The 115343-nt window shown below is 57.0% G+C and carries 99 protein-coding genes (2 of these 99 only partly in view); 29 read left to right on the forward strand and 70 right to left on the reverse strand.

Features of this window, described 5'->3' with window-relative positions; translation table 11 throughout:
- Both C5687_RS02430 and C5687_RS02435 read left to right on the forward strand, forming a co-directional pair.
- On the forward strand, window positions 1-49 hold the end of the coding sequence (locus C5687_RS02430) for a glycosylasparaginase (RefSeq protein WP_104556342.1). It extends 908 nt beyond the left edge of the window; the window shows 49 of its 957 coding nt (coding positions 909-957); its start codon lies off the left edge, out of view; the stop codon is at window positions 47-49.
- Window positions 49-1473 carry a leucyl aminopeptidase family protein gene (locus tag C5687_RS02435; RefSeq protein WP_104556343.1) on the forward strand — a complete coding sequence of 475 codons (1425 nt, stop codon included), beginning with the start codon at window positions 49-51 and terminating at the stop codon, window positions 1471-1473. The genes C5687_RS02430 and C5687_RS02435 overlap by 1 nt, the downstream gene beginning before the upstream one ends.
- Before the next feature lie 95 nt (window positions 1474-1568).
- On the opposite strand, the gene C5687_RS02440 is transcribed toward C5687_RS02435, so the two are convergent.
- From C5687_RS02440 to bglK, 5 genes are all read right to left on the reverse strand, one after another.
- Window positions 1569-2270 (reverse strand): DnaA inactivator Hda, encoded by a 702-nt coding sequence (locus C5687_RS02440; protein WP_216821201.1) that lies wholly within the window; start codon window positions 2268-2270, stop codon window positions 1569-1571.
- 219 nt (window positions 2271-2489) lie between these two features.
- Window positions 2490-3779, reverse strand: coding sequence for a uracil permease (gene uraA, locus C5687_RS02450; protein WP_013098238.1), 1290 nt, complete (start codon window positions 3777-3779; stop codon window positions 2490-2492).
- An 86-nt stretch (window positions 3780-3865) separates the two neighbouring features.
- Window positions 3866-4492: a uracil phosphoribosyltransferase gene (gene upp, locus C5687_RS02455; protein WP_104556344.1), complete on the reverse strand. Its 627-nt coding sequence runs from the start codon at window positions 4490-4492 to the stop codon at window positions 3866-3868.
- Window positions 4493-4691: 199 nt separating this feature from the next.
- The gene (locus C5687_RS02460; protein ID WP_104556345.1) at window positions 4692-6122 is read right to left on the reverse strand and encodes a 6-phospho-beta-glucosidase; all 1431 of its coding nucleotides are present in this window, start codon (window positions 6120-6122) and stop codon (window positions 4692-4694) included.
- 10 nt (window positions 6123-6132) lie between these two features.
- A complete protein-coding gene (gene bglK / locus C5687_RS02465; protein ID WP_104556346.1) occupies window positions 6133-7026 on the reverse strand; it encodes a beta-glucoside kinase BglK in 894 nt (297 codons plus the stop codon).
- 246 nt (window positions 7027-7272) lie between these two features.
- On the opposite strand from bglK, the gene purM reads away from it, so the two are divergent.
- The 4 genes from purM to ppx all read left to right on the forward strand — a co-directional run bounded on the left by purM (window position 7273) and on the right by ppx (window position 12734).
- Window positions 7273-8310, forward strand: coding sequence for a phosphoribosylformylglycinamidine cyclo-ligase (gene purM / locus C5687_RS02470; protein WP_025758936.1), 1038 nt, complete (start codon window positions 7273-7275; stop codon window positions 8308-8310).
- Complete coding sequence (gene purN, locus C5687_RS02475; RefSeq protein WP_032675307.1) at window positions 8307-8948, forward strand: phosphoribosylglycinamide formyltransferase; 642 nt, start codon at window positions 8307-8309, stop codon at window positions 8946-8948. The genes purM and purN overlap by 4 nt, the downstream gene beginning before the upstream one ends.
- Window positions 8949-9131: 183 nt before the next feature.
- Window positions 9132-11192 (forward strand): polyphosphate kinase 1, encoded by a 2061-nt coding sequence (ppk1, locus tag C5687_RS02480; RefSeq protein ID WP_025758934.1) that lies wholly within the window; start codon window positions 9132-9134, stop codon window positions 11190-11192.
- A 3-nt stretch (window positions 11193-11195) separates the two neighbouring features.
- Window positions 11196-12734 (forward strand): exopolyphosphatase, encoded by a 1539-nt coding sequence (gene ppx, locus C5687_RS02485; protein ID WP_025758933.1) that lies wholly within the window; start codon window positions 11196-11198, stop codon window positions 12732-12734.
- 4 nt (window positions 12735-12738) lie between these two features.
- On the opposite strand, the gene C5687_RS02490 is transcribed toward ppx, so the two are convergent.
- Window positions 12739-14979: an EAL domain-containing protein gene (locus tag C5687_RS02490; protein WP_104556347.1), complete on the reverse strand. Its 2241-nt coding sequence runs from the start codon at window positions 14977-14979 to the stop codon at window positions 12739-12741.
- A gap of 352 nt (window positions 14980-15331) precedes the next feature.
- On the opposite strand from C5687_RS02490, the gene C5687_RS02495 reads away from it, so the two are divergent.
- Window positions 15332-15520: a YfgG family protein gene (locus C5687_RS02495; protein WP_053060162.1), complete on the forward strand. Its 189-nt coding sequence runs from the start codon at window positions 15332-15334 to the stop codon at window positions 15518-15520.
- On the opposite strand, the gene C5687_RS02500 is transcribed toward C5687_RS02495, so the two are convergent.
- Window positions 15517-16407, reverse strand: a complete 891-nt coding sequence (locus C5687_RS02500) for a LysR family transcriptional regulator (RefSeq protein WP_059385987.1) — start codon at window positions 16405-16407, stop codon at window positions 15517-15519. The two genes, C5687_RS02495 and C5687_RS02500, sit on opposite strands and share 4 nt — an antisense overlap.
- Window positions 16408-16503: 96 nt before the next feature.
- Here C5687_RS02500 and C5687_RS02505 point away from each other — a divergent pair, with 96 nt between their 5' ends.
- The 3 genes from C5687_RS02505 to C5687_RS02515 are packed head-to-tail and all read left to right on the forward strand — an operon-like array spanning window position 16504 to window position 19002.
- Window positions 16504-17733 carry an MFS transporter gene (locus C5687_RS02505; RefSeq protein ID WP_104556348.1) on the forward strand — a complete coding sequence of 410 codons (1230 nt, stop codon included), beginning with the start codon at window positions 16504-16506 and terminating at the stop codon, window positions 17731-17733.
- A gap of 49 nt (window positions 17734-17782) precedes the next feature.
- Window positions 17783-18247, forward strand: a complete 465-nt coding sequence (locus C5687_RS02510; RefSeq protein ID WP_104556349.1) for a DUF6130 family protein — start codon at window positions 17783-17785, stop codon at window positions 18245-18247.
- Window positions 18248-18258: 11 nt separating this feature from the next.
- Entirely contained in the window at window positions 18259-19002 is a 744-nt protein-coding gene (locus C5687_RS02515) for an alpha/beta fold hydrolase (RefSeq protein WP_104556350.1), read from the forward strand.
- A 54-nt stretch (window positions 19003-19056) separates the two neighbouring features.
- Here C5687_RS02515 and iolB read toward each other — a convergent pair whose 3' ends face one another.
- The 10 genes from iolB to C5687_RS02565 form a co-directional block, all read right to left on the reverse strand.
- Complete coding sequence (gene iolB / locus C5687_RS02520) at window positions 19057-19881, reverse strand: 5-deoxy-glucuronate isomerase (RefSeq protein WP_094918400.1); 825 nt, start codon at window positions 19879-19881, stop codon at window positions 19057-19059.
- A gap of 9 nt (window positions 19882-19890) precedes the next feature.
- A complete protein-coding gene (gene iolE / locus C5687_RS02525) occupies window positions 19891-20781 on the reverse strand; it encodes a myo-inosose-2 dehydratase (protein ID WP_059385991.1) in 891 nt (296 codons plus the stop codon).
- Window positions 20782-20792: 11 nt separating this feature from the next.
- The gene (locus C5687_RS02530; protein ID WP_104556351.1) at window positions 20793-22697 is read right to left on the reverse strand and encodes a bifunctional 5-dehydro-2-deoxygluconokinase/5-dehydro-2-deoxyphosphogluconate aldolase; all 1905 of its coding nucleotides are present in this window, start codon (window positions 22695-22697) and stop codon (window positions 20793-20795) included.
- 12 nt (window positions 22698-22709) lie between these two features.
- Window positions 22710-23843, reverse strand: coding sequence for a Gfo/Idh/MocA family protein (locus C5687_RS02535; RefSeq protein ID WP_104556352.1), 1134 nt, complete (start codon window positions 23841-23843; stop codon window positions 22710-22712).
- An 8-nt stretch (window positions 23844-23851) separates the two neighbouring features.
- A complete protein-coding gene (locus C5687_RS02540; RefSeq protein WP_025758920.1) occupies window positions 23852-24880 on the reverse strand; it encodes an ABC transporter permease in 1029 nt (342 codons plus the stop codon).
- 11 nt (window positions 24881-24891) lie between these two features.
- On the reverse strand, window positions 24892-26439 hold the full coding sequence (locus C5687_RS02545) for a sugar ABC transporter ATP-binding protein (protein WP_047959216.1): 1548 nt from the start codon (window positions 26437-26439) through the stop codon (window positions 24892-24894).
- 48 nt (window positions 26440-26487) lie between these two features.
- Window positions 26488-27417 (reverse strand): substrate-binding domain-containing protein, encoded by a 930-nt coding sequence (locus C5687_RS02550; RefSeq protein WP_104556353.1) that lies wholly within the window; start codon window positions 27415-27417, stop codon window positions 26488-26490.
- 31 nt (window positions 27418-27448) lie between these two features.
- On the reverse strand, window positions 27449-28435 hold the full coding sequence (gene iolG / locus C5687_RS02555; RefSeq protein ID WP_104556354.1) for an inositol 2-dehydrogenase: 987 nt from the start codon (window positions 28433-28435) through the stop codon (window positions 27449-27451).
- 300 nt (window positions 28436-28735) lie between these two features.
- Window positions 28736-30661 carry a 3D-(3,5/4)-trihydroxycyclohexane-1,2-dione acylhydrolase (decyclizing) gene (iolD, locus tag C5687_RS02560; protein ID WP_104556355.1) on the reverse strand — a complete coding sequence of 642 codons (1926 nt, stop codon included), beginning with the start codon at window positions 30659-30661 and terminating at the stop codon, window positions 28736-28738.
- Between the two features lie 11 nt (window positions 30662-30672).
- Window positions 30673-32178 (reverse strand): CoA-acylating methylmalonate-semialdehyde dehydrogenase, encoded by a 1506-nt coding sequence (locus tag C5687_RS02565; protein ID WP_104556356.1) that lies wholly within the window; start codon window positions 32176-32178, stop codon window positions 30673-30675.
- A 291-nt stretch (window positions 32179-32469) separates the two neighbouring features.
- Between C5687_RS02565 and C5687_RS02570 the strand changes: the two genes are divergently transcribed.
- The 3 genes from C5687_RS02570 (at window position 32470) to C5687_RS02580 (ending at window position 34939) form a co-directional block, all read left to right on the forward strand.
- Window positions 32470-33303, forward strand: coding sequence for a MurR/RpiR family transcriptional regulator (locus C5687_RS02570; protein WP_088244332.1), 834 nt, complete (start codon window positions 32470-32472; stop codon window positions 33301-33303).
- Window positions 33304-33689: 386 nt separating this feature from the next.
- Window positions 33690-34205: a DUF2778 domain-containing protein gene (locus C5687_RS02575; protein ID WP_088244333.1), complete on the forward strand. Its 516-nt coding sequence runs from the start codon at window positions 33690-33692 to the stop codon at window positions 34203-34205.
- Window positions 34206-34447: 242 nt separating this feature from the next.
- Window positions 34448-34939 carry an Hcp family type VI secretion system effector gene (locus tag C5687_RS02580; RefSeq protein ID WP_104556357.1) on the forward strand — a complete coding sequence of 164 codons (492 nt, stop codon included), beginning with the start codon at window positions 34448-34450 and terminating at the stop codon, window positions 34937-34939.
- A gap of 209 nt (window positions 34940-35148) precedes the next feature.
- On the opposite strand, the gene C5687_RS02585 is transcribed toward C5687_RS02580, so the two are convergent.
- The 3 genes from C5687_RS02585 to guaB all read right to left on the reverse strand — a co-directional run bounded on the left by C5687_RS02585 (window position 35149) and on the right by guaB (window position 42606).
- On the reverse strand, window positions 35149-39246 hold the full coding sequence (locus C5687_RS02585; RefSeq protein WP_104556358.1) for a HigA family addiction module antitoxin: 4098 nt from the start codon (window positions 39244-39246) through the stop codon (window positions 35149-35151).
- Window positions 39247-39494: 248 nt separating this feature from the next.
- Complete coding sequence (gene guaA, locus C5687_RS02590; protein WP_104556359.1) at window positions 39495-41072, reverse strand: glutamine-hydrolyzing GMP synthase; 1578 nt, start codon at window positions 41070-41072, stop codon at window positions 39495-39497.
- Between the two features lie 67 nt (window positions 41073-41139).
- Window positions 41140-42606 carry an IMP dehydrogenase gene (guaB, locus tag C5687_RS02595; RefSeq protein WP_059386002.1) on the reverse strand — a complete coding sequence of 489 codons (1467 nt, stop codon included), beginning with the start codon at window positions 42604-42606 and terminating at the stop codon, window positions 41140-41142.
- A gap of 159 nt (window positions 42607-42765) precedes the next feature.
- On the opposite strand from guaB, the gene xseA reads away from it, so the two are divergent.
- The 3 genes from xseA (at window position 42766) to C5687_RS02610 (ending at window position 45582) form a co-directional block, all read left to right on the forward strand.
- Complete coding sequence (gene xseA / locus C5687_RS02600; protein ID WP_104556360.1) at window positions 42766-44139, forward strand: exodeoxyribonuclease VII large subunit; 1374 nt, start codon at window positions 42766-42768, stop codon at window positions 44137-44139.
- A 72-nt stretch (window positions 44140-44211) separates the two neighbouring features.
- A complete protein-coding gene (locus tag C5687_RS02605; RefSeq protein WP_025757699.1) occupies window positions 44212-45231 on the forward strand; it encodes a M4 family metallopeptidase in 1020 nt (339 codons plus the stop codon).
- Window positions 45232-45582, forward strand: coding sequence for a protealysin inhibitor emfourin (locus C5687_RS02610; RefSeq protein ID WP_025757698.1), 351 nt, complete (start codon window positions 45232-45234; stop codon window positions 45580-45582).
- Here C5687_RS02610 and C5687_RS02615 read toward each other — a convergent pair.
- The 13 genes from C5687_RS02615 to C5687_RS02675 all read right to left on the reverse strand — a co-directional run bounded on the left by C5687_RS02615 (window position 45579) and on the right by C5687_RS02675 (window position 65224).
- Entirely contained in the window at window positions 45579-45800 is a 222-nt protein-coding gene (locus C5687_RS02615) for a zinc ribbon domain-containing protein (RefSeq protein WP_104556361.1), read from the reverse strand. The genes C5687_RS02610 and C5687_RS02615 overlap by 4 nt on opposite strands.
- Before the next feature lie 50 nt (window positions 45801-45850).
- Window positions 45851-46885 carry a Gfo/Idh/MocA family oxidoreductase gene (locus C5687_RS02620; RefSeq protein WP_104556362.1) on the reverse strand — a complete coding sequence of 345 codons (1035 nt, stop codon included), beginning with the start codon at window positions 46883-46885 and terminating at the stop codon, window positions 45851-45853.
- A gap of 59 nt (window positions 46886-46944) precedes the next feature.
- Window positions 46945-48489, reverse strand: coding sequence for a peptide MFS transporter (locus tag C5687_RS02625; protein ID WP_047959226.1), 1545 nt, complete (start codon window positions 48487-48489; stop codon window positions 46945-46947).
- 300 nt (window positions 48490-48789) lie between these two features.
- Window positions 48790-50262, reverse strand: coding sequence for a ribosome biogenesis GTPase Der (gene der, locus C5687_RS02630; protein WP_104556363.1), 1473 nt, complete (start codon window positions 50260-50262; stop codon window positions 48790-48792).
- Between the two features lie 112 nt (window positions 50263-50374).
- Window positions 50375-51553: an outer membrane protein assembly factor BamB gene (gene bamB / locus C5687_RS02635; RefSeq protein WP_025757693.1), complete on the reverse strand. Its 1179-nt coding sequence runs from the start codon at window positions 51551-51553 to the stop codon at window positions 50375-50377.
- A 10-nt stretch (window positions 51554-51563) separates the two neighbouring features.
- Window positions 51564-52184, reverse strand: a complete 621-nt coding sequence (locus C5687_RS02640; RefSeq protein ID WP_059386004.1) for a YfgM family protein — start codon at window positions 52182-52184, stop codon at window positions 51564-51566.
- 13 nt (window positions 52185-52197) lie between these two features.
- Window positions 52198-53472, reverse strand: a complete 1275-nt coding sequence (gene hisS / locus C5687_RS02645) for a histidine--tRNA ligase (protein WP_025757689.1) — start codon at window positions 53470-53472, stop codon at window positions 52198-52200.
- Window positions 53473-53552: 80 nt separating this feature from the next.
- Complete coding sequence (gene ispG, locus C5687_RS02650) at window positions 53553-54671, reverse strand: flavodoxin-dependent (E)-4-hydroxy-3-methylbut-2-enyl-diphosphate synthase (protein WP_025757688.1); 1119 nt, start codon at window positions 54669-54671, stop codon at window positions 53553-53555.
- A 26-nt stretch (window positions 54672-54697) separates the two neighbouring features.
- Entirely contained in the window at window positions 54698-55729 is a 1032-nt protein-coding gene (rodZ, locus tag C5687_RS02655; protein ID WP_094918386.1) for a cytoskeleton protein RodZ, read from the reverse strand.
- A 292-nt stretch (window positions 55730-56021) separates the two neighbouring features.
- Window positions 56022-57188, reverse strand: a complete 1167-nt coding sequence (rlmN, locus tag C5687_RS02660) for a dual-specificity RNA methyltransferase RlmN (RefSeq protein ID WP_025757686.1) — start codon at window positions 57186-57188, stop codon at window positions 56022-56024.
- 169 nt (window positions 57189-57357) lie between these two features.
- The gene (gene ndk / locus C5687_RS02665; RefSeq protein WP_003860625.1) at window positions 57358-57789 is read right to left on the reverse strand and encodes a nucleoside-diphosphate kinase; all 432 of its coding nucleotides are present in this window, start codon (window positions 57787-57789) and stop codon (window positions 57358-57360) included.
- Between the two features lie 156 nt (window positions 57790-57945).
- On the reverse strand, window positions 57946-60270 hold the full coding sequence (gene pbpC / locus C5687_RS02670; RefSeq protein ID WP_104556364.1) for a peptidoglycan glycosyltransferase PbpC: 2325 nt from the start codon (window positions 60268-60270) through the stop codon (window positions 57946-57948).
- A gap of 1 nt (window position 60271) precedes the next feature.
- Window positions 60272-65224 (reverse strand): alpha-2-macroglobulin family protein, encoded by a 4953-nt coding sequence (locus tag C5687_RS02675; RefSeq protein WP_104556365.1) that lies wholly within the window; start codon window positions 65222-65224, stop codon window positions 60272-60274.
- A gap of 286 nt (window positions 65225-65510) precedes the next feature.
- Here C5687_RS02675 and C5687_RS02680 point away from each other — a divergent pair, with 286 nt between their 5' ends.
- The 4 genes from C5687_RS02680 to C5687_RS02695 all read left to right on the forward strand — a co-directional run bounded on the left by C5687_RS02680 (window position 65511) and on the right by C5687_RS02695 (window position 70141).
- Window positions 65511-67055, forward strand: a complete 1545-nt coding sequence (locus C5687_RS02680) for a PTS transporter subunit EIIC (RefSeq protein WP_104556366.1) — start codon at window positions 65511-65513, stop codon at window positions 67053-67055.
- Between the two features lie 12 nt (window positions 67056-67067).
- Window positions 67068-68435, forward strand: a complete 1368-nt coding sequence (locus C5687_RS02685; RefSeq protein WP_104556367.1) for a 6-phospho-alpha-glucosidase — start codon at window positions 67068-67070, stop codon at window positions 68433-68435.
- 90 nt (window positions 68436-68525) lie between these two features.
- On the forward strand, window positions 68526-69371 hold the full coding sequence (gene sseA / locus C5687_RS02690; protein WP_104556368.1) for a 3-mercaptopyruvate sulfurtransferase: 846 nt from the start codon (window positions 68526-68528) through the stop codon (window positions 69369-69371).
- Window positions 69371-70141 carry a MurR/RpiR family transcriptional regulator gene (locus C5687_RS02695; protein WP_025757680.1) on the forward strand — a complete coding sequence of 257 codons (771 nt, stop codon included), beginning with the start codon at window positions 69371-69373 and terminating at the stop codon, window positions 70139-70141. The genes sseA and C5687_RS02695 overlap by 1 nt, the downstream gene beginning before the upstream one ends.
- Window positions 70142-70159: 18 nt before the next feature.
- Here C5687_RS02695 and sseB read toward each other — a convergent pair whose 3' ends face one another.
- From sseB to trmJ, 11 genes are all read right to left on the reverse strand, one after another.
- Window positions 70160-70936, reverse strand: a complete 777-nt coding sequence (gene sseB, locus C5687_RS02700; protein WP_025757678.1) for an enhanced serine sensitivity protein SseB — start codon at window positions 70934-70936, stop codon at window positions 70160-70162.
- A 111-nt stretch (window positions 70937-71047) separates the two neighbouring features.
- Window positions 71048-72334, reverse strand: a complete 1287-nt coding sequence (pepB, locus tag C5687_RS02705) for an aminopeptidase PepB (RefSeq protein WP_047959238.1) — start codon at window positions 72332-72334, stop codon at window positions 71048-71050.
- A gap of 60 nt (window positions 72335-72394) precedes the next feature.
- Window positions 72395-72595, reverse strand: coding sequence for a Fe-S cluster assembly protein IscX (iscX, locus tag C5687_RS02710; protein ID WP_003860650.1), 201 nt, complete (start codon window positions 72593-72595; stop codon window positions 72395-72397).
- A 1-nt stretch (window position 72596) separates the two neighbouring features.
- Entirely contained in the window at window positions 72597-72932 is a 336-nt protein-coding gene (gene fdx / locus C5687_RS02715) for an ISC system 2Fe-2S type ferredoxin (protein WP_003860652.1), read from the reverse strand.
- Window position 72933: 1 nt separating this feature from the next.
- On the reverse strand, window positions 72934-74784 hold the full coding sequence (gene hscA, locus C5687_RS02720) for a Fe-S protein assembly chaperone HscA (protein ID WP_104556369.1): 1851 nt from the start codon (window positions 74782-74784) through the stop codon (window positions 72934-72936).
- A 14-nt stretch (window positions 74785-74798) separates the two neighbouring features.
- Window positions 74799-75314 carry a co-chaperone HscB gene (gene hscB / locus C5687_RS02725; RefSeq protein ID WP_047959240.1) on the reverse strand — a complete coding sequence of 172 codons (516 nt, stop codon included), beginning with the start codon at window positions 75312-75314 and terminating at the stop codon, window positions 74799-74801.
- An 80-nt stretch (window positions 75315-75394) separates the two neighbouring features.
- Window positions 75395-75718 carry an iron-sulfur cluster assembly protein IscA gene (gene iscA, locus C5687_RS02730; RefSeq protein WP_003860659.1) on the reverse strand — a complete coding sequence of 108 codons (324 nt, stop codon included), beginning with the start codon at window positions 75716-75718 and terminating at the stop codon, window positions 75395-75397.
- Between the two features lie 13 nt (window positions 75719-75731).
- Window positions 75732-76118 (reverse strand): Fe-S cluster assembly scaffold IscU, encoded by a 387-nt coding sequence (gene iscU / locus C5687_RS02735; RefSeq protein ID WP_003860661.1) that lies wholly within the window; start codon window positions 76116-76118, stop codon window positions 75732-75734.
- 24 nt (window positions 76119-76142) lie between these two features.
- Window positions 76143-77357: a cysteine desulfurase gene (gene iscS / locus C5687_RS02740; protein ID WP_003860663.1), complete on the reverse strand. Its 1215-nt coding sequence runs from the start codon at window positions 77355-77357 to the stop codon at window positions 76143-76145.
- A gap of 119 nt (window positions 77358-77476) precedes the next feature.
- Window positions 77477-77968: a Fe-S cluster assembly transcriptional regulator IscR gene (gene iscR, locus C5687_RS02745; protein WP_008502158.1), complete on the reverse strand. Its 492-nt coding sequence runs from the start codon at window positions 77966-77968 to the stop codon at window positions 77477-77479.
- A 219-nt stretch (window positions 77969-78187) separates the two neighbouring features.
- Window positions 78188-78913: a tRNA (cytosine(32)/uridine(32)-2'-O)-methyltransferase TrmJ gene (gene trmJ / locus C5687_RS02750; RefSeq protein WP_104556370.1), complete on the reverse strand. Its 726-nt coding sequence runs from the start codon at window positions 78911-78913 to the stop codon at window positions 78188-78190.
- Between the two features lie 131 nt (window positions 78914-79044).
- Here trmJ and suhB point away from each other — a divergent pair, with 131 nt between their 5' ends.
- A complete protein-coding gene (suhB, locus tag C5687_RS02755) occupies window positions 79045-79848 on the forward strand; it encodes an inositol-1-monophosphatase (RefSeq protein WP_003860668.1) in 804 nt (267 codons plus the stop codon).
- 49 nt (window positions 79849-79897) lie between these two features.
- Here the strand turns inward: suhB and C5687_RS02760 are convergent, their stop codons facing one another.
- Both C5687_RS02760 and C5687_RS02765 read right to left on the reverse strand, forming a co-directional pair.
- Complete coding sequence (locus C5687_RS02760; RefSeq protein WP_104556371.1) at window positions 79898-80878, reverse strand: nickel/cobalt transporter; 981 nt, start codon at window positions 80876-80878, stop codon at window positions 79898-79900.
- Window positions 80869-81507 carry a DUF1007 family protein gene (locus tag C5687_RS02765; protein WP_094918376.1) on the reverse strand — a complete coding sequence of 213 codons (639 nt, stop codon included), beginning with the start codon at window positions 81505-81507 and terminating at the stop codon, window positions 80869-80871. Before C5687_RS02765 ends, C5687_RS02760 begins: the two co-directional genes overlap by 10 nt.
- 125 nt (window positions 81508-81632) lie before the next feature.
- On the opposite strand from C5687_RS02765, the gene csiE reads away from it, so the two are divergent.
- On the forward strand, window positions 81633-82910 hold the full coding sequence (csiE, locus tag C5687_RS02770) for a stationary phase inducible protein CsiE (protein ID WP_045284598.1): 1278 nt from the start codon (window positions 81633-81635) through the stop codon (window positions 82908-82910).
- Here csiE and C5687_RS02775 read toward each other — a convergent pair.
- Window positions 82905-84050, reverse strand: coding sequence for a 3-phenylpropionate MFS transporter (locus C5687_RS02775; RefSeq protein ID WP_104556372.1), 1146 nt, complete (start codon window positions 84048-84050; stop codon window positions 82905-82907). The two genes, csiE and C5687_RS02775, sit on opposite strands and share 6 nt — an antisense overlap.
- A 173-nt stretch (window positions 84051-84223) precedes the next feature.
- On the opposite strand from C5687_RS02775, the gene C5687_RS02780 reads away from it, so the two are divergent.
- Complete coding sequence (locus tag C5687_RS02780) at window positions 84224-84646, forward strand: DoxX family protein (protein ID WP_023615984.1); 423 nt, start codon at window positions 84224-84226, stop codon at window positions 84644-84646.
- 54 nt (window positions 84647-84700) lie between these two features.
- On the opposite strand, the gene glyA is transcribed toward C5687_RS02780, so the two are convergent.
- Entirely contained in the window at window positions 84701-85954 is a 1254-nt protein-coding gene (gene glyA, locus C5687_RS02785; RefSeq protein WP_025757663.1) for a serine hydroxymethyltransferase, read from the reverse strand.
- Between the two features lie 304 nt (window positions 85955-86258).
- Between glyA and hmpA the strand changes: the two genes are divergently transcribed.
- Window positions 86259-87449 carry an NO-inducible flavohemoprotein gene (gene hmpA / locus C5687_RS02790; protein ID WP_104556373.1) on the forward strand — a complete coding sequence of 397 codons (1191 nt, stop codon included), beginning with the start codon at window positions 86259-86261 and terminating at the stop codon, window positions 87447-87449.
- A gap of 64 nt (window positions 87450-87513) precedes the next feature.
- Here the strand turns inward: hmpA and glnB are convergent, their stop codons facing one another.
- The 5 genes from glnB to purL all read right to left on the reverse strand — a co-directional run bounded on the left by glnB (window position 87514) and on the right by purL (window position 95828).
- Window positions 87514-87852, reverse strand: a complete 339-nt coding sequence (gene glnB / locus C5687_RS02795) for a nitrogen regulatory protein P-II (RefSeq protein WP_003860685.1) — start codon at window positions 87850-87852, stop codon at window positions 87514-87516.
- A 65-nt stretch (window positions 87853-87917) separates the two neighbouring features.
- Entirely contained in the window at window positions 87918-89255 is a 1338-nt protein-coding gene (gene glrR / locus C5687_RS02800; RefSeq protein WP_008502167.1) for a two-component system response regulator GlrR, read from the reverse strand.
- Complete coding sequence (gene qseG, locus C5687_RS02805) at window positions 89242-89979, reverse strand: two-component system QseEF-associated lipoprotein QseG (RefSeq protein ID WP_025757659.1); 738 nt, start codon at window positions 89977-89979, stop codon at window positions 89242-89244. The genes glrR and qseG overlap by 14 nt, the downstream gene beginning before the upstream one ends.
- A gap of 1 nt (window position 89980) precedes the next feature.
- Window positions 89981-91408: a two component system sensor histidine kinase QseE/GlrK gene (gene qseE / locus C5687_RS02810; protein ID WP_025757658.1), complete on the reverse strand. Its 1428-nt coding sequence runs from the start codon at window positions 91406-91408 to the stop codon at window positions 89981-89983.
- Window positions 91409-91940: 532 nt separating this feature from the next.
- A complete protein-coding gene (purL, locus tag C5687_RS02815) occupies window positions 91941-95828 on the reverse strand; it encodes a phosphoribosylformylglycinamidine synthase (RefSeq protein WP_047959251.1) in 3888 nt (1295 codons plus the stop codon).
- A gap of 267 nt (window positions 95829-96095) precedes the next feature.
- Between purL and mltF the strand changes: the two genes are divergently transcribed.
- The gene (gene mltF, locus C5687_RS02825; RefSeq protein ID WP_104556374.1) at window positions 96096-97646 is read left to right on the forward strand and encodes a membrane-bound lytic murein transglycosylase MltF; all 1551 of its coding nucleotides are present in this window, start codon (window positions 96096-96098) and stop codon (window positions 97644-97646) included.
- Here the strand turns inward: mltF and tadA are convergent.
- From tadA to murQ, 4 genes are read right to left on the reverse strand one after another with little or no spacing between them, the layout of a single operon-like run.
- Entirely contained in the window at window positions 97534-98073 is a 540-nt protein-coding gene (tadA, locus tag C5687_RS02830; protein WP_032672482.1) for a tRNA adenosine(34) deaminase TadA, read from the reverse strand. The two genes, mltF and tadA, sit on opposite strands and share 113 nt — an antisense overlap.
- A gap of 24 nt (window positions 98074-98097) precedes the next feature.
- Window positions 98098-98733: a phosphatidylglycerophosphatase C gene (gene yfhb, locus C5687_RS02835; RefSeq protein WP_025757653.1), complete on the reverse strand. Its 636-nt coding sequence runs from the start codon at window positions 98731-98733 to the stop codon at window positions 98098-98100.
- Window positions 98734-98736: 3 nt separating this feature from the next.
- On the reverse strand, window positions 98737-100098 hold the full coding sequence (locus tag C5687_RS02840) for a PTS transporter subunit EIIC (protein WP_104556375.1): 1362 nt from the start codon (window positions 100096-100098) through the stop codon (window positions 98737-98739).
- A gap of 11 nt (window positions 100099-100109) precedes the next feature.
- Window positions 100110-101003: an N-acetylmuramic acid 6-phosphate etherase gene (gene murQ / locus C5687_RS02845; RefSeq protein WP_094918369.1), complete on the reverse strand. Its 894-nt coding sequence runs from the start codon at window positions 101001-101003 to the stop codon at window positions 100110-100112.
- A 118-nt stretch (window positions 101004-101121) separates the two neighbouring features.
- Between murQ and C5687_RS02850 the strand changes: the two genes are divergently transcribed.
- The gene (locus tag C5687_RS02850; RefSeq protein ID WP_104556376.1) at window positions 101122-101970 is read left to right on the forward strand and encodes a MurR/RpiR family transcriptional regulator; all 849 of its coding nucleotides are present in this window, start codon (window positions 101122-101124) and stop codon (window positions 101968-101970) included.
- 46 nt (window positions 101971-102016) lie between these two features.
- Complete coding sequence (locus C5687_RS02855) at window positions 102017-102277, forward strand: YfhL family 4Fe-4S dicluster ferredoxin (RefSeq protein WP_025757648.1); 261 nt, start codon at window positions 102017-102019, stop codon at window positions 102275-102277.
- Here C5687_RS02855 and acpS read toward each other — a convergent pair.
- The 12 genes from acpS to rseD all read right to left on the reverse strand — a co-directional run bounded on the left by acpS (window position 102274) and on the right by rseD (window position 111687).
- On the reverse strand, window positions 102274-102654 hold the full coding sequence (gene acpS / locus C5687_RS02860) for a holo-ACP synthase (RefSeq protein ID WP_025757647.1): 381 nt from the start codon (window positions 102652-102654) through the stop codon (window positions 102274-102276). The two genes, C5687_RS02855 and acpS, sit on opposite strands and share 4 nt — an antisense overlap.
- Complete coding sequence (pdxJ, locus tag C5687_RS02865; protein WP_104556377.1) at window positions 102654-103385, reverse strand: pyridoxine 5'-phosphate synthase; 732 nt, start codon at window positions 103383-103385, stop codon at window positions 102654-102656. Before pdxJ ends, acpS begins: the two co-directional genes overlap by 1 nt.
- 33 nt (window positions 103386-103418) lie before the next feature.
- Window positions 103419-104126: a DNA repair protein RecO gene (gene recO, locus C5687_RS02870; RefSeq protein ID WP_045284606.1), complete on the reverse strand. Its 708-nt coding sequence runs from the start codon at window positions 104124-104126 to the stop codon at window positions 103419-103421.
- Between the two features lie 17 nt (window positions 104127-104143).
- A complete protein-coding gene (era, locus tag C5687_RS02875; RefSeq protein ID WP_025757643.1) occupies window positions 104144-105049 on the reverse strand; it encodes a GTPase Era in 906 nt (301 codons plus the stop codon).
- On the reverse strand, window positions 105046-105726 hold the full coding sequence (gene rnc / locus C5687_RS02880; protein ID WP_003860711.1) for a ribonuclease III: 681 nt from the start codon (window positions 105724-105726) through the stop codon (window positions 105046-105048). Before rnc ends, era begins: the two co-directional genes overlap by 4 nt.
- Before the next feature lie 222 nt (window positions 105727-105948).
- Window positions 105949-106923, reverse strand: a complete 975-nt coding sequence (gene lepB, locus C5687_RS02890) for a signal peptidase I (protein WP_045284607.1) — start codon at window positions 106921-106923, stop codon at window positions 105949-105951.
- Window positions 106924-106938: 15 nt separating this feature from the next.
- On the reverse strand, window positions 106939-108738 hold the full coding sequence (lepA, locus tag C5687_RS02895; protein WP_025757641.1) for a translation elongation factor 4: 1800 nt from the start codon (window positions 108736-108738) through the stop codon (window positions 106939-106941).
- Between the two features lie 185 nt (window positions 108739-108923).
- Window positions 108924-109400: a SoxR-reducing system protein RseC gene (rseC, locus tag C5687_RS02900; protein ID WP_045284608.1), complete on the reverse strand. Its 477-nt coding sequence runs from the start codon at window positions 109398-109400 to the stop codon at window positions 108924-108926.
- The gene (rseB, locus tag C5687_RS02905; protein WP_104556378.1) at window positions 109397-110350 is read right to left on the reverse strand and encodes a sigma-E factor regulatory protein RseB; all 954 of its coding nucleotides are present in this window, start codon (window positions 110348-110350) and stop codon (window positions 109397-109399) included. Before rseB ends, rseC begins: the two co-directional genes overlap by 4 nt.
- Window positions 110350-111000 carry an anti-sigma-E factor RseA gene (gene rseA, locus C5687_RS02910; protein ID WP_025757638.1) on the reverse strand — a complete coding sequence of 217 codons (651 nt, stop codon included), beginning with the start codon at window positions 110998-111000 and terminating at the stop codon, window positions 110350-110352. Before rseA ends, rseB begins: the two co-directional genes overlap by 1 nt.
- Before the next feature lie 31 nt (window positions 111001-111031).
- Complete coding sequence (gene rpoE / locus C5687_RS02915; RefSeq protein WP_006176728.1) at window positions 111032-111607, reverse strand: RNA polymerase sigma factor RpoE; 576 nt, start codon at window positions 111605-111607, stop codon at window positions 111032-111034.
- A complete protein-coding gene (gene rseD / locus C5687_RS25315; RefSeq protein ID WP_141237592.1) occupies window positions 111604-111687 on the reverse strand; it encodes a rpoE leader peptide RseD in 84 nt (27 codons plus the stop codon). Before rseD ends, rpoE begins: the two co-directional genes overlap by 4 nt.
- Window positions 111688-112030: 343 nt before the next feature.
- Between rseD and nadB the strand changes: the two genes are divergently transcribed.
- Window positions 112031-113650, forward strand: coding sequence for an L-aspartate oxidase (nadB, locus tag C5687_RS02920; RefSeq protein ID WP_104556379.1), 1620 nt, complete (start codon window positions 112031-112033; stop codon window positions 113648-113650).
- Here nadB and trmN read toward each other — a convergent pair.
- Window positions 113635-114372: a tRNA(1)(Val) (adenine(37)-N(6))-methyltransferase TrmN gene (gene trmN, locus C5687_RS02925; RefSeq protein WP_104556380.1), complete on the reverse strand. Its 738-nt coding sequence runs from the start codon at window positions 114370-114372 to the stop codon at window positions 113635-113637. The genes nadB and trmN overlap by 16 nt on opposite strands.
- A 132-nt stretch (window positions 114373-114504) precedes the next feature.
- Here trmN and srmB point away from each other — a divergent pair, with 132 nt between their 5' ends.
- Window positions 114505-115343: the 5' portion of an ATP-dependent RNA helicase SrmB gene (srmB, locus tag C5687_RS02930; RefSeq protein WP_047959258.1), read on the forward strand. The gene runs 490 nt beyond the window's last position; 839 of the gene's 1329 nt are visible here — the first part of the coding sequence; its start codon is at window positions 114505-114507; its stop codon lies off the right edge, out of view.

Below are 115343 nucleotides of genomic sequence, written 5' to 3' on the forward strand. Positions count from 1 at the left end.
GATGCAGGCCTACGCGGCGCGGATCCGCGCGCCGATTGAGGAGGAATAATGATTACCTGGCAACTGACAACCACCCTTTCCAACACCAGACTACACGGTCACCTCATCGCCCGGACCGCCTGTCCATTACTGCCGGACACCCCGCTTATCGCGGAAATGCGCGGGCAGGACGGGGTTGCCGATACCCGTTTTGGCTGCGCCCCTTTTGCACGGATCACGCTGGTACCGGATGCGCTCTGGCAGGACAGCCTCACTGAAGGATTACTGACGGCACTGCGCCCCCTGCTGGCCTCCCCTGTCAGCCCTGATGTGATCATCGACGTCACCCATATCGACGACGTTGTGCTGGTGCAGGTGCTGCGCTTTCTCTTCAACCAGGCGCACCGTCTTAGCGACCTGCAGTTGAAGCGCCCCGACGTTACGCCAGCGCGTATGCACCACGTTACCGCTCTTTGCCTGCCGGAACAGCAGGACAAGCTGGAAGCTATCTTCCGTCAGCAACAGGCCATCAGCCGGGGTATGGTCTTTGCGCGTCGTCTGGCGGATATCCCTTCCGATCGCTGTACGCCACAGTTTGTGGTCGAAGAGGCGAAAAAATTGGCCGCCGACGTCCCTGCCCTGCGGTGTGAGGTGCTGGATGAAAAGCAGATCGTTGCGCAGGGTCTGGGGCTACTTCATGCCGTCGGTAAAGGCGCTTCCTGTCCGCCGCGGCTGCTGGCCATTCACTATGAGGGTGTTTCTGACGGTCCGGTGCGTTGCTACGTAGGTAAAGGCATTACCTTCGACACCGGTGGTCTGTGGCTGAAGGAAGGCGCCGGCATGTACACCATGAAGTACGACATGTGCGGGGCGGCCAACGTACTGGGCCTGATGCTTGCCGTCGCAGAACTTGGTCTTCCCGTTCGCATCATGGGCGTGCTGGCGCTGGCGGAAAACGCGATAGGTCCGGACGCCATGCAGCCCGGCACGGTCGCGCGGGCCTGCAACGGCACAACGGTTGAAATCAACAACACCGATGCCGAAGGTCGACTGGTGCTGGCAGACGCGATTGCCTGGGCCAGCCTGCGCCATCCCCGGGCGCGCTATATTATTGATATGGCGACGCTAACGGGTGCGGTGGTCAAAGCGCTGGGGTATGAGCTGAGCGGGTTAATGACGCAGGATGAACCGCTGCGCAAGGCGCTGACGCAGGCGGGGAAACAGAGCGGCGACGAAGTGTGGTCCCTGCCGCTGGACGCGCGGCTGAAAAAGCAGACCGACAGCGCCATCGCCGATCTGTGCAACACCCCGAGCAACAATGCGGCAATCAGCGCCTCGGCGGCATGGCTGCTGCATCACTTCTGCCCGCCGACGATCCCGTGGGCGCATCTGGATATTAGCGGTACGGCGCTGTGGCGTGAAAACGGACGGAGCGTGGCGTCAGGGAGGCCGATCCCGCTGCTGGTGGAGCATTTATTGCGGGATAGTGCCTGAATGTTTTGCCGGGCGGCGGCTGCGCCTTACCCGGCCTACATATCGTGGCGGATTTTCGTAGGCCCGGTAAGCGCAGCGCCACCGGGCAACAAAACTCAAAGCTTCAGAATATCTTTCACAAACGGAATGGTCAGCTTGCGCTGGGCGGTGATGGACGCGCGATCGAGCTGATCGAGTGTATCAAACAGCGTGCGCATCTCCCGATCCAGACGCTTAAGCAGGAAACGACCCACGTCCTCCGGCAGCTCAAAGCCACGCTGCTTTGCGCGCAGCTGTAACGCCTGCAGTTTGTCTTCATCGGACAGTGGCTGGAGCTTATAGATTTGCCCCCAGTCCAGACGCGATGCCAAATCCGGCAGCCCCAGATTAAGCTGGCGCGGCGGACGATCGCCGGTGATCAAGAGCCGGGTTTTGCCCGATTCCAGAATGCGGTTATAGAGGTTAAAGATCGCCATTTCCCACGGCTCATCCCCCGCCACGCATTCGATATTATCAATGCAGACCAGGGAGAGGTGTTCCATTCCCTCCAGCACGTCAGGCACAAACCAGGTACGCTTATCCAGCGGCACATAGCCTACCGCATCACCCCGCGCGGAAAGCTCCGCACAGGCGGCATGCAACAGGTGGCTGCGCCCCGCGCCTTCGCGTGACCAGATATAGATGTATCCGCTGTGATCCTGGCGCAGCACGTTTTGCAGTGCAGCCAGTAAAGAGGGGTTATCACCCGGCCAGAAACTCGCGAAAGTTTCGTCGTCAGGGAGATAGAGTGGCAGAGAGAGCTGTGCCGGTCCGTTCAGAAGTACCTCAACCAGATCTTACATAAAATCGGCATGGAGTTTAACACGGAACCTGCCAGGAGAGAACCGGGCGATCCTTCGCCCGATTATACACGTCATCCTTCAAGCTGCCTCTGCGTTGGCTGCATCTGCTCACCCCAGTCACTTACTTGAGTAAGCTCCTGGGGATTCTCAGATTTGCCGCCTTGATGCAGCTTGAATGATTTTGTGTATATAAGATCAATGTGACGCTTTTTCGCTTTCGTCGGCGTCCAGCACCACCTCTTCCGGGCGGATCACGGAGATCAGCTTGAAAATCAGGCTCAGGCCCACGCCAACGATGGTCGCCAGCGCCATCCCCTTCAGCTCGGCCGCGCCGATGTGTACCTTCGCACCGCTCACGCCGATGATCAGGATAACGGAGGTCAGGATCAGGTTCTGCGCTTTGCTGTAATCCACTTTAGACTCAATCAGCACGCGAATACCGGATGCGCCGATCACGCCGTACAGCAGCAGAGAGACACCGCCCATCACCGGCACCGGGATGATCTGGATCGCCGCCGCCAGTTTACCGACGCAGGAAAGCAGAATGGCAATGATCGCCGCGCCGCCGATAACCCAGGTACTGTAAACGCGGGTGATCGCCATGACGCCAATATTCTCACCGTAGGTGGTGTTTGGTGTGGAGCCAAAGAACCCGGAGATAATGGTCGAGAAGCCGTTGGCAAACATAGAACGGTGCAGACCCGGGTCGCGGATCAAATCGCGCTTGACGATGTTCGCCGTCACCACCAGGTGACCAACGTGTTCAGCGATGACCACCAGCGCGGCAGGCAGAATGGTGAAGATAGCAAACCATTCGAAGCGTGGCGTGTAGAAGGTTGGCAGGGCGAACCAGTGCGCCTGAGCGATTGGCGTGGTATCAACAACGCCCATCACGAAGGAGAGTGCATAGCCCGCCAGAACGCCGATCAGGATCGGGATAATCGCCATAAAACCGCGGAACAGCACGGAGCCAAACACCGTTACGCCCAGGGTCACCAGCGAGATGATGATGGTTTTGGAATCCGGTGACTGGCCGTCAGCAGGCAGCAGACCGGCCATATTGGCCGCCACGCCCGCAAGCTCGAGACCGATAACGGCAACGATGGCACCCATTGCCGCAGGCGGGAACATCACGTCCAGCCAGCCGGTACCGGCTTTCTTCACAATGAAAGAGACCAGGCAGAACAGCACGCCACACATGATAAACCCGCCCAGCGCCACTTCATAACCCAGCGGCAGCAGCAGCAACACCGGCGAGATAAAGGCAAAGCTCGAACCCAGATACGCCGGGATTTTGCCTTTACAGATAAAGAGGTACAGCAGCGTACCAATACCGTTGAATAGCAGCACGGTAGCCGGGTTAATGTGAAACAGGATTGGCACCAGCACGGTTGCGCCAAACATGGCGAACAGGTGCTGCAAACTAAGCGGGATTGTCTGTAAAAGCGGCGGTCTTTCACTCACCCCGATAGCACGGCGCGTCATAGTGTTTTCCTCTGAGATGGTTAGTTATGTGTGTTTTATTCAAAAAAAAGCCGACTATCAAAGTCGGCTTCGTTATCGTTATTCGATTATTTCGTACCAAAGATCTTATCGCCGGCATCGCCCAGCCCCGGGATGATGTACCCGTGCTCGTTCAGCCCCTGATCGACAGACGCGGTATACAGCTCCACATCCGGGTGCGCCTTTTCCAGCGCCGAGATCCCTTCCGGTGCAGCAACCAGCACCAGCACTTTAATGCTGCTGCAGCCTGCTTTTTTCAGCAGGTCGATAGTGGCGATCATTGAACCGCCGGTCGCCAGCATTGGGTCAACCACCAGCGCCATACGCTCGTCGATGTTAGACACCAGCTTCTGGAAGTAAGGTACCGGCTCCAGCGTCTCTTCATTACGGTAGATACCCACCACGCTGATACGCGCGCTCGGTACGTGCTCCAGCACGCCCTCCATCATGCCGAGACCGGCACGCAGGATTGGCACTACGGTAATTTTCTTACCTTTGATCTGCTCAACCTGCACCGGGCCGTTCCAGCCTTCGATGGTCACTTTTTCGGTTTCCAGGTCAGAGGTCGCTTCGTAGGTCAGCAGGCTACCCACTTCAGATGCCAGTTCGCGAAAACGCTTCGTGCTGATGTCATGCTCACGCATCAGGCCCAACTTGTGTTTAACGAGTGGGTGTTTCACTTCCACAATCTTCATTCTCTTTCTCCTCTGAGGTGGCATCCGCAAAAAAATCGCGGGATTATACCGCTTTTTTCAGATTAGGCCATACCCATCTTGCTTGACAGGGATCAAGCGAAGACAAAAAAACCGGAGAGGTGTCTCCGGCTTATGTGCGAGGTTCTGCGGTGGCGCTACGTGTAGTGTAGGTCGGGTAAGCGTTAGCGCCACCCGACAATTACAGGTTATCGCCGTTACTGGCAATCACCTGCTTATACCAGTCGAACGACTTCTTCTTACTGCGGTTCAACGTGCCGTTACCTTCATTGTCTTTATCGACAAAGATAAAACCGTAGCGTTTTTTCATTTCGCCCGTACCGGCAGAAACGAGGTCGATACAGCCCCACGGGGTATAGCCCATCAGGTCTACGCCATCTTCCACCACCGCTTTTTTCATCTCACGGATGTGGGCGGCGAGATAGTCAATGCGGTACTGATCATTCACCGTGCCGTCGCGCTCCTGCACGTCGATGGCGCCAAAGCCATTTTCAACGATGAACAGCGGCAGCTGGTAGTGATCCCAGAACCAGTTCAGGGAGTAGCGCAGACCCACCGGGTCAATCTGCCAGCCCCAGTCCGATTTCTGCACGTACGGGTTGGAGACCAGGCTCTTGCTCTCGTCGTAATCCAGTTCCGGGTTGTCCGCCGTCGCTTTGGTGGCGAAAGACATGTAATAGCTGAAGCCGATGTAATCCACGCAGCCCTGGGTCAGCGCCGCTTTATCTTCCTCGGTAATATCCAGCGCGAAACCGCGACGCTCGAAGTAGTTAAGTAGATGCTGCGGATACTTACCGCGCACATGGACGTCGGTGAACCAGTAACGACGGTGCATGGCGTTCATCGCCATCATCATATCGTCGGGCGAGCAGGTCAGCGGATAGATAGGACACATGGCAATCATGCAGCCGATCTGCAGCGACGGGTTAATCTCGCGTCCCGCCTTCACCGCCAGGGCGCTGGCCACTAGCTCATAGTGGGCCGCCTGGAACATCACCGGCTCCCGGTCCTCCCCCGGCGCATACTTCAGCCCGGAGTTGGTGAACGGCGCAAAATCTTCGTGGAAGTTAGCCTGGTTGTTTATCTCGTTGAAGGTCATCCAGTACTTCACTTTATGCTGATAGCGCTGGAATACGACGGTTGCGAAGCGAACGAAGAAGTCTATCAGCTTACGGTTGCGCCATCCGCCGTATTCCGTGACCAGATGGAAAGGCATCTCAAAGTGAGACAGCGTGATAACCGGTTCAATGCCGTATTTCAGACACTCATCGAACAGATCGTCATAGAACTTCAGGCCCGCCTCGTTAGGCTCCCGCTCGTCCCCTTTCGGGAAGATACGCGTCCAGGCGATAGAGGTACGGAAGCATTTGAACCCCATCTCGGCAAAGAGTTTGATGTCTTCCTTATAACGATGGTAAAAATCGATGGCTTCGTGGTTCGGGTAGTTTTTCCCTGGCAGCACGCCGTTGGTGATTTCACGCGGTACGCCGTGGGCGCCGGCGGTCATGACGTCGGCGACGCTCACCCCTTTACCGCCCTCTTTCCAGCCGCCTTCCAGCTGGTGCGCGGCCACCGCGCCGCCCCACAGAAAACCTGCTTTAAATCCTGACATACTCTTTCCCTCATTCGATGTTGCGGATTGCTGACGGATACTGCTGTCTGAAATGGTAAACCGCGCCAATTAACCCGGCGCGGTTGCCGTGGCTGACAACATCGGCGATATCCGCGATGCCAAACCATGTGAGATGGGTGCGAAGCAGACCCATAAAACCGGGTCGCTCCGCGATACCGCCGCCAATGAAAATGGTCTGCGGATCGAACACATTCGCCAGGTTGTAGAGCCCTGTCGCAATGCCGTTAAGAAAATCATCCACCAGGCGGCGGCATACTACGTCGCCTGCGTCATAACCATCAAAGATGGCTTCGCCGGTCACCTCATCAAGCGCCAGCCCGTGAAAGTCGGCGTAGCGCTTGCGCAGAGTGCGTAACGTGCAGTTTTCATTCATGGAGTGGCGGGCAATGCGCCTTGAGTCCGCCCTTTCCGTAAGCATGTAGCCGAACTCCCCGGCGCGAAAACGCGCCCCGTGAACCAGCCTGCCGTTGCAGAAAATGGCCCCGCCAATCCCGGTACCGATGGTCAGCACCAGGAAATTGTCGATCCCCGTCGCCTTCCCCTGCCAGCGTTCCGCCAGCAGCACGCAGTTGGCGTCATTTTCTACGGTCACCGGTAAACCCGTCTGCGCCTCAAGCCAGGCCTGCAACGCGAACTGGTCAAAGCGGCGGATTGCCCCTCCCATCTCGATAAACCCGGTATGCGGGTTAACATACCCCGGCGCGCTGATGGCGATCCCGTCAAGTGCGCGATGCGCCGTCACCCAGCTCAGCATGTGCGAAAGGATGGCCTCGCCGTCGCTGTTCTTAATGGCGGCCTTATCCGTTTGCAGAAGCTCTCCCTGCGCTGTCGCGATGCCCATTTTTAATGCGGTGCCACCAATATCGAATGCGGCGATGCTCATGACTTCATCCCTCCTGAATGAAACTGAAACCGGTTTCAGTTCATGATGTTCAATCCGCAAACCGCTGGCAAGCAGATCGCCGAAACCGGTTTCATTTTCGTGAACGGAGTCAAGTTTGCGCGCCGCCAGAGGGGGAATAGAAAAAAAAATCCTCTCGCCGAGAATAGGCTCGCAAACGTTTGCCTGGACTGTTAGAATTGCGCCGATTTTTCTTACTAGCTATGCAATCGCGTGGGGACTTGAGCCGTGACCAACAAAACTTCTCTCAGCTACAAAGATGCCGGTGTTGATATTGACGCAGGTAATGCGCTGGTTGACCGAATCAAAGGTGTGGTGAAAAAAACCCGCCGCCCGGAAGTGATGGGGGGTCTGGGTGGATTCGGCGCACTGTGCGCGCTGCCGCAAAAATATCGTGAACCTGTTCTGGTCTCGGGTACTGACGGTGTAGGCACAAAACTGCGCCTGGCGATGGATTTAAAACGTCACGACACAATCGGTATCGATCTGGTCGCGATGTGTGTAAACGACCTGGTGGTTCAGGGTGCTGAGCCGCTGTTCTTCCTCGATTATTACGCGACCGGCAAACTGGACGTGGATACCGCAGCCAGCGTCATTAACGGTATCGCCGAAGGGTGTCTGCAGTCTGGGTGTGCGCTGGTCGGCGGTGAGACCGCTGAAATGCCGGGCATGTATCACGGCGAAGATTATGACGTCGCAGGCTTCTGCGTCGGCGTGGTAGAAAAATCAGAAATTATCGACGGCAGCAAAGTAGCCGATGGCGATGTGCTGATCGCGCTGGCCTCCAGCGGCCCGCACTCTAACGGCTACTCCCTGGTGCGCAAAATTCTTGAGGTGAGCGGTTGCGACCCACAGACCACCGAGCTTGAAGGTAAACCACTGGCCGATCATCTGCTGGCCCCGACCCGCATCTACGTGAAAAACGTGCTGGAGCTTATCGAGAACGTTGACGTGCACGCCATTGCCCACCTGACGGGCGGCGGCTTCTGGGAAAACATTCCTCGCGTACTGCCGGACAACACGCAGGCGGTGATCGACGAATCCTCATGGCAGTGGCCGGCCGTCTTTAACTGGCTGCAGACCGCAGGTAACGTGAGCTCTCACGAAATGTATCGCACCTTTAACTGCGGCGTCGGTATGGTGATCGCCCTGCCAGCCAGTGAAGCGGATAAAGCGGTTAAGCTGCTGACAGAGAAAGGTGAAAACGCGTGGAAAATCGGTACGATTAAAGCTTCCGATTCCGAACAGCGTGTGGTCATTGAATGAAAAACATCGTGGTGCTCATTTCCGGCAACGGAAGCAATTTGCAGGCGATAATTGACGCCTGCAAACAGAAGAAAATCAACGGCACCATTCGGGCAGTCTTCAGCAACAAGGCCGATGCATTCGGCCTTGAGCGCGCCCGGGAAGCAAACATTCCCGCGCACGCGCTGGAAGCCAGCCAGTTTGCCGGTCGTGAAGCGTTTGACCGCGAACTGGTGCAGGAGATTGATGCCTACGCCCCTGACGTCGTGGTGCTGGCAGGATACATGCGTATTCTGAGCCCGGCCTTTGTCGCGCACTACGCCGGACGTTTGCTGAATATTCACCCTTCGCTTCTGCCGAAATATCCCGGCCTGCACACCCATCGCCAGGTTCTGGAAAACGGCGATGAAGAGCACGGTACCTCGGTGCATTTCGTGACCGACGAACTGGACGGCGGCCCGGTGATCCTGCAGGCCAAAGTCCCGGTCTTTGACGGCGACAGTGAAGAAGACGTGACCGAACGGGTACAGACCCAGGAGCATGCCATTTACCCGCTGGTGGTGAGCTGGTTTGTCGACGGGCGTCTCGAAATGCGCGACGGCGCGGCATGGCTGGATGGCGTGAAGTTACCTCCGCAGGGCTATGCGGCCGAAGAGTAATTTGTTATGTCGGGTGGCGCTGCGCTTACCCGATATCCCCCTCTCCAACCTTCTAAAATCCTCAACAAAAAAAATAACTGTCATACTTTTCTGGCACTGTTGGACATATCGTGGAAATGCTCGCCATAATAAGGACGAGACGGATTTACCACGTCCTGTGATTGAACTGGAGTGTGAGCTGTAATGGGTCAGGAAAAGTTATATATCGAGAAAGAGCTAAGCTGGTTAGCATTTAACGAACGTGTCCTCCAGGAAGCGGCTGACAAAAGTAACCCGCTGATCGAGCGCATGCGTTTTTTGGGCATTTATTCCAACAACCTGGATGAGTTCTACAAGGTTCGCTTTGCCGAGCTGAAAAGACGCATCATCATCAGCGAAGAACAGGGCTTAAACTCTCACTCGCGTCATCTGTTGGGCAAAATCCAGTCCCGCGTGTTGAAAGCCGATCAGGAATTTGACGGCCTGTATAACGAACTGCTGCTGGAGATGGCACGCAATCAAATCTTCCTGATTAACGAACGTCAGCTTTCCGTTAACCAACAAAACTGGCTGCGCCACTACTTCAAGCAATATCTGCGCCAGCACATTACCCCGATTCTGATCAACCGCGAAACCGATCTGGTGCAGTTCCTGAAAGATGACTACACCTACCTGGCGGTGGAAATTATTCGCGGTGAATCCATCCGATACGCGCTGCTGGAGATCCCGTCCGATAAGGTGCCGCGCTTTGTGAACCTGCCGCCGGAAACCCCGCGCAGACGCAAGCCGATGATCCTGCTGGATAACATCCTGCGCTACTGTCTGGATGACATCTTTAAAGGCTTCTTTGATTACGACGCGTTAAACGCCTACTCGATGAAGATGACCCGTGACGCCGAATATGACCTGGTGCACGAGATGGAAGCCAGCCTGATGGAGCTGATGTCCTCCAGCCTCAAGCAGCGCCTGACGGCGGAGCCGGTGCGCTTTGTTTATCAGCGCGATATGCCGGACGCGATGGTGGAAATGCTGCGCGAGAAACTGACCATTTCGCGCTATGACTCCATCGTGCCGGGTGGCCGTTACCACAACTTTAAAGACTTTATTGGCTTCCCGAACGTCGGCAAGGCCAATCTGGTAAACAAACCGCTGCCGCGCCTGCGCCATCTGTGGTTTGATAAATTCCGCAACGGTTTCGACGCCATCCGCGAACGCGACGTCCTGCTCTACTATCCGTATCACACGTTTGAACACGTGCTGGAGCTGCTGCGTCAGGCCTCCTTCGACCCGAGCGTGCTGGCGATCAAAATCAACATCTACCGCGTGGCCAAAGATTCCCGCATTATCGATGCGATGATCCACGCCGCGCACAACGGTAAAAAAGTTACCGTGGTGGTGGAGCTGCAGGCGCGCTTCGATGAAGAGGCGAACATTCACTGGGCGCGCCGGTTGACGGAAGCGGGCGTACACGTCATCTTCTCCGCGCCGGGGCTGAAAATTCACGCCAAGCTGTTCCTCATCTCCCGCAAAGAGGGTGACGACGTGGTGCGCTATGCCCACATCGGTACCGGGAACTTTAACGAGAAAACCGCGCGAATTTATACCGACTACTCGCTGCTGACCGCCGATGCGCGCATCACCAACGAGGTGCGTCGGGTGTTCAACTTTATTGAGAACCCGTACCGCCCGGTGAGCTTCGACTATCTGCTGGTATCCCCACAGAACTCGCGCCGTCTGCTGTACGATATGATCGATAAAGAGATCGCCAATGCTCAGAAAGGGCTGTCGTCCGGCATCACCCTGAAGCTCAACAACCTGGTCGACAAAGGTCTGGTAGACCGCCTGTATGCGGCGTCCAGCTCCGGCGTGCCGGTTAATCTGCTGATCCGCGGCATGTGCTCGCTGATCCCGGAACTGGAAGGTATCAGCGACAATATTCGGGTGATCAGTATTGTTGACCGCTACCTGGAACACGATCGGGTCTATATTTTTGATAATGCGGGTGATAAGCAGGTCTATCTCTCTTCTGCAGACTGGATGACGCGCAATATTGACTACCGAATTGAAGTCGCGGCACCGCTGCTGGATCCGCGTCTGAAGCAGCAGATCCTCGACATTATCGAGATTCTGTTCAGCGATACCGTGAAAGCACGCTATATCGACAAAGAACTGAGTAACCGCTACGTGCCGCGCGGCAACCGCCGTAAAGTGCGGTCGCAACTGGCGATTTACGACTATATCAAATCACTCGAGCAACCCGATTAACCTATGCCGATAAATGATAAGACCCCACGCCCGCAGGAATTCGCCGCGGTCGATCTAGGCTCTAACAGTTTCCACATGGTCATCGCCCGTGAGGTGGATGGCGCGCTGCAGATCATCGGTCGTCTGAAGCAGCGCGTACACCTGGCGGATGGCCTTGATGAACGCAGCATGCTTAGCGAAGAGGCGATGGAGCGCGGCTTAAACTGCCTGTCGCTGTTCGCTGAACGTCTGCAGGGCTTTTCGCCCTCCAGCGTGTGCATCGTGGGCACCCATACCCTGCGTCAGGCCCTGAACGCGCCAGAGTTCCTCAAACGGGCGGAGAAAGTGATCCCCTATCCGATTGAGATCATCTCCGGTAACGAAGAGGCGCGCCTGATTTTTATGGGCGTTGAGCACACCCAGCCGGAAAAAGGGCGCAAGCTGGTTATCGATATCGGCGGCGGCTCTACAGAGCTTGTGATCGGCGAAGACTTTGAGCCGCGTCTGGTGGAAAGCCGCCGGATGGGCTGCGTCAGCTTCGCGCAGATGTACTTCCCGGGCGGCACCATCACCCGTGAGAACTTCCAGCGGGCGCGGATGGCGGCCGTCCAGAAACTGGAAAACCTGGCCTGGCAGTACCGGATCCAGGGCTGGAACGTGGCGCTGGGCGCATCAGGCACCATCAAAGCGGCGCATGAAGTGCTGCTGGCGATGGGTGAAAAAGACGGGTTTATCACCCCCGAGCGCCTGACGCTGCTGACCGAAGAAGTGCTGAAACATAAAAGTTTTGACGCCTTAAGCCTGCCGGGGCTTTCCGACGAGCGTAAAGCGGTGTTCGTACCGGGTCTGGCTATTCTCTGCGGCGTGTTCGATGCGCTGGCCATCAAGGAGCTGCGTCTCTCCGACGGCGCGCTGCGTGAAGGCGTGCTCTACGAGATGGAAGGCCGCTTCCGCCACCAGGATATTCGCAGCCGCACCGCGCAAAGCCTGGCAAACCAGTACAACATCGACCGCGACCAGGCGAAGCGCGTGCTGGAAACCACCGTACAGATGTACGAACAATGGCAGGAGCAGAATCCTAAACTTGCGCATCCGCAGCTCGCCGCCCTGCTGAAATGGGCCGCGATGCTGCACGAAGTGGGACTGAACATCAACCACAGCGGCATGCACCGCCATTCGGCCTACATTTTGCAAAACAGCGATCTGCCGGGCTTCAACCAGGAGCAGCAGACCATGATGGCGACCCTGGTGCGCTATCACCGTAAAGCCATCAAGCTCGACGATCTACCGCGCTTCACGCTGTTCAAGAAGAAGCAGTTCCTGCCGCTGATTCAGCTGCTGCGCCTGGGCGTGCTGCTTAATAACCAGCGTCAGGCCACCACCACCCCGCCCACGCTGAAGCTGAAAACCGACGACCATCACTGGACGCTATGCTTCCCGCACGACTGGTTTAGCCAGAACGCGCTGGTCCTGCTGGACCTGGAAAAAGAGCAGCAGTACTGGGAAGCGGTCACCGGCTGGCTGCTCAAGATCGAAGAAGAGAGCGCCGACGTCGCGGCATAACGGCTCAGGCGTCCGCTACGGACGCCTCTGCCTCCAGCAGCGAGGCAAGCGCCACCGGCCTGCCAATCAGATACCCCTGCACATAATCGATACCCAGCGCGTGAACCGCGCTGCGTATCTCTTCGGTCTCGACGTACTCAGCCACCACCAGCATTTTCTTCATGCGCGCCAGATGGCAGATTGAGGCCACTATCTGGTAATCCAGGCTGTTATTGACGATGTTGCGAATAAAGCTGCCGTCAATCTTGAGAATATCGGCATCCACGCTTTTCAGCCGCGCGTAGCTGGCATAGCCGGTGCCAAAATCATCAATCGCAATGCGTACCCCCATTTTCTGCAGCTGCTGGAGGATGTGTTGTGCCTGCTCCCCGTTGCCGAAGGTACTGCACTCCGTCACCTCAAAAATCAGCTGCCACGGCTCAATGGCGTATTTCGCCAGCAGGCGGCTCACCTCAAGCGGGAACTGCACCCGACAAACGGTTGAAGGGGCCAGATTAATGGCAAAACGATGACCGGGCAGTTGTTCGCGGTGTTCTGCCAGAAAGCGCAGGGTGTGGTCCAGCACCCACAAATCCACCCGCGAGGAGAGACCAAACTCCTGCGCGACGGGCAGGAATTGATCGGGGGAGAGCAATAGCCCGTCTACGTCCGGCATCCGCAGCAGGATTTCGTGATAGCGATCGCCCCGCAGACCGCGAACGGGCTGCGCCAGCAGGGTAAAAGCGTTGTGATCGAGCGCCTTTTGCAGGCGACTCATCATCGCGACTTTATCCTTCAGGCTGCGCTGAAGATGGACAGCGCCGCGCTGCTGAAGATTTTCCGGATGGTTGGAGGAGAGCGACAGATCGGCAACCACCCCCAGCTCGCCCAGTACCAGATAAAGATGAGTAACCGGGGAGCGGACATAGCAGTAGCTCACGCCAACCTGCGGCTGCAGCGGCATGCCATCCCAGACAAAGCGGAACTGTTTGATATGCTCGTCGAGGGTATCAATGCGCTGCTGGTGTGATTCTGCGTTAAGCCGTACAGCCAGGTCGCAGCCAGTCAGGTGATATACCTGCTCATTCGGCTGAAGCGTGCCGTTAATCCACTGCGCCAGCTGCTGTTTGTACAAAATACGCAGCAGCACACCGTAATTTCGGCCCAGAATTTCCAGCTCCGGAATGCGCAGCAGGCAGAGCGCCGACCACGGGTTCTTCGCCAGATCGCGCGACAGCGCCCGCAGGTTAGGCATATGTACGACCGGGTCGAGCAGCGCCAGCCTGCGGGTGCGTTTATTCACCGCACGCTGACGAGTCGCCAGCATCGACATATAAATCACCACAAACGAGAAGACCAGGTAACTGGAAGAGGTGATCGCAAGCTGGATGTCATACCCCGCGTTCACCGGGATATAGTGGTAAAAATAGTGAATAGACACCAGCAGCACCGGTGTCCAGATTAGCGATATCAGCTTATAGCCAAAACGCATCGCCCCCCAGAGCATCACCGGCATCAGCAACGACAGGGTGTAGTTGGTGGTGAAAATGGAGCTGTTTTCATTCATCGGGAGCAACAGCAGCGAAAGCAACCCGCCAAGCGTAATCGCCCACAGCAAAAACTCAACGAGCGTCACCTTTTTGTCTATCTGAAGACGGATCTGCGAGTTAAAACGGGTGAGATAGCGCGGATGACGAATCAGGCGGATCAACAGATAGCTCAACGGCACGCCTGTCAGCCCGCTGACCAGCAGCGCCTGATAGTTAATGAGCGTGCGAATATTGAGAGGGTTGAGCCCCGCCAGGCTCTGACGACTCTCATACACGCCCAGATAGACCGCAAACTGAAACAACACCAGAAACAGCGTTGCAGGACAGAAGACCTGCCAGAACAGGCGCTGCGGTATCAGCCGGATATCGCCGTACCCCGTCATATTGCGTCTGGGGGCAAAAACGCGATAACCGCCCCAGCTCAGCACGAGAGGGACAATAAAATGCAGCACACCGGCGACGGTTTCAAACAGCCCGACCGCGTCGTAATAGCGGATAAACAGCGATAACACAATTCCAGGCACGGCGGCAAAGCCAAAGAAGAGCATTAATGCGAGCAGAAAAGAGAGCGGCAAATAATAGAGCGCCACAATACCGTCGCCCAGCTGCGTCAGGGTATTGGCTGCACTCAGCACGGGCAGCAAAACCACTGGCAAAATAAGCGGCAGCGCCCACCTGCGGTCTTTATTGCGTTTCAGGAAAGCGAGAATGTTCATAGATGCCCGGTTTAACCCCTTTCAGTCCCTGGGGAACATAAAGACAGGCATCCGACCTGACGTACGCGCCGCCCGGCAACGTGCAGGGCGAACAGTGTGGAGGAAGGATTTTAAATACCAGGCTTGAGAATCCGTTGACCTAAATCAAACTAATTTACGCAAATAACGTTTTGCGGCGCTTTCTTGAAATAATTTTCCTCGCGTTATCAAGATGGTAAATGCATTAATAAATTTCAATAACATCAGATAATGTAAACGTTGACGGTTATTTACACATTGCAGAATTGACCCCATCTTCCCGCTGTGCCTTAATATCCTTATCGCCCAAAAGGGCTTACCCAGGAAAAACAGAGTGAGTCAGGTCACGCGTATGCGCAAACGACATCGATTTAACACCCGGATGACCCGCATCATACTGTTAATCAGCTTCCTCTTTTTCTTTGGCCGCTTCGTTTACTCTTCGATTGGCGCCTGGTATCACCATCAGGACAAACTCCAGTCTCAGCAAACCAGCCTGACCGCCGACACGGCTGACCGCTAGCTCGCCGGAGAGTTTTGCACTAACCGAATAATGCCTGCTATCCCTTTGCTGAGGATTTTATCCTGTCGCATCACCACGGCCAGCTGCCGATGCAGCACCGGCGTCAGCGACCTCACGCATAGCCCGTCACGATCGGCTTCCTGTTCCACCGCCATGCGCGGCACAATGCTGTAGCCCAGCCCTGCGCGCACCATGCGCTTGATCGCCTCGATACTGCCAAGCTGCATCACCGGCGCGACCCCTGAGCCACTGGCAGCAAACCAGCCCTCAATCAGCGCCCGGGTACCGCTGCCGGATTCAAAGGCAATCAGCGGGTGAGCATATAACGCCTCCGGGGTAAACGCCCTGAAAGCCTCCTGCTGCTCCCGCGAGGCGATAAAAACAAACTCTTCCTCCATCACCGGCAGGACGTCCAGCGCTCTGCTACTCACCGGCAGCGTCACCAGCCCCATATCGAGACGGTTCTCCTCGATGGCCCTGACGATATCCAGGGTGTTGCCCGTGGTTACCCCCACGTTCAGAAGCGGATAGTCGCGGCGTAGCTGTTCCAGCAGCGGCGGCAGCAGATGAATGCAGGCGGTTGCGCCCGTGCCGAGCGTAATGGTGCCGCTCACATCATGGCTGAAGGCGCTCACGGCACGAATGGCTTCATCCACCGCCTGCTGAATGCGCTCCCCATGCGCCAGCAGAGCCTCTCCGGCTGCCGTCACCCTGATGCCCCGCCCGGTACGCTCCACCAGTCGCGTTTGCAGAAATTGCTCCAGCTGGCGAATTTGCAGGCTGACGGCGGGCTGGGAAATGCCCAGCAGATCCGCCGCGGCGGAAAAGCTGCCGCGCTGGTGAACCAGACGGAAGGTCGCGAGATAGCCCAGATTAAGCGTCGTCATTCAAAGTTTCTCTTATACCGCGCATAAGGTTGCTGCCCTGCCAGCACAATACCGCGGCCGTTATGCTCAGGACAACTGCATAACGGAGTGAAAACAATGGAAACACCGGCCCTGCCTCGCCGCCTCGCCCTCGCGGCGGGCTGTAATCAGCTCATCAACTGGGGGATCTCGTTTTATATGCCCGGCACCTTCGCGCTGGCCATTTCAGCCGACCGGGGATGGTCATCCCCGCAGATTTACCTCGGCCTGACGCTGGCGATGCTGGTGATGGCGGCGGTCTCGCCGTTTGTCGCCCGTCTGCTGGCGCGCTTTGGCGGCCAGACGGTGGTGATGAGCGGCACATTGCTGATCGCCATCAGTTGCGCAGGGATGTCGTCTGCCCAGACGCTGTCTGGCTGGTACTGCGCCTGGCTGGTCACCGGCGTCGGGATGCGCCTGTCGCTGTACGATGCGCTGTTCGCCGCGCTGGTCAACCTCTACGGGCAGCAGGCGCGAAGAACGATCTCACGCGTCACGCTGGCGGGCGGGCTGGCCTCCGCCGTCTTCTGGCCGCTGGGCGATGGCCTGCTCCACATCATGAGCTGGCAGGAGGCGTTACGCGTCTATGCCCTCACAGGCCTGCTGAGCTCAGCGCTGATACGCACCCTTCCCCGGCAGCGCCTGGCGGTGACGACAAATTACAGCGCGCCGCCGTTGAAAAACGAACGGCGTAACGGCTGGCTTTATGCCGCCTTCATTGCCCTCATCACCTTTGTCTCTAACGGTACGTCCACCCATCTGCCGGAATTTATTGCAAGCTGCGGCCTGCCGGTCGCCATCGGCATGCTGTGGGGATTCGGCCAGACGGGCGCCCGCGCGCTGGAGGTCGTGGCTGGTGCCCGCTTAACGCCCTTCTCCTTAACGCTTTTTACCGCTCTCGCCATGCCGCTCTGTTTTCTGGTGGGGATAAGCAGCGCCCTGTTTGTCTGGTGCGCCGCCGGGTTTGTGCTGGGCTATGGGGCCATCAACGGGCTGGTGACTATCGTTAAAGCCACCCTGCCGCTGGCGCTGTTTAGCGCGGAAAACTATGCCCGCCGCACAGGTCTGCTGCTGATCCCCGCGCAGCTGATGGCGGCAGCGGCGCCGTTTGCTTACGCATGGCTCAACAAAACGCTGGGTATCGCAGGGGCAATGTGGGTTTCCACCGGGTTAACACTGGTGATTACCGGTCTGGCGATAGCGATTGTACGCCGTTCGCGCAGGCAGAATGTATCGCACTGTATCCAGCACGACACGCTGACAAACGGGTACAAAAAGCCCCCTCCGGCAAATATCGCCGATACATAAAAATGGTCTCCTGTCTCCGTTATCACTTGCAACGGATAAGGAGATAAAGATGAATCGTCGATTTTTACTGCTGCCGATACTTGCCCTGGCGTCAGCCAGCGCCTGGGCCGCGCCCCTGGACAACCTCAACGCCGCAGACGTCAACGGCCCTGCTGCCGTTGCCCCGCTGGAACACCCGCAGCCCCCCGCCAGGCTGATTGTCGATCCACCGCTCGCCGGTCCGCTGAGCAAAGGGGCGGTCTTTATTCAGTATCGTGTCGAAAATCTGCGTATCGAGCCGGTGTTCGGCCCTGATGCGCTCCGGGTGACCCCGCGCATCGGACACATTCACGTGGTGGTGGATGACGCGCCGTGGCACTGGGCAGATACCAGCGGAGAGCCGGTGATTCTGGTGGGACTCCCCGCCGGTAAACACAAGGTCACGATTATTCTGGCCGATCCGACCCATAAGCCTGTCGACCACAAAACCCTTGAATTCACCGTGCCGCCCCATGCGGCGATCCACCATTTTTAAGGAATCTGAAGATGAAAGCACTGTCTGTACTGACGGCAGGCCTGCTGGCCCTTTCCGCCAGCGCCTTCGCGGAGAGTAAAACCAGCGTCGTACTGGTTCATGGCGCGTTTGCCGACGGCAGCAGCTGGAATAAGGTGATTACCCTGTTGCAGAAACAGCACGCAGAGGTGATTGCCGTCCAGCTGCCGCTCACCTCGCTAAAAGATGACGTGGCCGCCACGCAGAGAGCCATCGCCCGGGCGCACGGCGACGTGGTGCTGGTGGGCCACTCGTGGGGCGGCACCGTGATTAGTGAAGCGGGCAACGATGCGCGGGTGAAATCGCTGGTGTATGTGGCGGCGTTCGCGCCGGACTCCGGCCAGTCGACGGCGGATCTCGCGGGAAGCGTCCCTGCGCCGCCGGGGAGCGCGGGCATCGCCAAAACGGCGGACGGCTATTTATATCTGCCAACGGAGGCCGTCAGGAAGGACTTCGCGCCGGATGTAAAGCCGGCTGAACAACAGACCATTGCGGCCACGCAGGGGCCAATTAAGGGCGACGCTTTCGCAGAAAAAGTGACTCACGCCGCGTGGCACAACAAACCGAGCTGGTATGTGGTGAGTCAGAATGACCGGATGATTAACCCGGCGCTTGAGCGTGCGATGGCGAAGACGATCCATGCGAAAACCACGGAGGTGGCGGCGAGCCACGTGTCGATGGTAAGCCAGCCGCAGATCGTTGCCCGGACGATTGAGCAGGCGATTGAAGCAAAGTAATTTTTTGCGAATTGTAGGCCGGGTAAGCGCAGCGCCACCCGGCAAAAAACAGCCTCAGCGCCCGCCATCCGCGGGATAATCGCGATTAATCCACGCGTGGTCCTCTTCCCAGGTGAACATCCATTTGCGCACCGGCCCGGCCATCACGTTGAGGTAATAGCTGTCATACCCGGCCATCGTCGCCACCGGATGGTAGCCCTTCGGCACCATGACCACATCACGGTTGTAGACCGCCATGCACTCATCCAGCGTTCTGTCGTCGGTGTAAACCCGCTGCATGCAGAACCCCTGCCCGGGGTTGAGGCGATGGTAGTAGGTCTCCTCCAGATACGTCTCCTGCGGCGGGTTATCCGTGTCGTGCTTGTGGCTCGGGTACGAGCTGGTGCAGCCCTCATTGGTCCACACCTCCACCACCAGCAGACTGTCGGCGGGCTTATCTTCCGGCAGAATATTGTGCACATAGCGCTGGTTATGGCCTTTGCCCCGCGCTTCAGCGTCGATATCCTGCGGCGCAATCAACCGTGTCGGGTATGTGCCTTTGCCGGGAGCGGCGCAGACTGCCAGCTCCAGCCTCGTCAGCGCCTTCACCTGCACCGTCTCCTGCGGGGTAACGTAAACCGCCCACGGCCTGATGCGCTCGAACGGGCTCATCCGCTCGCCAATGTCGTTAAACTGCGCGGAAGGCGTGCTTATGGAGGCACGCCCGGCGACCAGCACCAGACAGCGCTCTTCGCTGACGGCGGGCAGCGTCAGCGTCTGCCCCTCCTGCAGCTCATACGCCTCAAAGCCGACATATCCCCAGCCGGCGCGTTCCGGCGTAACGCACTGGGTGCGCCCCACCGCGTCCGGCTGTTGCCAGCGTGATAGCAAACGTGACATGTCACCTCCTCAGATAAGCCCGGCGTCGCGCGCCAGGCGGCTCAGGTTGTTATACCCCAGACGGGCGTAGGTCAGCGGGTGGGCAATTGCCGGATCCTGCTCGGCCTCCACCACCAGCCAGCCGTGATAATCCTGCGCCTTCAGCAGTTGCATAATCGGCGGATAATCCACGCAGCCGTCGCCCGGCACGGTAAATACGCCACTCAGCACCGCGTCGAGGAAACTGGTTTTACGGTTTTTCACGTCCGCCAGCACGTCGGCGCGCACGTCTTTGCAGTGGACGTGGTTGATGCGCGACGCCCAGCGCTGCGCCACTGCCAGCGGATCGGCCCCGGCAAAGGTCAGATGACCGGTATCCAGCAGCAATCCGACCTCCGCCCCGGTGTGGGTCATCAGATTGTCCACGTCGTCGGCGGACTCAATCACCGTGCCCATATGGTGATGGTAGGCAATCTGCACGCCCTGCTGCTGCGTATAGCGGGCAAACTCTGTGAGCTTCTCGCCGTACTCTTTCCAGCGCGCCTGCGGGAAGCGCGGGCGCAGGTGCACCGGGGTCTGCTGCTCGCCGTGAATACAGCCGCTGACTTCGGCAAAGACCAGCACCTTCGCCCCCAGCTCGCGCAGCAGCGTCAGGTGAGACTGCACGGCGGCGATCTCCTCCTCCACACTGCGCTCCAGCAGGCGGCCGGAGTACCAGCCGGAAACCAGCTGCAGGTCATGGTGCTGCAGGATGGGGCCGAGCAGGCGCGCTTCGCGCGGGAATTTATTGCCCAGCTCGAACCCGGCAAAACCGGCCTCTTTTCCCTCGCTCAGACAGGTTTCCAGCGGCGTCTCCGCGCCGAGGGAAGGCAGATCGTCATTCGTCCACGTCAGCGGGTTAATGCCCAGTTGTACACTCATTGTCGTCTCCATTATGCGTGTCCGCGCTCGCGCCACCAGGCGATAAGCTGCAGGTAGTTGTCCCGGATGCGCGCCACCAGCTGCGCATCGTCAATATCGTGTTTCAGCCACGCGCGGGAGGCATCGCCAAACAGCGTGCGTCCCACGGCAAACCCTTTCACCAGCGCCTGTCCCGCTGCGGCTTTGAAGTCAGCGCGCAGCTGTTCTGCCGGGGCATCCAGCCCGAGGATCACCACCCCGCGGCAGTGCGGGTCCCGGCGCGCGATAATCTCGCTCAGCGCCGTCCAGCCGTCGGCGGAGAGCGGCGGCAGCTTCCACCAGTCCGGGTAAATGCCGAGGTTATAGAAGCGGGAGATGGCGCGCAGGTAGAGTTCATCGCTACGCGGCATGCTGGCCGGAAGAATCACCTCCAGCAGCAGCTCATGCCCGGACTGGCAGCAGGCGTGGTACACCTCGGCGATTTTCTGCTCCTGCTCCAGGCGCAGGCCGTGAGCGTCTTCCGGATGGAAGAAGACCAGGCACTTCACCACGTGCTCCTGGGGCCAGCTGATAAGCTGGGTGCCGATGTTGCCGTGTTCCATCTCCAGCGGACGCGAGCCGGGCAGCTCAATGGGGCGGCCAATCCACCACCCTTCACCGGTAATGGCGTTCAGCGCGTCCTGACCAAAGGTGCCGTCGCACAGCAGACCGGCTTTGCCCTCCAGCCCGGCACGACTTGCCGCCTCGCGGCTGGCCTGCAGGATCAACTGCTTCAGCGCCGGAATGCGCCCGATCGACGCGCCGCACTGCAGCGCCATGTCCTCCAGCTGGCTGCGGTGGTCGAAGGCCATTACACACAGCTCCGGCCATTCCCGGCGGCGGGTGGTGACCCGGTGGAGATGGTTAAGACGCGGGTCAAGATCCGGGCGCGGCACCCTTGCGGCGCGCGAGAGATAATCATCCAGCTCGATTTTGCTCGGCATCGCCGGGGCACAGCCGTGGCGCGACACCACCAGCGCGCCGCAGGCGTTGGCGTAACGGCACGCCTGCTCCCAGCCCTCGTCGTTGAGGTAGCCGCGCAGCAGACCAGACATAAACGCGTCTCCCGCGCCGAGGACGTTCAGCACCTCCACGCGCACGCCGGTCACCGTCAGGCCGTCGTCCAGACGGGGCGGAATGGCGCCGGTATAGACCGAACACCCCAGCGCGCCGCGCTTGCAGACCAGCGTTGCCTGACTCACGGCACGCACCTGCCCCAGCGCCTGCAGGGTATCCGTACTGCCGCCGGCAATGTGAAACTCCTCTTCGGTGCCAACAATAACGTCGAAGAGGTGCAGTACCTCCTGCAGCTCACGGGTGACCTTATCGGCGGCGATAAAGCGCGTTTCGCCGTCGCCTAAGGAGGTCAGCCCCCACAGCACCGGACGGTAGTCGATGTCCAGCACCGTGCGTACGCCGTGACGGCGGGCATAGCCCAGCGCCGTCAGCACCGCCTCGCGGGTCTGCGGGTGAGAAAGATGAGTCCCGGTGATGGCAAGACACCGTGCGGAGGCAATGTAGCTTTCGTCCACATCGCTGGCCGTAATGGCCATATCCGCGCAGTTATCGCGATAAAAAATCAGAGGAAAGGTGTCCCGGTCTTTAATGCCGAGTAGCACCAGCGCCGTAAGGCGTTCTTTGTCGGTAATCAGATGGCTGGTATCGCAGCCCACCTGGTTTAACTCTTCCCGCAGGAAGCGGCCCATATGCTCATCGCCGACGCGCGCCAGCATCGACGAGCGCAGGCCCTGACGTGCGGTGCCGTACGCCACGTTGCCGGACGAGCCGCCGAGGTATTTGGCGAAGCTCGAGACATCCTCCAGACGGGCACCAATCTGCTGGCTGTAGAGGTCTACCGCCACGCGGCCCATGCATATCACATCAAACTGCTTTTCCACGTTGATACCTCATCAGACAATGTCGTTCACGTTCAGCCAGCGGCCCTGCAGGTGTGAGAGCGCAATCGCGTCCAGCACGCGCGACACCTTCCAGCCCTCTTCGAAGTCCGGCCACATCGGCGCGTCGGCGGCTATCCCGTCCACCAGGTCGCGCACCTCCACCGTTTTTTGATCGTTAAAGCCAATCCCGTGGCCCGCCCCCATGCAGAACGCGCCATAGTCCGGGTGTGCGGGGCCGACGAGCAGGGTGCGGAACCCCTGACGGTTCACCGGATCGTCATGCAGATAGAGCTTCAGCTCCGCCATGCGCTCCTGGGTGAAACTGATGGCACCTTTCGTCCCGGTGATCACATATGAGAGCCCCATCTTGCGCCCGCAGGCGACGCGGGAGGTCTCAATAACGCCCTGTGCCCCGCCCGCGAAGCGCACCATCGCGTGGGCCTGATCCTCATTTTCCACGGCGATCATCTCCGACGAACCGGCTTTCGCCGGGCGTTCCGGAACCACGATTTTTAAATCACCGCAAACCTGCTCAATCTCCCCCACCAGGTACTGGGCCATGTTGACGATATGCGCCGCGAGGTCGCCCAGCGCCCCCAGCCCGGCGGTCTCTTTGAAGCAGTGCCAGTGGATCGGCGAAAGCGGGTCGGCCATATAGTCTTCGTTGTGGGTACCGTAGAAGTGGATCACTTCGCCAATCTCGCCGCGGGCGATAATCTCTTTCGCCAGCTGCGCCGTCGGGTTTTTCATGTAGTTGAACCCCACCAGCGTTTTCACCCCTGCCCGCTTCGCGGCGTCGACCATCTCGCGCGCGTCGTGGGCGTTGAGCGCCAGCGGCTTTTCCGAGTAGACGTGCTTGCCGTGGCGGATCGCCTCCAGCGCCATCTCTTTATGCAGGTGGTTGGGGGAACAAATATCCACCACGTCAATGGCCGGGTCGGCCACCAGCGCCCGCCAGTCTCCGGTTGAGCGGTTGAAACCAAACGCCTGGGCGCGCGCTGCCGCCAGCTCCGGCGTGACTTCCGCCACCATCTCGCGCACCAGCCTGCCGCGCAGGTTGAACACCGTCGGGGCCTGGGCATAGGCGATGGCGTGCGCCTTGCCGATATACCCGGTGCCAATCAATCCAATACGAACCTCTTTCATCGTGATCCTCACAGTGCGCCGCGACGGCTCTTGGCGTAGGTGTCAAACGCCACCGCCAGAACGATAATTAATCCGGTGATAATCTGCTGGTAGTAGGCCGAGACGTTCATCAGCACCAGGCCGTTAATCAGAATGCCCATAATGATGGAGCCGATAATGGTGCCGCCGATGCGCCCGTAGCCGCCCATCAGCGAGGTGCCGCCAATCACCACCGAGGCGATGACGCGCAGCTCGAAGGAGATCCCGGCCACCGCCTCGGCGCTCCCCAGACGCGCGCTGAGGATGAAGCCCGCCAGCCCCGCCAGACAGCCAATCAGCACGTAGACGCTGACCAGCACGCGCCTGACGTTCACCCCCGCCAGGCGCGCTGCCTCCGGGTTGCCGCCAATGGCGTAGACGAAGCGACCCCAGCGGGTTTTATGCAGCGCCAGATAGCCGCCGACGGCGACGATGGCAAAAATCCAGATTGGAATAGAGATGCCGAGCAGCTCCCCGCGTCCCCACCAGCGGTAGCCCTGATCGAAACCAGCGATCGGCGCGCCGTCGTTAATCACCAGCGTCAGGCCGCGCCAGATGGTCATCCCGCCGAGGGTGACGATGAACGGCGGCAGGCGCAGGCGGGTGACGCCCAGACCGTGCAGGAAGCCAATCGCCGTGCCCATGGCCAGGCAGATCCCAAGGCCAATCAGCCAGCTCATGCCGCCCCAGGCATTCGGATCAACGGTGGTGAAGTTGTCGCCCTTAATCACGTAGGCCGCGGTCATGGCGCACACCGCCAGAATGGAGCCGACGGAGAGGTCGATCCCGGCGGTGAGGATGACGAAGGTCATCCCCACTGCCATGATCCCGTAGATGGAGACTTCGGTCAGAATGTTGAAAATATTGCGTTCAGAGAAAAAATTGCTGTTCTGCGACTGGAAGAAGATCAGCAGCAGGATCATGAAAATCAGCACCCCAAAGCGCTCGAAGAAGGCGATGGGATCGATGCGTCCGGCACGTTTAACCGGGACCTGCGTTTTAGAAATCATCTGCGTCATGAGTTACTCCGTTATGCCGCGTTCAGGGCGTTGTGGTTGATGGCCATCATCGTCATCAGCCGCTCTTCGTTGGCCTCATCGCCGTGGATCTCGCCGGTGACCCGGCCTTCACTCAGGGTGATGATCCGGTCGGAAACCGCCATCACTTCAGGCAGATCGGAGGAGATCACGATCACCGCCACGCCCTTTTTCGCCATGTCAAACAGCACCTGGTGCACTTCTGATTTGGTTCCCACGTCAATGCCGCGCGTCGGCTCATCAACGATCAGCACCCGCGGGTTGAGCGCCATGCAGCGCGCGAGGATCACTTTTTGCTGGTTACCGCCGGAGAGCTTGCGCACCTCCTGCGCGCTGTTGACCATTTTGATCTGCAGCGCCTGGCGGTAGGACTCAATCAGATCGTCCTCTTTGCGCGTGTTCACGAACCAGCGCCAGTGCAGCAGCGAGGAGAGGCAGGAGAGCGACAGGTTGTCGCGAATCGACAGCCCCAGCACCGCCCCCTCTTTTTTACGGTCTTCCGGTACCAGCGCCACGCCCTGCTCGAGGGCATACAGCGGGTCGCGCGGCTGGTACGGCACGCCGTCCAGCTCAAAGCTGCCTGAGGTAAAGGCATCTGCACCAAACAGGCAGCGCGCCACTTCAGTGCGCCCGGCGCCCACCAGCCCGGCAATGCCTAACACCTCCCCGGCGTGGACGTGGAAGCTGATGTCGTGCAGGGCGATGCCGTGCGGATCCAGCGGCGGCTTTTCACGGCTCAGCCCCTTCACCGCCAGGCGAACGGGTTTGTCCTCATGGTGGGTTTCGCTGGCGGGACGACGGTTAAAGGCCACATCGCGCCCGACCATCAGGCGGATCAGCTGTTCGACGTTGGTCTCGGCCACCGCGCCGGTGCCGGTGAAGCGGCCGTCCTGGAAAACGGTGAAGCGATCGCAAAGCTGGAACACTTCGTGCAGACGGTGGGTGACATAGATAATGCTCACGCCACGGGTTTTAAGCTCCCGCACCACGCGGTGCAGGCTTTCCACCTCGCTGTCGCTCAGCGCGGCGGACGGTTCGTCCATAATAATTAAGCGGGCGTTGAGGGTCAGCGCCCGGGCGATCTCCACCATTTGCTGCTGCGCCACGCTCAGACGGGCGACGGGCGTGGTCGGGGCGACGTTCAGCTGCAGGTAATCGAGAATGACCTGCGCCTCCTGGTTCACCGCCTTTTCGTCAACGATCAGGTTACGCTTGCGCGGCTCGCGCCCGAGAAACATGTTTTCCGCGACGGTCATATTGGGCAGCAGGTTGAATTCCTGATAGATAGTGATAATGCCCTTGTTCTGGCGCTCCACCGGGGAGTCATCCACCGGCAACGTTTCGCCGTTAAACCAGATTTCCCCGCGGGTTTGCGGCTGCGCGCCCGCAAGCGCTTTCAGCAGCGTCGATTTTCCCGCCCCGTTTTCCCCCAGCAGGGCGTGAATTTCTCCGCTGCCGACGGTCAGCTGGGCGCTGCTCAGCGCCCAGACGCCGGAAAAGCTTTTTGCCAGGTCGGTCACTTTCAGTAAGGGTTGCGACATCGGTCTGCTCCTCCTCATGATGAGCCGCCAGAGGCGGCTCGGGACATATTAGTTACCGGCCTCACCGATCCGCTCAGCCTGCTGCAGGTTCTCTTTGGTGATCAGCGTCGGTGGGTAGTCAGCCCCGGTGATGGCTTTCTTCTCACGCACGTTGGCCACCAGCTGGCTCATCGCCGTCTGCACCGCAAAACCCGGACGCTGATCCGCCGTTACCGCCAGCCAGCCGTCGCGCACGCGGGCCAGCGCTTCCGGCACCGCGTCAAAGCCGGTGACCAGAATTTCGCCCGGCTTCACACCCTGGCTCTGCAGGGCTTCGATCGCCCCCAGCGCCATATCGTCATTGGCGGAGAGGATCACCTGCGGGCGTTTCGGCAGCGAAGGCAGGACGCTTTCAACGATGCGCATCCCTTCTGAACGCATCCAGTTGCCGGTCTGATCGGCGACGATCTTGTACTTATCCCCGCCCGCCTTCAGGCTGTCGCGGATCCCTTTGGTGCGTTCAATGTTGGAGGAGGAGCCCGGCTGACCGGTCAGCAGAATGATCTCCGCGCCGTCGGGGAATTTGGTTTTCACAAAATCGCCAATCGCCTGGCCACCCTTGTAGTTGTTGGCGCCGAAGTGCGGCACTTTTTTCTGGCTGTCGACGGAGCGGTCAAGGGTGACGACCGGCAGCTTCGCATCCTGAATTTCATCCACCGCGCTTGAGACCGCGTTGACGTCATTCGGGGAGACGATAAAGCCCTGCGCCCCGCGGGTGATGGCGTTTTCCAGGTTAGCTACCTGTTTTGGCGAGCTGCCCTGGCCGTCCAGCACCTGAAGCTTCACCCCCATCTCTTTTGCGGCTTTCACCGCCGTGCGCTGCATGTGAACTTCAAACGGCATGGCCAGGTTTGGGGTACTGAAAACAATTTGCTCGTTTTCGGCGAAGGCGGCCCCGGATGTCATGGCGATGAGGGCGGCTACGATCAGTTTTTTCATTATTATGTCTCTCTGTGTAGGGTGGTTGTGTTTAGAGGACGATCTCGCGCTGGCTTCGCAGCGATTCCAGCGCTTTATCCGCGAGGTACAGCGCACGTTCACCATCATTGCCGCTGCAGTCAGGTACCGCTTCGCCGCGCAGGACCGCGACAAAGTGTTCCCATTCCGCGGCGTAAGCGGATTTGTAGCGCTGCAGGAAGAAGTGTTCCGGCAGCGCGCTGGTGCAGCCCTGTTTGCCGTAGTGCTGCACCTGGTTTTCCAGAATGTTGCCCGCGCACAGCAGCCCTTCGGAGCCGTGCAGCTCCAGGCGCTGGTCATAGCCATACGAGGAGCGGCGGCTGTTGACGATGGTCGCCATCGCGCCGGAGGCATATTTCAGAACGATAAACGCGGTATCGATATCTCCCGCCTCGCCAATCGCCGGATCCACCAGGTTGCTGCCCTGGGCATACACCGACACCGGCTCTTCCCCCATAATGAAGCGCGCCATGTCAAAGTCGTGGATGGTCATATCGCGGAACATGCCGCCGGAGACGCGCACGTACTCCGCAGGCGGCGGAGACGGATCGCGGGAGATAATGAGCAGTGATTCCGGCTTGCCGATGCGCCCGGCCTGAGCCTCGGTTTTCACGCGGCGGAACTGCGGGTCAAAGCGGCGGTTAAAGCCAATGAACAGCGGCACGTCGTACTCTTTGACCACCTTCAGGCAGTCGCGCACGCGGGCAAGGTCGAGGTGTACCGGCTTTTCACAGAAGATGGCCTTGCCGTGGCGGGCGGCCATTTCAATCAGGTCCGCGTGGGTGTCGGTGGCAGAGGCAATCAGCACGGCATGAACGTTAGGGTCGGTCATCGCCTCAGTCAGGCTCTGCTGGCGGGCCTGATACTGCGTGGCGAGACGGGTGGCAAATTCCTGATTCGGGTCAACCACGGACCAGAGCGTGGTCGCGCTGTGGCTGGCGATGTTAGCTGCATGTACCTGGCCAATTCGGCCAGCGCCCAGTAAAGCAATGTTAAACATAACGGCTCCCGGTGTTGGTGAATGCTGTGAACTAACGACCCTATAAATAAAACATTTATTTCATTTTTATAAATAGTGAAAATTATGTTTTTGAGCGTGAGTTAACACTTTTGAGATGAATGAGATAAATTCTGTTATCAATCTCACAACATGGAAGACGGAGCTGCTCACCCCTCACCCCGGCCTTCTCCCCAAAGGGACGAGGGAGAAAAGACTGCACCAAACCCTAACCCTCTCCCCTTTGGGGAGAGGGTTAGGGTGAGGGGAAAATGAAATGAAAATTTCGTTACGAGGGAAAACTTAATACTGACGGGCTTTTTTCACCTGCGCCTGCGTTTGCTCCGCGGCTTCGCGCACCGCTGGTGACGCCGCCACCTGCGCATCACCGGTACGCCACCACGAGGCATAATCGTGGGTCATGGTCTTCGGCAGCACCTTGATGTCGAGCAGCGTGGGGCCAGAATGCGCGCGGGACGCCTCCAGCGCTGCCACCAGGCTTTGCTCATCGTGCACCCGCAACGCGCGGCAGCCGTAGCTTTCCGCGTTTTGCGCAAAATCGACCTTCACCAGCGGCCCGTCAAGCTGCCCGGTTTCCGGATTGCGATGGCGGTTTTCCGTGCCAAAGCTGCCCATGCCGTGCCCCATCTGCAGGTTGTTGATGCAGCCGAAGCTAGCGTTATCAAACAGCAGAACGGTGATCTTAATGCCCTCCTGCACCGCGGTTTGCAGCTCGGAGTGCAGCATCATGTAGGAGCCATCCCCAACCATGGCGTACACCGGCTGCCCGGGTCGGGCGAGCTTCGCGCCAATGGCTGCGGCAATCTCGTAGCCCATGCAGGAGTAGCCGTACTCCAGATGGTAGGTGTCAGGCGTTTTGACCTGCCAGAGGCGCTGTAAATCTCCCGGCAGCGATCCAGCCGCCCCCACCACGATGGCGTTATCTTCCACATGCTGGTTGATGAGCCCCAGCACCCGCGTCTGGGTCAGGCGGGTGTTGAGCGTCTCGCCGTATTCCGCCAGTTGCGCATCGAGATGCCCTGCCACTTCAGGCGCGTCGTCAGGACGCCACTGGCGATCCCACAGGCGGCGGCACTCGTCGCGCCAGGTGGATTTCGCCTGAACGATCGCCTCTCCCCAGCCGCTGCGGTACTCCCTGAGCGCGTGGGTTAAGGCCTGCAGCCCGGTTTGGGCATCGGCAATCAGCGCGGTGGCGTCCAGCTTCAGGGCGTCAAATTCGGCCACGTTCAGCAGCAGAAATTCCACGTCCGGATGGCAAAATAGCGTCTTGGAACCGGTGGTAAAGTCCGTCAGGCGCGTGCCGATGCCGATCACCAGGTCGGCCTGCGGGGCGAGCTGGTTGGCGGCCATTCCGCCCGTCACGCCTACCCCGCCCAGATTAAGTGGGTGGTCACTTACCAGCGCCCCCTTTCCGGCCTGGGTTTCAGCAAACGGCAGCTGCAGCGTCTCGACAAATTCGCGAAACGCCTCATGCGCGCCGGAATAGCGCACGCCGCCGCCGCACACCACCAGCGGCCGACGTTTACGGGCGATCAGCGCCCGCGCCTGCGCCAGACGCTGCGGGTCAGGCGGACGACGCTCGATGTGATGCACGCGACGCGCAAAGAAGCTTAGCGGGTAATCCCATGCTTCCCCCTGCACGTCCTGTGGCAGGCAAATCGTCACTGCACCGGTATCTGCCGGGTCAGTAAGCGTTCGCATCGCGTTTAGCATCGCGCTCATGAGTTGCTCCGGGCGGTTGATACGGTCCCAGTAGCGGGAGACCGGACGGAAGCAGTCGTTGGTGCTGATGCTGAGATCGTGATACTGCTCAATCTGCTGCAGCACCGGGTCAGGCTGGCGGCTGGCGTAGATGTCTCCTGGCAGCAGCAACAGCGGAATGCGGTTTGCCGTAGCGGTCGCCGCGGCGGTGATCATATTGGCGGCCCCCGGCCCGACGGAGGAGGTGACGGCGAAAATGCGCTGACGACGGTGCTGTCTGGCGAATCCCGTCGCCATGTGGGCGATGCCCTGCTCGTTGCAGCCCTGCATCACCTGCAGATGGCCGGGATCCTGCTCCAGCGCCTGGCCGATACCGAGCACGTTGCCGTGTCCAAAGATAGTGGCGACGCCCTCCACGAAGGGCGTTTCGTTGCCGTCAACGCTGACATATTGTTGGTTAAGGAATCTGACCAGCGCCTGGGCCATGGTCATTCGTTCGGTTTGCATAACACCTCCTGTCAGCCCAGCGTCGGCATGGAGAACGCCGCGCCGGTCTCCTGCTGCATTTCCGGCCAGCGCGCGGTGATGGTTTTCATTCGGGTGTAGAAACGCACGCCGTCGTTGCCGTGAACGTTGAGCGCGCCAAAAATCGAGCGCTTCCAGCCGCCGAAGCTGTGGAATGCCATCGGCACCGGGATCGGCACGTTGACGCCCACCATACCCGCCTGCACCTCTTCGCAGAAGCGGCGTGCGCAGCCGCCGTCACGGGTGAAAATGGCCGAGCCATTACCATATTCATGGCGGTTAATCAGGTCCACCGCGCTGGCGTAATCTGCTACGCGCACCACAGAAAGCACCGGACCAAAAATCTCTTCTTTATAGATGGTCATCTCCGGGGTGACGTTATCGAACAGCGTCGGCCCGACAAAATAGCCCTGCTCGTGGCCCTTCACGCTGAAGCCGCGACCGTCCACGCGAAGCGTCGCCCCCTGCGCTTCCCCGCTGTCGATATAGCCCAGCACCTTGCTGCGGTGCGCGGAGGAGATGAGCGGCCCCATTTCGTTCTCCGGCGTCTGGTCCAGTCCTGGCCCAACGCGCAGCGCGGCAATCTGTTTTTCCAGCCGGGCGCAGAGCTCATCGGCGGCTTTATCCCCCACCGCCAGCACCACCGAGAGCGCCATGCAGCGCTCGCCCGCCGCACCGTAGGCCGCGCCCATAATGGCGTTGGTCGCCATCTCCATGTCGGCATCCGGCATTAAAATGCAGTGGTTTTTCGCCCCGCCCAGCGCCTGACAGCGCTTCCCGTGGGCAGACGCGGTCTGGTAAATGTATTCGGCAATCGGCGTGGAGCCGACAAAGCTCACCGCCTGCACGCGCGGGTCGGTCAGGAGCACGTCGACGGACTCCTTGTCACCCTGCACCACGTTGAACACGCCGTCCGGCAGGCCGGCCTCTTTCAGCAGCTGCGCCAGCGCCAGCGCCAGCGAAGGGTCTTTTTCCGACGGCTTCAGCACGAAGGTGTTGCCGGTCGCCAGGGCGATCGGGAACATCCACATCGGCACCATCGCCGGGAAGTTAAACGGCGTGATCCCGACGCAGACGCCGAGCGGCTGCATCAGCGAGTGGCTGTCAACGCCGGTACCGACGTTCGCCGAGTGTTCACCCTTTTGCAGATGCGGAATGCCGCAGGCAAATTCCACCACTTCCAGGCCGCGGGTCAGTTCGCCCACCGCATCGGAGAAGACCTTGCCATGCTCTTCGCTGATGAGGCGGGCCAGGCGCTCCATATTCTCTTCCAGCAGCGCCTTGAAGCGGAACATCACGCGCGCGCGCTTAAGCGGAGCATGGCGCGCCCACGAAGGAAACGCCTGCTGCGCGGCGGCAATCGCCTGCTCCGTTTCCTGTGCCGTACTCATCACCACCTGGCGGATCTGCTCGCCGGTGGCCGGGTTGAAGATCGCCTGAACGCGCTGGCCTGAACCGGTGACACATTCGCCGTGAATAAAATTCGCTACCGTCTCCATCCTTAACCTCTCGCTGTTGATACGTGACTTGACCTGAACACTGTGTACTGAACACTATATATGAAACAAATATTCCATTTTAAGTTGAAATAAAATAAATGATGATTATTGTGATCAAGGATGGATTTTTATGTTAACAGCCAGCATCACTGACGCTGCGTGCGCTATTAAGGGATTTCGGGCGAGGAAATGACTGAAGCTTCTGTTTCATTTTTACTGCCAGATGGATGGCCGACATTTAAAAGACGCGGTTTTGCGTTTAGAATCATAAGACTGTATTTGGGGGATAACATGACGACAGCAACCAGCCTGAACGAACTGCAGCAGCAAATCCGCGATCGCTACGATAGCCTGAGCAAGAGGCTGCAGCAGGTCTCCCGCTATGTGCTGGATAACACCAACAGCGTGGCGTTTGACACGGTTGCGGTCATTGCTGAGCGCGCCGATGTGCCGCCGTCGACGCTGATCCGCTTTGCCAACGCCTTTGACTTCACCGGCTTCAACGAAATGAAACAGCTGTTTCGCATGAACCTGGTGGAGGAGACCGCCAGCTACAGTGACCGCGCCCGGCTGTTCCGCGAGATGGAGAGCGAGGCCGTGCCGGAAACGCCGCTCGATATCCTGCAGGAGTTCGCCCGTTCAAACGCGCAGGCGCTGCAGCAGCTGGCCGCCCGCGCCGAGCCGGAGATGCTGGAGCGCGCGGTACAGCTGCTGGCCGAGGCCGACACCATCTACATCGCCGGTCTGCGCCGCTCCTTTAGCGTCGCCGCGTATCTGACCTACGCCCTGAGTCACCTCGAATGCCGCCCGATTCTGCTCGACGGCATGGGCGGGATGCTGCGCGAGCAGATCAGCCGCATTAAGGCGCGCGACATTGTGGTGTCGATCAGCTTCTCGCCGTACGCGGAAGAGACGGTGATGGTCAGCGAAACCGCCGCCAGCGTCGGCGCGCGGCAGATTGTGATCACGGACAGCCAGATAAGCCCCCTGGCGACATTCAGCGATCTCTGCTTTGTGGTGAAAGAGGCGCAGGTGGACGCGTTTCGATCTCAGTCGGCGACGCTGTGTCTGGTGCAGTCGCTGGTGGTGGCGCTGGCGTATCGGTTGGGGGAAGGAGAAAAATAAGAATTCAGTAGCCATAAAGTCTGCACCGATTCTTACATGTGAAGGTTTAATGCCATATTAGCGACACTCGTTCATATGGCTTACCCATGACATATAGACATTTAATAACTCCCCGGAATGTTGTCTTTAACGAGCGCTTCATTTTTCGGCGACTGTGGATGTCTTTCACATTTTAATCTGGGCCATTCGCACATTCCGAATAGTATATCCCGAAAGGATCTGCTCTTTGGTGTAACCATTTATTTGATATAGATCTACTTTCTAAAACATCACAACCACTTTCGGATCCAATAGATTTAAATAAGCATCTTTTGTATAGTTTACTTTTGATACCTGCACTATTTGCAGATAACATTAATAATTATCCATACAAGAAAGGATGACTCATGACTTTACATGGAAAGTTTACAATAAATGATGCAGACTACTCGCCACTTGCATTTGATGGTATTGGTGTATTTATGGCATTTTCTGGTAACGGTGCATACAGGAACAAAGGAGCTTGTGGAATTATTCCAAACGTTGGACCGTTACCAAAAGGTAAATATTATATAGTAGACAGACCTAAAGGGAGTATGGCTAACAGGTTTAGAGCCTGGGGAGTCGATACATATAAAAGCACTTTTAGTTATCATGTTGACCATTCTGAATGGTTTGCTTTGTTTCGCGATGATGGAAATGTAGATGATTCGACTTTTTACGAAAGCGTAGCCAGAGGCGGATTCAGGCTACATCCCGGTCAGGTTTCAGAAGGGTGTATAACTTTACCAAGCCAATCAGATTACAATAGATTAAGAGATGCACTATTAAGAACAAAAAAAGAAAAGATCAAAGGCATTGATTTAGAATCCTATGGAACAATTGAGGTCATTATTGGTGGTTATCAGAAAACTTGCCCTTAGAACGACTCTATTCATCGGGATATTCGCTATTGTGTCATGGTTAGATGTTAGTTACTTAACTGAACATCCATTAATAAGTAACGAAACAGCCATTAGAATTTCCTGTTTGTTAAGCAACAACCCAGCACCCGAAGATATTTACTACAGTTATGATTATGCATTAATTTTATTTAACGTACTTATCTCTCTCTTCTTATACATTGTAACAGTGAAGTTATTTAAATTAACAAGGAGTAAATAAAATGCCTATCCCTCCCTATCTGTGGCTTAAAGATGACGGCGGCACATCAATCATAGGTTCTGTAGATGTTCAGGATCGTGAAGGCTCTATCGAGGTAATCAGTATGGGTCATGGTGTTAATCTTCCCGTCGATACAGCCAATGGAAAGATAACCGGAATACGTCAACATTCAGCTTTTAACTTTGAAAAAGAAATTGATAGTTCCAGTCCCTATCTCTACAAAGCAGCCGCCACAGGACAAACATTAAAAAGTGCAGAAGTAAGATTTTATCATATCAATGATGCTGGCCAGGAGGTGTGCTATTACACCGTATTAATGGAAAATGTAAAAATAACGGGTGTTAATTGTGGTGTGCCCAATGTTAAATTATCAGGTAATGATAAGTTAAATCATATGGAATCCGTCTCTATGCAATATGAAAAAATCACATGGCGTATTGTAGATGGAAATATCCAATTCTCTGATTCGTGGTACGAGAGGCCAACCGCCTAAATCTCAGTCACGTCCTGTGATACATTGCACTGTAGAGCTATGCATTTCGTTGCTAGCAACTGTCAGATAATACTTGATACAAAAACAAAAAAGCCCGCAGTTACGCGGGCTTAGAGGAACTTTACTGCTTTCACGTACAGGCTGTTGCCAGACGTAAATAATCAAAATCGTCATACCATGAAGGGCAAATTTTGGCGATATTCTCACCTTTAATGCCTTAACCGACGTCGGATACCTGCTTCAGTATCCTGTTGTTCAGCTTCCCGCTCATACGTTTTGACCATCGACATCAACAACGATGACGACACAAAAGGATGCGTGAATTGCAGGCCGTCGGCCCAGGTGCGATACTTGTCTGCAAGCTCTCGCTCCTGACCACCGCCTTCCCCACGCCAATGGACGCCGCGCGCGTTGTATAAACCCGTATGTGCGCCGCTGCTGATGTCCTCAGACCGTAGATCCTCCATCACATCGCGAACAGCTTCGTTCGGCCACGCGCCATCCTCGCCAGCCGGTGCGTTAGAGAATAGCTTTCCAAGGCACACGTCCGCGATCTCCGCGCGGTCAAGTTCAGCACAAGACCGCCTTACCGTTGCAACCCATTCTGCGAGCTTTTCCTGCTGCTCCTCTTTAGTTGCTTTATCTTGACCAGGGATACGTTCAATGGCTTCAAGGAGGCGGTACCCGCGCTTTGCCAGATGCTCGCGACCTTCTGTAATTCGAAACTCGGCGGGATCTTCGCCACGATCTTTGCGCTTATAGGCCCACACTACAGCCTGCACGAATAGTTCAGGATGTTCCTCAATGTAGCGCTCAAGGTTTGGAATCTGCTGCTGGTCTCCCCCTCGGAAAGAGCGAGCCAGAACCTCTAAATATGCGAATTCCAGTCCAGCTTTTTCCTCAAGAGTGAGGTCTGAGTTGTGATTGAGAAGCTGGAAGGCGCGCCGCACATCGTAGTCGTGCAGCTGGTACTCCCCAGCTTTATCCTGACTATTTTTCGCCATGGCAGATAGCGTCTGCACAAGGAGAGGTGGGTGTATTTCTTCAAGCTTGAAATGCATTGATGCGAAGGCTGCCCTCGGACGTTCGACTTCAAGCAGACGGCGAACGCTCTCATTGTTTTCCTCAGGCGAGTCAAAAACATATTGTGGAACTACTTCAACCCAGTAACGACTCCGAGCTTCAGCCGATAGTTGATCTACAAGCACCCACGTAGAAGCCCGGTAAGGTGAAAGCAACAAGAGACGGAGCATTTCCTCTTCGACCACTTTATCCCGCAGGCCCGCATATATGGCCTTTCTCCTATCCTCGTCCAACGACCAGAGAGCACCGGCGACAATGCCATCACGACCCGAATAATTTTCTGCCGGACGCAGGCATTGCAAGATCAAATCTTCAATCTGCTCGTCGGTAAGTATGCCGGACACCAGGTGAGCGCCGATTTGGCGTTGGGAATTTCCTTTTTCAGAGAGTGCAAGAATGCCCGGAATACCTCGTTCTTGCACAATGTCTGTCAGGGCTTCAACGCGGAGCTTTTCTATGCGTTGCTCACGCGCTCGGAAGTCCATCTCGTCTCCTGCGAGTTCGTCTGCCGACTCCTCAACCCATCCCTGCCGAAACAGCCACTCATACTTATTCACAATGTCCTTGGGCTGCAACTCCGCATAGACTGCCTTGGCTTTCTCCGTCAGGCTCGCTTGGCCTTCCTCATTGACCTTTTTACGCCCCCGGCGAGAGAGAACAGTCACACGAATTTTCTCGCGGATCTTCGCAATTTCCTCGTCAAGAGCGCCCGAGTTGCGCCACTCGTCGATGATCTCCCATACGCGCACCTGGTCCTCCGACGCGAGTGCATGCAGCCTTGACACAAGGTCACATAACATCTCGACCGAGTAGGACGGCCTGCTTAGAGCGACTTGCACCATATCTCTGACGAATGCCTGGATCGGTCCCCATGTCTCGAAGGGCTCTCCGAACCCGTATCCGTCAGGACGCCACTTCGGCTTATGGGTATACTCGCCGACGTGACTTCCGTAATCACCGAACTGCTGGATACAAACCCTCCACCCGACCGTCGGATGCTTATCTAAAAGCATGGTGACCGCCTTCAGGCGCATCTCGTGGTTAGCAGCCGTCTGCGGCATCCATGCTCGCAGTATGGAACCAAGCGATTCGATAGGTTTATTAGTCCAGTTATCGCTAATCTCTACCTCAGAAAGCTGACCCAGAATTTTCACTACCCGTGGGAAGGTAGTCGGATTCCAGGCAAGTCCTTCGAGTGCCCAAAGCAATCCAGTACGAGGACATGAACCGAATAGCCCCGTATCTGCAGGTCTCAGCAAGCCCATGACTTCGGATTTTTCTGCTCGCAGATCACGCTCGATGATATCAAGGAACTCGGTAGGAGCCGCTTCTGCATAAAGTGGAAGGTCACGCCCGCTAGCCTCTAACTTTCTAGTCGTTACAGGCACAAGAAGATCACGCACAATTTTCGCAGCTTCAAATTCCCCATCAAAGCCAAGGTGCTTCCCGAAGAGATTCTTGCCGTACACAGCCAGCAAAACCAAAGTCTCGGAAATACCTTCTCGTACAGCACCGGAGTACTCTCGTCTTTTGCCATGCATGGCCGCCGCCCAGCGATCTTCTTCGGGCAAGTCGAGAGCAGGATCATCTTCACCCAGAACAGTCCTCGCAACATCAAGAAAGCGGTCAAGATCGGCCCTGGAAACCGTACCGGCAATTGCGAAGAGGGAATCGATTTTCGAAATCACCCCCCGGAACCCTCCAATTGACCACACTGGAGAGTCGTTGAGCCGCAGCAAATCAAGAATGCGCTTTTCCAGCACCTCAAAAGGAGCCTCAGCCAGATGGGAGAGGATAGTTCGGTCCGCCTTGTTCTGTGTGTCCCATGCGCCAATAAGTACAAGCGGGACAAGCCCCGATGCGATTTTTGGGTCTTCAGCCCAAGCAGGTGTATGGATTGCCGGTATATTCGAAAGTTGACGTCGAAGAACTGTCAACGAACGCCCCGAAGCGTTCGTTAGTTTCGCTATGTCATCGCGCGATTTGCCCATCGTTTCCAGAGCTCTAGTGAATGGCTCGAACCCGAGTGGCTCCAACACGATATGAGGTTCCACGCTAGTAGCATTGCGGGGATAAACAACAATGGTTCGCAACGATGAGCTGTAGGGTCCAAGCTCGCGTTCCACTTCCCGTGTATGGGCTACTGCAATGAAATCGGTAGTACCTTGGGCGAGTTTCGGCACTACGCCTGCCTTGTCAAAAACCAACACCCGATCCCTATACTGTTCAAGCTCGGAGGTTGCCAGGACCTGACTTAAAAACGCAAGCACCTCTTCCACGGAGTCAGCCGCTACCACTAAGGGGTTCACATCGTCTTTCGACAAGAAGGATTTAATCCTGCCGTTCCACGCCTCGTTCGCCGTAGCAAAAAGAGAAGGATGAAGCGCGGGGGCAGCTACGTTTGCCCAATCGCTCCAACAACGCTCCAGTGTTCTGACACCATTAGAGGGACGATCCGTCTGATTTGCAAACCAGGTCTGGGCCGCGAGTGATTGCTCCATCCACTGCTCAAGATCACTGGCGTCATATGCACGAATGTCTTTCCAGAGCTTCTTGCCCTTCATTTCCGCGACCCATGCAACCTTACCCGGCCATCGTCTTGGAGTGACAAAGACAAACGTAATATTTGCCCTTTCAGCGCTATTAAGCGCTCGTATGCTTTTTGCAAAATCCCCGTCTGCCTTGGCCTTAATGTCCGCGCTGACACCGAACTCCCACCCAGAAATACCAGAAGGTATCCAAGGTGTGCCGGAACTGGCCTCAATAAAGCCGTCCCAGCCGGCACGTTCGGCATCGTCGTTGCCGGGGAAGTCCACTTTCTGAAGGTCGCGTCCTGTGGAGTGAATGAGCGTTCTTAGCAGTATCGAGAGCTTAGTTCGTGCAAGAATTGTCGTTGTGAACCAACTTACGAGATCGTTGGCTTGGATGTTTAGAAAAGGAGGTACGTAAGTGTGCACTTTTTGTGCTGCATCTGCCGTTTTGTCAGCTTGTGCGTCATATGTTGTCTGCAAATCGAGGATAGCTTTGGCGGAAATCCCAAAAGCTCGCTCAAAACGTGCTGCCATATCGGGCGTTGCAGATACCTTTCCATTGAGGAAATTTGATACCCCTGGTCGGCTAACGCCGATCAACTTCGCTACTTCTGTAACTGTAAGATTACGAGATTCGAGAACATTTTTCCGAACATATGAGCCCGGATGAACGGGGGATGAATCATTAGCCATGACAGATCACCTCAATGCAAAGTGTAATGTGTAAGGTAACACATTACACAAACTAACAACCATCCAGGCAATTAGCAACACATTTGATTATTTTTTAAACAACCCGATAAGAGCTCACTTAAACGCTATAAATCACTTTCGGACGAACAAATTAGGAAATAAACGTACAGCGTTAATATATAAAAAGCCCGCAATTACGCGGGCTTAGAGGTCATACTATCGAGTGCCGGTTAATACCGGACGCAGGATTACTCCCACTCAATCGTAGCCGGTGGCTTACCGCTGATGTCATACACCACGCGGGAAATACCGTTCACTTCGTTGATGATGCGGTTAGATACACGGCCCAGGAAGTCATACGGCAGGTGCGCCCAGTGCGCGGTCATGAAGTCGATGGTTTCCACCGCACGCAGGGAAACAACCCAGTCGTACTTGCGGCCATCGCCCATCACGCCGACGGAGCGAACCGGCAGGAACACGGTGAACGCCTGGCTTACCTTGTTGTACAGGTCAGCTTTGTGCAGCTCTTCGATGAAGATCGCGTCCGCGCGACGCAGCAGGTCGCAGTACTCTTTCTTCACTTCGCCCAGCACGCGCACGCCAAGACCCGGGCCCGGGAACGGGTGACGGTAGAGCATGTCGTACGGCAGACCCAGTTCCAGACCGATCTTACGCACTTCGTCTTTGAACAGCTCGCGCAGCGGCTCAACCAGACCCATCTTCATCTCTTTCGGCAGGCCGCCCACGTTGTGGTGAGATTTGATGACGTGTGCTTTACCGGTGGCGGAGGCGGCAGATTCAATCACGTCAGGGTAGATGGTACCCTGCGCCAGCCACTTCACGTCGTCCAGCTTCAGCGCTTCTTCGTCGAACACTTCCACGAAGACGCGGCCGATGATCTTGCGCTTGGCTTCCGGATCGCTCTCGCCTTTCAGCGCGTCCAGGAAGCGCTGCTCGCCTTCCACGTGAACGATGTTCAGACCAAAGTGGTCGCCGAACATGTCCATCACCTGCTTAGCTTCGTTCAGACGCAGCAGGCCGTTGTCCACGAAGACGCAGGTCAGGTTTTTGCCGATGGCGCGGTGCAGCAGCATCGCGGTCACGGAGGAGTCCACGCCGCCGGAGAGGCCGAGGATCACTTTGTCATCGCCAACCTGCTGGCGGATACGCTCAACGGCGTCGTCGATGATTTTAGCCGGGGTCCACAGGGCTTCACACTGGCAGATGTCACGCACGAAGCGCTCCAGCATGCGCATACCCTGACGGGTGTGGGTCACTTCCGGGTGGAACTGCACGCCATAGAAGCGTTTTTCTTCGTTTGCCATGATGGCGAACGGGCAGCTTTCGGTGCTGGCAACGGTCACGAAGTCAGACGGGATGGCGGTGACTTTGTCGCCGTGGCTCATCCACACGTCCAGCAGCGGTTTACCGTCTGCGGTCAGGGAGTCTTCGATACCGCGCACCAGCGCGCTGTCGGTCACCACTTCTACCTGCGCATAGCCGAACTCACGCTCGTTAGAACCTTCTACGTGGCCGCCCAGCTGCATTGCCATGGTCTGCATGCCGTAGCAGACGCCGAATACCGGCACGCCAGCTTCGAACACATACTGCGGCGCGCGTGGGCTGTTCTCTTCGGTGGTGCTTTCCGGGCCGCCGGACAAGATGATGCCGCTTGGATTGAATTCGCGAATCTGTGCTTCCGTGACATCCCACGCCCACAGTTCACAGTAAACGCCCAGTTCACGTACGCGACGCGCCACCAGTTGAGTGTACTGCGAACCGAAGTCCAGGATGAGAATGCGATGTTTATGAATGTTTTCCGTCATTGACGCTAATTCCGAGGCAAGTGAAACAAAAACAGAGCGCCCGGCAGAAGCCGGGCGCGGAAACTTATCAGGAGCCCAGACGGTAGTTCGGGGACTCTTTGGTGATCGTCACGTCGTGAACGTGGCTCTCCTGGATACCCGCACCACTGATGCGTACGAATTCCGCTTTAGTACGCAGCTCGTCAATGGTACCACAGCCGGTCAGGCCCATACAGGAGCGCAGGCCGCCCATCTGCTGGTGAATGATCTCTTTCAGACGGCCTTTATACGCTACGCGACCTTCAATACCTTCCGGCACCAGTTTGTCTGCGGCGTTATCGGTCTGGAAGTAACGGTCAGAGGATCCTTTGGACATCGCGCCCAGGGAGCCCATACCGCGGTAAGATTTGTAAGAACGGCCCTGGTAGAGTTCGATTTCGCCCGGGGATTCTTCGGTACCGGCCAGCATGGAGCCCACCATCACGGCGGAAGCACCCGCAGCGATGGCTTTCGCGATATCGCCAGAGAAGCGGATACCGCCGTCAGCGATAACCGGAATACCGGTGCCTTCCAGCGCTTCCACCGCGTCAGACACGGCGGTGATCTGTGGAACGCCCACGCCGGTGACGATACGGGTGGTACAGATAGAACCAGGACCGATACCCACTTTCACCGCGCTGCAGCCAGCGTCAGCCAGCGCGCGAGCGCCTGCGCCCGTTGCCACGTTACCGCCGATGATCTGCAGATCAGGGTATTTAGCACGGGTATCACGAATACGCTGCAGCACGCCTTCGGAGTGGCCGTGCGAAGAGTCAATCAGCAGCACGTCAACACCTGCGGCAACCAGCGCATCAACGCGCTCTTCGTTACCTGCACCCGCGCCAACCGCAGCGCCGACGCGCAGACGGCCATGCTCGTCTTTACAGGCGTTAGGTTTACGTTCTGCTTTCTGGAAGTCTTTAACGGTGATCATGCCGCGCAGGTGGAAGTTCGCATCCACAACCAGCGCTTTCTCAACGCGTTTTTCATGCATTTTTGCGAAGACCACGTCACGGGCTTCACCTTCGCGTACGGTGACCAGACGCTCTTTCGGCGTCATGTACACGCTGACAGGCTGGTTCAGGTCAGTCACGAAACGCACGTCACGACCGGTGATGATGCCCACCAGCTCGTTCGCTTCGGTCACAACCGGGTAACCGGCGAAACCGTTACGTTCGGTCAGGGCTTTCACTTCGTGCAGGGTGGTGGTCGGCAGTACGGTCTGCGGGTCAGACACGATACCGGATTCATGTTTCTTCACGCGGCGAACTTCTTCCGCCTGACGCTCGATAGACATGTTTTTGTGAATAAAGCCGATGCCACCTTCCTGTGCCAGGGCAATAGCCAGGCGCGCTTCAGTCACGGTGTCCATTGCCGCAGAGAGCATAGGAATGTTCAGGCGAATGGTTTTCGTCAACTGCGTGCTGAGATCGGCAGTATTCGGCAGAACGGTGGAGTGAGCGGGAACGAGGAGGACGTCGTCAAACGTCAGTGCTTCTTTAGCGATACGTAGCATGGGCAATATCTCTGACCTGGGTGGTTAAATATTGCCGTGGCATTATACAGAGCGTAACCGATTGCATCCACACTTTTTTATAAAAAAACCTTGCACTCCCCTCTCAGCAGGTTACTATCGACTGAATAACTTGCTGATTTAGAATTTGATCCCGCTCACATGTTATCCTCGCAATCCCCCTCAATTTTTACTGTCAGCCGCCTGAATCAGACGGTGCGTTTGCTGCTTGAGCAGGAAATGGGGCAGGTCTGGATCAGCGGTGAAATCTCTAACTTCACGCAGCCCTCCTCCGGCCACTGGTACTTTACGCTAAAAGACGATACCGCCCAGGTGCGCTGCGCGATGTTCCGCAACAGCAACCGCCGCGTCACGTTTCGTCCTCAGCACGGCCAGCAGGTGCTGGTACGCGCCAATATCACCCTGTATGAACCGCGCGGTGATTATCAGATTATCGTCGAAAGCATGCAGCCTGCGGGCGAAGGTCTGCTGCAGCAGAAGTATGAACAGCTAAAAGCGAAACTGACGGCAGAGGGTCTGTTCGACCAGCAGTTCAAAAAGCCCCTGCCCTCACCGGCCCACTGCGTGGGGGTTATCACCTCAAAAACCGGTGCGGCACTGCACGATATTTTGCACGTGCTCAAGCGTCGCGACCCTTCCCTGCCCGTCATCATCTACCCGACCGCCGTTCAGGGTGACGATGCGCCGGGCCAGATTGTGCGCGCCATTGAACTGGCGAACGCCCGTCAGGAGTGCGACGTCTTAATCGTCGGGCGCGGCGGCGGCTCGCTGGAAGACCTGTGGAGCTTTAACGACGAGCGCGTGGCGCGGGCGATTTTTGCCAGTCAGATCCCTGTTGTGAGCGCAGTCGGCCACGAAACCGACGTCACGATCGCCGATTTTGTCGCGGATTTACGTGCGCCTACGCCATCCGCGGCGGCGGAAGTGGTGAGCCGCAACCAACTGGAGCTGCTGCGTCAGCTTCAGAACGGCCAGCAGCGTCTGGAGATGGCGATGGACTACTTCCTCGCCAACCGTACCCGTCGCTTTACCCAGCTTCATCACCGTCTTCAGCAGCAACACCCACAACTGCGTCTGGCGCGTCAGCAAACTGTACTGGAGCGCCTGCGCCAGCGCATGAACTTCGCGCTGGATAGTCAGCTTAAGCGCGCGGTCTCGTGCCAGCAGCGCGTGACGCAGCGACTTAATCAGCAGAACCCGCAGCCGAAAATTTACCGCGCGCAAACGCGGATTCAACAGCTGGAGTATCGTCTGGCGGAGACTGTCCGGGCGCGTCTGAGCACCACCCGCGAACGTTTCGGTAATGCGGTGACCCATCTTGAAGCGGTCAGCCCCCTCTCCACGCTGGCGCGCGGCTACAGCGTGACGACGGCGACGGACGGCAAAGTGCTGAAGCAAACCAAACAGGTGAGCGCCGGTGATGTGCTGACCACCCGCCTGTCGGACGGCTGGGTCGAAAGCGAAGTCAAATCAATTAAACCGGCGAAAAAACCGCGTCAGCGAAAAACCGGATAATTCTTCGCCGGTTAGAAACTATACTGCTGCTATTCCCTTTTATTCGGCCTTGCCAGAACTAAGGAGAGCAGCATGTCCCATCTTTATAGTGTCATTCCCCCCTATATTCTTCGTCGTATTATCGAAAGCGGTTCAGAGCCGCAGCAGCGCTGTGCCCGCCAGACCCTGACCCATGTCCAGACGCTGATGGCGCACATGCCCGGCAAACCTGCCGCACCGCACGTGAGCAAAGCCGGACAGCTGGAGCGTGATATCTACGATGCGAAGCAGACCCAGGAGCTACCGGGTACGCAGGTGCGTTATGAAGGTCAGCCGTCGAACGGCGATGTGGCGGTCGATGAAGCCTACGATTATCTGGGTATCACCCATGATTTCTTCTGGAAAGAATATCAGCGTGATTCGCTCGATAATAAAGGGCTTATTTTAACCGGCACCGTGCATTACGGCCGGGAATATCAGAACGCCTTCTGGAACGGCCAGCAGATGGTCTTTGGCGACGGGGACGGGGAAATCTTTAACCGCTTTACCATCGCCATTGACGTGGTAGCGCACGAGCTGAGCCACGGCGTCACCGAGACCGAAGCCGGGCTTATCTATTTTGAACAGTCGGGTGCGCTGAACGAGTCGCTGTCAGACGTGTTTGGTTCGCTGGTTAAACAGTACCATCTGAAGCAAACCGCCGATAAAGCAGACTGGCTGATTGGCGAAGGATTGCTGGCAAAAGGTATCAACGGCAAAGGGCTGCGCTCGATGTCTGAACCGGGCACCGCCTACGACGATCCGCTGCTCGGCAAAGACCCGCAGCCCGCTCACATGAAAGATTTCATCAAAACGCGTGAGGATAACGGCGGCGTGCACCTGAACTCCGGCATCCCCAACCGGGCGTTTTACCTGGCCGCGACGGCGATCGGCGGCTACGCCTGGGAAAAAGCGGGTTATGCCTGGTACGACACAGTTTGCGATCGTAATCTGGCGCAGGATGCGGATTTTGAGGCCTTCGCAAAACTGACGATAGCGCACGGAGAGAAACGCTCCGGTAGCGATGTTGGGGCGGCCATAAAACAAGCCTGGGAACAGGTGGGAGTGCTGTAAATGCAGGTTCCGGAACTGACGGATGACGCCGTGGTTGAGCTGGCCCGGGAAGGCGGCGTCGCTTTTATTCCTAAGCTAAGCGGCCAGCGTACCATCGCGCTTTCGTCCCTCAACGAGGCCCAGCGCCAGCGTCTGGTGAGCATCCTTGAGCAGGCCTTTCCACGCGGCCAGCCGCCTGGACAAGCCTCGTCACCCGGCAGCGGTGACCAGCGCTATTTCCGCATCCAGATTATCTGGACCGGGCAAAATCAGGCGCACTACACCGATATCATCGTGCTGGTGCCGGAGCAGGAAGCGCCCGAGTCGCTGGTCGAGCTGTGGAAGAAAGGCGAAGGCTGCGTGTGTGATTAACCTTCGGCCCGAACAAACTCCACGCGTTTTTTAGAGATAAGACCGTGGCCGTTCTGGCAGAAATAGTCCACCGCCCCGCAGGCTTTTAAGACCTGGAGTGGCTGATGGCACTCCGGGCAGCGGGCTTCGAGCGCAATATCCTTATCACAGCTCGCGCAGTGCGCTACCCCATTCTGCGGCTCAAGCGGTGCCTGGCAATCCGGGCTGGTAATCGTCATGGTGACTCCTTCAAAGCGTTGAGGTCTGAGGTGATTTTACCACGTCGCGGTCAGTGCGGGCCACGCAGCTGTTGCTGTAATGCCAGCAGCAGTTGCACTTCCGCTATCCTGCGGCGCGTCGTGCGGCTCACCTCGTGCGGATCCCGCTCAAACAGGCTTCTGGTGCCCAGGATCTGTTCTGCAAGGCAGTGTTCGTAGATCGTGCCGGGAATTGTCCAGCATTCGCGCGTCTCGCCATCGATCACCTCCAGCACATCTTCACTACCGCGCCGGTCATGACTGATGATGCGCCCGTCGCGCAGGCAGAGGCGTATCCCCTTTTTCCCGCCCGCCGGTCCCGCATATTTGTTAAGCCAGATATCCACCGGCACGCCGCTGATACGCCCCTGAAGATGCGCCTCGCCTTCCGCCGTGGTTAGGTCGCCTTTTGCGATAGCGCGACCCAGGCGGTCTTTAGCCGTGACGACCCGCAGCGTCATATCGTCATTACCGCCCAGATAGCGCACGGTTTCTCGCAGCATCGCCAGCACATGTGTACCAATATCCAGGATCACGCCGTCAGGGTGGCGAAGCGTGCGGGTATCCGGCTCGCCGGTGGCAAAGTTAAGCGCGATGGGTTCACCTGCGGCGTTATACCCGCTCGGCTCCTCTAAAAAACCGTCGATTTTGACGATGTCAGAGACGCTGCTTACCAGCGACCTTTTCACCGTTTCGAGGCGCGCCATCCAGTGGTCGAGCGCCAGCACGCGGGGCGCCACGCCGGGGCGTGCCAGCAGCGCGTTGAGCTTTTCGATTTGTGAAAGCGTGGCGACAATCGGTTTTTCAACCACAATCCGCGCAACGGGCGAGGCAATGGCCTGCTCAAGCACCTCAAGGTGGTGCAGCGAAGCGGTGGTGATAAACAGGGTATCAAGCGGTGCGGCAAGAAGCTCCGCAAGCGAGGCGCAGCGCGTGACGCCTTCAGGGTGCTTTGTGGGGAGAACATCAAACCCAAAACAGCGAACCGGGTGACCAAAAAGGTGACGCAACGCGGGGAGATATGCGGTTTCCACGACCGCGCCCAGACCTACAAATCCTAACTGCATAGTTTCACCGCAGGGAATAGCGTGCCGGGGCGTAACGCCTGCCCCGGCACGCTGAGGTGTTATGAGGCGCTAGCAGCCGGTTTAGTCTGCGCATTTTCCAGCATGCGGCGCACTGGAACAATGAGGACGATCAGTACCGCGGCACAAATCAGCAGCGCGATGGAGCAGCGCGCGAACAGGTCCGGCAGCATATCCAGCTGGTCGGCCTTCACGTGGCCGCCAATCAGGCCCGCCGCCAGGTTACCCAGCGCACTCGCGCAGAACCACAGCCCCATCATCTGGCCGCGCATTCTTTCCGGCGCCAGCAGCGTCATGGTCGCCAGACCAATCGGGCTCAGGCAGAGCTCACCCAGCGTCAGCATCAGAATGCTGCCCACCAGCCAGAACGGCGACACGCCCGCCCCGCCGCTGCTCAGCACGTTTTCGGCCGCCAGCATCATCAGGCCAAAGCCCGCCGCGGCACACAGAATGCCGATGACAAACTTGGTGATACTTCCCGGGCGAATGTTCATACTCGCCAGCTTCGGCCATGCCCAGCTGAACACAGGTGCCAGCAGAATAATGAACAGGGCGTTGATCGACTGGAACCACACCGCCGGAATTTCAAAATCACCGATCATGCGGTTAGTGTAGTCGTTGGCGAACAGGTTGAACGAAGTTGGCTTCTGTTCAAACGCGGACCAGAAGAACGCGGCCGAGATCAGCAGGATAAAGCAGACCAGCAGCCTGGCGCGTTCTTTGCGGTTCAGGCCCGCAAAAACAAACAGATAAATAAAATAGAGGGCAACGGATGCCGCGATGACGTAAACCAGCACGCTGGCTACCGCAACCGGGTTAATCACAATCACACCTTGCGCAATCAGCGTCACGAGAACCGCAACACCTACCGCCAGGGCCAGCAGCCAGGCACCTACGCCGTTACGTTTCACGACCGGGCTGTTCCAGGTGGAGTCCAGGCCGACTTCGCTGTCATAGCGTTTCATTGCCGGAACGGCAAATACGCGGAAGATAATCAGCGCGACCAGCATCCCGATACCGCCAATGCCAAAGCCCCAGTGCCAGCCGTGGGTTTTGATCAGCCAGCCGGAAATCAGCGGCGCGATGAACGAACCCATGTTGATGCCCATATAAAACAGCGAGAAGCCGCCGTCACGACGCGCGTCGCCTTTTTTATACAGGGTACCGACCATCACCGAAATACAGGTTTTGAACAAGCCGGAGCCGAGAACGATGAACATCAGGCCGATAAAGAACAGGTTATCGCCCATGATGGCCGACAGCGCAATCGACAGGTGACCGAGCGCAATCAGAATTGAACCGTACCAGACGGCTCTCTGCTGGCCGAGCCAGTTATCGGCCAGCCAGCCCCCCGGCAGCGCGGCCAGATACATGGTGCCGGCAAAGATCCCGACAATCGCCGAGGCATTTTCACGCGCCAGCCCCATCCCGCCGTCATAGACGGTGGCGGCCATAAACAGGATCAGTAACGGACGAATGCCGTAAAACGAGAAACGTTCCCACATCTCGGTGAAAAATAGCGAGCCGAGGGGATACGGATGGCCGAAGAACGTTCGGCTCTCTTTTTGATTAACAGAGGATTGCATAATTCTCCCGAAAGGTATGTCGTCGTGCTTGTAAACACCAGCAGGTACGCCGGCCAGTTACGTATCTGGCCGATTTTTTACCTGTGGCGAAAAGTTGGTTAACCATTTGATAACCAGGCGCTAGTTTTGTCTAGTACCGGACCCTGGACTTTAAGATGAAAATTCGACGATTGTCTACTTTCTTAGATTTAAACATGGTTAAAAGTGAATAGTGATTGACATCACACAGAGAAAACCGACGGTATGATTGGGCAAAAAAAAGCCCGCGATAAACGCGGGCTTTCGTATGTTCAGCAAAGTTTATTTGCTTTTCTTAATGTGCTTAATCAAACGCTTACGCTTACGCATCTGGTTTGGCGTCAGGGTGTTGCGCTTGTTGGCGAACGGGTTTTCCCCTTCCTTGAACTGGATACGGATAGGCGTGCCCATCACGTCCAGCGATTTACGGAAGTAGTTCATCAGATAGCGCTTGTAGGAATCCGGCAGGTCTTTCACCTGGTTGCCGTGAATCACCACGATTGGCGGGTTATAACCACCGGCGTGAGCATATTTCAGCTTCACGCGACGGCCGCGCACCAGCGGCGGCTGATGGTCTTCAGCAGCCATATTCATGATACGGGTCAGCATGGCGGTACTCTGACGACGGGTGGAGCTATCGTAGGCTTCACGCACTGACTCGAACAGATTACCCACACCGCTGCCGTGCAGCGCAGAGATAAAGTGTACGCGAGCAAAGTCGATAAAGCCCAGACGGAAGTCGAGGGTCTCTTTCACCTGCTCACGCACTTCATTGCTCAGGCCATCCCATTTGTTGACCACGATGACCAGTGAGCGCCCACTATTGAGGATAAAGCCGAGCAGAGAAAGGTCCTGATCGGAGATCCCTTCGCGCGCATCAATGACCAGCAGCACCACGTTGGCATCTTCAATGGCCTGCAGGGTTTTGATAACGGAGAATTTTTCCACCACATCGGTGATTTTCCCGCGCTTACGCACCCCGGCGGTGTCGATGAGAACATATTCACGCTCATCGCGCTGCATCGGGATGTAAATACTGTCACGGGTGGTGCCCGGCATGTCGTAAACGACCACGCGCTCTTCACCCAGAATACGGTTAGTAAGTGTAGACTTACCTACGTTTGGACGACCTACGATGGCCAGCTTGATCGGCAGATCCTGCGGGTTGAAATCGTCTTCAGGCTCTTCTTCGCCCGCTTTGCCGTCTTCAAACTGCGCCCAGTATTCCGCGTCTTCGTCCACCTCTTCCGGCGGGTTAACTTCGTCAACCCACGGCAGCAGAACAGTTTCCAGCAGACTGGTTACGCCGCGGCCATGCGATGCGGCAATCGGGTAGATCTCACCCAGACCCAGTGACCAGAAGTCAGCAATAGCCTGATCGGCATCGATACCGTCAGTTTTGTTCGCCACCAGGAAGGTCGGTTTTTCACGCGAACGCAGGTGTTTGGCGATAGCGGAGTCCGCCGGCATCAGGCCAGCGCGCGCGTCCACCATGAACAACACCACGTCGGCTTCTTCAATCGCCAGCAGCGACTGTTCCGCCATACGGGTTTCCACGCCATCTTCCGTACCGTCAATACCACCGGTATCAATACAGATGAACTCGCGTCCTTCTACTTCTGCACGACCGTACTTACGGTCACGCGTCAGCCCCGGGAAATCCGCAACCAGCGCATCACGGGTGCGTGTTAAACGGTTAAAAAGAGTGGATTTTCCAACGTTAGGGCGCCCGACAAGCGCGACCACAGGTACCATGTTTGAAGCCTCATAAAATTCAAAATAACGTCGCTTTCGCAGCGTTTTTAAAAATGTCAAAACGGCTCCTGAGTGAACAGGAGCCGTTTAGTATACTACAACCGCCGGGTAATTAACGCGTGATCGCGTACAGCGTGCCGTCTTTTGCCTGAATCAGCAGTTTGCCGTCAGCCACAACCGGGTCGGTCAGGAAACCTGAGCTGTCGACTTTTTGCTGCGCAACAAAGCGGCCATTATCCGGATCGATCCAGTGCATATACCCTTCGCTGTCACCGACCACCAGGCTACCGTTGTACAGTGCCGGCGCAGTCAGCAGACGGTGCAGCAGATCGCTTTGCGTCCACAGCGTCACACCGCCTTCGGTGCTCAGCGCCAGCAGGCGATCGTTCTGGTCAACCATATAGATGCGGTTACCATCAACGATGAAATCATTCACCGAGCCCAGCTCACGTTTCCACATGATCTGGCCGCTGCGCAGATCCAGCGCGGTCAGGTTGCCGTTATAGGCCAGAGCGTACACCACACCGTTAACGATAACGGGCGTAGTGTCTACGTCGCTCAGACGGTCAATTTCCGTTGAGCCAGTGGCCTGGGAGATACGCTGCTGCCAGATCATCTGGCCCTGCTGCATCAGCACGGCGCTCACACGACCGTTGTCACCGCCCACAATGGCAGCACCAAATGCGGTAGCCGGTGCGGATTCACCGCGCAGGGAGAGCGCAGGCATATCCAGGTTTACGGTCCATTTCACCAGACCGTCCGCTTCGTTCAGCGCCTGCAGCTGGCCGTTGCTGGTATGAATCAGCACCAGGCCATCGCTCACTACCGGACGAGACAGGGACTCACCCGCCACGGTCGTTTGCCAGGCAATGGAGCCATCGCTGCTGTTCAGGGCATAAACCTGTGCTTTTTCGCTGCCCACGTAAACGTGGCCACCGGCAACGGTCAGGCCGCCAGACAACAGTGCAGGTTTACGGGAGAACCAGCCGTCTTTTTCCGCCAGGTTAACAGACCACACTTCTTTTCCATCATCTGCGTTCACCGCTTTCACGGTACCTTTGCGGTCAGCCGCATAGATTACGCTGTCGGCAAAAGCCGGATGCAGGTTGGAATAGAAATCACCAATCCCATCGCCCACGGAGGTGCTCCATGCGGTGGAGGGAGTAAACTGGTTTTCAACCGTCGGCAGTGGGGACATTTTCACAACGTCTTCTTCGCCACTGAACAGTGAACAACCACTCAATAACGTAACAGAAAGCAGTCCTGGCAGAAGTAATTTACGCAATTGCATCGGGTCCCTCTCAGACGGACAAATTATTTATTTTCATCTGCATCATTTCGCTCAGCGCAGGTGATGCTTTGCTATCCACACCAGCTTGCCACGCTTTACGCGCGCCCGCTTTGTCACCTTTGCTCAGCAGTGCTTCACCGCGCAGATCGGCAACGATGGCAGCAAAACCTTCGCCTTTGATGGTATCGAGCGTTTTCAGCGCATCGTCAGCTTTTTTCTGCTGAACCTGAATACGTGCCAGGCGCAGGTTGATCACCGCTTTAAGGTTTTCATCGCTGGCCGCAGCAAGGCCCTGGGACAGCTGGGCAGCGGCTTTATCCAGTTCGTTTTTATCAACGTACTGCTGAGCCACTTCCAGCGCAGCCAGTGCACCGTAGGTGTTTTTGTTGTCAGCGGCAAATTTTTCTGCCGCCGCCAGCGTTTGCGGCTGATCGGCACGAATGGCACTCACGGTATTTTCATAGGTCAGAGACGCGCCGCGCGCGGAATCCGCCTGATGATTGTTCCAGTAGCGCCAGCCAATCAAGGCACCCACACCTAAAATAACGCCAACCACCAGTGCTTTGCCGTTTTCAGCAAAGAAGCGTTTGATCGCGTCGACCTGATCGTGTTCGTTCTCGTAAATTTCCACGCAGTCCTTCTCCTTAGCCCAATAGAGTGCGCAAGTGCGCCGCAACGCCGTCCTGCGTTACCGTTGTCTGCTCACCAGAGCGCAGGTCTTTCACCACGACTTCGCCGTTAGCCACTTCGGACTCACCCAGCACCAGTGCAATACTTGCGCCCCACTTATCGGCACGAGCAAACTGTTTTTTGAAGTTGCCGCCGCCATGGTTGGTCATCAGCTTCACCGTCGGCAGCGCATCGCGCACGCGTTCGGCAAGCTGCATCGCCGCAGACTGCGTTTCCGCGCCTGAGGCTACCAGGTATATATCGACAACGGAATCTGCTTTAAATTCCGGATTAACTGCCTGAACCAGCAAAACAAGTCGCTCAAGGCCCATCGCGAAGCCAACCGCAGGCGCGGCGCGACCGCCAAGCTGCTCTACCAGACCGTCATAACGACCGCCTGCACACACGGTGCCCTGCGAGCCGAGGCTGGTGGTGACCCACTCAAACACGGTGCGGTTATAGTAGTCCAGACCGCGCACCAGACGCTGGTTCACGGTGTAGGCAATGCCCGCCGCTTCAAGCAGCTTGCACAGACCTGCGAAGTGTTCGCGAGATTCGTCGTCCAGGTAGTCACCCAGAGCAGGCGCATCGTTCAGCAGCGCCTGGACATCTGCATTTTTTGAATCCAGTACGCGCAGCGGGTTGCTGTACATACGACGTTTGCAGTCTTCGTCCAGCTTATCTTTATGCTGCTCCAGGAACGCCACCAGCGCGTCACGGTAGTTAGCGCGCGCTTCCAGCGAACCGATAGAGTTCAGTTCAAGAGAAACGTGCTCAGAGATGCCCAGCGCACGCCACCAGCGGGCGGTCAGCATAATCAACTCGGCGTCGATGTCTGGCCCCTGCAGACCAAAGACTTCCACACCCAGCTGGTTGAACTGGCGATAACGACCTTTCTGAGGACGTTCGTGGCGGAACATCGGGCCGATATACCACAGGCGCTGCTCCTGATTGTACAGAAGACCATGTTCGATGCCGGCGCGTACGCAGCCCGCCGTACCTTCCGGACGCAGGGTCAGGCTGTCGCCGTTGCGGTCCTCAAAGGTATACATCTCTTTTTCAACCACGTCGGTCACTTCACCGATCGCGCGTTTGAATAACGGGGTCTGCTCTACAATCGGCAAACGGATTTCGCTGTAACCGTAGCTGCCGAGCACCTGCTTCAGCGTGCCTTCAATGCGCTGCCAGATGGCGGTTTCGCCAGGCAGATAATCGTTCATGCCGCGGATGGCTTGAATGTTTTTTGCCACGTTTATTCTCTTTCTATATACAAAAAAAACCCAAAGAATGGGTTCAATCATACATGGGAAGCTCGCGGCTTCCCATCACGTTATTTTTCAACCTGCTGAACGCTGATACGCTGTGTCTCGTCCATCATGGCGGCTTTGGCACGGATACGGGCTTCAAGCTGGTCGATCATGTCACTATTATCCAGACGATCTTTACGAACGCCATCTTCATAGAGACCACTTTTCTTGTTACCGCCGGTAACGCCCAGGGTTGACACCAGTGCTTCACCCGGACCGTTCACCACGCAGCCGATAATCGAGACGTCCATCGGGGTGATAATATCTTCCAGACGTTGCTCCAGGGCATTCACCGTACCGATCACATCAAACTCCTGACGTGAGCAGGTTGGGCAGGCAATGAAGTTGATCCCGCGCGAACGGATACGCAGTGATTTCAGAATATCGAAACCGACTTTGATCTCTTCAACCGGATCGGCCGCCAGCGACACGCGCAGGGTATCGCCGATCCCTTCTGAGAGCAGCAGCCCCAGACCGATCGCGGATTTTACAGAACCGCTACGCAGGCCGCCCGCTTCGGTGATCCCGAGGTGCAAAGGCTGATCGATCTGTTTTGCCAGCAGACGGTAAGATTCCACCGCCAGGAAAACATCGGACGCTTTCACACTGACTTTGAACTGATCAAAGTTAAGACGATCCAGATGATCAACGTGACGCATCGCGGATTCAAGCAACGCCTGCGGCGTAGGCTCACCGTATTTTTCCTGCAGATCTTTTTCCAGGGAACCGGCGTTAACGCCGATACGGATAGGAATATTTTTGTCACGGGCGCAGTCCACAACCATGCGGATACGCTCTTCGTTACCGATGTTGCCCGGGTTAATGCGCAGGCAGTCGACGCCGTATTCGGCCACTTTCAGTGCGATACGGTAGTCGAAGTGGATATCCGCGACCAGAGGAACGCTGACCTGCTGTTTGATCAGTTTGAACGCTTCGGCGGCATCCATGGTCGGGACGGAGACGCGAACGATGTCCGCGCCTACTCGCTCTAATGCTTTGATTTGATTGACCGTGGCTTCCACATCGGTGGTGCGCGTATTGGTCATCGACTGAACGGCGATAGGTGCCCCATCGCCGACTGGCACATTCCCAACGTAAATCCGTTTCGATTTTCTACGTTGAATCGGAGCCTGGTTATGCATGAAAAATCTCCCGCGTTGCCCGTCTGTTACTGTGCTGCTGATTGTTCGGCATTAACGGTAAGACGTGCAACCTGGTTAGTTCTGATAAAGCGGCTCAGGTCGACAGGTTTTCCTTGATACTGGATCTGTACCGCTGCCGGAGCGCCGATTTTAAGTTTATAAGGCGCCTGGCCGGTTAGGTTTAACGTGCCATCTTTACGCTGCAGGCCGCTGAACAACTTTTTACCTGTCGCGTCAGTCACTTCCAGCCAGCAGTCGGCGTTGAAGTTCATCACCAGTGCGTTGGGATCGGCTTCAGGTGTTGCAGTACCTGCCGGGTTGGTTGGCAGAGACGCTGCGGTATTGTCTGCAGGCTGCGTGGCCGCTGGCGCGTTTGCCGCAGTATCCACATTCGCCTGGGAAGGAGAAACCACCGTGTTTTGATCCTGAGCCTGAGGCGCAGCGGTGTTAGCCGTTGCACCCGGAGCCGGTGCTGTACCGGTCGCCGGCGCGTCTGTTGCTGGGGTCTCTGTCGCGGCCGTCTGTGGCTCGCTGGAGGAGGCCGCGCCGTTGGTATTCAGCGGCACGTTCTGGGCGTTATCCGTTCCGGCCTGGTTGAGTTCGGCCGAGGATTGATCGGCCATCGTGGTGATCTCTTCCTGCTGTGCCTTATGGTTTTGCCACCACCAGGCACCAGTCAGACCGACCACCACAAACAGCACCAGCCAGGTAAAGCTCATCAGCCAGCCATCACGTTTTTTACGACGTTTCCCCAGGGAGAAGGTCTGCATCGGCGCAACTTTTGCTGCACGGACCGGTGCCTGCTTCTCCATCATTGGCAGTAATTCGTTTTCGGGGATGTGCACCAGTTTTGCGTAAGAGCGGATATAACCGCGCAGGAAGGTTGAAGCCAGATCGGCAGGCGCCTTATCTTCTTCAATATCGCGAACCGTGGAAACCTTCAGGCACAAGCGTTCCGCAACGGCTTGCTGGCTGAGTCCGAGTTGTTCACGGGCGTTGCGAAGACGAACGCCAGTGGAGAGTGCTTCATGTTGGTCGTGAGTGGCTTCAGTATTCATTCGCTACAACTACTGGTACGTGAAAAATAAGGGTTCAGGTGCCGGTGAGTCACAATGCCACCCGCACCGCGAAACTTCTGGTCAGTTAACCTTGAACAGACAGTATAAGACTGTCAGCCGGGAGATGACAGTACAGACGGCCCGAACGGCTAAACTGTTGTTACGTCGTTACATACTGCCCGAAAGTCGGATGAAACGCACCGTAATTATTATTCAGTCATCACGAATCTGACTGATTATTCAGTAAGATTATGCTTCACGGCGCAAATAATGCGCCGTGAGTGCATATTAATCAAACAGCTTTAACCGCAATGGCCTCACCCTGCATGCGTTTACGCAGGGTACGTTTGGTACGGTCAATCACATCACCTGCCAGCTGGCCGCATGCGGCATCAATGTCATCACCACGAGTTTTACGCACGATGGTGGTGAAACCATACTCCATCAGCACCTTGGAGAAACGGTCGATACGGCTGTTCGAGCTACGGCCATACGGCGCGCCCGGGAACGGGTTCCAGGGGATCAGGTTGATTTTGCATGGCGTATCTTTCAGCAGCTCCGCCAGCTGGTGCGCATGCTCGGTACCGTCGTTGACGTGGTCAAGCATCACGTACTCGATGGTCACGCGGCCCTGATTGGCGTTGGATTTTTCCAGATAGCGACGCACGGCAGCGAGGAAGGTTTCGATATTGTACTTTTTGTTGATCGGCACAATTTCGTCACGAATTTCATCGTTTGGCGCGTGCAGGGAGATCGCCAGCGCAACGTCAATCATGTCGCCGAGCTTGTCCAGCGCAGGCACAACGCCTGAGGTAGAGAGCGTCACGCGGCGCTTGGACAGACCAAAACCGAAATCATCCAGCATGATTTCCATTGCCGGCACCACGTTAGTCAGGTTCAGCAGCGGCTCACCCATCCCCATCATTACCACGTTGGTGATGGGACGCGTACCGGTCACTTTTGCCGCACCGACGATTTTCGCGGCACGCCAGACCTGGCCGATAATTTCTGATACGCGCAGGTTACGGTTAAAGCCTTGCTGCGCAGTTGAGCAGAATTTGCACTCCAGCGCACAGCCCACCTGAGAGGAGACACACAGTGTGGCACGGTCTTCTTCCGGGATGTAGACGGTTTCAACGCGCTGATCGCCAACCGCAATCGCCCATTTGATGGTGCCATCGGCGGAGCGCTGCTCTTCCACCACTTCCGGCGCGCGAATTTCAGCCACTTCTTTGAGCTTATTACGCAAAGCCTTGTTGATGTCAGTCATGTCATCAAAATTGTCGCTGCAGTAATGGTACATCCACTTCATGACCTGATCGGCACGAAACGGCTTTTCGCCCATTTCTTTGAAGAACTCGCGCATCTGCTGACGGTTCAGATCCAGCAGGTTGATTTTTCCATTTTTATTGGGAACCGCAGGAATGGCGACTTCGGAGGTATTCACTAATTCAGACATAATATTTACCGGCCTCGTTGTTACACGTTATGGCCCATGGAGGGTTGAATAGAAACGCCCCGGAAAGCGGTCTGCTCGTCCGGGGCGTTGCATTGTACAAACTCTGACGCAGGGATGCCACGTCTGGACGTGGCATTTACGAAAATAATGTGTAAACGAAACCGTTAAATTAACGGGTACGTGGACACACTTCGCCTTCAGCGAAGAAGAAAGCGATTTCGCGCGCAGCAGATTCAACGGAGTCAGAACCGTGAGTACCGTTCTCGGTGAAGCTGTCAGCGTAGTCAGCGCGCAGGGTACCTGCCAGCGCGTTGTCCGGGTTGGTGGCACCCAGCAGGTCGCGGTGACGCTGTACCGCATTTTCGCCTTCCAGTACGGAAACCACGATTGGGCCAGAGGTCATGAACTCAACCAGGCCGTCAAAGAATGGGCGACCTTCGTGCTCAGCGTAGAAACCACGAGCCTGTTCAACGGTCAGGTGCAGCATTTTGGTGCCAACAATTTTGAACCCTGCTGATTCAAAGCGAGCGAAGATGCTGCCAATAACGTTTTTTGCCACCGCGTTTGGTTTGATGATGGAAAAAGTACGTTCAATAGCCATGATAACCTCTGTCAATGTTCTGTTGTTTTGCATACCTGAGTATGGTGTGGCGCGGATTATAATGAGCAATCCCGCCATTGCCTATGGATTCAGGTAACATTTTTTTAAAATAAGACGAGTTTCAGCAACAGCTCACCGCTGAAAGCTGTTTTTGCGTCACTGTAACGCGAAATTCACTGTCACAACCTGCCCGGTCTCATCCATAACGAGTAACTGATAATCGCCCGCTTTATCAAGTTGTAATGTGTAAACTTTCCCTTTCACATTCAGCGGTTCACCGTTCAAAAACCACCAGCGCTCGCCGCTAATGCCGGTCACCTGAAGCGGCAGCGAAACGCGGGATTCTCCCGGCAGGCGTTTAATCACGGCGCCTTCACGTATGCCGGTCAGAATGAGTGGCGCAGGCGCGTCCTGCGAGAGCGGCGGACAGTCTGGTGATGGAGGTGGGACGCGTACCGCACGACGCTCGTTTGCAGGCAGCCAGGGTTCCAGCGGCAGCGGCCAGACGTCAAGGTCTTTCTCTGTTGCATCCGGACAATCTGCCGCCACACGTTTGCCCATTTTATCCAGCCAGACCGGGAAACGAATCCCACGAATGCCTTCCTGCTCCGGCAACAGCAGCGTGGGCGGCTCACTCCCCTCCAGCAGCCATGTCGACAGACGACGTCGACAGTTTTCGCTGCCTTCCGGTAGCGACTGGCCGCCCGGCCAGCAGATCACGCCCCGCCCGACGCTCTCCGGACGCGGATCGCGCGGCAGGCGGGCTTCGTCTACCGTTGAACGTGACTGAAGCAGGTTATTCACCTGGTTTAAGAGCGGCACGGCGCTGGCAAAACCAAACTGTCCCGCTACGGGCGTGCCGTCCGGTCTTCCGGTCCAGATGCCTATCACGTAGCGGGCGTTCAGACCGATGGCCCAGGCATCACGGTAGCCGTAGCTGGTGCCCGTTTTCCAGGCCAGCGGCGCAACCTGCGGCAGCGCGTTATCCGGTAGCGGCTGCGCCTCGTTGGCCAGAATACGGCGTATAACCCACGCCGAGCCTGGAGACAGCAGCGGACGCTCAATGAGCGGATCGCCAGGCTGTAGCCGCAGCCTTCCCGCCTTACCGTGGCGGGCAAAGGCGCTGTAGGCCGCGGCGATATCAGCCAGCCGCGCGCCTGCCCCGCCGAGGATCAGGGACAGATTCGGCTGCGCCCCCGCGGGCAGGATCAGCGGCAAGCCTGCGTTACTGAGCATGCCGGTAAACCGTTTTGGCCCGTAGGCTTCCAGCACTTGCACAGCGGGCAGGTTGAGGGAGCGCACCAGCGCTTCGCTCATGCTGACCGGCCCGTGGAATCCGCTGTCAAAATTCCCCGGGCGATAATCGCCGGTTTTTCTTGGCACGTCCTGCAGCAACGAGGCGGGATGGATCAATCCCTCATCCAGTGCCATGCCGTAGATAAACGGTTTTAGCACCGAACCGGGGGATCGGATCGCATTCACCATATCGACATGGCTAAAGCGCGTGTCATCGTTGATATCCACCGACCCGACCCAGCCGCGCACTTTCATATCGGTGTGATCCACGACGATCATCGCCAGCGAGTTGCGGGCCGGCAGGCGGGATTTCCAGTTCATCGCCAGCTCTTCCAGCTGCCGTTGCAAACCGGCATCCAGCGTGGTGACAATTTTCGTGTCGTGGCTTTTACTGAGCATCATGCGTGCAAAGAGCGGAGCCAGCTGCGGCATCTGCCGGGGCGCCAGCCATATCGACTCTTCACGGGATTCCTGGACCTGCTTTGCGGACCAGACGCCCTGCCTCGCCATGCGGTCGAGCACCTTATTGCGCGCCGCTTCAGCCCGTTCAGGCCAGCGGTCCGGGCGTAAACGGCTTGGAGCCTGAGGCAGCACCGCGAGCAGCGCCGCGTCGGAGTAGCTGAGCTGTGACGGGGGTTTTCCCAGATAGGTCCAGCTTGCCGCTCCCACGCCCTGCAGCGTGCCGCCAAACGGTGCACGGTTAAGATAGAGCGTGAGAATATCGCGCTTGGAAAGATGCCACTCCAGCTGCAACGCCCGCCAGAGTTGACGGATTTTGCCCCCCAGAGTCCGCGGATGCGGATCCAGCAACCGCGCCACCTGCATGGTGAGCGTACTGCCGCCGGAGACAACCTTTCCGGAAGTTAAATCCTGCCAGGCGGCGCGCAGAACAGAGAGCGGGTTGACGCCTGGATGATCCCAGAACCAGCGATCTTCGTACTGGATCAGCGCCTCAAGATAACGGGGGGAGACCTCTTCGATCGTGACCGGATAGCGCCAGATGCCGTCGCTATCGGCAAAACGCCAGAGTGGGGTGCCCTTCTCATCCACCACGACCCGGGCGGGGTTAACCTCTTTCAGAGGCAACGGCCACAGGCGGTCAGCAGCCAGAATCAGCCCCCATAAAATGAGAAGCGCTCCCGCCAGCCACAGCCAGCGGGAGCGTATCAGACGAGCCATCAGCATATTACGGAACAACAATCAGCGGGCCACTGGCCGCCCCCGTGGCTCGCCACTGCGGCACGTACATAGACTCCACCATCGGAACCGGCACCTGATAGGTGCCCGGCGTCACCGCACGCGCCAGATAAACCAGCGTGACCGGCTGACCTTCGTTCACCGGCACTGCTGCGACAAAGCGGTCGTCGCGGAATTCCATATGCTGAATGTCCGCCTGTTGCATCTGGCTCAGCAGGTTCTGCACCTCGCTGCCGCTGTCCTGCAGGCTGGCGCTGCTGCTTGCCAGGTTCTGGTTTTCCAGCTCCAGACCGGCAGGAAGAAGATCCACCACCAGCGCGTCCGGCACGTTCTGGCTGGCTTTCACCTCCAGCCAGACCAGTACCAGTTCACCACTCTTCAGTGAGGAGAGCGATTTCGTACTGCCGTCGGTTGCCAGAATATGACGTTCAACCTGCAATACGTTCGAGTTCGGCTGTGGCGCATCTTCAGGATAACCTGTGCTGTCCAGGCGTACCCATAGCGGGGTTGTGCCGGTATTGGTGACCTGCAATGCGCCAAGCTGGTCACCGTTGAGGTTTTGCACCTGCGCCTGATCTCCACCTGATGCGGTATCAGACAGCGAGGTTTGAGCCTGCCACGCACCGGACAAGGTTTGCAGCGAACGTCCGGCCAGGAACAGCGCGTTGCTCTCCTGAGTGGATAACCAGCGCTGGCTGAAGGCCTCTTCAGACAACGCATTCAACAGCGTATTTTGCGCATCCGGCAACAGCTTGTACTCCTCGAGAAGGGAGAGCATCAGCGCGTTATCACGAAGCGTGCTGCCGTAATCGGCCATCCAGGTTTTACTGTCGTTACGCAGCGTTTTGAGCGCCAGATCCAGCGCCTGCTGGCTGCGTGGGGCATCGCCCATCAGCTTAAGCGCCATACCGAGCTGCATCAGCGGCAGACCGGAAGCCGCCTGATCGTGACGATCCCAGATTTCACGCAGCGCACCCAGCGGTGCTTTTTGCTGACGCGCCAGCACCAACGCGGCATAGGCCTGCACAGCGAACTTGCTGGCCTGCGTATCGTCACTGTAGCGAATGGACATCATGCCCGGGTCCTGCAGATAGCGCAGCAAACGGCTATTCGCGTTATTGACCGCGTCGGCCGGCACGCTGTAACCCTGCTCGCCTGCGCGCACCAGGAAGTCAGTGACATAGGCGGTCAGCCAGTACTCTTCCGGACCGTTTTTATCCCACAGCGCGAAACCACCATCATCACGCTGCATCTGCAGCAGACGGGAGATGCCGATATCAATGGCGGTACGGCGTTTGTCGTCCGTATCACCTTTGATGCCAAGCGCCTTCAGCTGTGCCGCGTTGGTATAGAGCGACGGGAACAGGCCGCTGGTGGTTTGCTCAAGGCAGCCATAAGGATAAGCCTGCAACTCGCGGATATAGCGCGCCAGATTGAGCGGTGGTTTACCGCTCAGCAGCAGTTGCCCCTGCAGCGTTGCAGGAGAGAAGCCGTTGATATGCTGCCCCGGCGCTGTCCAGGATTCACCCGGGTTCAGCATGGCCCCGGTATTCACCGTCTGCGCCGGGAACGCCGGACGGACACCGATTTTCCAGCTCTTCTGCTGCGGGGCAAAGGTCTCGCCCGGAAGCTGCAGGCCGGTCACCTGCGCAGTCACTTCACCGTCTCCGTAGCCGTCCAGCGCGCGCACCGGAATAAACAGAGTCGTCCGCGCACCTGGTGGCAGTCGCACCGGCTGCGGCTGCGCCCCTTCCAGCGTCAGTTTGCCGGTCGCGGTTAACGCCACGTTCAGCGTTTGCGGCTGATCGGTCAGGTTGGTGAGGTCCAGCGTTAAGCGTGAAGTATCGCCGCTTGCCAGGAAGCGCGGCGTATTCAGTTCAGTAATCACTGGCGCGGCAACAATCACTTTGCTTTCGCTGCTGCCGAAATCGTCTTCTGTCCATGCCTGTGCCATGAGACGCAGCTCGCCGTTGAAGTCGCCAATTGGCAGCGTAACGGTGCCTTCCCCGTTGGCATCCAGCGTTACCGGCTGTGCCTGCTGGGCAATAATGGTGACGTGGTTCACCGGCGGTTTGCCGCCGCGCTTCAGCTCATCCCCGTCGCCACCAAAACGCAGCGCGGCGAGGCGGCCCTGGCCTTCAATGACCTGACCATAGATATCGTAGATATCCGCGCCGTAGCGCTTCTGACCAAAGAAAGCCTGCCACGGATCCGGCGTGACGTAGTCGGTAATGTTCAGCACGCCGCTGTCCACCGCCGAGACCAGCACGTTCACTTTCTGCGGCACCGCGCCCTCTTTCACGCTGGCTTTCACCTTCACAGAGAGCGTCTGGTTTGGACGCATTTTCTGCGGGTTATCCAGTGCAATATTCAGGCGACGATTTTCGTCGCCCATCGGCAGATGCAGCAGGCCGACCGCGCGTTTCGGCGTGGCGGATTTGGATTTATCACCAGGGCGTACCACCAGCGTGCTGAGATAAAGATCGTGACGTTTCCAGGCTTTGTCGACCGGGATAGCGAGATCCAGCCCGTTTGCCGGGACGTCGATCTCTTTCCACCACAGCGGCCCTTCGTTGGATTCGATCATCGCATAGCCCTTGCCGGCGGCTGGTGCAGCAATGTGCAGGTTGATAGTATCGCCAGGCTGATAACCCGGTTTATCCAGTTTCAGGGTAACGCGGTCAGGGCGCGCAGCCCCGGTGCCGTCGCTATTATCCTGCCAGCTGTAGCCCGCCCAGAAGCGCACGCTGCTGACCATGTCGTCCGGTGCTTTAACCTCCAGACGATAGGAGCCCCACTCAACCGGGAAAGTGACTTTGCCGGTTTCATCAGCCTTAAGGGTCAACTCCTGCTCGCCTTCGATCAGATCTTTTTGATCAAACTGCGACTGCCAGCCCTCGCTTTCGGACCAGTTCCAGTAATAATCCCGACGTTCGCGGATCAGACGCACCTGTAACCCGGAAACCGCCTTTTTTGCCCCACTGGCATCGGCATAGACAATATCGAAACTGGCGTTGCCGTTCTCGTCGACAATCGGCTGGTTGACGGTGGTATCGGTGCGGTAGTCATAAACCGCCTTGCTGGCGAACTGAGGACGGATGCCCGGCAATTCCGCTGCAGGCCAGATAGCCTGCTCAGCACGACGCGTCACCGGACGACCACCTGACTCCAGCAGGCTGGCCTGCAGGATCAGCTGTAAAGGAGAGTGCACCTCTTTCCACTGGCTCTCCGTAGAGACCTCGCCACGCCCCTGTTCATCCAGCGTAAGCTGAACTTCATCCAGACTGCGGCTCAGGTTTTCCTCGGCGATATCACCAAACTGGAAGCCCGGCAGTGCCGGAACCGCGTCGCGCAGTGGACGCAGGAAAAGTTGTCCCTGCAGAGTGTTACCGTTGGCCGGGGCACCATAGAGGTAATAGCCCACCACAGTAAAGTCGACGTTATCCTGCGGTGAAACCGGCGCTTTTTGCCCCGTCAGGTTAAGTGCCATCCGCTCAGGCATAAAATCTTCGACATGGAAGTCCCACAGACGCTGCAGGTTATCGCCCGTATTGGCGCGGATATGCCACATGCCGGTCTGCGCCCCGCTGTCCAGTGGATAGTTAAACCGATAGAGACCGTTCTCTGGCTTGACGACAATCGTGCGCGCGACCTGTCCGTCCGGACGCAGCACGTCAAGCTTCACCGGCTGATCGGGCAGTGGCTTACCATCGCTGTCGCGCAGCAGACCGTTCAGGATCACCGTTTCGCCCGGACGGTAGAGATCGCGTGGGCCAAACATAAAGAATTGCTTGCTGTAGCCAGGGCTCCCTGCAATGTCGAACTCCGCCAGGTCAAGGGCCGGTAGCTTGAGGTCAAGCAGCGTGGTCTGGCCGTCTTTGCTGGCCAGGATCAGCGCAGCTTCTTTATCGGTTTCAAGCTTTGCGTGGCCATCGCCGTCGCTGTTCGCTTCGGCGAGCGTCTGCCCTTTGTCGTTTAACAGGGTCACGGTCACGCCGGATTGCGCCGCGCCGTTCTCCAGGCTCTGGGTAAAGATATCCAGGCGGTTATGATAACGGTGAGCGGACAGCCCAATATCACTTAAGGTAAAGAGCGTTGCGGCGTTGCTGTAGTTGTAATGCCCGGCCTGGTTCATGACCGCGATATACACGCCAGACTGCTGGAGCGGTTTAATATCCTTTAGCGGCAGCAGCAATTTTTCACGCGTATTGCGCGCCGGATTAAGATCGAAGCGACCTGTGTACACCAGCTCCGCCATCTTCAGCAGGTTGTCGGATTCCCAGTTGGTCAGCGCGTTGCGGTATTCCCACTGGCTGACAAAGGAGGCCAGCGATTCAGGCTTCACGCGATAGAAATTGACGTCCACGTTGTTAACGTTGAGCGCCATCACCGGCAGACCTTCGACCACTTTGCCCGGCAGCAGCGAGCCGCGGCTGGCAAAGCCGACGGTAGGCTCGACGTCCCGCGTGGTCAGGGCTTTTTCATAATCAGTGCCGAACGTCGCCTTATTCAGCCCCTGCAGGCCACGTTCAACGGTGACGACCAGGTTGCGGTTGGGCTCCAGATGGCGCAGACGAAGCTCTTTCAGGTTAGGCGCAAGTTCCCACGCCCCGTCAACTTTACCGCTTTTCTTGTCCACGACATGCACCGTTTTCGCGAAATCCTGATCGGGATTCAGCGGAACCGAGAATGTCAGCACCAGCGTGGCCGCGCCGTCCAGCTGCACTTCTGAGGCATCCAGCAGGGTTAAGGCTTTGCCCTGACTCTGCGCCGCCAGTTTTGCCAGCTTGTCAGCGTCGGGCTTTTCCGCGGCTTTCGGTGTTGATGGGGTGGAAGCGGCGGGAGCCGCAGATTGAGTGTTATCGTCGCTGTTATCACAGCCGACAAGCGTAAATGTGGTAAGCAGCGCGAGAGAGATCGCGGCTAAGCGAAACGGTTTCATCCTTTGTCCCTGGCCCACGGGGCCCGTTGGTCGTCGTCCGGATAAGTATTATCCGCAAGTTTCATTAATTCAAAAAGTCCAATTTTAGAATCTGGAAAGCGCCTCGCAGAGTGAGTCAAACCGGCGACCCGCTGGTGCTACGCCGATCACAGCGTGAAACGTTACATGTAACCTTTCACGTCATTTGTTTTTAAAACAAGAAGATAGCTGGATAAGCTCGCCGGGAGCCTGCTAGTTTTAAGCTCAAGACGCACCCCGAGTGCGCGGTTCAATAAGAGAGAAAGCCATGAAACGAGCCGTGAACGCCCTACAAAATTTTGGAAAATCATTGTACGGACCGGTACTTATCTTACCGATCGTCGGTCTGTTTATCGCCTTTGGTAACGTGCTGGGTAACGGTAATCTCGCGGAGTATCTGCCGTTTCTTGGTCATCCTTTTATTCAGCATCTTGGTCAGCTTATCGCGAAATCGGCCGTGTCGGTGCTGGTCAACCTGGCGCTGGTGTTTGCCGTCGGTATCCCGATTGGCCTCGCGACGCGCGATAAAGGCTATGCCGCGCTGATTGGCCTGGTGACCTTTGTGGTGTTTATCAACGCCATGAACGTCACGCTGCAGCTCCAGGGGGCGCTGGCCGCGGCGGATCAGATGAAAGCCGCCGGGCAGACGATGGTGCTGGGCGTGCAGGTGCTGGAGATGGGGGTTTTTGCCGGGATCCTGACCGGTGCGCTTTCCGGCTATCTGTACAACAAATACTCCGGCGTACAGTTTAACGGCGCGATGGCAATTTACTCCGGCCACTGCTTTGTTGCCATTGTGATGCTCCCGGTCGCCATGCTGCTCGGCGTGGTAATGAGTGAAGTGTGGCCGTTTGCCCAGCACGGGATTAGCGCGATGGCGCTGGCCATCAAGGGCTCCGGGCCTTTGGGCGTCGCCATCTACGGGTTCCTGGAACGTATTCTGGTGCCTACCGGCCTGCATCATCTGGTCTATACCCCGTTCCTGTATACGGAGCTGGGCGGCACGCAGGAGGTGTGCGGCACGGTTTACCAGGGCGCGCGCAATATCTATTTTGCCGAGATGGCCTGCCCGGACGTGAAGCAGCTCAGCAGCACCGTGGTGTGGGACGCCCGCGCCATCAGCAAGATGTTTGGCCTGCCTGCCGCCGCGCTTGCGATGTACATGACCGCAAAGCCGGAGCGTAAAGCCATTGCGAAAGCCATTCTGATCCCGGCAGCGCTCACCTCTCTGCTGGTCGGCGTTACCGAACCCATTGAGTTCTCCTTCCTGTTTGTCGCCCCGCTGCTGTTCGTGGTGCACGCCGTCCTGACCGGCATCGGCATGATGCTGTTCTCGCTGCTGGGCGTTCACGCTATCGGCGCTAACGGGATCATTGATTTCATCCTCTACAACCTGCCGCTGGGCACGGAGAAATCCAACTGGCCGATGTACCTCCTGGTCGGGCTGATCATGTTCATCCTCTACTTCGCGGTGTTCCGCTTCCTGATCCTGCGCTTCGACATGAAGACGCCGGGCCGTGAGGATGACGATAAGGAGACGCGCCTCTACAGCAAGCAGGAGTACCAGGCGAAGGGTAACAACGACGGGCTGGGCGAATCCATCGTGGTGGGTCTCGGCGGTCGGGAAAATATTGACGTGGTGGATAACTGCTACACCCGCTTACGCGTCACGGTGAAGGACGTCAACCTCATCGACGAGCCGCGCCTGAAGGCGACCGGCGCGAAAGGGATTATCAAACAAGGTAACAACGTTCAGGTGGTCTACGGGCTGCATGTCAAAAAAATGCGAGAAGCCGTTGAGACGTTTCTCTGAAAGGAGCTAAAGATGTTTACATCCCCATTCATTCTGTCGATTGCCGGCGGCGGCAGCACCTACACGCCGGGTATTGTGAAAAGCCTGATGGTGCGCCTGCAGGATTTCCCGCTGGCTGAAATCCGCCTCTACGACATCGACGAGACGCGTCAGAACACCATTGCGCCGGTCGTCGAGAAGGTCATTCGCGACCACAGCCAGAGCATTAAATTCACCGTCACCGGTGACCCGGAAGTGGCCTTCAGCGGCGCGCATTTTATCTTCGCCCAGATGCGCGTCGGACAGTACAAGATGCGCGAGCAGGACGAGAAGATCCCGCTGCGCCACGGCGTGGTTGGCCAGGAAACCTGCGGGCCCGGCGGGCTGGCGTATGGTCTGCGCACCATTCTGCCGATAGTAGAGCTTATCGATCGGGTGGAACGCTACGCGCATGAGAAGGCGTGGATCGTGAACTACTCCAACCCGGCGGCGATCGTCGCGGAAGGGGTGCGACGCCTGCGCCCGAACGCACGCGTGCTGAACATTTGTGATATGCCGGTGGCGGCGATGCGTAATATGGGGGCGATTCTGGGTGTCGATCGCCGCAAGCTGGAGGTCGACTACTTTGGTCTGAACCACTTCGGTTGGTTTACCCGCGTGCGGGTGGACGGTGAGGATAAGCTGCCGGAGCTGCGTAAGCATATCGCAAAGTTTGGCCTGCTGACGGAAGATGCAGCCAAAACCGACCCGCAGCATTCGGATCCGTCATGGGTGAAAACCTGGCGCAACATTAAGCCGATCATGGATAACTTCCCGGAGTACCTGCCGAACCCGTATCTGCAGTATTACCTGATGCCGAACCAGATTGTGGCGCATCAGAACCCGGACTATACCCGCGCCAATGAAGTGATGGACGGGCGCGAGAAAAAGCTGTTCGCTGCCGCCGAAGAGTACAAGCGCACCGGGATCCTGCCGGATGCCTTCCACGTGGGCGTGCACGGTGAATTTATCGTCGACGTCGCCTGCTCGCTGGCCTTTAACCTGCGGAGCCGCCATCTGGTGATGGTGGAAAACCGCGGCGCGATTACCAACCTGCCTTACGATGCCGTGGTGGAAGTGCCTGCTTATATCACCTCCGAAGGGCCAGAGCCTGTCCGCATCGGTCAGGTGCCGCTGTTCCATCAGACCCTTTTGCAGCAGCAGCTCGCCTCTGAACAGCTGCTGGTGGAAGCGACGATTGAAGGGAGTTATGAGAAAGCCCTTCAGGCCTTCACTCTCAACCGCACCGTGCCGACCATGGAACACGCGAAGGCGATACTGGATGAGATGATCGAGGCTAACCGCGACTACTGGCCAGCGCTGCAAAAAGCCTGGCAGGACGGCGAACCGGTGAAAAAATAGGGGCTTGCTCGCGAGTTGAACGTGGTTTGCTTGTCGGTGTCAGAAAAAACACCGACAATCCTTTTTTACGGAAAAGAATGGAGGCAACCCATGTCCACCTCATATTTTGTCGCTGCCGACTGGCTGATTGAGCACGGCGACAATCCGGAAGTGCAGATTATTGACGCGCGTATGGCCCCTCCGGGACAAGAGCATCGTGACGTGCCCGGTGAATACCGCGCCGGGCATCTGCCGGGTGCGGTATTTTTTGATATTGAAGCCCTCTCCGATCACACCTCTCCCCTGCCGCACATGCTGCCGCGTCCGGAAGCGTTTTCCGTGGCGATGCGCGAGCTGGGCGTCAGCAAAGACAAACACCTCGTTGTTTATGATGAAGGTAACCTCTTCTCAGCCCCGCGCGCGTGGTGGATGCTGAAAAACTTCGGCGTGGAAAAAGTCTCGATTCTGGCAGGCGGCCTCGCGGGCTGGAAGCGTGACGAACTGCCGCTTCAGCAGGGCGACGTGACGCTGCCGGAAGGCGAGTTCGATGCCACGTTCGACGCACACGTAGTGAAACGCCTGACCGACGTGCTGGTTGTAAGCCACGAAAAAACGGCCCAAATCGTTGATGCCCGACCTGCGCCACGCTTCAATGCCGAGGCGGATGAACCGCGTCCGGGACTTAGGCGCGGACATATTCCCGGTGCGCTGAACGTGCCATGGGGCGATCTGGTGTTCGAGGGCGAGCTGAAAACCACCGACGAGCTGCGCGCCATCTTTGCGCGTCAGGGCGTGGATTTACACCGTCCGATTATCGCCAGCTGTGGCTCCGGCGTCACGGCCTGCGTGGTCATTCTGGCGCTCGCCACACTCGGCGTTAACGACGTCACGCTCTACGACGGCGCCTGGAGCGAATGGGGTGCGCGTGACGACCTGCCGGTTGAACCGGCGAAATAATGGATAACCGCCTGGCCACGCTGTTAACGCGCGGGGAATCGCTCACCCGCGCGGAGTATCGCGTCCTCGCCCACCTGACAGAACACCCGCTGCTGGTGGGCAAGATTACGGTTCGCGAGCTGGCGCAGGCGACGTTCGTCTCTACCGCCACCATTATGCGGCTGTGTCAGAAGCTGGGGTTCAGCGGATTTAGCGAGTTTATCTGGCACTGCAAACAGCTACTCTCCGACACCCCGCATATTGCCGCTCAGGGGCAGTCGCGCCCTGAACTGCCAGCGCTTTTTAATCAGTTTATCGCCAACTATCAGCACACCTTTCAGTGGGTGACGCACGATAAGCGCCAGCAGTTTGCCGACCTGCTGCGCCAGAAAGAGAGCTTCTTTCTCTACGGCGCCGGGTTTTCCTATCTGTTTGCGGAGTACCTGACCAAGAAATTGCAGGTGCTGGGCAAAACAGCGTTTATCTCCGGCCCGGGCGACAGCCGGAACATCTTTCTCAGCAATGCCGCCCGCTATGAGGTGTTTATTGCCGTCTCGCGCAGCGGCGAAACGGAACAGGTGCTGGATAAAGCGCGGATCGCCAAAAACGTCGGTATGACGATCGTCGCGTTTACCCGCGCCTCGGCCAATACGCTGGCGGGGATGGCGGATGTGCACTTTGCCCTCTATGACGAGGCGGTACATTTCGCCGCCGAAGCCGCAGGCGTGACGTCGTTTGAGTCGAATCTGGTACTGCTGATGGATTTACTGCTGCTGGAAGCAACGGGGTGATGGTTCACCCCGCTGTCATCAGATAATGCGGTTGGTTTTGAGATCGCGCAGGAAGCCGCCCCAGCGACGTTCGTAGAACGGCGTGATGTGCTCGGTAATAAAGTGGCTAATGCCCTTCTCACCGTTCTTCACCTGGCAGATATCAATCGGTTCATCCCCCGGCAGCGTGTCGGTGGCCACGCTTCCCGCCGCCTGAACGATCTCGTCGAAATCGCCATCGGCTTCAATACCGATCAGCAGCACCGGCTTTTCGTCTGCACGCTCTTTGATCGAGCAAAGGAAAGCGCGTCGTACCGGCTTCAGGGTTTTGAACAGCGTGGTCAGGGAATCGATCATCTGCGCGGGCGGCTCGGCCACTTCAGACAGCAGCAGCGTTTCGCCCCCTTCCAGCACTTCCTGGGTGCTGAGCGGGTTACCCTCTTCACCGATCAGGTGACTAATTTCACGCGGGGTGAACTCTTTTCCGGTCGGCAGCTTCGCGTTGAGGAACAGCGTCTGGCCCAGGGTCATTTCAAACAGGGTGCGCACCGGCATCACCACGAATGCCTGTTCGTCCTCTACCGCTTTCTGCAGCGCTTCCAGCGAGGTAAAGAACGGGATCACCGAAGAGCCGTCGTCTTTCTCCCAGTGCAGGAGATCCAGCGCGCTGTCTTCCACAACCTGCTCCCCTTCCGCGGCCGTGCCCGGCACCCAGACGGTGGATTCCAGCAGCGTGCGGAAGAATGCCGGACGGTGGGCGGGTTCGGTCGCCGCCTGCTCCAGCAGGGTTTCTAATTCGTTTTTGGTTTCGGACATAACAATTCCAGATGTCGAATTTCCCCCTCACCCTAACCCTCTCCCCAAAGGGGAGAGGGAATTTGAACACCCTCTCCCCTTTGGGGAGAGGGCTTGGGTGAGGGGCAACAATTACTCAGCCGTCAGCAGATTCGCCACGGTACGCACGCCGAGACCGGTCGCGCCTGCGGACCACTGCTCAACCGCCGCTTTACGGTACGTCGCGGAGCAGTCGATGTGCAGCCAGCCTTCGCGGTAGTTCTCAACGAAGTGAGACAGGAAACCGGCTGCGGTGCTTGCCCCTGCCGGGTACGCCGCGCTTGCGGTGTTGTTCAGTTCGGCAAAGTTAGACGGCAGTTGACTACGGTGGAACTCGGCCAGCGGCAGGCGCCAGAACGGCTCGTTCTCTGCCGCCGCACTTGCCAGCAGGCGGGCAGCCAGCTTGTCGTCGAAGCTGAACAGCGCATGGTAGTCGTTACCCAGGGCGGTTTTCGCCGCACCGGTCAGGGTCGCCATGTCGATAATCAGCTCTGGCTTCTGGGCAGAGGCATCGATCAGACCATCGGCCAGCACCAGACGGCCTTCCGCATCGGTATTCATCACCTCAACATTTTTGCCATTGCGGTAATGAATGATGTCGCCCAGCTTGAAGGCGTTACCGCTCACCATGTTGTCGGCGCAGCACAGGTACAGCTTCACGCGTTTTTTCAGGCCACGGGTAATCGCAAACGCCAGCGCGCCGGTAATGGTCGCCGCGCCGCCCATGTCGGACTTCATGGAGTCCATGAACGCGCTCTGCTTCAGGCTGTAGCCGCCGGTATCGAAGGTGATGCCTTTCCCGACCAGACAGGCAAAGACCGGCGCGTCTTTATCGCCGGTTGGGTTGTAGTCCAGCGCCAGCAGCACCGGAGGACGCTCAGAACCACGGCCCACGGTGTGGATCCCCATATAGTTCTGCTCGCGCAGATCTTCACCTTTGGTGATGCGGTAAGACATTTTATCGCCGGCCACGCCGCACAGCAGGTCAACGGCGCGCTGCGCCAGCTGTTCCGGTCCCAGCTCTTCCGCCGGTGCGTTAATGGTGTCGCGCACCCAGTCGATGATGTTCAGGCGGCTTTCCAGCTCTTTTTGACCAGCTTCGTCAAGATTGGCCCACTCAATTTTACGGGTGCCTTTCGGTCCTTTATAGCCAGCCCAGAACGCCCAGCTGCGGTCGGTGTCCCAACCCTCGCCTGCCAGAGAGACATGCTTAATGCCCAGGCCGTCAATTTTACGCGCGGCGCGCTGGATCAGGCCCAAATCATCGTTGCCCGTCAGGTGCAGGGTAATACCGTCGTTGTTGATACTGTAGGTGGCTTTCTCGCCCCAGCGCGCGTCGGCAGGCTGATTCGAGAGCGTAATCTTCATCGCTTCGGTCATTTTATTTTTCCTTATTAGCAACTAGCAAACGGGCCGCCTGAAGGCAGCCCGTTATGTTTTTTATTCTGCTTCATCTAACCAGACTAACAGAATCGCCTCCAGAATTTTTTCATTGGATGCGTTGGGATCGTCGTCGAAATCCTCTAAATCGCAGATCCACTGATGCATGTCGGTGAATCGTACGGTCTTCGGATCGAGATCCGGGTTCGCGTCGTAGAGCGCTTCGCCGATTTCGCGGCTGTCTGTCCACTTCAGTCCCATATTAGTGCTCGCGTGCGTGGTTGATGGTGTAGCGTGGGAATTCCACGACCAGATCTTCATCGGTCACCGCCGCCTGGCAGCTTAAGCGGCTGTCTGGCTCCAGACCCCATGCTTTATCCAGCATGTCGTCTTCGTCTTCGGTGCTCTCGGCCAGCGAGTCAAAACCTTCACGCACGATGCAGTGGCACGTCGTGCAGGCACAGGATTTCTCGCAGGCGTGTTCCACTTCGATACCTGCACGCAGGGCAACATCGAGAATGGTTTCGCCGGTCTTCGCTTCCAGAACAGCGCCATCCGGACAGAGGTCCGCATGAGGCAAAATAACAATCTTTGGCATATTAAACCTCGTCCACGGACTGGCCTTTCAGCGCGACGCGGACAGATTTGTCCATGCGGCGAGCAGCAAAGTCCTGGGTTTGTTTATCAACGTTTTTAATGGCTTCTTCTATTGCGTCAGCGTCATGGCCCTGGGCGACCACGCTTAAGTGCGCGGCAGCCTCGTCAATCACCTGACGCTCAGCGGCGCTTAACAGCGCGGCATCGGCAGCGAGCGCGCCGTTGAGGCTTTCCAGCACGCGTGCGGCTTCCACTTTCTGTTCCGCCAGCATACGCGCCTTCACATCCTGCTCGGCGTAACTCATTGAGTCCTGAATCATGGAGGCGATTTCGCCATCGGTCAGGCCGTAGGACGGCTTCACCTGGATGGACGATTCCACGCCGGTGGATTTCTCCATCGCCGTGACGCTCAGCAGGCCGTCCGCATCCACCTGGAAGGTGACGCGAATATGCGCCCCGCCCGCCGGCAGCGCCGGAATGCCCCGCAGCGCAAAGCGCGCCAGAGAGCGGCAATCCTGTACCAGCTCACGCTCGCCCTGCATCACGTGGATGGACATCGCGGTCTGGCCGTCCTTAAAGGTGGTGAACTCCTGCGCGCGCGCCACCGGAATGGTGGTGTTACGCGGAATGACTTTTTCCACTAGGCCGCCCATGGTTTCTAACCCCAGCGACAGCGGGATGACGTCCAGCAGCAGCATTTCGCTGTCCGGCTTGTTGCCGACCAGTATATCGGCCTGAATCGCGGCGCCCACGGCGACCACTTTGTCCGGGTCGATGGCGGTCAGCGGCGTGCGGCCAAAGAATTCACCTACACGTTCACGCACCAGCGGCACGCGGGTGGAGCCGCCCACCATGACCACTTCCAGCACCTCGTCAGCCTCAACGCCGGCATCTTTCAGCGCGCGACGACAGGCCAGCAGGGTACGCTTAACCAGCGGAGCGATCAGATCGTTGAACTGTTCGCGGGTGATTTCGCCCTGCCAGCCCGCCACGTTCACGCTGGCTGACTGCGCATCGCTCAGGGCGATTTTGGCATCAATGGCCGCATCCAGCAGTTCACGCTGTACGCGGGCATCACTGCGATCGGCAATACCCGCCTGCTCGCGGATGTAATCCGCCAGCAGATGGTCGAAGTCATCGCCGCCCAGCGCGGAATCCCCGCCCGTGGCCAGCACTTCAAACACCCCGCGGCTTAAGCGCAGGATGGAGATGTCAAAGGTGCCGCCGCCGAGATCGTAGACCGCAATCACCCCTTCCTGACCGGAGTCGAGGCCGTAGGCAATCGCCGCCGCCGTCGGCTCGTTCAGCAGGCGCAGCACGTGCAGGCCCGCCAGACGCGCGGCGTCTTTGGTGCCCTGACGCTGTGCGTCGTCAAAGTAGGCCGGAACGGTAATGACCACGCCGTCCAGATCGCCGCCAAGGGTCGCCGTCGCGCGCGCCGCCAGCGCTTTGAGGATATCTGCAGAAACACGGATCGGGTTCAGCAGACCGGCCGCGGTGGCAATCATCGGCAGGCCGTTTTCACTTGCCTGCAGCTGATACGGCAGATGCGGGTAACGGGTCTGAATATCGGCCAGCGAGCGGCCCATCATGCGCTTTACCGAGCTGATGGTGTTGGCCGGATCGCGTGCCGCGTTGGCGCGAGCGTCATAGCCGACCGCGTGACCCTGCGGCTGGTAGTGGACCACGGAAGGCAGCAGATGGCGGCCCTGCTCGTCAGCCAGGGTTTCCGCCTGGCCGCTACGCACGGTCGCCACAAGGGAATTGGTGGTGCCCAGGTCAATACCGACCGCCAGACGACGCTGGTGCGGTGCGGCACTTAAGCCAGGCTCACTAATTTGTAATAAGGCCATAATTGCTTCCGAAATTAAAAATCGAGCAGCTTTTCTTCGAGTTGTTCAGCACTGCTTCGCAGTTTATCGAGAAAACGGAGTTTGCGCACAGTATCTGCCGCCACGTCCCAGGTCTCGTTGTTCAGTTGCTCCACCATCTGCTGATGGCGGATATCGAACATGCCCTTCACGCGCGTGATGAAACGTTCCAGACGCGCTTCGTCTTTGGCCTGTTCAATCTCATCAAGCTCTTCGCGAAGCTCCAGCTGCTCCATCAGAAACGCCGTGTCGCGCACGGTGTGCTGCTCGCTCGCGAGATCAAACCCGTGGAGCGAAAGCAGATATTCTGCACGCGCCAGCGGATGGCGCAGCGTCTGCCAGGCCTGGTTGATGGTCGCAGATTGCGATACCGCAGCCAGCTGCTCCGCCTGCGTACCACTGGCGAATTTGTCCGGATGATACTGACGCTGCAGGTCCTGAAAACGGGTAGTCAGCGCCTGGAGATCAATCGGGTATTGAGCGGGTAGTCCGAAGAGAGTGAAGTAATCCATAACAATCTCAGGGGTAGCCTGTTAGAACAAACCCCACGCGTGGCGGGTAACGCCACGGTGGGGTTTCGGATAACGCGCGATTAAACGTGGAAGCTTTCGCCGCAACCACACTCGTCTTTGACGTTCGGGTTCGTGAATTTGAACCCTTCGTTCAGGCCTTCTTTTACAAAGTCCAGCTGAGTGCCGTTGAGGAATTGCAGGCTTTTGCCATCGACCACCACCTTCACGCCCTTGTCTTCAAACACGGTGTCATCAGACGCCGGCTCGTCAACAAACTCCAGTACGTAAGCCATACCAGAACAGCCGGAGGTACGTACGCCCAGTCGCAGGCCAAAGCCTTTACCACGGTTCGCCAGAAAAGAGCTTACTCGCGCGGCAGCGCTGTCGCTAAGGGTAATCGACATACTCAAACCTCAATTATTTTGCTTCACGTTTGCTTTTGTAATCCGCAATGGCGGCTTTGATCGCGTCTTCTGCCAGAATGGAACAGTGAATTTTCACCGGCGGCAGTTCGAGCTCTTCAGCAATGTCCGTGTTCTTGATTGCCTGTGCTTCGTCCAGAGACTTGCCCTTCACCCATTCGGTCACCAGGGAGCTGGACGCAATAGCAGAACCGCAGCCGTAGGTCTTGAAGCGCGCGTCTTCAATGATACCTTCATTGTTGACTTTAATCTGCAACTTCATCACGTCGCCACACGCGGGTGCACCGACCATGCCGCTACCGACAGATTCATCGCTGTTGTCAAAAGAGCCAACGTTGCGCGGGTTTTCGTAATGATCGATGACTTTTTCGCTGTATGCCATGATTGAATTCTCCTTATGTACCGATTAGTGATGTGACCATTCAATGCTGTTCAGATCCACGCCCTGCTTAAACATTTCCCACAGTGGAGAAAGGTCGCGCAGACGGCCGATGGAATTGCGAACCAGCTTGATGGTGTAGTCAATCTCTTCTTCGGTAGTGAAACGACCTAAAGAGAAACGGATAGAGCTGTGTGCCAGCTCGTCAGTCATACCCAGCGCGCGCAGCACGTAGGATGGCTCCAGGCTTGCAGACGTACAGGCAGAACCGGAAGAAACCGCCAGGTCTTTCAGGGCCATGATCAGCGATTCGCCTTCAACGTAGTTAAAGCTCACGTTGAGGATGTTCGGTGCGCCCTGCTCGAGATCGCCGTTCAGATACACTTCTTCCATATCTTTCACGCCGTCCCACAGACGGTTACGCAGCGTACGCAGGCGTGCCATCTCGGTTTCCATCTCTTCTTTCGCAATGCGGTACGCTTCGCCCATGCCCACGATCTGGTGAACAGGCAGGGTACCGGAACGCATGCCGCGCTCGTGACCGCCGCCGTGCATCTGTGCTTCGATGCGGATACGTGGCTTACGACGAACGTACAGTGCGCCGATGCCTTTCGGGCCATAGATTTTGTGGCCGGAGAAGGACATCAGGTCCACTTTCAGCTGGCTCAGGTCGATAGGCAGTTTGCCCACGCTCTGGGTCGCGTCCACGTGGTAGATGATACCGCGCGCGCGGCACATTTCACCGATGGTCGCGATGTCCTGTACCACGCCGATTTCGTTGTTGACGTGCATGATGGAAACCAGAATGGTGTCATCACGCATGGCCGCTTCGAGCTCTTTCAGGTCAATAATGCCGTTGCTCTGTGGCGCCAGATAAGTGACTTCAAACCCTTCACGCTCGAGCTGACGGCAGGTGTCCAGCACGGCTTTGTGTTCGGTTTTGCTGGTGATGATGTGCTTGCCTTTTTTCTGATAAAAGTTGGCTGCACCTTTGATCGCCAGGTTGTCGGATTCGGTCGCACCGGAGGTGAAAACAATCTCACGCGGGTCGGCACCCACCAGGTCAGCAATCTGATTACGGGCGATATCAACCGCCTCTTCAGCATGCCAGCCAAAACGGTGTGAACGGGAAGCTGGGTTACCAAAGTTTCCGTCCAGGGTCAGACACTGCATCATTTTCTCGGCAACACGCGGGTCCACCGGCGTGGTTGCGGAGTAGTCGAGATAAATCGGTAATTTCATTGCTCTATAAACTCCGTACATCGCTTCAATGCAAGGAATCAGGCAACCGGCTGGATGTACGACCGAGTACACGGGGCATGTTTTTGCCCCGGCCTGATTCTGAAATACTTATCGTTTTATTACGCGCGTAATTTGACGTCGATAGCGTCCTGCGCGCGAGTGCTGCGTTGGGAATCATGGCTATGCTGACGACCGGAAACGTCCAGAACTTCCTGGTTATTCACCAGTTCACCGAGGGTGATGTTGTTCAGGAAGCCGGTCAGACGGTCGCTCAGATCGCGCCACAGCGCGTGGGTCAGGCACTTATCGCCCCCCTGGCAGCCGCCTTTACCCTGGCAACGGGTCGCGTCAACGGATTCGTCTACGGCGCTAATCACTTCGCCGACTGCAATACTGCCCGCGTCTTTACCGAGCAGATAACCGCCGCCCGGACCACGAACGCTGGAAACCAGTCCATTTTTACGCAGTCTGGAGAACAGCTGTTCAAGATAAGAGAGGGAGATCCCTTGTCGTTCAGAAATATCAGCCAACGGAACCGGGCCCGCTTCGGAGTTGAGCGCAACGTCCAGCATCGCGGTTACGGCATAACGCCCTTTAGATGTCAGTCTCATGTCTTACTTAACCTCAAACTCGCCCCTGCCCGGGGTTTTTTATAGTAAAATGGGGTATTGCATAGCAGGGCCAAGTCTGACATTCCTGACTAAAATGGTCAACTATTTACTTGACTGTTTTAGTCAGGTATTTAACCTTCTGTGCCGTTTTACCTGGGTGCGGCCTGATGCCCTCACCCCGCCCCTCTCCCACAGGGAGAGGGAGAAAACAAACCGGCACTACTCTTTATTCTTCTGCTCAATCGACGCCAGAATGCCGCGCAGGATGTTCAGCTCCTGGCTTTCCGGACGGGCGCGGGTAAACAGACGACGCAGTTTGTTCATCACCTGCCCCGGGTGGCCTTCACGGATAAATCCGGTAGAGAGCAGGGTCTGTTCCAGATGCCCATAGAAGCGCTCCAGATGGTCCACCAGCGGATACGCCGTCTCTTCCTTCGGTTCTGCCGCGTTCTCCTGCGTCGCCAGCCAGGCCATACGCACTTCGTAAGCGATAACCTGCACCGCCATCGCCAGGTTCAGCGAGCTGTATTCCGGGTTCGCCGCAATGGCGACGTGATAGTGGCATTTCTGCAGTTCGTCGTTGGTCAGGCCAACGCGCTCGCGGCCAAACACCAGCGCAACCGGCGCCTGTTCCGCTTCCGAGACACTTTTCAGGCCGCATTCGCGCGGATCGAGCATGGGCCACGGCAGCGTACGTGAGCGCGCGCTCGTCCCCACCACCAGGCTGCAACCGGCCAGGGCTTCATCGAGCGTGTCCACGATCTGTGCATTGCCGATCACATCGCTGGCACCGGCCGCCAGAGCAATCGCCTGCGAGTCAGGTTTCACCAGCGGGTTCACGAGCCAGAGATTGGTTAAGCCCATGGTTTTCATAGCGCGGGCAACAGAGCCCATGTTGCCGGTGTGCGATGTTTCGACCAGCACGATTCGAATGTTTTGCAGCATAATTTTTAATGTCTGAATTCAGTGTCTGAAGAATATTCGGGCATATTATCATAAACGGGAGACATAATCCGATCCCGCTGCTATACTCTGCGCCGATTTTCCTGTTCTTTAACATCCAGTGAGAGAGACCGATGCATCCGATGCTGACCATCGCCGTGCGCGCAGCGCGCAAGGCGGGTAATGTAATTGCCAAACACTACGAAACGCCAGACTCCGTAGAAACCAGCCAGAAAGGCAGCAATGATTTCGTGACTAACGTCGATAAAGCCGCAGAAGCGATTATTATCGAAACGATCCGCAAATCTTACCCACAGCACACCATCATCACCGAAGAAAGCGGTGAACATGAAGGTACCGATCAGGATGTTCAATGGGTTATCGATCCACTGGATGGCACCACCAACTTCGTTAAACGCCTGCCCCACTTCTCTGTGTCTATCGCCGTACGCATTAAAGGCCGTACTGAAGTCGCCGTTGTTTACGATCCAATGCGTAACGAACTGTTCACCGCGACCCGCGGTCAGGGCGCACAGCTGAACGGCTACCGTCTGCGCTGCAGCAATGCCCGCGATCTGGATGGCACCATCCTGGCAACCGGTTTCCCGTTCAAGGCGAAACAGCACGCGACCACCTATATGAATATCCTCGGCAAACTGTTCACCGAATGCGCGGACTTCCGTCGCACTGGTTCTGCCGCGCTGGATCTGGCCTATGTGGCAACCGGTCGCGTTGACGGTTACTTCGAACTCTCACTGAAGCCATGGGATTTTGCAGCGGGCGAGCTGATCGCACGTGAAGCTGGCGCGATCGTGTGTGATTTCACCGGCGGCCATAACTATATGTCTACCGGCAACATCGTTGCAGGTAACCCACGCGTTGTTAAAGCCATGCTGGCAAACATGCGTGATGAGCTGAGCGATGCGCTGAAGCGTTAATGCCGAAAATGCCCTCTCCCACAGGGAGAGGGCATCAGGCCGCCCCCTTTTAAAAAGGCCGCAATCCCCTTCCTACCGGCACGGCGCTCATCCACATCGTCACCGCCGCCACCAGCAGAATCACGCCTCCCGCCAGCGCAAGCGTTGTCCACCCTATCTGTCGCCACAGCACCGGCGTTTTACTGCCGCTGAGTTTTACCGCCAGCTGACGAAAGCTGTGAACCAGCAGAGCCAGCGACGAAATCGTCAATGACGTCCCGGCCGCCATGGCCAGCGCAGACAACATGCCCCAGCCGAACACGCCAATCACTTTACTGAACAGCAACACCATGATGGCTCCCGAACACGGGCGCATGCCCATCGAGAACACAATCATCAACCGCGCGCGCCAGTCGTCGCCGCTCTGCAGCTGTTCCTGCGTGGGCAGATGCTGATGACCGCAGCCGCAGTGGGCATCATGAACATGATGCGGGGTAAAGGATTTGAATGTCGGCTTTTTCAGCAGCGCGCGCAGTTTTTTTAACGCCCGCCAGCAGAGGATCAGCCCCAGCACGCCCACCAGCGCATAGCTCCCCTTCTCCAGCCAGAAACTGCTCATGTGCAACTGGCGCGCGGGAAGCTGCAACAGCGAAAGAACCACCACCACCAGCCCGATAGCCACGCCTCCCTGCAGCAGCGAAGAGGCCAGCGTCAGACCGATGCTCGATTTAAGCTTCGACGGATGGGTGGCAAGCCAGGTGGTGATGACGATTTTGCCATGCCCCGGCCCCAGCGCGTGCAGAACGCCATAGAGAAAACTGAACGCCAGCAGGGATCCGCCCGCTTTCGTTGGGTTTTCTGCCACCGCTTTCAGTAACCCGCTCATCTGCTGGTTAACCTCACGCTGCCAGACAATGCTTTTCATCATTACCTGCGGCCAGGCCTGCCATAGCCACAGCGCGCCGCACACCGCGAACAGCAAAAAGAGGGCCAGCGGCCAAAGATGTAGCCAGCGGCGTGGTTTTCGAAGAGGAGAAGCAATCACTGACATTGTAAGGTCACCTCCTGCGCGAACTGTTTGCCCAGCGCCATGTCCTCAGGTGGGGCATCTTCTTTGTCGAGCGAAATCGCAAAGTTACGCGTCTCTTCGCTGGGGTTCGGGGTGTGAACAGAGAGTTTGCAGTTTTTTTGCAGCGCGGCAGGCAGCTGTACGTCGCTCTCTTTGGCGTAACTCATGTCGACGTAGTAGGTGGGATCAAAGGTCGAAAAGGTATATTTTTGCCCGGCCAGCGGCTGGGGATGCGCCAGCGGAAGCACAAACGTCAGTACCGCCTGATGCCCGTCACGCGTCATACCGTATTCCGTGGGACGGTTCAGAAATTTGACCTTTTGCCCGTTATGCCAGAACTCAGTGAAGTAGTGCTGGCCGAGCACGTTGGCCATCACTTCCGCTGCCAATTTTTTCCAGATCTCATCGCCGGGTTTTGCGTTACCCGCATCATAGAGCAGGTCAGCCGAGGTGATCTCATCCATCGTCCAGCGCATTTTCAGGCCGCTCAGCTGCGTGCCGTCGGTGACCAGCTCGGTTTTAAGGCCAATAAAACTGTGAGGGTGTGCGCTGGCAGTGAAGCCGATCGCCGCCAAAAATAACGTCATCGCGCATTGTTTAACTGTTTGCATCAATTCCTCACGTCAAAAATTCTGTGATGTTCCCCAGCAATCCTGAGTGAAAGGCCTGCCGGCGCGCTTTTCAGCGCCCATCCTTTAGCTATTCTTATCAAACATTCACACTGGATACCCGACAGATGATGACGACGCTTGAAATTCCATCTGTGCTTTCCAGTTCGCAGCGCCGCTGCCAGGTGCTTTTGATGCTTTACCTGCCCGATGCTGCCGTCACCGCACAGAGCATAATCGCTGCCAACGGCGTGGACGACGCGATGGCACGGCAAGATATAGCCGAGACGCGCGATGAAATCCAGCGCTATCACCGGCTGGATATCGTCACGCACCAGGACGGCAGTTACCGGCTTGAAGGCACAGCCCTGAATCAGCGCTTATGCCTGCTGCACTGGTTGCGCCGGGCGCTGCGGCTTTGCCCGCAGTTTGTCTCGCACCAGTTTACCCCTGCATTAAAAACCGCGCTTAAACAGCACGGCATTGCCCGGCCGCTTTACGACGACGCGAACCTGCGGGCGCTGATCAACTTCTGTTCGCGCAAGCTCCAGCGCCAGTTTGAATGCCGCGACGTGCAGTTTTTACAGCTCTATCTGCAATACTGCCTTATTCAGCATCAGCTGGGAAACACGCCCCAGTTTTCCCATTCTCAGCGCAGCTGGACCCAGTCGAGAGGGGAGTATTTCACGGCGCAGGAGATCGTGCGGCACTGGAAACGGCGCGTCCCGCAGGGGGCTCACGGGGATGAACAGCTGTTTCTGGCGCTGTTGTTTATGATGCTCCGCACGCCCGATCCGGTGCTCGATAAACACCAGCAGGATCAACGTTTGCGCCGGGCCATCGTGCGCATGGTGGCCCGTTTCCGCTCACAGACCGGGATGAACTTCAGCGATGAGCAAGGCCTGACCGATCAGCTCTATATCCATCTTGCACAGGCGCTGGACCGTTCGCTGTTTGAGATCGGTATCGACAATAGCCTGCCGGAGGAGATCCACCGTCTCTACCCTCGCCTGTTACGCACCACCAAAGAAGCGCTGTTTGAGCTGGAAGCGGAGTTTGGGCTGCGTTTTTCCGATGAAGAGATGAGCCTTGTTGCGGTGATTTTCGGTGCCTGGCTGATGCAGGAGACCGATCTGCACGAAAAGCAGGTGATCCTGCTGACGGGTGACGATAAAACCAGTGAGGATCGGATTGAACAGCAGCTTCGCGAGCTAACGCTGCTGCCGCTCAACATTCGCTACCTGACGCTGCAGGCGTTTCAGAAAGAGGGGGCGCCGCGCGAAGCTGCGCTGGTTATCACCCCCTACCCGACTGCCCTGCCCCTGTTCTCACCGCCGCTCATTCATGCCGTTGAGACACTGAACGCACAGCAGCAAGAGCATATTCGCGCGATGCTGGAATCATAGCGGCGCGCGAGGGGCCACTTTAGGGCGAATAACCATAGCAGGTAAGGCCACCAGCGCCATGACCCAGAAGACACCGTGCCCCAGGTGCTGATAGAGGAACCCCGCAAAGACCGTCATGATCGCGATACTGCCTCCCATCGCGACCGCTGAATACACCGCCTGCAGGCGAATAACGTCCCCGCCTTCGCGCGCCGCGATATAGCGCATCGCCGCCAGATGACAGACGGTAAACGTGCCGCAGTGAAGAATTTGTGCCACAATCAGCCACGGCAGATCGGTCGTCCAGCCCATAATGCCCCAGCGCGCCACCCCGCACACGGCGGAAAGCAGCAGCAGATCACGCGCGCCAAAGCGGCGGAACAGCTTTTTGCTCAGGGCGAAAATCACAACTTCGGCCACCACCCCCAGCGACCACAGATAGCCCACGGCAGAGGCCGAATATCCTGCGCCTTGCCAGTAAATGGCGCTGAACCCATAGTACGCTGCGTGTGCCCCCTGAAGCAGACAGACGCACGCCAGAAAACGCCAGCTTTGTGCAACCAGACTCCGCCACGCGGGCCAGCCTGCGCTCTCCTGATGGCGGCTTTCTCCCTGAGGCATTACCGATGGTCGCAGCAGCATGCCCAGCAGCATCGAGGCAATACCGATGCTCAACAGAGCAAGAATGGCACGGTAGTCGTAAAGGCTGACCAGTTTACCCACCAGCGCCGAGCCAATCACAAACGCAATGGAGCCCCACAGGCGTACGCGACCGTAGTCCATGGTGATCTGCTTTTGCCAGGTGTTCGCCAGCGCGTCCGTCAGGGGCACCAGCGGCGAGAAGAACAGGTTAAAGCCAACCATCACCACCATCAGCCAGGCAAACTGGTGGTTGAACCAGAAGCAGGCCACAAAGACCAGGGTCAGCAGAGCCAGAATGCGCACGGCCTTGATCAGTAAGGAGGGATCGCTCACGCGCGGGGCAATCAGCAGGCTGCCGAGGAAACGCGCCACCAGTCCGGCCCCCAGCAGGACTCCAATGGTCTCGGGCGTCAGGCCGATCCCCTTGAGCCAGACGCTCCAGAAAGGCAGAAAAATACCGTAGCTAAAGAAATAGGTGAAATAGCTGAGCGCCAGCCAGCGCGTGGAATGCAAGACCATGAATCCCTCCCGAAATCGAGGCCATAGTCTGGCGAGAATATAAAAATTAAGCAAGTCGATAGCCTGCTATAAATTAACGAAAAAATAACATTTTGTGCAGTCGTCTGGCTTATGGCAGGGAATGAAAATGTGTATTACGTTTAAATTACTCCACTTGCAGAGGTATTTCTGCCATGAACTCACTTCGCTATCTCGATTTCGGTCAGTCACGTCATCTGCTGCTGCTGATTGGGCGCATCGCGCTTGTCGTACTGTTTATTATCTTTGGTTACCCAAAACTGACAGGGTTTAGCGGGACCGTACAATACATGACCTCGCTGGGTACGCCGATGCCCATGCTGGCGGCCATTATTGCAGTAGTCATGGAAGTGCCTGCCGCGATCCTGATTGTGCTGGGCTTTTTCACCCGTCCTCTCGCCGTGCTGTTTGTGTTCTATACGCTGGGTACGGCGATTATTGGCCACCATTACTGGGATATGACCGGTGATGCGGTCGTACCGAATATGATTAATTTCTACAAGAACGTCAGTATTGCGGGAGCCTTTATATTGCTGGCGATTGTGGGTCCCGGCGCCATCTCCCTCGACCGGCGTTAAGCCATAAAAAAAGGCCGCAAGCGCGGCCTTTTTTATTTCTGCGAAGCAGAGGAATTATGCGTAAACCGGGAAGCGTGCGCAGATATCCAGCACTTTACCTTTGACGCGCTCGATAACCGCTTCGTCATTGATGTTGTCCAGAACGTCACACATCCAGCCAGCCAGCTCTTTCACTTCCGCTTCTTTAAAGCCGCGGCGAGTCACAGCCGGAGAACCGATACGGATACCGGAGGTCACAAACGGGCTCTTCGGATCGTTTGGCACGCTGTTTTTGTTCACGGTAATGTTGGCGCGGCCCAGGGCTGCGTCAGCTTCTTTACCGGTCAGGTTCTTATCAACCAGATCCAGCAGGAACAGGTGGTTTTCAGTACCGCCGGATACCACTTTGTAGCCACGGTTCAGGAACACTTCCACCATCGCTTTGGCGTTCTTCGCCACCTGCTGCTGGTAAACCTTGAACTCAGGCTCCATCGCTTCTTTCAGCGCGACCGCTTTTGCCGCGATAACGTGCATCAGCGGGCCGCCCTGCGCGCTTGGGAACACAGCGGAGTTCAGTTTTTTGTACAGCTCTTCATCACCGCCTTTCGCCAGGATCAGGCCACCGCGTGGACCTGCCAGGGTTTTGTGGGTGGTGGTGGTCACAACGTGAGCGTGTGGAACCGGGTTCGGGTAAACGCCCGCAGCAATCAGACCCGCAACGTGCGCCATGTCGACGAACAGGTAAGCACCGATGCTGTCTGCGATTTCACGCATTTTTGCCCAGTCAACGATACCGGAATAAGCAGAGAAACCACCGATGATCATCTTCGGCTTGTGCTCTTTAGCCTGCTTAGCCATGTCTTCGTAGTCAATTTTACCGGACTCATCAATACCGTAAGGGATGATGTTGTACAGTTTGCCGGAGAAGTTAACCGGGGAGCCGTGAGTCAGGTGGCCGCCCTGCGCCAGGTTCATACCCAGAACGGTGTCGCCCGGCTGCAGCAGCGCGGTATAGACCGCGAAGTTAGCCTGAGAGCCAGAGTGCGGCTGAACGTTTGCGTAGTCAGCGCCAAAAAGTGCTTTCGCGCGGTCGATAGCCAGCTGCTCTACGATATCAACGTACTCGCAACCGCCGTAGTAGCGCTTGCCCGGGTAACCTTCAGCGTATTTGTTGGTCAGCTGAGAACCCTGCGCCTGCATCACGCGCGGGCTGGTGTAGTTTTCGGAGGCGATCAGTTCGATGTGCTCTTCCTGACGTACTTTTTCCTGCTCCATAGCCTGCCACAGTTCGGCATCATAATCGGCAATGTTCATTTCACGCTTTAACATCCGCATCTCCTGACTCAGCTAACAAGTAAATTTTGGCCTGAAAAGGCAGTCCTGTTGGACGACGGGCAACAGTATAACTGATTAGTTCTGTGATAACAGGTCTTGACAAACGATTTTACGCAAACGTTTTCCTACCCGCCACGCAAGGGTTTGAGGAATAAAGATCTCGCGATTTCCAGCGGATTTCTTTTCAGGTTTGTGATGCATATTTTTCATCTTGCAAAGAACCATTTACAACGCAGGGGTATTTTTTATAAGATGCATTTAAAATACATCATTAAAGTAACATCAGAAGGACGCGCTCATGCTCGACGCTCAAACCATCGCTACCGTTAAAGCCACCATTCCCCTGCTGGTCGAAACCGGCCCCAAACTGACCGCCCATTTCTACGATCGCATGTTCACGCACAACCCGGAGCTCAAAGAGATTTTCAACATGAGCAACCAGCGTAACGGCGATCAACGCGAAGCCCTGTTCAATGCCATTGCGGCCTACGCCAGCAACATTGAAAACCTGGCGGCGCTGCTGCCTGCGGTGGAGAAAATTGCGCAGAAACATACCAGCTTCCAGATCCAACCCGAGCAGTACAATATTGTGGGCGCTCACCTGCTGGCAACGCTGGACGAGATGTTCAGCCCGGGTCAGGAGGTTCTGGACGCGTGGGGCAAAGCCTACGGCGTGCTGGCCAATGTGTTTATCAACCGTGAAGCACAGATTTACAACGAAAACGCGAGTAAGAAAGGCGGCTGGGAAGGCACCCGCGCGTTCCGCATCGTTGAGAAAACGCCGCGCAGCGCTTTAATCACCAGCTTCGAATTTGAACCGGTAGACGGTCAGCCGGTAGCGGATTATCAGCCAGGGCAGTATCTGGGCTTATGGCTCAAGCCTGAAGGTTTCCCGCACCAGGAGATCCGCCAGTATTCCCTCACCCGCAAGCCCAACGGCAAAACCTATCGCATTGCGGTGAAGCGCGAGGACGGCGGACAGGTATCCACCTGGCTGCACAACGACGCTAACGTGGGTGACGTGGTCCATCTGGCCGCGCCGGCGGGTGACTTCTTTATGACAGTTGAACCGACTACCCCGGTCACGCTGATCTCCGCTGGGGTGGGACAAACGCCAATGCTGGCGATGCTGGATACACTGGCGGCGTCAAAACACGCAGCCCAGGTAAACTGGTTCCATGCCGCCGAGAACGGTGACGTGCATGCGTTTGCTGATGAAGTGAAAACCCTGGCAGCGAGCCTGCCCCACTTTACCGCCCACACCTGGTATCGTCAGCCAACGGAAGCTGACCGCGCGGCCGCTCGCTTTGACAGCGAAGGTCTGATGAATTTGAGCCAGCATGAAGGCGCATTCAGCGCGCCGGATATGCAGTTCTACGTCTGCGGGCCGGTGGCGTTTATGCAGTATGCCGCGAAGCAGCTGGTCGAGCTGGGGATAAATAAAGACAACATTCATTACGAATGTTTCGGGCCGCATAAGGTGCTGTAATGCAAAAAGCCCCTCTAAAGAGGGGCTTTTTTTTTCGCCGGATGAAACCCGGCCTGGCAACGTTTTAAATCGCCGCGTCGTCTTCTTCGCCGGTACGGATACGGATCACGCGCGCCACGTCAAAGACGAAGATTTTACCGTCGCCAATTTTGCCGGTCTGCGCCGTGCGGATAATGGTATCCACACAGGTGTCCACGATATCGTCGCTCACCACGATTTCAATTTTCACTTTCGGCAGAAAGTCCACCATGTACTCTGCGCCACGGTAAAGCTCGGTGTGGCCTTTCTGACGACCAAAACCTTTCACTTCCGTCACGGTCATCCCGGTGATGCCGACTTCCGCCAGCGCTTCACGTACATCATCCAGTTTGAAAGGTTTAATAATCGCATCAATCTTTTTCATGGTGGGTCCTTAAACTCTTGCCTGTAAGCTGCTTCGTAATCGGTTGCTCACAGTACCATACGGCATTACTCTTTAAAATCGTTTGCTTCCAGCTCATGGCGTGACAGCAGTTTATAAAACTCGGTGCGGTTGCGTCCGGCCATGCGCGCCGCGTGGGTCACGTTGCCTTTGGTGATCTGCAATAGCTTGCGCAGATAGTTCAACTCGAACTGATTCCGCGCTTCGGCAAAGGTCGGCAGCGCCGTGTTTTCCCCTTCCAGTGCCTGCTCCACCAGCGCGTCGCTGATCACCGGTGACGAGGTCAGCGCCACGCACTGCTCAATCACGTTGACCAGCTGGCGCACGTTACCCGGCCAGCTTGCGGCCATCAGCCGCTTCATCGCATCGGTGGAAAACGCGCGCACGAAGGGTTTGTGACGATCGGCCGCCTGGCGCAAAAGATGATTCGCCAGCAGCGGAATGTCTTCCGCTCGCTCGGCCAGTGCGGGGATCTTCAGATTGACCACGTTCAGACGGTAGTAGAGATCTTCACGAAACTCGTTGCGGGCCATCACCTTCGGCAAATCCCGGTGCGTGGCGGAAATGATACGCACATTAATGTCGATGTCGCGGTTGCTGCCCAGCGGGCGAACTTTCCGCTCCTGCAACACGCGCAGCAGTTTGACCTGCAGCGGCGCGGGCATGTCACCAATCTCGTCGAGGAAAAGGGTGCCACCTTCCGCTGCCTGAAACAGCCCTTCCCGGCTACTGACCGCGCCGGTGAATGCGCCGCGGGCATGGCCAAACAGTTCAGATTCGAGCAGCTGTTCCGGGAGCGCGCCACAGTTGATCGCAATAAAGGCATTTTTGCTGCGCGGGCTGGCGTTATGGATCGCCTGCGCCAGGATCTCTTTCCCGGTTCCGCTCTGGCCGTTAATCAGCACGCTGACGTCTGACTGTGCCACCATTCGGGCCTGTTCGAGCAAACGCAGCATAATCGGGCTGCGGGTGACGATAGACTCCCGCCACGCTTCATCTCCCGCCGGAGCGGCATGTTCCAGCGCGCTGTCGATCGCCTTATAAAGCGCGTCTTTGTCCACCGGCTTGGTCAGGAAGCTGAATACCCCCTGCTGGGTCGCCGCAACCGCATCCGGGATCGAGCCGTGCGCCGTCAGGATAATCACGGGCATACCCGGTTGCTGCTTCTGGATCTCCGCGAATAGCTGCATGCCGTCCATTTCGTCCATCCGCAGGTCGCTTATCACCAGATCAATTTTCTCGCGGCTGAGAATTTTCAGCCCCTCGATCCCGCTTTCCGCGGTCACCACGCTGTAGCCTTCACTCACCAGACGCATCCCCAGCAGCTTTAACAGCCCGGGATCGTCATCCACCAGTAAGAGATGGGCTGGTTTACGGCTCGTCATGCTTCACATCCTCTTGTTTCGGCGTATCGCTGTCCGGTACAGCGGATGAACTTCCCGGCTGATATTTACGCGACGAGAGCTGTCTTTCGATATCGGTCAGGTTTTCCAGCTTACGTGTCGTGGTATCCAGTTGCGTACGCAAATGCTGCTGCTGCTGACGCAACGTATCAAGCTCGCTGTCGGTGGACTGCTGCAACTTACTGTAGCGGGAGCGCTCTTCAGACAGCTGAAGTTGTAATGTCTGCCCATCACGCCAGAGCTGGTATACCGGGCGCACCTGTCCCGGCAGGTTGACCACCAGGGTGTCCAGTCGGGTCACGTTGGCGCGGCGTTCAACGGGGGTGATTTTGGCATCAGCCAGTAAAATGCCGCGCTTGAAAGCGTCCTGCCAGGTGTCGTCATCCAGCATCGCCGCTTTCGAGCGGGCCTCAACCGGCGCAAGACGCTGGGCGCAATCTATACCACGCAGCCAGAACAGCGGGTTGCTTTCGACGTCGTGGCCTGACAGGTTCCAGATATCGTCGCAGCGGGTTGAGAGAAAATCTGCCAGCTGGTTATCTGGCCATTTATCTTCTTGTTTACCGCTAATCGCACTTTGCGGCACATGAGAAACACAGCCTGCCAGCACTAAACAGGGCAAGCCCAGGCGAAACGTGTTGCGGGAAAACACCGCGCGTATGGCGCGGAAAAAGACGTGTGACATACTCACCAGACATAGATTCATTTTATTGATTTTTCCGGCTCAGGGGCAGTTCGATACGGAAGCAAACATCGGAACGTGCGTCCGTGGCAATGTTTAGCTCACCCTGCATGCGTCGTATACAGTCCCGGGCGATGCTTAAGCCCAGACCGCTGCCTTTCACCGCGCCTTTCCGCTGATGACTTCCCTGGAAAAAGGGTTCGAAGATCATGGTTTTTTCGTCATCAGGGATCGGGGTGCCGGTATTTGCGACGTCAATAAACACCCGTGAACCATTCGTATAGCTTCGGATATAAATGTTACCGGATTCAGTACCATAGTGCACCGCATTGGAGTAAAGATTATCCAGAACGCTCATCAGCAGCATGGGTTCAGCCAGGCACGCCGGCGCATTAAGTTCTACGTCGGTATGCATCATTTTAGCTCTTGCTGGCAAGCTATGGGCGGAGATCACCATATCCACCAGCGGCTCAATCTCGACATCTTCCAGTACAACCGCCCCATCCGCCAGCTTGCGGTTGTAATCCAGCAACTGCTCAATCAGCTTTTGCAGATTGCGGCTGCTGTTATCCAGGATCTCGACAATTTCTTTCTGTTCAGAAGTGAGGGGCCCTGCCACTTCGTCCGCCAGCAGCTCAGTCCCTTCACGCATGCTGGCGAGCGGCGTTTTAAGCTCATGAGAGATATGGCGCAGGAACTGATGACGCTGTGATTCAAGCCACGCCAGGCGCTCGGACAGCCAGATAATGCGCTGGCCCACGGAGCGTAGCTCGCGCGGGCCTTTAAAGGCGACCGTATCCCCAAGCGATTTCCCCTCCCCGAGGCGGTTGATCATACGCTGGATGCCCTTTACCGGGCCGATGATCATGCGGGTAAAGAGCAGTACCAGCCCAAGACTCACCAGGAATAGCACCAGCGCCTGCCAGCCAAAAAACTGGCCGCGCTCGGCAATCTCCTGCTGGAGTTGCTGGCCGCGAGAGAAAATGACCGTGCGCGTTGACTGCACCATCTCGGTGTTGGCGGTGGCAAAGGCTTCAAGACGTGCGGCGGCGGCGGCATCCGGCCCGCTATTGTGGCACTGCAGCTGAGCAAGATCGTTCAAATCCTGACGTAACGCCTGATACAGCTTGTCATCAGGCAGTACCCCCGCGTGCGCGTCCAGCATTTCGCTGTAGCGTTTACGCTGACTCTGATAAACCTTTTCCAGGGTCCGATCGTCAAGCACGCAATACTGGCGGTAGCTTCGCTCCATCTCCAGCGCGGCGTTGGTCATCGCCTCGCTGCGTCGGGCGTCGATGAGCGTCGTACGGTTGGTCAATGCCGCCTGCGCACTCAGCGCGTTCAGACTTTGCCAGGCCTGCCAGGCCAGGATTAGCAGCGGCAGCAGGATCAGCAGGAAGGCCATCATGACGAGCTGTCGCAGGGAGCGGGGAAAAACGGGCCAGCGTTTCAACGCATTACTCTCTTAATGGGGGTTTACGCAGAGCGTAACTGAGTCTGCCCTTCAGATACAACAAAGCCGGGTAAAAACCCGGCTTTGTCATGGAATGAGGCGGTGCCTAACTCGACGTTTCGCCCTGGCCTGATAAAGCATCGCTATGATCAGTAGTTGGACGGCAGGCACCTTTTTGTGCGTCATTCGAAGTTTATGTAGCACGTCCCGAAGGGGCTGACATAAGAAGGTGAATGAGCCACTGGTTAATATTATGCAACACCCGTGCCAGAATGCAAAACAAAAAATTAACACATTGAAATATATGAATTTTACTCACTTATCCCGTTCGTTATCGGTTGAATAATTTCCAGGCTAAGTGTCGCCATTAAGCAACACCCTAACAGGAACCTTTCCTGTCATATATAAATCAACAAGTTAGATGTCTCCATTTAGAGACACCCCGATACGAGGATTGTCGCGATTTTGCGACAGGCACAAAAAAGCCCGGTAGCGCTCACGCTTACCGGGCCTGCAGGGAGTACGCTAAAACTTAACCCAGTTGTTTACGCGCATTGCGGAAGATACGCATCCACGGGCTGTCCTCGCCCCAGTTTTCCGGGTGCCAGGAGTTGCTCACGGTACGGAACACGCGCTCCGGGTGCGGCATCATGATGGTTGCACGGCCGCTCTCGCTGGTCACCGCCGTAATGCCGTTGACGGAACCGTTCGGGTTAGCCGGGTAGGTTTCCGTGACCTTGCCGAAGTTATCGACAAAGCGCAGCGCCACCAGGCCTTTGCTTTCAAGCTGGGCCAGATGCGCGGCATCACGCACTTCGACCTGACCTTCACCGTGGGAAACGGCGATTGGCATCTGCGAACCGACCATCCCCTGCAGCAGCAGAGACGGGCTCTGGGTCACTTCAACCAGGCTGAAGCGCGCTTCGAAGCGGTCAGACTGGTTACGCACAAAGCGCGGCCAGGCTTCACTTCCCGGGATCAGCTCACGCAGGTTAGACATCATCTGGCAGCCATTACACACGCCCAGCGCCAGGGTTTGCGGACGGTGGAAGAAGGTTTCGAACTCGTCACGCACGCGGCTGTTGAAGAGAATGGACTTCGCCCAACCCTCACCCGCGCCCAGCACGTCGCCGTAAGAGAAGCCGCCACACGCCACCAGCGCCTGGAAATCTGCCAGACCGGTGCGGCCCGCCAGCAGGTCGCTCATATGAACGTCGATAGCATCAAAGCCCGCACGGTGGAAGGCAGCGGCCATCTCAACGTGGGAGTTAACGCCCTGCTCGCGCAGCACGGCCACTTTTGGACGCGCCCCCGTCGCAATATACGGCGCAGCGATGTCTTCGTTAATGTCGAAAGAGAGCTTCACGTTCAGGCCTGGATCCTGGTCATTGGCTTTCGCGTTATGCTCCTGATCGGCGCATTCCGGGTTATCACGCAGGCGCTGCATCTGCCAGGTGGTTTCCGCCCACCACATACGCAGCGTGGTGCGGCTCTCGCTGAACACGGCGTGACCGTCTGCTTCAATGACGAAGCGGTCGCCCTGAACGGCTTTACCGAGATAGTGCACGCAGTCTGCCAGGCCGTGCTGCGCAAGGAGGGCTTCAACGGCGTCGCGATCTGCCGCACGCACCTGAATCACAGCACCCAGCTCTTCGTTGAACAGCGCCGCCAGATGGTCTTCGCCCAGCGTTGCGATGTTCGCTTCAACGCCACAGTGACCGGTAAAGGCCATCTCCGCCAGGGTGACCAGCAGGCCGCCGTCGGAACGGTCGTGGTAGGCCAGCAGCTTGCGCTGTGCCACCAGCGCCTGGATGGCATCATAGAAACCTTTCAACTGCGCCACGTCGCGCACGTCGGCAGGTTTATCGCCCAGCTGACGGTAAACCTGCGCCAGCGCGGTGGCACCCAGCGCGTTATGCCCTTTACCCAGGTCAATCAGCAGCAGGGCGTTGTCTTCGGTCAGGAGCTGTGGCGTCACGGTATGACGCACGTCTTCCACGCGCGCAAACGCGGAGATGATGAGCGACAGCGGAGAGGTGATCTCGCGCTGCTCGTTGCCTTCCTGCCAGCGGGTCTTCATCGACATGGAGTCTTTACCCACCGGAATGGTCAGCCCCAGCGCAGGACAGAGCTCTTCACCCACCGCTTTTACGGCTTCATACAGGCCCGCGTCTTCACCCGGGTGACCGGCTGCGGCCATCCAGTTTGCGGACAGTTTAATGCGTTTGATATCGCCAATCTGGGTCGCGGCAATGTTAGTCAGGGCTTCACCAACGGCCAGACGGGCAGAGGCGGCGAAGTCCAGCAGCGCGACCGGCGTACGTTCGCCCAGCGCCATCGCTTCACCGTAGTAGCTGTCGAGGCTTGCGGTGGTCACGGCGCAGTTCGCCACCGGGATCTGCCACGGCCCCACCATCTGATCGCGTGAGACCATACCGGTCACGGTACGGTCGCCGATGGTCACCAGGAAGGTTTTCTCAGCGACAGCCGGCAGGTGCAGGACGCGATTAACCGCTTCCGCCACGGTGATGCCCTGACGATCCAGCGCTTTGCCCGCCGCTTTACGGGTCTGCACGTCGCGGGTCATCTTCGGTGTTTTACCGAGCAGCACATCCAGCGGCAGATCGATCGGCTGGTTGTCGAAATGGGTGTCGCTCAGGGTCAGGTGCTTCTCTTCGGTTGCTTCACCGATGACGGCATACGGCGCACGCTCGCGGCGGCACAGCTCGTCAAACAGTGGCAGCTGATCTGCGGCAACCGCCAGAACATAACGTTCCTGAGATTCGTTACACCAGATTTCCAGCGGGCTCATCCCCGGCTCGTCGCTCAGGATATCGCGCAGGTTGAAACGACCGCCGCGACCGCCGTCGCTGACCAGCTCCGGCATGGCGTTAGAGAGACCGCCCGCGCCAACGTCATGAATAAAGAGGATCGGGTTCGCGTCGCCCAGCTGCCAGCAGCGGTCGATCACTTCCTGACAGCGGCGCTCCATTTCTGGGTTGTCGCGCTGAACGGAGGCAAAGTCGAGATCCGCGTCAGACTGACCGGAGGTCATTGAAGACGCCGCACCGCCGCCCAGGCCGATGTTCATCGCCGGCCCACCGAGCACGATCAGCTTCGCGCCAACGACGATCTCGCCTTTCTGCACGTGATCGGCACGAATGTTGCCGATCCCGCCCGCCAGCATGATCGGTTTATGGTAGCCACGCAGCTCTTCGCCGTTGTGGCTCTCCACTTTCTCTTCATAGGTACGGAAGTAACCGTTCAGGGCCGGACGACCAAATTCGTTGTTAAACGCCGCACCGCCCAGAGGGCCGTCGGTCATGATATCCAGCGCGGTAACGATGCGCTCCGGCTTGCCGAAATCTTCTTCCCATGGCTGCTCGAAGCCCGGAATACGGAGGTTGGAAACGGAGAAACCGACCAGGCCCGCTTTTGGTTTAGCACCGCGACCGGTCGCCCCTTCATCACGAATTTCACCGCCGGAACCGGTCGCCGCACCCGGCCACGGGGAGATCGCCGTCGGGTGGTTATGGGTTTCCACTTTCATCAGGATATGCGCAGGCTCCTGATGGAAGTCATAGCGCCCTGCTTCGCGATCGGCGAAGAAGCGGCCCACCTCGGAACCTTCCATCACCGCGGCGTTGTCTTTGTAGGCAGACAGCACGTGGTCAGGGGTTTTCTCCATGGTGTTTTTAATCATTTTGAACAGCGACTTCGGCTGCTGTTCGCCGTCGATAATCCAGTCGGCATTGAAAATCTTATGGCGGCAGTGCTCAGAGTTCGCCTGGGCAAACATGTAGAGTTCGATGTCGTTCGGGTTGCGGTTGAGCTTAACAAACGCGTCCTGCAGGTAGTCGATTTCGTCTTCTGCCAGCGCCAGGCCGAGACGCAGGTTGGCGTCAATCAGCGCCTGACGCCCTTGCCCCAGCAGGTCCACGCTCTGTACCGGCGCAGGCTGATGGTGGGAGAAGAGCTTCTGCGCGTCATCGAGAGAGGCAAACACGCTCTCCATCATGCGATCGTGCAGTTCAGCCGCAACCGCCTGCCACTGTGCGTCGCTCAGGGTTGACGCTTCCACATAGTACGCCACGCCGCGTTCCAGACGATTAATCTGGCTCAGACCACAGTTGTGGGCGATGTCGGTGGCTTTGGAAGACCAGGGGGAGATGGTGCCCGGACGAGGCGTCGCAAGGATCAGTTTGCCGGTTGGCGTATGGCTGCTCAGGCTTGGGCCATACTTGAGCAGGCGTTCCAGCTGTACGCGCTCCTCTGCATTCAGGGGGGCATTCAGGTCAGCAAAATGGACATACTCAGCGTAAATATTGCTTACCGGAAGGTCGGCCGCCTGGAAACGTGCCAGCAGTTTGTTGATACGGAAGGCAGACAGTGCAGGCGAACCACGCAGAATTTCCATCATAAGTCTCTCGTCTTCGAAGCGCCGGGGCGCTTACAGTGTGCGCAAGGGGGGAAAACGGGCGTCATTATAGAGAATCCTGAGCGCCGACGAAACCGTTTGCGTCGAAATAAAATCGACGTCGCCTTTTAACAATAGTTGTGACCTGTCTCTCTAATTGGTTGCCAAGTGGCGCAAGTTTACGCAAAATGCCGCTCATTCAATGGCAAACCTTATTGTTAACATGGCTACAGCAGACTGAGGCAACCGGCGTCGCAGAGAATTAACTAATTGAAAAAATTAAAGATTAATTATCTGCTCATCGGCATTGTGACGTTGCTGCTGGCAGTGGCCCTCTGGCCTTCCATCCCCTGGTTCGGTAAAGCCGAAAACCGTATCGCCGCCATTCAGGAGCGGGGGGAACTCCGCGTCAGTACCCTCAACTCTCCGCTGATTTACAGCGACATCAACGGCAAAATCATTGGTCTGGATTATGAACTGGCGCAACAGTTCGCCGGTTATCTTGGCGTGAAGCTTAAAATCACCGTCCGTCAGAATATCAACCAGCTGTTTGATGACCTCGACAACGACGATGCCGACATCCTCGCCGCCGGGCTGGTGTATAACAGCGAGCGCAGCAAGAACTATCAGCCGGGCCCGACCTACTACTCCGTTTCGCAACAGCTTGTCTATCGTGTCGGGAGCCAGCGTCCGCGCTCGCTGGCGTCGATTAACGATCGACAGCTGACGATTGCCCCAGGCCATGTGGTGATTGACGATCTGCGCGAACTCAAGGAGAAGAAATACCCGGACCTGAGCTGGACGGTGGAGGCGAAACTCGGCACGACGGAGCTGCTGGAGCAGGTTAAAGATCAGAAAGTGCCGTACACCATCGCCGATTCGGTCGCGATCAGCCTTTTCCAGCGCGTGCATCCTGAAATCGCCGTGGCGCTGGACGTCACCGACGAACAGCCGGTCACCTGGTTTACCCAGCTTGACAACGACCAGACCCTCTCTGTTGCGATGCTCGATTTCTTCAACACCATCAATGAAGACGGTACCCTGGCGCGTCTCGAAGAGAAGTACCTCGGCCATGGTGATGACTTTGACTACGTTGACACCCGCAGTTTCCTGCGCGCGGTAGACAGCGTCCTGCCGGACCTGCAACCGCTGTTCGAAAAATACGCCCAGGAAATTGACTGGAAACTGCTGGCGGCTATTTCGTATCAGGAATCCCACTGGGATACCCAGGCCACGTCTCCGACTGGCGTACGTGGTTTGATGATGTTAACCAAAAATACCGCGCTGAGCCTGGGCGTGAATGACCGTACCGATGCCGAGCAGAGCATCAGCGGCGGCGCGCGCTACCTGCAGGATATGATGGCTAAAGTACCGGAAACGGTGCCGGAAGAAGAGCGGATCTGGTTTGCGCTGGCGGCTTACAATATGGGCTACGCGCATATGCTGGATGCACGCACGTTGACGGCGAAAACCAAAGGTAACCCCGACAGTTGGTCAGACGTAAAACAGCGCCTGCCGCTGCTGAGCCAGAAGCCCTGGTATAACAAGCTGACATACGGTTACGCGCGCGGCCATGAAGCGTACGCCTACGTGGAAAATATCCGTAAATATCAGATTAGCCTGGTCGGATATCTGCTGGAGAAAGAGAAAGAGGCAACAGAGGCAAAACAGCTGGCAGAAAGTTACCCGGTCGTGGCGCCGGACGAGCTTAATCGTCCGAGCGCTTCAATTCTGCCTTTTGTTGCTTTTTCTGCTGACGACGCATTCGAAAGAAATCGCTTAATAGCGCCGAACACGCTGGTGCAAGTACCCCACCGATAGTCTTCACCTGGTGGTTCATTCCAGGATGACCCAGCACGTCCATCAGTGAACCGGCCGCACCGGTTTTTTCATCCCGCGCGCCAAAGACCAGGGTACCGATCCGGCTGTGTACCATCGCACCGGAACACATCACACACGGCTCAAGCGTGACATACAGCGTGGTATCAAGCAGACGATAGTTTTGCAGCACCAGACCGCCCTGGCGAAGCGCCATGATTTCGGCATGAGCGGTCGGATCGTGGCGTCCAATCGGGCGGTTCCACCCTTCGCCAATCACCTGATTGTTGTGAACCAGCACGGCGCCCACGGGCACTTCGCCTTCGTCCCAGGCACGCTGCGCGAGCGTAAGCGCGTGGCGCATCCAGTATTCATGACTGTATTCAGGGTTTGGCAACGGTTGATACTCCACTCGAAAAGCGGGCGGCATTATACACACCCCTTATGGATAAGACTATTCGAGTTGCTGAAGTTCGCCCGCGGGAGTGACGCGCCAGCGATGCTGGCAGAAATAGAGCAGCGGGTTGTCCTGTTTGCTGTCGCTGTAGCCGCTGTACAGGCGCAGCGGCGTACCGATGCGTTTCTCCAGTTGCACAACCTTTTCATGCCCCAGACAGCGCATGGTCAGCACCCAGCCGCCGTAACCCCGCGCTATTTGCGTGGCGATAAGGTTGACGCGGGGAAGCCAGGGGGTATCAAAATAGACCTGTTCCACCAGCGTCTGCGGCGAGCCGGTAATCAGCCAGATGTCGGCATCGTTGGCGTCGAGGTAACCGGTGAGGCGCGCCTGTACGACAGGAAACGCGGCGACATGGCCGCGAAACCAGTGGGCAAAATCCTGCTCAAGCTGTTTGAGCCGCGCTTCGCTGTGGCCAAACGTGCATCCCCAGAGCAGCAGGCTCATCGGCCATCGCGCGGCACGACCTTTCACCAGCAGCGCGATACCGATCACCGGTAAGAGCGGTAATACGAGCAGCGCATTCAAAGGCTGACGCCGCAGCAGGTAACGCATAAACGTGCCAAACATATCCTGCTGATGCAGCGTTCCATCCAGGTCAAAAAAGACAATGCGACGCGCGTGCTTTGCCAAACCTTACTCCTCTGGGTCGTTGAAGCCTAACAGCCAGGTAAACAGGAACCCGGCGATCACTGCTACTAAATAGCCTAACAGATAGAGCATGACTTTTCCGGTGACGATGGTTAACGCCAGCGGTAAACCGGAAAGTCCAAAGGTGATCACGGTGGCGACTTTCCAGTAGCTGATCAGCGCCCCGCCTACCGCACCGCCCAGACATGCAGCAAGGAACGGTTTGCCCAGCGGCAGCGTGACGCCAAAAATCAGCGGTTCGCCAATACCGAGCAGTCCGACCGGAAGAGCGCCCTTAATCACTTTTTTCAGACGTGCATTGCGGGTTTTCATCAGTACGGCAATCGCCGCGCCGACCTGCCCTACCCCCGCCATCGACAGAATAGGCAGCAGCGCGTTATAGCCATGCGCCTGAACCAGCTCGACGTGGATCGGTACCAGCCCCTGATGCAGGCCGGTCAGTACCAGCGGCAGGAAGGTACCTGACAGCACCGCCCCCACTAACAGGCCGCCACGGTCAATCGCCAGCGACGCACCGTGGGCAATGGCTTCAGAGATCCACCCGCCTAACGGCTGGAGAGCCACTACCGCGACGCTACCGGTAATGAGCGTGGTTAGCAGCGGGTTCAGGATAAGCTCGATGGAGCCCGGCAGAACCGCGCGAAGCCTTTTCTCGATCCAGCACATCAGGATGACCACCAGCAGCACCGCAATCACCCCGCCGCGCCCCGGCTGCAGCGCCTCACCGAACAGGGTTATCTGCGCCAGCTGCGGGCTGGACAAGATCCCCGCCATCACCCCACCCATGGCCAGCGAGCCGCCAAACACCTTCGCGGTATTGACCCCGACCAGAATGTTCATGATGGCAAACACCGCGCTGCCGAAGATCCCAAGGATACCCAACAGATTTGGATACTGCGTGGCGAAATCCCCCACAATATCCGGTCGCTTGAGGATATTGATGATCCCGGTGATCAGTCCCGAGGCAATAAACGCCGGGATCAGCGGAATAAAGACGTTTGCCAGCTGTCGCAGCGCATCGCTCATGGGGGCTTTGTATTTGGCCTTCGCCTGCGCTTTGGTGCGTTCAGCATCGTCCATCGACACGCTCGCCCCACCGCCCATCAGCGCACGCATGGCATCAACAACCTGCGCCGCTTTTCCCGGCCCGACGATAAGCTGATGTTGCTCACCCTGTTTTACGTAGCCGCTGACGCCGGAGAGTTGCTTCAGACGCGGCACATCAAGCTGGTCGTCGTTATGCACCTCGACGCGCACGCGCGTCATGCAGTTTTCGAGACGCTGAATATTTTTTTCCCCACCAATCCCCTGCAGGATATCGCTGGCGAGCGCTGCTGTTTTGTCCATACACGCCTCTGTTAGTTTTCTAGTGCCGCCCGTAAGAAGCCATGATGCGCGTCGAGTCGGGCTCTCGCCGCCGCCGCATCCAGCCCGCTTAAGATCATCAGAATGGCCGGTTTAACGTCATGATCGGTCTGTTTGAGGACCGCTTCAGCTTCTTCACGGCTGGCGCCCGTCGCTTCCATCACCATGCGACAGGCTCTGTCCACCAGCTTGACGTTGGTGGCCTGCATATCCACCATCAGGTTCTGATACACCTTGCCAAATTTCACCATCGCGCCGGTGGAGATCATATTGAGCACCAGCTTTTGCGCGGTACCTGATTTCAGGCGTGTGGATCCGGTGAGCGCTTCCGGCCCGACAACCGGCGAGATGGCGATAGCCGCCACCTGGGCAATCGGTGAGCCCGGATTACAGGAGATGGCCACCGTCGTGCAGCCTGTCTGTTTAGCGTACTCCAGACCACCAATGACGTATGGCGTGCGCCCGGAGGCCGCCAGCCCGACCACCAGATCCTGCGCCGTCAGGTTCAGCGCCTTCAGGTCATCCTCCCCCAGCTGTTTATTATCTTCCGCCCCTTCAACGGCTTTCAGCAGCGCACCAGGTCCCCCTGCGATCAACCCGACCACCAGGCCGTGCGGCACCCCAAAGGTTGGTGGACACTCAGAGGCATCCAGCACCCCAAGACGTCCGCTGGTTCCGGCTCCCATGTAGATGATGCGCCCCCCGGCTTTGAGCGCCGCCGCTGCCGCATCAACTGCTTTCGCCACCTCGGGTAATGTCTCTTTCACTGCCTGCGCGACCAGCGTATCCTGTTGATTAAAGCGGTTAACCAGCTCCAGCGTGGAGAGAGCATCCAGATCCATGGTTTGCGGGTTACGGGTTTCTGAAACAAGTGAGCCCAGATTCATTTTTTGTACCTCTAGAATTTTTAATTCATAATAATCTCACTATAATGGAATATAAAATTCATTCAGGCGAGCACTATTCGTATTTGCGCAGACAATCACATTTTCGCCAGGAGAACCTATGAACTGTTTAATTCGCATTCGCCAGCGTTATGCAGGCTTTGCTCAAAGCGACAAAAAGCTGGCGGATTTTCTGCTTTCTCAACCCGATCGCGCGCGTCATCTCAGCTCGCAGCAGCTGGCGAGCGAAGCCGGGGTGAGCCAGTCAAGCGTGGTGAAATTTGCCCAGAAGATTGGTTTTAAGGGGTTCCCCGCCCTGAAGCTGGCGATCAGTGAAGCGCTGGCAAGCAACCCCAACCCGCAGTCTATGCCGTTGCATAATCAGATCCGCGGTGATGATCCGATGCGGCTGGTGGGCGAAAAGCTGATCAAGGAGAACGTCGCGGCGATGCATGCGACGCTTGACGTGAATACGGAAGAGAAGTTGCTGGAGAGCGTGGCGATGCTACGTGGGGCACGGCGTATCATACTGACCGGCATCGGCGCGTCCGGACTGGTGGCGCGTAACTTTGGCTGGAAGCTGACAAAAATTGGGCTTAACGCCATCGTCGAGCAGGATATGCACGCCCTGCTGGCGACCGTACAGGCGATGGATCCTGACGATCTGCTGCTGGCGATCTCCTATTCCGGCGAGCGCCGTGAAATCAATATGGCCACCGATGAAGCCCTGCGCGTCGGCGGTAAAGTTCTGGCGATTACCGGTTTTACGCCAAATGCCCTGCAGCAACGGGCTACGCGCTGTTTATATACCATTGCAGAAGAGCAGGCCACGCGCAGCGCCGCGATCTCCTCGACGAGTGCGCAAATGATGTTGACCGACCTGCTGTTTATGGCGCTGGTGCAACAGGATCTGGAGCATGCGCCAGATCGTATTCGTCACAGTGAAGAACTGGTAAAGAAACTGGTTTGACGCGTATAATGCCCGCCCAGTTTGTGTTGTTTCTGAGAATTTCCTGATGGCGCTGTTAATTACCAAAAAATGCATCAATTGCGATATGTGCGAACCGGAGTGTCCGAACCAGGCCATTTCGATGGGCGACAGCATTTATGAGATTAACAGCGACCGCTGCACTGAGTGCGTCGGCCACTATGAAACGCCGACCTGTCAGAAAGTGTGCCCGATCCCGAATACCATCCTGAAGGATCCGGCACACGTTGAGAGCGAAGAGCAGTTATGGGATAAGTTTGTTCTGATGCACCATGCGGACAAACTCTAGCTTTCAATAATCACCGTCGCGCAGGCATAGTGCCGTTCATCGGCAAGCGTCACGTGCATGTGATTCACGCCCAGCCTTTCTGCCAGCTTTTGCGCCTCGCCCCATAAACGCAGGCGTGGCTTACCCAGCTCATCGTTAAACACCTCAAACTGGTTAAACGCCAGACCGTTACGAATGCCGGTTCCGAAGGCTTTGGCGGCGGCCTCTTTGACCGCAAAGCGCTTCGCCAGAAAACGCACCGGCTGCTGATGCGCTTCCCAGATAGCCCATTCGTTATCGCTCAGCACGCGTCTTGCGAGGCGATCGCCACTGCGGGCGATCACCGCTTCAATGCGGGCTATTTCAACGATATCGGTGCCTAAGCCCAGAATGGCCATTACTGACGCGCTTCCAGCATCAGGCGTTTCATTTCTGAGACCGCCTCTTTCAGGCCGCTCATCACCGCACGGCCAATGATCGCATGGCCGATATTCAGCTCATGCATTTCCGGCAGGGCGGCAATGGCTTTCACGTTGTGGTAGGTCAGACCGTGTCCGGCGTTAACCTTCAGCCCCAGGCTCGCGGCGTAAGTCGCGGCTTTTGCGATACGCTCCAGCTCTTTAGCCTGCTCTTCATCGTTTTTGGCATCGGCGTAGCAGCCAGTGTGAATTTCGATATACGGCGCGCCCACGTCGGCCGCCGCTTTAATCTGGGTGAAATCGGCGTCAATAAAGAGAGACACCAGGATACCGGCATCCGCCAGGCGTTTGCAGGCATCGCGCATTTTATCGAGCTGGCCGGCAACATCCAGACCACCTTCGGTCGTCACTTCCTGACGCATTTCCGGCACCAGGCAGCAGAAATGCGGCTGGGTTTCGCAGGCAATGGTCAGCATCTCTTCGGTGACCGCCATCTCGAGATTCATGCGGGTATCCAGCGTCTGACGCAGAATGCGCACGTCGCGGTCAGTAATATGGCGGCGATCTTCACGCAGGTGAACGGTAATGCCGTCGGCGCCAGCCTGTTCAGCGATAAACGCCGCCTGAACCGGATCGGGATACGCTGTGCCGCGCGCATTACGCAGTGTGGCGATGTGATCAATGTTGACGCCTAACAGTAATTCAGCCATGACAATCCTCGGTTTTCTTTTCGATTCTGTGGTCTAACGTTTCGGCATAAACTGCCTGAATAATTCGCGGCTCTTTAAGGGCTTGCCGCCAAGATACGGCTTGAGCGCAATCCGGGTAAAGCGTTTTGCTGCGCGCAGGGTGTCCTGGTCGGGAAACTCACGCTCATACAGCGCCCGGAGCTGGCGTCCGGTAAAGGTATTGTTATCAATCACAACGCTGGCGATAAATCCTTTTTCTTCGCGATAGCGATAGGTCATCGTCTCATCAACCTCTTCCCCACTGCCCGCGCAATGAAGAAAATCAACACCGTAACCCAGGTGGCCCAGCAGGGCCAGTTCAAAACGACGCAGGGCGGGTTCAGGCGAGCCGGTTGCGCCAGCCAGGGCCTGGATACAGTGCAGATAATCGAAAAACAGTTCAGAGAAGCGCGTCTCATGTTCCAGAACTCGTGAGATGAGTTCATTGACGTACAGACCGCTATAGAGTGTGATACCGGAAAGGGGGAGCGCCAGGGAGACGGCTTCGGCACTGCGCAGGGTTTTCACTTCCCCACGCCCGCCAAAGCGAACCAGCAGCGGCGTGAAAGGCTGTAAGGCGCCTTTCAGATTAGAACGTTTAGAACGTGCGCCTTTGGCAACAAGGCGCACACGACCCGACTCTTCCGTGAAGACGTCCAGCATAAGGCTGGTTTCGCTCCAGGGACGACTATGAAGGACAAAGGCACGCTGCCATCCATCCATATGCTCGTCGTCTTAGGTTACTGGTCTTCGCCGTAACCGAGGCTGCGCAGAGCACGCTCATCATCGGCCCAGCCAGATTTCACTTTCACCCACAGTTCGAGGTGAACCGGCGCTTCGAACATCTCCTGCATATCTTTACGGGCTTCAATACCGATGGTTTTGATCTTGGCGCCTTTGTTGCCGATCACCATCTTCTTCTGCCCTTCACGCTCAACGAGGATCAGGCCATTGATGTCGTAGCCGCCACGCTCGTTGCTCTGGAAACGCTCGATCTCCACCGTCACAGAGTACGGCAGTTCAGCGCCCAGGAAACGCATCAGCTTTTCACGGATGATTTCAGACGCCATAAAGCGCTGAGAACGGTCGGTGATGTAGTCTTCCGGGAAGTGGTGAATCGCTTCCGGCAGGTGCTTACGCACAATACCCGCGATGGTATCCACGTTCAGGCCGGTCTCAGCGGACAGCGGAACGATGTCGAGGAAGTTCATCTGGCTGCCCAGCCACTGCAGATGCGGCAGCAGGTCGGCCTTTTCCTGCACGTTGTCAACTTTGTTGACCGCGAGGATGACCGGCGTTTTGCCGTCACGCAGTTTGTTCAGCACCATCTCGTCGTCCGGCGTCCAGCGGGTCCCTTCAACAACGAAAATCACCAGCTCTACGTCGCCAATGGAGCTGCTCGCCGCCTTGTTCATCAGACGGTTGATGGCACGCTTCTCTTCCATATGCAGGCCAGGGGTATCGACGTAGATCGCCTGATACGCGCCTTCCGTATGGATGCCCACGATGCGGTGACGCGTGGTCTGCGCCTTACGCGAGGTAATGGAAATCTTCTGCCCGAGCAGATTATTTAACAGGGTGGATTTGCCAACGTTCGGACGTCCGACGATGGCAATAAATCCGCAATAGGTTTTATCGATGCTCATTCCAGCTCCAGCATTTTTAACGCCTGTTCGGCGGCAGCCTGTTCAGCCTTACGGCGGCTTGAACCTGTGCCCACCACCGGTTCACTCAGGCCACTGACCTGGCAATGGATGGTAAATTCCTGATCGTGCGCTTCGCCACGAACCTGCACCACCAGATACGATGGCAGCGGCAGATGACGACCCTGCAAATATTCCTGCAGACGCGTTTTCGGATCTTTTTGTTTATCGCCCGGGCTGATTTCGTCCAGGCGGGTCTGATACCAGTTGAGGATCAGCTTTTCTACGGTCTGGATATCGCTGTCCAGGAACACACCACCAATTAATGCTTCGACCGTATCGGCAAGAATAGATTCACGACGGAAGCCGCCGCTTTTCAGTTCACCCGGCCCAAGACGCAGACATTCGCCCAGTTCAAATTCACGCGCGATTTCCGCAAGGGTATTACCCCGAACCAGCGTGGCACGCATGCGGCTCATATCACCTTCATCCACGCGCGGGAAACGATGATAAAGCGCATTCGCAATCACGAAACTTAAAATAGAGTCGCCTAAAAACTCGAGACGCTCATTATGTTTGCTGCTGGCACTGCGGTGGGTTAATGCCTGTTGCAACAACTCCTGATGATGAAAAGTGTAGCCCAGCTTCCGTTGAAGCCGATTAATTACGATGGGGTTCATGCGATACCAATAAATGAATGCGTCAAAAATGCAGCACACGAAACCGACCTGAGAAAACCAACGCGGTTTCGTGTGCCGTGGCACCCTTGCAGGGCCAACCTTAAACTTCGGGGGAATATTCTATACACAACGACAGGGGATGTCGTTAGTTCGAAGAGATTTATCGTGGAAATAATTCACGTAGCCGCGAAATAACGCGGCTACGTGTTCTTTTAATGAGAATTAATGGATTCCGCCAATACGATTCAGGCGTACGCCGGTCGGCCATTCGCCTTCCTGCTTCTCAAAACTCATCCAGATCGCGGTTGCTTTACCAACCAGATTCGCTTCCGGCACAAAGCCCCAGTAACGGCTGTCCGCAGAGTTATCGCGGTTATCACCCATCATGAAGTAATGTCCAGGCGGTACGATCCAGCTCGCCAGCTGCTGGCCTGGCTGTTTGTAATACATACCCAGCTGATCCTGCGCGATCGGCACAGTGAGGATGCGATGAGTCACATCCCCCAGCGTCTCTTTGCGTTCAACCAGACGGATACCGTCCTCTTTGGTTTCGCCTTTCGGGACCTGGAAGAACCCGCTGGTCGCTTCACCGCCGTTACGACGGGCAAAAGTCTGCACAAAATCGCTTGGCTCAACGTTGGAGTAGGTGATTGGCAGCGCATTTTCACACGCGGTACCGGAGCTGCAGCCAGGCTGAACGGTGACTTCCTTCGCAACCGGATCGTAGGTCACTTTATCACCCGGCAGACCTACCGCGCGCTTGATGTAGTCCAGGCGCGGATCTTCCGGATATTTGAACACCACGATGTCGCCGCGTTTCGGATGACCGGTTTCGATCAGCGTTTTCTGGTAGATAGGATCTTTAATGCCGTAGGCAAACTTCTCTACCAGAATAAAATCGCCAATCAGCAGCGTTGGCATCATGGAACCGGATGGGATCTGGAACGGCTCGTAAATAAACGAACGTACCACCAGCACAATCGCCAGCACCGGAAAGACTGAGGCGCCTGTTTCCAGCCAGCCCGGTTTCGGGCCAACTTTTTTCAGGGTTTTCGCGTCAATCCCGTCACCAGTGGCTGCCTGCGCGGCAGCCTGACGTTCGCGACGTTTTGGGGCGAAGATAAACTTATCCAGACACCACAACAGACCTGTCACCAGGGTAGCAATGACCAGGATCAGGGCAAACATGTTCGCCATGCCAACTCCTTAGGGTTATTTGCCGTCTTTACCAACATGAAGGATGGCAAGGAATGCTTCCTGCGGCAGCTCGACGTTACCGACCTGCTTCATACGCTTCTTACCTTCTTTCTGCTTCTGGAGCAGCTTTTTCTTACGGCTGACGTCACCGCCATAACATTTCGCCAGAACGTTTTTACGCAGCTGTTTCACGGTAGAACGCGCGATGATGTGGTTGCCGATGGCCGCCTGGATCGCGATATCAAACTGCTGGCGTGGGATCAGATCTTTCATCTTCTCAACCAGCTCGCGACCACGGTATGGCGCATTGTCGTTGTGAGTGATCAGCGCCAGCGCATCCACACGCTCACCGTTGATCAGCACGTCCACACGTACCATGTTGGAGGCCTGGAAGCGCTTGAAGTTGTAATCCAGCGACGCATAGCCACGGGAGGTCGACTTCAGACGGTCGAAGAAATCGAGAACTACTTCCGCCATCGGGATTTCATAGGTCAGCGCCACCTGGTTACCGTGGTAAACCATGTTGGTCTGCACGCCACGCTTCTCAACGCACAGCGTAATGACGTTACCCAGGTACTCCTGCGGCAACAGCATATGACACTCTGCAATTGGCTCACGCAGCTCATGAATGTTGTTCAGCGGCGGAAGCTTGGACGGGCTGTCGACGTAGATTACCTCTTTCGACGTGGTTTCAACTTCATACACTACCGTCGGTGCGGTGGTGATCAGATCCAGATCGTATTCACGCTCCAGACGCTCCTGAATGATCTCCATGTGCAGCAGACCGAGGAAGCCGCAGCGGAAGCCGAAGCCCAGCGCCGTTGAGCTTTCTGGCTCGTAGAACAGGGAGGCATCGTTCAGGCTCAGTTTGCCGAGCGCATCACGGAAGTTTTCATAGTCGTCAGAGCTGACCGGGAACAAGCCCGCGTAAACCTGCGGTTTGACCTTTTTAAAGCCTGGCAGCGCTTTTTCTGCCGGGTTACGTGCACCGGTCAGGGTATCGCCCACTGGCGCGCCGAGGATGTCTTTGATGGCGCAGACCAGCCAGCCTACTTCGCCGCATGTCAGCTCGGTACGATCGACCTGTTTTGGCGTGAAAATACCCAGACGGTCGGCGTTGTAGACCTGTCCGGTACTCATTACCTTGATTTTGTCGCCTTTACGCAGGGTGCCGTTTTTAATACGCACCAGGGAGACAACGCCCAGATAGTTATCAAACCAGGAGTCGATAATCAGCGCCTGCAGTGGAGCATCCGGATCGCCTTCCGGGGCCGGAATATCACGCACCAGGCGTTCCAGCACGTCGGTCACGCCGACACCGGTTTTCGCCGAGCAGCGCACAGCGTCGGTCGCGTCAATGCCGACAATATCTTCAATCTCTTCCGCTACGCGCTCAGGATCGGCGGCTGGCAGGTCGATCTTGTTCAGAACCGGCACAACTTCAAGATCCATTTCCATCGCGGTGTAGCAGTTTGCCAGGGTCTGGGCTTCTACGCCCTGCCCGGCATCGACCACCAGCAGCGCGCCTTCACAGGCCGCCAGCGAGCGTGAAACCTCATAGGAGAAGTCAACGTGGCCTGGGGTGTCGATAAAGTTCAGCTGATAGGTTTCGCCATCAGCCGCTTTGTAATCCAGCGTGACGCTCTGCGCTTTAATGGTAATACCGCGTTCGCGTTCCAGGTCCATGGAGTCCAGAACCTGGGCTTCCATTTCACGATCAGACAGGCCACCGCAAATCTGGATAATACGGTCAGACAGCGTCGACTTACCGTGGTCAATGTGAGCAATGATCGAAAAGTTACGTATGTTCTTCATATAGTTAAATAATTATGCCTTACGAATTCCTGGAGGCCGCTGTTCTTAGCCTGACGTTTTTCAGTGCGAAAACGCAGCATTCTACACTACATCCTCGCTACCTGGAAATGCACTTAGAGACAGGTATAGCGTGAAGAAAGGACGTTTTCTGTTTAAGGACGTAAAAAATGATGAAGCCCGATGGATCACCGGGCCTCAGAAGAGAGCGTTTCAACGCGAAGCTGGTCTGGCGCCAGGCCAACGCTGAGAATGACAGGCTGCCACTCCTCACGCGTCGCGAGCTTCGGAGAGAGACCTTTGGCAAGCCAAAATCCACCCACGCCACCCAGTGCAGCACCGCACATGGCGGCCACATCGGTAGCAAACAGCATCTGGAACAGGCCGCCCATAATAAACAGCCCGACCAGCGGAGAGAGATAAACCAGCATCGCGGAACTGAGCAAGCTCCCTTCGGCAATACCCAGCTCTACCTTCTGCCCTGCCATTAGCGGTTGCTCACTTGGCACAGAAATCGTGTGCGTAGTTTGCGGCCCGAGCTTATTCAGCACGCGGCTACCGCAACCGGCTCTGGAGGCACAACTGTTACATGAGGCTTTTACATCACAGCTCACCAGCGCAATGCCATCCTGCCACGAGACGACCGTAGCCCACTCTTTAATCATTGTGCGGTCCTGAATTTAATGCTGTCGGAAATGCGCTTCGCCGTTTGCGGGGGAAGCTCGCCCACAATGGTGATCTCAGCGTTATCGCGTACCGTGGTACTGACCGTACGACGCCCGGTGCGCAGCATCTGTTCGGCGCTGTTTGCCGTTGCGCGATTAATATTCACCGAGAAGCTGAACAACCCGTCGGAATAGAGACGCGATTCCACTGGCGTTTCAATCGTTGGCAACTGCCGACGGCTGCTGGAAACCTCACTAAACCCTTGTGGGATCCATGACGGTACCCAGTTGAAATTCACGGAATCCCCGGCCGGAACAGAAAGCAGTGGCGGCAGGCTGGCTTTCGCCAGATTCTGCATGCTGTTACCAACCTGGTTGTTCACGCCGAAGGAGATCACGCGGAACTGTTCCAGCGTTTCACCGTCACGGTCGAGCAGATCTACACGCATGGGGAGTTTGGTTTCCGCGTCAATCCAGACAATATAGCTGTAGCGCGTTCCGTCCCGGGCAACCACGCGGATCACCTCGCACAACCGGTCCGCGATACGTGTACGCCCTACCGAAATAAAATCGTAGTAAGGAGCAAGCCGTTTAAAGTCGGTGTAAATCAGTGACGGCAGAGAATCAACGATGTAGTCGCCATTCAGCGTAAAAGGCTCCAGGCCTGGCTCGAAATAACTGATTTCGTTACCACGCTGGACCACTTCACGACGCGGACCATCCATCTGTAAAAGCTGGGCGAGTGGCTGGTTATCAAGACGGGCATGGCGATAGCGTAACGATTCGACGCCCTGCTTGTTAATGCTGATAAATGCCAACTCGTAATTGAGTGACTGGCTGGCCAGATTCATTTGCTGCAACAACGCCCCGGATGAAACATCAGCCGAGGCGTTGGCAGAGAAGAACAGGCTACCCGCCATCAGAGACATGGCGAACCAAAGTTGCTTCATTACTGCGATTGCGTTCCTAAAGTTTGGTTTCCGGGCACCTGCACAGCGGCTTGCTGTGTTTGCGCCTGCTCAAACTGAAGCTGTTCAGAGTGCAGACGACGCTGCAACTCGTAATCCTGCAACATCGCATTAATGCGACGGCGCTGCTCCTGGACCTGCTGTTGCTGGCCGCCGCTGGCGGAAGCATCAGCCGGTACGCCCAGACTGACCGGGCTGGCTTTGCCCATCATCGGCAGTGTATTAAACACTGGCGCTTCTGGCTGCTGATTAGTTTCAGATTGAGCATTATAGTGCTGGACGCCAACGATAACTGCAAGCGATACGCATGCAGCCACACCCATTTGGGTAAGCTGGCTGGCCCACGGACGCACCTTTTGCCAGAATGGCATTTTCTGCCACTGGTGGGGCGCGGGTTGAGCTTCAGGAATCAGCGGAGTGGTCTGATGAACAGGCTCATTCTCAATTGCCGCCATGACGCGTGCTGAGATATCGAAATGGAGAACCTCGCCGGTATCACCGCGAAGGGTGTCACGGATGAGATGATAACTCTCCCAGGTCTCTTGCATTTCGGGAGAATGAGACAGCTCGTTGAGCAGCTCATTATCTACCGTTTCACCATCCATTAAAGCGGAAAGTTTTTCTTTCTGCATGCCTAATACCTTTTCCAGTATCCCGCTATCGTCAACGCCTGATAAGCGGTTGAACTTTATTATCAATGGCTTCTCGCGCACGGAAAATTCGTGAACGTACCGTGCCGACCGGACAATCCATGATAGCGGCTATCTCTTCATAGCTCAGACCATCCAGCTCCCGTAACGTAATTGCCATGCGTAAATCTTCCGGGAGCGACTCGATCGTGCGAAAAACGATTTGTCTCAGTTCTTCTGACAACATTAAGTTCTCAGGGTTCGAAATTTCTTTCAGTGCGCCGCCACTTTCGAAGTTTTCGGCGTCGATAGCGTCCACATCACTTGATGGCGGACGACGACCCTGAGCGACCAGATAGTTCTTTGCCGTATTGACCGCAATACGGTACAGCCAGGTGTAAAAAGCACTATCTCCCCGGAAAGAATCCAGCGCGCGATAGGCCTTAATAAAAGACTCTTGCACCACATCAGGCACATCGCCTGACGGTACATAGCGGGAAACCAGGCTCGCCACCTTATGCTGGTAGCGCACCACCAGTAAGTTAAAGGCTTTCTGATCTCCCTTCTGGACCCGTTCAACCAGGACCTGGTCCGTTAACTGCTCGCTCATCCGAGGTAATGTCTCCCCAAACCTAAATTCCACGCGTTAGCGAAACGCCACTCTAAAAACACTGCACTTTGAGCAAGCACCGAATTAGAGTGTCTGTTCTTCAATAAGTTCCGTAACGCCTTTGTTTTTGTTCATCGCGCCGCAGACTGGTCATTTTCTCTCATTATAAGTCTGTTCACGATACGCACCACTTTCTGACAAGAAACATCTTTTTCCCGCCAGAAGAGTAACGCAACACAGTCTTTATTTCACCACAAAATCTGACGCTAACGATCTGCTTCGCAAAATAATTTCACTCATTTACCCTCCGTTTACCTCGGCTTACTCGTTTAGCCATTGCAACAACCTTTAAAAAAAACGTGCGATATATCGCACGCGGGTGCTATTCTGACTCAACACTGTTTAGTAAATTAAACAACAATCATGAACACAACACCCGAACTCCATTGTGATGTATTGATCATCGGCAGCGGCGCTGCCGGGCTCTCTCTGGCGCTGCGCCTGGCCGAGCACCAGAACGTAATCGTTCTGAGTAAAGGGCCGATCAGTGAAGGTTCCACGTTTTACGCCCAGGGTGGCATTGCCGCCGTGTTTGATGAAACAGACAGCATTGCATCCCACGTCGACGATACGCTGATCGCCGGGGCCGGGATCGTGGATGCGCACGCCGCAGAGTTTGTCGCCAGCAATGCCCGTCATTGCGTTCAGTGGCTCATCGACCAGGGCGTGTTATTCGATACGCAGGTCCAACCCAACGGTGAAGAGAGCTACCACCTGACCCGCGAAGGCGGCCATAGCCACCGCCGCATCCTGCACGCAGCGGATGCCACCGGAAAAGAGGTAGAGACCACGCTGGTCAGTAAAGCGCTGAACCATCCTAATATTCGGGTGCTTGAGCGAAATAATGCCGTTGACCTTATTATCTCCGACAAAATTGGCCTGCCCGGCACGCGTCGCGTGGTGGGTGCCTGGGTCTGGAACCGGAATAAAGAGAAGGTGGAAACCTGTCAGGCGAAAGCCGTCGTGCTGGCGACGGGGGGGGCTTCCAAGGTGTATCAGTACACCACTAATCCGGACATTGCCTCCGGAGATGGGATCGCTATGGCCTGGCGTGCCGGTTGTCGCGTAGCGAACCTCGAGTTTAACCAGTTTCACCCGACCGCCCTGTTTCACCCGCAGGCACGCAACTTCCTGCTGACGGAAGCCCTGCGCGGTGAAGGGGCTTACCTGAAACGCCCTGACGGCACCCGCTTTATGCCGGACTTTGACGCCCGGGGCGAACTGGCCCCCCGCGATATCGTCGCTCGCGCCATTGACCATGAGATGAAACGTCTTGGCGTGGACTGCATGTATCTCGATATCAGTCACAAGCCTGCAGAATTTATTCGTCAGCATTTCCCGATGATTTACGAAAAACTGCTCGGTCTGGGCATTGATTTAACCCGCGATCCGGTCCCCATTGTCCCAGCCGCCCACTATACCTGCGGTGGCGTAATGGTTGACGATCATGGTCGTACCGATGTGGATGGCCTGTATGCTATCGGTGAGGTGAGTTATACCGGCCTTCACGGCGCGAACCGCATGGCCTCTAACTCGCTGCTGGAGTGTCTGGTGTATGGCTGGTCTGCCGCAGAAGACATCACGAAACGTATGCCTTATGCCCGTGAGACAGAGCACTTACCGGCCTGGGATGAAAGCCGTGTGGAAAACCCGGACGAGCTGGTCGTGATCCAGCATAACTGGCATGAACTACGGCTGTTTATGTGGGATTACGTCGGCATTGTGCGCACCACAAAACGCCTGGAACGCGCGTTACGCCGCATCACCATGCTGCAGCAGGAAATTGATGAATACTATGCCAATTTCCGTGTCTCCAACAATTTGCTGGAGCTGCGTAACCTGGTACAGGTTGCCGAGCTGATCGTTCGCTGCGCGATGATGCGAAAAGAGAGCCGCGGCTTGCACTATACCCTGGACTATCCGGATCAGCTTGCGGAGTCCGGACCGTCAATACTCGCCCCGCAGGTTTACATAAACAGATAAAACGCCTGGGTCAGGGCAGTGTAATCTTCGGAATACCGCTGGTCTGGCCCACGGATCACCATTCGATCATTAAAGCACTCCCCCTCTTTCGGCGAGAGCGCCAGCAGCACGCGGTGCGGCAGCCGACCTTCCGTGTCCGAAATATCGGTACGCAGACGTAACGTCCAGCCGATCTCCTGGGCGATACCAATAAATGTGTTGCCCGTGCTTTCCGGCAGCACCACACAGAAAAAACCGTCTTCAGAGATGAGTTCTGCCGCACTGATGAGCAGGGCTTTATGATCGAGGGAATGGGTATAACGCGCCTGCTCACGCTCAGGCGTACCGCACTCAACGCCGGGCTCGTAGTACGGAGGATTACTGACGATCAAATCGTATCGTGCGGTCTGTTCAGGCGCCCAGGCCAGCACATCCGCGCACTCCACTCTCATTCGGGCCGCCCACGGGGATTCAGCCACATTTTCACTCGCCTGCTCTGCTGCCTGCGCATCCAGTTCGACGGCGTCAATGGTGACATGCTTTTCAGTACGTTGCGCCAGCATCAACGCCACCAGCCCGCTGCCGGTACCGATATCAAGAATACGCTTAACGCCTGCGACAGGCGCCCACGCTCCCAGTAAAATACCGTCTGTACCGACCTTCATGGCACAGCGATCGTGAGCGACAAAAAATTGTTTAAACGTAAAGCCATCGCGGCGCAGCTGCGCTTTGAGTTGAGACATGTCAGGGCAACCTTCTAAGTGAAACTGGAGTAGCATAGGGGAAAGCGAAGTGGCCGGAAAGCGATATCCATACAAACAGATGAAGATTACAGCCGTAACGTCTATAATCAGCGCCCCACACAGAGGTAGAACATGACTGTAACGACTTTTTCCGAACTTGAACTCGATGAAAGCCTGCTCAATGCCCTTGAGAGCAAAGGCTTTACACGCCCGACCGCCATTCAGGCAGCGGCCATTCCGCCTGCGCTTGAGGGCCGCGATGTGCTCGGTTCTGCGCCAACCGGCACGGGGAAGACAGCAGCCTATTTGCTGCCTGTGTTGCAGCATCTGCTCGATTTTCCACGTAAAAAATCTGGCCCGCCGCGTATTTTAATCCTGACGCCTACGCGCGAACTGGCTATGCAGGTTGCCGATCACGCGCGTGAACTCGCGGCGAATACGCATCTGGATATTGCTACCATCACCGGCGGCGTTGCGTACATGAACCACGCCGAAGTGTTCAGCGAAAACCAGGACATCGTCGTGGCGACGACGGGCCGTCTGCTGCAGTACATCAAAGAAGAGAACTTCGACTGCCGCGCGGTTGAAACGCTGATTCTGGATGAAGCCGACCGCATGCTGGACATGGGCTTTGCCCAGGATATCGAGCACATTGCCGGTGAGACGCGCTGGCGTAACCAGACGATGCTGTTCTCTGCCACCCTCGAAGGGGAAGCAATTAATGATTTTGCAGAGCGTCTGCTGGATGATCCGGTTGAAGTGTCTGCCACGCCGTCCACACGCGAGCGTAAGAAGATCCACCAGTGGTACTACCGCGCAGACAATCTTGAGCACAAGGTGGCGTTGCTTAAGCATCTGCTGAAGCAGGAAGAAGCTACCCGTACCATCGTATTCGTGCGTAAGCGCGAGCGTGTACACGAGCTGGCTGAAATGCTGCGTAATGCCGGCATCAACAACTGCTATCTTGAAGG

The organism is Enterobacter sichuanensis (genome assembly GCF_002939185.1).
Classification (GTDB): domain Bacteria; phylum Pseudomonadota; class Gammaproteobacteria; order Enterobacterales; family Enterobacteriaceae; genus Enterobacter; species Enterobacter sichuanensis.

Excerpts from the sequence above, each read along its gene's own strand:
- C5687_RS02435 (WP_104556343.1), top strand. The coding sequence starts at position 49 with ATGATTACCTGGCAACTGACAACCACCCTTTCCAACACCAGACTACAC.
- uraA (WP_013098238.1), bottom strand. The coding sequence starts at position 3,779 with ATGACGCGCCGTGCTATCGGGGTGAGTGAAAGACCGCCGCTTTTACAG.
- upp (WP_104556344.1), bottom strand. The coding sequence starts at position 4,492 with ATGAAGATTGTGGAAGTGAAACACCCACTCGTTAAACACAAGTTGGGC.
- C5687_RS02460 (WP_104556345.1), bottom strand. The coding sequence starts at position 6,122 with ATGTCAGGATTTAAAGCAGGTTTTCTGTGGGGCGGCGCGGTGGCCGCG.
- bglK (WP_104556346.1), bottom strand. The coding sequence starts at position 7,026 with ATGAGCATCGCCGCATTCGATATTGGTGGCACCGCATTAAAAATGGGC.
- purN (WP_032675307.1), top strand. The coding sequence starts at position 8,307 with ATGAAAAACATCGTGGTGCTCATTTCCGGCAACGGAAGCAATTTGCAG.
- ppk1 (WP_025758934.1), top strand. The coding sequence starts at position 9,132 with ATGGGTCAGGAAAAGTTATATATCGAGAAAGAGCTAAGCTGGTTAGCA.
- ppx (WP_025758933.1), top strand. The coding sequence starts at position 11,196 with ATGCCGATAAATGATAAGACCCCACGCCCGCAGGAATTCGCCGCGGTC.
- C5687_RS02490 (WP_104556347.1), bottom strand. The coding sequence starts at position 14,979 with ATGAACATTCTCGCTTTCCTGAAACGCAATAAAGACCGCAGGTGGGCG.
- C5687_RS02500 (WP_059385987.1), bottom strand. The coding sequence starts at position 16,407 with ATGACGACGCTTAATCTGGGCTATCTCGCGACCTTCCGTCTGGTTCAC.
- C5687_RS02505 (WP_104556348.1), top strand. The coding sequence starts at position 16,504 with ATGGAAACACCGGCCCTGCCTCGCCGCCTCGCCCTCGCGGCGGGCTGT.
- C5687_RS02510 (WP_104556349.1), top strand. The coding sequence starts at position 17,783 with ATGAATCGTCGATTTTTACTGCTGCCGATACTTGCCCTGGCGTCAGCC.
- C5687_RS02515 (WP_104556350.1), top strand. The coding sequence starts at position 18,259 with ATGAAAGCACTGTCTGTACTGACGGCAGGCCTGCTGGCCCTTTCCGCC.
- iolB (WP_094918400.1), bottom strand. The coding sequence starts at position 19,881 with ATGTCACGTTTGCTATCACGCTGGCAACAGCCGGACGCGGTGGGGCGC.
- iolE (WP_059385991.1), bottom strand. The coding sequence starts at position 20,781 with ATGAGTGTACAACTGGGCATTAACCCGCTGACGTGGACGAATGACGAT.
- C5687_RS02535 (WP_104556352.1), bottom strand. The coding sequence starts at position 23,843 with ATGAAAGAGGTTCGTATTGGATTGATTGGCACCGGGTATATCGGCAAG.
- C5687_RS02540 (WP_025758920.1), bottom strand. The coding sequence starts at position 24,880 with ATGACGCAGATGATTTCTAAAACGCAGGTCCCGGTTAAACGTGCCGGA.
- C5687_RS02545 (WP_047959216.1), bottom strand. The coding sequence starts at position 26,439 with ATGTCGCAACCCTTACTGAAAGTGACCGACCTGGCAAAAAGCTTTTCC.
- C5687_RS02550 (WP_104556353.1), bottom strand. The coding sequence starts at position 27,417 with ATGAAAAAACTGATCGTAGCCGCCCTCATCGCCATGACATCCGGGGCC.
- iolG (WP_104556354.1), bottom strand. The coding sequence starts at position 28,435 with ATGTTTAACATTGCTTTACTGGGCGCTGGCCGAATTGGCCAGGTACAT.
- iolD (WP_104556355.1), bottom strand. The coding sequence starts at position 30,661 with ATGCAAACCGAACGAATGACCATGGCCCAGGCGCTGGTCAGATTCCTT.
- C5687_RS02565 (WP_104556356.1), bottom strand. The coding sequence starts at position 32,178 with ATGGAGACGGTAGCGAATTTTATTCACGGCGAATGTGTCACCGGTTCA.
- C5687_RS02570 (WP_088244332.1), top strand. The coding sequence starts at position 32,470 with ATGACGACAGCAACCAGCCTGAACGAACTGCAGCAGCAAATCCGCGAT.
- C5687_RS02575 (WP_088244333.1), top strand. The coding sequence starts at position 33,690 with ATGACTTTACATGGAAAGTTTACAATAAATGATGCAGACTACTCGCCA.
- C5687_RS02580 (WP_104556357.1), top strand. The coding sequence starts at position 34,448 with ATGCCTATCCCTCCCTATCTGTGGCTTAAAGATGACGGCGGCACATCA.
- C5687_RS02585 (WP_104556358.1), bottom strand. The coding sequence starts at position 39,246 with ATGGCTAATGATTCATCCCCCGTTCATCCGGGCTCATATGTTCGGAAA.
- guaA (WP_104556359.1), bottom strand. The coding sequence starts at position 41,072 with ATGACGGAAAACATTCATAAACATCGCATTCTCATCCTGGACTTCGGT.
- guaB (WP_059386002.1), bottom strand. The coding sequence starts at position 42,606 with ATGCTACGTATCGCTAAAGAAGCACTGACGTTTGACGACGTCCTCCTC.
- xseA (WP_104556360.1), top strand. The coding sequence starts at position 42,766 with ATGTTATCCTCGCAATCCCCCTCAATTTTTACTGTCAGCCGCCTGAAT.
- C5687_RS02605 (WP_025757699.1), top strand. The coding sequence starts at position 44,212 with ATGTCCCATCTTTATAGTGTCATTCCCCCCTATATTCTTCGTCGTATT.
- C5687_RS02610 (WP_025757698.1), top strand. The coding sequence starts at position 45,232 with ATGCAGGTTCCGGAACTGACGGATGACGCCGTGGTTGAGCTGGCCCGG.
- C5687_RS02615 (WP_104556361.1), bottom strand. The coding sequence starts at position 45,800 with ATGACGATTACCAGCCCGGATTGCCAGGCACCGCTTGAGCCGCAGAAT.
- C5687_RS02620 (WP_104556362.1), bottom strand. The coding sequence starts at position 46,885 with ATGCAGTTAGGATTTGTAGGTCTGGGCGCGGTCGTGGAAACCGCATAT.
- C5687_RS02625 (WP_047959226.1), bottom strand. The coding sequence starts at position 48,489 with ATGCAATCCTCTGTTAATCAAAAAGAGAGCCGAACGTTCTTCGGCCAT.
- der (WP_104556363.1), bottom strand. The coding sequence starts at position 50,262 with ATGGTACCTGTGGTCGCGCTTGTCGGGCGCCCTAACGTTGGAAAATCC.
- bamB (WP_025757693.1), bottom strand. The coding sequence starts at position 51,553 with ATGCAATTGCGTAAATTACTTCTGCCAGGACTGCTTTCTGTTACGTTA.
- ispG (WP_025757688.1), bottom strand. The coding sequence starts at position 54,671 with ATGCATAACCAGGCTCCGATTCAACGTAGAAAATCGAAACGGATTTAC.
- rodZ (WP_094918386.1), bottom strand. The coding sequence starts at position 55,729 with ATGAATACTGAAGCCACTCACGACCAACATGAAGCACTCTCCACTGGC.
- rlmN (WP_025757686.1), bottom strand. The coding sequence starts at position 57,188 with ATGTCTGAATTAGTGAATACCTCCGAAGTCGCCATTCCTGCGGTTCCC.
- ndk (WP_003860625.1), bottom strand. The coding sequence starts at position 57,789 with ATGGCTATTGAACGTACTTTTTCCATCATCAAACCAAACGCGGTGGCA.
- pbpC (WP_104556364.1), bottom strand. The coding sequence starts at position 60,270 with ATGCTGATGGCTCGTCTGATACGCTCCCGCTGGCTGTGGCTGGCGGGA.
- C5687_RS02675 (WP_104556365.1), bottom strand. The coding sequence starts at position 65,224 with ATGAAACCGTTTCGCTTAGCCGCGATCTCTCTCGCGCTGCTTACCACA.
- C5687_RS02680 (WP_104556366.1), top strand. The coding sequence starts at position 65,511 with ATGAAACGAGCCGTGAACGCCCTACAAAATTTTGGAAAATCATTGTAC.
- C5687_RS02685 (WP_104556367.1), top strand. The coding sequence starts at position 67,068 with ATGTTTACATCCCCATTCATTCTGTCGATTGCCGGCGGCGGCAGCACC.
- sseA (WP_104556368.1), top strand. The coding sequence starts at position 68,526 with ATGTCCACCTCATATTTTGTCGCTGCCGACTGGCTGATTGAGCACGGC.
- C5687_RS02695 (WP_025757680.1), top strand. The coding sequence starts at position 69,371 with ATGGATAACCGCCTGGCCACGCTGTTAACGCGCGGGGAATCGCTCACC.
- sseB (WP_025757678.1), bottom strand. The coding sequence starts at position 70,936 with ATGTCCGAAACCAAAAACGAATTAGAAACCCTGCTGGAGCAGGCGGCG.
- pepB (WP_047959238.1), bottom strand. The coding sequence starts at position 72,334 with ATGACCGAAGCGATGAAGATTACGCTCTCGAATCAGCCTGCCGACGCG.
- iscX (WP_003860650.1), bottom strand. The coding sequence starts at position 72,595 with ATGGGACTGAAGTGGACAGACAGCCGCGAAATCGGCGAAGCGCTCTAC.
- fdx (WP_003860652.1), bottom strand. The coding sequence starts at position 72,932 with ATGCCAAAGATTGTTATTTTGCCTCATGCGGACCTCTGTCCGGATGGC.
- hscA (WP_104556369.1), bottom strand. The coding sequence starts at position 74,784 with ATGGCCTTATTACAAATTAGTGAGCCTGGCTTAAGTGCCGCACCGCAC.
- hscB (WP_047959240.1), bottom strand. The coding sequence starts at position 75,314 with ATGGATTACTTCACTCTCTTCGGACTACCCGCTCAATACCCGATTGAT.
- iscA (WP_003860659.1), bottom strand. The coding sequence starts at position 75,718 with ATGTCGATTACCCTTAGCGACAGCGCTGCCGCGCGAGTAAGCTCTTTT.
- iscU (WP_003860661.1), bottom strand. The coding sequence starts at position 76,118 with ATGGCATACAGCGAAAAAGTCATCGATCATTACGAAAACCCGCGCAAC.
- iscS (WP_003860663.1), bottom strand. The coding sequence starts at position 77,357 with ATGAAATTACCGATTTATCTCGACTACTCCGCAACCACGCCGGTGGAC.
- iscR (WP_008502158.1), bottom strand. The coding sequence starts at position 77,968 with ATGAGACTGACATCTAAAGGGCGTTATGCCGTAACCGCGATGCTGGAC.
- trmJ (WP_104556370.1), bottom strand. The coding sequence starts at position 78,913 with ATGCTGCAAAACATTCGAATCGTGCTGGTCGAAACATCGCACACCGGC.
- suhB (WP_003860668.1), top strand. The coding sequence starts at position 79,045 with ATGCATCCGATGCTGACCATCGCCGTGCGCGCAGCGCGCAAGGCGGGT.
- C5687_RS02760 (WP_104556371.1), bottom strand. The coding sequence starts at position 80,878 with ATGTCAGTGATTGCTTCTCCTCTTCGAAAACCACGCCGCTGGCTACAT.
- C5687_RS02765 (WP_094918376.1), bottom strand. The coding sequence starts at position 81,507 with ATGCAAACAGTTAAACAATGCGCGATGACGTTATTTTTGGCGGCGATC.
- csiE (WP_045284598.1), top strand. The coding sequence starts at position 81,633 with ATGATGACGACGCTTGAAATTCCATCTGTGCTTTCCAGTTCGCAGCGC.
- C5687_RS02775 (WP_104556372.1), bottom strand. The coding sequence starts at position 84,050 with ATGGTCTTGCATTCCACGCGCTGGCTGGCGCTCAGCTATTTCACCTAT.
- C5687_RS02780 (WP_023615984.1), top strand. The coding sequence starts at position 84,224 with ATGAACTCACTTCGCTATCTCGATTTCGGTCAGTCACGTCATCTGCTG.
- glyA (WP_025757663.1), bottom strand. The coding sequence starts at position 85,954 with ATGTTAAAGCGTGAAATGAACATTGCCGATTATGATGCCGAACTGTGG.
- hmpA (WP_104556373.1), top strand. The coding sequence starts at position 86,259 with ATGCTCGACGCTCAAACCATCGCTACCGTTAAAGCCACCATTCCCCTG.
- glnB (WP_003860685.1), bottom strand. The coding sequence starts at position 87,852 with ATGAAAAAGATTGATGCGATTATTAAACCTTTCAAACTGGATGATGTA.
- glrR (WP_008502167.1), bottom strand. The coding sequence starts at position 89,255 with ATGACGAGCCGTAAACCAGCCCATCTCTTACTGGTGGATGACGATCCC.
- qseG (WP_025757659.1), bottom strand. The coding sequence starts at position 89,979 with ATGAATCTATGTCTGGTGAGTATGTCACACGTCTTTTTCCGCGCCATA.
- purL (WP_047959251.1), bottom strand. The coding sequence starts at position 95,828 with ATGATGGAAATTCTGCGTGGTTCGCCTGCACTGTCTGCCTTCCGTATC.
- tadA (WP_032672482.1), bottom strand. The coding sequence starts at position 98,073 with ATGCCGCCCGCTTTTCGAGTGGAGTATCAACCGTTGCCAAACCCTGAA.
- C5687_RS02840 (WP_104556375.1), bottom strand. The coding sequence starts at position 100,098 with ATGGACAAAACAGCAGCGCTCGCCAGCGATATCCTGCAGGGGATTGGT.
- murQ (WP_094918369.1), bottom strand. The coding sequence starts at position 101,003 with ATGAATCTGGGCTCACTTGTTTCAGAAACCCGTAACCCGCAAACCATG.
- C5687_RS02850 (WP_104556376.1), top strand. The coding sequence starts at position 101,122 with ATGAACTGTTTAATTCGCATTCGCCAGCGTTATGCAGGCTTTGCTCAA.
- C5687_RS02855 (WP_025757648.1), top strand. The coding sequence starts at position 102,017 with ATGGCGCTGTTAATTACCAAAAAATGCATCAATTGCGATATGTGCGAA.
- acpS (WP_025757647.1), bottom strand. The coding sequence starts at position 102,654 with ATGGCCATTCTGGGCTTAGGCACCGATATCGTTGAAATAGCCCGCATT.
- pdxJ (WP_104556377.1), bottom strand. The coding sequence starts at position 103,385 with ATGGCTGAATTACTGTTAGGCGTCAACATTGATCACATCGCCACACTG.
- recO (WP_045284606.1), bottom strand. The coding sequence starts at position 104,126 with ATGGATGGATGGCAGCGTGCCTTTGTCCTTCATAGTCGTCCCTGGAGC.
- era (WP_025757643.1), bottom strand. The coding sequence starts at position 105,049 with ATGAGCATCGATAAAACCTATTGCGGATTTATTGCCATCGTCGGACGT.
- rnc (WP_003860711.1), bottom strand. The coding sequence starts at position 105,726 with ATGAACCCCATCGTAATTAATCGGCTTCAACGGAAGCTGGGCTACACT.
- lepB (WP_045284607.1), bottom strand. The coding sequence starts at position 106,923 with ATGGCGAACATGTTTGCCCTGATCCTGGTCATTGCTACCCTGGTGACA.
- lepA (WP_025757641.1), bottom strand. The coding sequence starts at position 108,738 with ATGAAGAACATACGTAACTTTTCGATCATTGCTCACATTGACCACGGT.
- rseC (WP_045284608.1), bottom strand. The coding sequence starts at position 109,400 with ATGATTAAAGAGTGGGCTACGGTCGTCTCGTGGCAGGATGGCATTGCG.
- rseB (WP_104556378.1), bottom strand. The coding sequence starts at position 110,350 with ATGAAGCAACTTTGGTTCGCCATGTCTCTGATGGCGGGTAGCCTGTTC.
- rseA (WP_025757638.1), bottom strand. The coding sequence starts at position 111,000 with ATGCAGAAAGAAAAACTTTCCGCTTTAATGGATGGTGAAACGGTAGAT.
- rpoE (WP_006176728.1), bottom strand. The coding sequence starts at position 111,607 with ATGAGCGAGCAGTTAACGGACCAGGTCCTGGTTGAACGGGTCCAGAAG.
- nadB (WP_104556379.1), top strand. The coding sequence starts at position 112,031 with ATGAACACAACACCCGAACTCCATTGTGATGTATTGATCATCGGCAGC.
- trmN (WP_104556380.1), bottom strand. The coding sequence starts at position 114,372 with ATGTCTCAACTCAAAGCGCAGCTGCGCCGCGATGGCTTTACGTTTAAA.